97 protein-coding genes (1 of these 97 cut by a window edge) are annotated in these 115,343 nt (G+C 44.5%); 60 read left to right on the forward strand and 37 right to left on the reverse strand.

The features are described 5' to 3' along the window. The 8 genes from POW22_RS12205 to POW22_RS12240 all read left to right on the forward strand — a co-directional run. Positions 1 to 5,578, forward strand: a 5,578-nt coding sequence (locus POW22_RS12205; protein WP_272832986.1) for a DUF7507 domain-containing protein, incomplete at its 5' end; no start/stop codon positions are given. 51 nt (positions 5,579 to 5,629) lie between these two features. After that, the gene (locus POW22_RS12210; protein WP_272832987.1) at positions 5,630 to 6,574 is read left to right on the forward strand and encodes a PorP/SprF family type IX secretion system membrane protein; all 945 of its coding nucleotides are present in this window, start codon (positions 5,630 to 5,632) and stop codon (positions 6,572 to 6,574) included. Between the two features lie 10 nt (positions 6,575 to 6,584). Further along, positions 6,585 to 8,525, forward strand: a complete 1,941-nt coding sequence (locus POW22_RS12215; protein WP_272832988.1) for an OmpA family protein — start codon at positions 6,585 to 6,587, stop codon at positions 8,523 to 8,525. Positions 8,526 to 8,621: 96 nt separating this feature from the next. Continuing rightward, positions 8,622 to 9,137, forward strand: coding sequence for an isopentenyl-diphosphate Delta-isomerase (idi, locus tag POW22_RS12220; RefSeq protein ID WP_272832989.1), 516 nt, complete (start codon positions 8,622 to 8,624; stop codon positions 9,135 to 9,137). Beyond that, positions 9,137 to 9,544, forward strand: a complete 408-nt coding sequence (locus POW22_RS12225) for a 6-pyruvoyl trahydropterin synthase family protein (protein WP_272832990.1) — start codon at positions 9,137 to 9,139, stop codon at positions 9,542 to 9,544. Before idi ends, POW22_RS12225 begins: the two co-directional genes overlap by 1 nt. 2 nt (positions 9,545 to 9,546) lie before the next feature. After that, the gene (locus POW22_RS12230; RefSeq protein WP_272832991.1) at positions 9,547 to 9,999 is read left to right on the forward strand and encodes a peroxiredoxin; all 453 of its coding nucleotides are present in this window, start codon (positions 9,547 to 9,549) and stop codon (positions 9,997 to 9,999) included. 11 nt (positions 10,000 to 10,010) lie between these two features. Next, positions 10,011 to 10,991: a type I phosphomannose isomerase catalytic subunit gene (locus tag POW22_RS12235; RefSeq protein ID WP_272832992.1), complete on the forward strand. Its 981-nt coding sequence runs from the start codon at positions 10,011 to 10,013 to the stop codon at positions 10,989 to 10,991. A gap of 42 nt (positions 10,992 to 11,033) precedes the next feature. Next, entirely contained in the window at positions 11,034 to 11,303 is a 270-nt protein-coding gene (locus tag POW22_RS12240) for a hypothetical protein (RefSeq protein WP_272832993.1), read from the forward strand. On the opposite strand, the gene POW22_RS12245 is transcribed toward POW22_RS12240, so the two are convergent. The 6 genes from POW22_RS12245 to POW22_RS12270 all read right to left on the reverse strand — a co-directional run bounded on the left by POW22_RS12245 (position 11,304) and on the right by POW22_RS12270 (position 15,942). Next, entirely contained in the window at positions 11,304 to 12,023 is a 720-nt protein-coding gene (locus POW22_RS12245; RefSeq protein ID WP_272832994.1) for a DUF4369 domain-containing protein, read from the reverse strand. A gap of 47 nt (positions 12,024 to 12,070) precedes the next feature. Beyond that, positions 12,071 to 13,405, reverse strand: coding sequence for a DUF819 family protein (locus POW22_RS12250; protein ID WP_272832995.1), 1,335 nt, complete (start codon positions 13,403 to 13,405; stop codon positions 12,071 to 12,073). 67 nt (positions 13,406 to 13,472) lie between these two features. Then, positions 13,473 to 13,646 (reverse strand): type II toxin-antitoxin system antitoxin, encoded by a 174-nt coding sequence (locus tag POW22_RS12255; protein ID WP_272832996.1) that lies wholly within the window; start codon positions 13,644 to 13,646, stop codon positions 13,473 to 13,475. 2 nt (positions 13,647 to 13,648) lie between these two features. After that, complete coding sequence (locus tag POW22_RS12260) at positions 13,649 to 14,581, reverse strand: alpha/beta hydrolase (RefSeq protein WP_272832997.1); 933 nt, start codon at positions 14,579 to 14,581, stop codon at positions 13,649 to 13,651. Continuing rightward, a complete protein-coding gene (locus POW22_RS12265; RefSeq protein WP_272832998.1) occupies positions 14,568 to 15,080 on the reverse strand; it encodes a hypothetical protein in 513 nt (170 codons plus the stop codon). Before POW22_RS12265 ends, POW22_RS12260 begins: the two co-directional genes overlap by 14 nt. A gap of 1 nt (position 15,081) precedes the next feature. After that, a complete protein-coding gene (locus tag POW22_RS12270) occupies positions 15,082 to 15,942 on the reverse strand; it encodes an SPFH domain-containing protein (RefSeq protein ID WP_272832999.1) in 861 nt (286 codons plus the stop codon). A 120-nt stretch (positions 15,943 to 16,062) separates the two neighbouring features. Between POW22_RS12270 and POW22_RS12275 the strand changes: the two genes are divergently transcribed. Continuing rightward, complete coding sequence (locus POW22_RS12275; protein WP_272833000.1) at positions 16,063 to 16,839, forward strand: S1/P1 nuclease; 777 nt, start codon at positions 16,063 to 16,065, stop codon at positions 16,837 to 16,839. 37 nt (positions 16,840 to 16,876) lie between these two features. Beyond that, positions 16,877 to 17,266, forward strand: a complete 390-nt coding sequence (locus POW22_RS12280) for a hypothetical protein (RefSeq protein WP_272833001.1) — start codon at positions 16,877 to 16,879, stop codon at positions 17,264 to 17,266. On the opposite strand, the gene POW22_RS12285 is transcribed toward POW22_RS12280, so the two are convergent. The 4 genes from POW22_RS12285 to htpG form a co-directional block, all read right to left on the reverse strand. Beyond that, positions 17,250 to 17,861 carry an alpha-ketoglutarate-dependent dioxygenase AlkB family protein gene (locus POW22_RS12285; RefSeq protein ID WP_272833002.1) on the reverse strand — a complete coding sequence of 204 codons (612 nt, stop codon included), beginning with the start codon at positions 17,859 to 17,861 and terminating at the stop codon, positions 17,250 to 17,252. The two genes, POW22_RS12280 and POW22_RS12285, sit on opposite strands and share 17 nt — an antisense overlap. Next, on the reverse strand, positions 17,854 to 18,210 hold the full coding sequence (locus tag POW22_RS12290; RefSeq protein ID WP_272833003.1) for a DoxX family protein: 357 nt from the start codon (positions 18,208 to 18,210) through the stop codon (positions 17,854 to 17,856). Before POW22_RS12290 ends, POW22_RS12285 begins: the two co-directional genes overlap by 8 nt. After that, the gene (locus POW22_RS12295) at positions 18,210 to 19,991 is read right to left on the reverse strand and encodes a DUF885 domain-containing protein (RefSeq protein WP_272833004.1); all 1,782 of its coding nucleotides are present in this window, start codon (positions 19,989 to 19,991) and stop codon (positions 18,210 to 18,212) included. Before POW22_RS12295 ends, POW22_RS12290 begins: the two co-directional genes overlap by 1 nt. 81 nt (positions 19,992 to 20,072) lie before the next feature. Beyond that, positions 20,073 to 21,959, reverse strand: coding sequence for a molecular chaperone HtpG (htpG, locus tag POW22_RS12300; protein ID WP_272833005.1), 1,887 nt, complete (start codon positions 21,957 to 21,959; stop codon positions 20,073 to 20,075). 166 nt (positions 21,960 to 22,125) lie between these two features. Between htpG and POW22_RS12305 the strand changes: the two genes are divergently transcribed. Both POW22_RS12305 and POW22_RS12310 read left to right on the forward strand, forming a co-directional pair. Then, positions 22,126 to 22,779, forward strand: coding sequence for a TetR family transcriptional regulator C-terminal domain-containing protein (locus POW22_RS12305; RefSeq protein WP_272833006.1), 654 nt, complete (start codon positions 22,126 to 22,128; stop codon positions 22,777 to 22,779). 38 nt (positions 22,780 to 22,817) lie between these two features. After that, positions 22,818 to 24,125, forward strand: a complete 1,308-nt coding sequence (locus tag POW22_RS12310; RefSeq protein ID WP_272833007.1) for an ABC1 kinase family protein — start codon at positions 22,818 to 22,820, stop codon at positions 24,123 to 24,125. A gap of 52 nt (positions 24,126 to 24,177) precedes the next feature. On the opposite strand, the gene POW22_RS12315 is transcribed toward POW22_RS12310, so the two are convergent. After that, complete coding sequence (locus tag POW22_RS12315; RefSeq protein WP_272833008.1) at positions 24,178 to 26,634, reverse strand: S9 family peptidase; 2,457 nt, start codon at positions 26,632 to 26,634, stop codon at positions 24,178 to 24,180. Between the two features lie 139 nt (positions 26,635 to 26,773). Between POW22_RS12315 and POW22_RS12320 the strand changes: the two genes are divergently transcribed. Beyond that, positions 26,774 to 27,784: a 3-oxoacyl-ACP synthase III family protein gene (locus tag POW22_RS12320; protein WP_272833009.1), complete on the forward strand. Its 1,011-nt coding sequence runs from the start codon at positions 26,774 to 26,776 to the stop codon at positions 27,782 to 27,784. 50 nt (positions 27,785 to 27,834) lie between these two features. Here POW22_RS12320 and POW22_RS12325 read toward each other — a convergent pair whose 3' ends face one another. Further along, positions 27,835 to 29,328 carry a Kelch repeat-containing protein gene (locus tag POW22_RS12325; RefSeq protein ID WP_272833010.1) on the reverse strand — a complete coding sequence of 498 codons (1,494 nt, stop codon included), beginning with the start codon at positions 29,326 to 29,328 and terminating at the stop codon, positions 27,835 to 27,837. 245 nt (positions 29,329 to 29,573) lie between these two features. Then, positions 29,574 to 32,015, reverse strand: a complete 2,442-nt coding sequence (locus POW22_RS12330; protein ID WP_272833011.1) for a TonB-dependent receptor — start codon at positions 32,013 to 32,015, stop codon at positions 29,574 to 29,576. A gap of 348 nt (positions 32,016 to 32,363) precedes the next feature. On the opposite strand from POW22_RS12330, the gene POW22_RS12335 reads away from it, so the two are divergent. Then, positions 32,364 to 32,735, forward strand: coding sequence for a CoA-binding protein (locus POW22_RS12335; RefSeq protein ID WP_272833012.1), 372 nt, complete (start codon positions 32,364 to 32,366; stop codon positions 32,733 to 32,735). Here POW22_RS12335 and POW22_RS12340 read toward each other — a convergent pair. Beyond that, positions 32,667 to 34,169 carry a sodium:solute symporter gene (locus tag POW22_RS12340; protein WP_272833013.1) on the reverse strand — a complete coding sequence of 501 codons (1,503 nt, stop codon included), beginning with the start codon at positions 34,167 to 34,169 and terminating at the stop codon, positions 32,667 to 32,669. The two genes, POW22_RS12335 and POW22_RS12340, sit on opposite strands and share 69 nt — an antisense overlap. Before the next feature lie 77 nt (positions 34,170 to 34,246). Here POW22_RS12340 and POW22_RS12345 point away from each other — a divergent pair, with 77 nt between their 5' ends. From POW22_RS12345 to POW22_RS12415, 15 genes are all read left to right on the forward strand, one after another. Beyond that, positions 34,247 to 36,763 (forward strand): T9SS type A sorting domain-containing protein, encoded by a 2,517-nt coding sequence (locus POW22_RS12345; protein WP_272833014.1) that lies wholly within the window; start codon positions 34,247 to 34,249, stop codon positions 36,761 to 36,763. Positions 36,764 to 36,840: 77 nt separating this feature from the next. Next, positions 36,841 to 37,467: a recombination mediator RecR gene (gene recR / locus POW22_RS12350; protein ID WP_272833015.1), complete on the forward strand. Its 627-nt coding sequence runs from the start codon at positions 36,841 to 36,843 to the stop codon at positions 37,465 to 37,467. Beyond that, the gene (locus tag POW22_RS12355; RefSeq protein WP_272833016.1) at positions 37,464 to 38,594 is read left to right on the forward strand and encodes a glycosyltransferase family 2 protein; all 1,131 of its coding nucleotides are present in this window, start codon (positions 37,464 to 37,466) and stop codon (positions 38,592 to 38,594) included. The genes recR and POW22_RS12355 overlap by 4 nt, the downstream gene beginning before the upstream one ends. Positions 38,595 to 38,678: 84 nt before the next feature. Beyond that, entirely contained in the window at positions 38,679 to 39,998 is a 1,320-nt protein-coding gene (locus POW22_RS12360) for a dihydrolipoamide acetyltransferase family protein (RefSeq protein WP_272833017.1), read from the forward strand. Positions 39,999 to 40,082: 84 nt separating this feature from the next. Next, positions 40,083 to 40,859: a 3'-5' exonuclease gene (locus POW22_RS12365; RefSeq protein ID WP_272833019.1), complete on the forward strand. Its 777-nt coding sequence runs from the start codon at positions 40,083 to 40,085 to the stop codon at positions 40,857 to 40,859. A 3-nt stretch (positions 40,860 to 40,862) separates the two neighbouring features. Beyond that, a complete protein-coding gene (locus POW22_RS12370) occupies positions 40,863 to 41,474 on the forward strand; it encodes a fumarylacetoacetate hydrolase family protein (protein ID WP_272833020.1) in 612 nt (203 codons plus the stop codon). Further along, a complete protein-coding gene (locus POW22_RS12375; protein ID WP_272833021.1) occupies positions 41,475 to 41,816 on the forward strand; it encodes an Hpt domain-containing protein in 342 nt (113 codons plus the stop codon). Then, entirely contained in the window at positions 41,817 to 43,079 is a 1,263-nt protein-coding gene (locus POW22_RS12380; protein WP_272833022.1) for a competence/damage-inducible protein A, read from the forward strand. Positions 43,080 to 43,202: 123 nt separating this feature from the next. Next, on the forward strand, positions 43,203 to 43,442 hold the full coding sequence (rpmB, locus tag POW22_RS12385) for a 50S ribosomal protein L28 (protein ID WP_272833024.1): 240 nt from the start codon (positions 43,203 to 43,205) through the stop codon (positions 43,440 to 43,442). Positions 43,443 to 43,461: 19 nt separating this feature from the next. Then, positions 43,462 to 43,644: a 50S ribosomal protein L33 gene (gene rpmG / locus POW22_RS12390; RefSeq protein ID WP_087523039.1), complete on the forward strand. Its 183-nt coding sequence runs from the start codon at positions 43,462 to 43,464 to the stop codon at positions 43,642 to 43,644. A gap of 33 nt (positions 43,645 to 43,677) precedes the next feature. After that, positions 43,678 to 43,827, forward strand: coding sequence for a DUF4295 domain-containing protein (locus tag POW22_RS12395; RefSeq protein ID WP_272833025.1), 150 nt, complete (start codon positions 43,678 to 43,680; stop codon positions 43,825 to 43,827). 105 nt (positions 43,828 to 43,932) lie between these two features. Next, entirely contained in the window at positions 43,933 to 44,892 is a 960-nt protein-coding gene (gene ftsY / locus POW22_RS12400; protein ID WP_272833026.1) for a signal recognition particle-docking protein FtsY, read from the forward strand. A 2-nt stretch (positions 44,893 to 44,894) separates the two neighbouring features. Next, positions 44,895 to 46,196 (forward strand): 30S ribosomal protein S12 methylthiotransferase RimO, encoded by a 1,302-nt coding sequence (gene rimO / locus POW22_RS12405; RefSeq protein WP_272833027.1) that lies wholly within the window; start codon positions 44,895 to 44,897, stop codon positions 46,194 to 46,196. Further along, the gene (locus POW22_RS12410; protein WP_272833028.1) at positions 46,180 to 47,406 is read left to right on the forward strand and encodes a hypothetical protein; all 1,227 of its coding nucleotides are present in this window, start codon (positions 46,180 to 46,182) and stop codon (positions 47,404 to 47,406) included. Before rimO ends, POW22_RS12410 begins: the two co-directional genes overlap by 17 nt. Then, positions 47,403 to 48,611: a glycosyltransferase family 4 protein gene (locus POW22_RS12415; protein WP_272833029.1), complete on the forward strand. Its 1,209-nt coding sequence runs from the start codon at positions 47,403 to 47,405 to the stop codon at positions 48,609 to 48,611. The genes POW22_RS12410 and POW22_RS12415 overlap by 4 nt, the downstream gene beginning before the upstream one ends. On the opposite strand, the gene POW22_RS12420 is transcribed toward POW22_RS12415, so the two are convergent. After that, positions 48,612 to 49,562, reverse strand: a complete 951-nt coding sequence (locus POW22_RS12420) for a tetratricopeptide repeat protein (protein WP_272833030.1) — start codon at positions 49,560 to 49,562, stop codon at positions 48,612 to 48,614. Between the two features lie 135 nt (positions 49,563 to 49,697). Here POW22_RS12420 and POW22_RS12425 point away from each other — a divergent pair, with 135 nt between their 5' ends. Continuing rightward, positions 49,698 to 51,359 (forward strand): serine hydrolase, encoded by a 1,662-nt coding sequence (locus tag POW22_RS12425; RefSeq protein WP_272833031.1) that lies wholly within the window; start codon positions 49,698 to 49,700, stop codon positions 51,357 to 51,359. Between the two features lie 64 nt (positions 51,360 to 51,423). On the opposite strand, the gene POW22_RS12430 is transcribed toward POW22_RS12425, so the two are convergent. Further along, on the reverse strand, positions 51,424 to 53,892 hold the full coding sequence (locus tag POW22_RS12430; RefSeq protein WP_272833032.1) for a M14 metallopeptidase family protein: 2,469 nt from the start codon (positions 53,890 to 53,892) through the stop codon (positions 51,424 to 51,426). Between the two features lie 138 nt (positions 53,893 to 54,030). On the opposite strand from POW22_RS12430, the gene bshC reads away from it, so the two are divergent. The 6 genes from bshC (at position 54,031) to POW22_RS12460 (ending at position 60,374) form a co-directional block, all read left to right on the forward strand. Continuing rightward, positions 54,031 to 55,632 carry a bacillithiol biosynthesis cysteine-adding enzyme BshC gene (bshC, locus tag POW22_RS12435; protein WP_272833033.1) on the forward strand — a complete coding sequence of 534 codons (1,602 nt, stop codon included), beginning with the start codon at positions 54,031 to 54,033 and terminating at the stop codon, positions 55,630 to 55,632. Positions 55,633 to 55,702: 70 nt separating this feature from the next. Then, on the forward strand, positions 55,703 to 57,232 hold the full coding sequence (gene guaA / locus POW22_RS12440) for a glutamine-hydrolyzing GMP synthase (protein ID WP_272833034.1): 1,530 nt from the start codon (positions 55,703 to 55,705) through the stop codon (positions 57,230 to 57,232). Continuing rightward, entirely contained in the window at positions 57,232 to 59,169 is a 1,938-nt protein-coding gene (locus tag POW22_RS12445) for a LysM peptidoglycan-binding domain-containing protein (protein WP_272833035.1), read from the forward strand. The genes guaA and POW22_RS12445 overlap by 1 nt, the downstream gene beginning before the upstream one ends. Next, positions 59,166 to 59,573 (forward strand): OsmC family protein, encoded by a 408-nt coding sequence (locus POW22_RS12450; RefSeq protein ID WP_272833036.1) that lies wholly within the window; start codon positions 59,166 to 59,168, stop codon positions 59,571 to 59,573. Before POW22_RS12445 ends, POW22_RS12450 begins: the two co-directional genes overlap by 4 nt. 40 nt (positions 59,574 to 59,613) lie before the next feature. After that, positions 59,614 to 60,159, forward strand: a complete 546-nt coding sequence (locus POW22_RS12455) for a DUF922 domain-containing protein (protein ID WP_272833038.1) — start codon at positions 59,614 to 59,616, stop codon at positions 60,157 to 60,159. Beyond that, positions 60,147 to 60,374, forward strand: a complete 228-nt coding sequence (locus POW22_RS12460; protein ID WP_272833039.1) for a DUF3820 family protein — start codon at positions 60,147 to 60,149, stop codon at positions 60,372 to 60,374. The genes POW22_RS12455 and POW22_RS12460 overlap by 13 nt, the downstream gene beginning before the upstream one ends. Before the next feature lie 3 nt (positions 60,375 to 60,377). On the opposite strand, the gene POW22_RS12465 is transcribed toward POW22_RS12460, so the two are convergent. Together POW22_RS12465 and POW22_RS12470 are read right to left on the reverse strand one after the other, a co-directional pair. Further along, complete coding sequence (locus tag POW22_RS12465; RefSeq protein WP_272833040.1) at positions 60,378 to 61,694, reverse strand: serine hydrolase domain-containing protein; 1,317 nt, start codon at positions 61,692 to 61,694, stop codon at positions 60,378 to 60,380. Positions 61,695 to 61,775: 81 nt separating this feature from the next. Further along, the gene (locus POW22_RS12470; RefSeq protein ID WP_272833042.1) at positions 61,776 to 62,138 is read right to left on the reverse strand and encodes a MotA/TolQ/ExbB proton channel family protein; all 363 of its coding nucleotides are present in this window, start codon (positions 62,136 to 62,138) and stop codon (positions 61,776 to 61,778) included. A 207-nt stretch (positions 62,139 to 62,345) separates the two neighbouring features. Between POW22_RS12470 and POW22_RS12475 the strand changes: the two genes are divergently transcribed. The 18 genes from POW22_RS12475 (at position 62,346) to POW22_RS12560 (ending at position 83,719) form a co-directional block, all read left to right on the forward strand. Then, positions 62,346 to 63,419, forward strand: coding sequence for a sensor histidine kinase (locus POW22_RS12475; RefSeq protein WP_272833043.1), 1,074 nt, complete (start codon positions 62,346 to 62,348; stop codon positions 63,417 to 63,419). Further along, a complete protein-coding gene (locus tag POW22_RS12480; protein ID WP_272833044.1) occupies positions 63,406 to 64,119 on the forward strand; it encodes a LytR/AlgR family response regulator transcription factor in 714 nt (237 codons plus the stop codon). The genes POW22_RS12475 and POW22_RS12480 overlap by 14 nt, the downstream gene beginning before the upstream one ends. A 110-nt stretch (positions 64,120 to 64,229) precedes the next feature. Continuing rightward, entirely contained in the window at positions 64,230 to 65,864 is a 1,635-nt protein-coding gene (locus tag POW22_RS12485; RefSeq protein WP_272833045.1) for a CTP synthase, read from the forward strand. A 78-nt stretch (positions 65,865 to 65,942) separates the two neighbouring features. Further along, positions 65,943 to 67,817 (forward strand): membrane protein insertase YidC, encoded by a 1,875-nt coding sequence (gene yidC / locus POW22_RS12490; RefSeq protein WP_272833046.1) that lies wholly within the window; start codon positions 65,943 to 65,945, stop codon positions 67,815 to 67,817. Between the two features lie 45 nt (positions 67,818 to 67,862). Next, positions 67,863 to 68,552 carry a toxin-antitoxin system YwqK family antitoxin gene (locus tag POW22_RS12495; RefSeq protein WP_272833047.1) on the forward strand — a complete coding sequence of 230 codons (690 nt, stop codon included), beginning with the start codon at positions 67,863 to 67,865 and terminating at the stop codon, positions 68,550 to 68,552. Positions 68,553 to 68,597: 45 nt separating this feature from the next. Continuing rightward, a complete protein-coding gene (mnmA, locus tag POW22_RS12500; RefSeq protein WP_272833048.1) occupies positions 68,598 to 69,773 on the forward strand; it encodes a tRNA 2-thiouridine(34) synthase MnmA in 1,176 nt (391 codons plus the stop codon). A gap of 62 nt (positions 69,774 to 69,835) precedes the next feature. Then, positions 69,836 to 70,780 (forward strand): NAD(P)H-dependent flavin oxidoreductase, encoded by a 945-nt coding sequence (locus tag POW22_RS12505; protein WP_272833049.1) that lies wholly within the window; start codon positions 69,836 to 69,838, stop codon positions 70,778 to 70,780. After that, positions 70,780 to 71,511, forward strand: coding sequence for a hypothetical protein (locus tag POW22_RS12510; protein ID WP_272833050.1), 732 nt, complete (start codon positions 70,780 to 70,782; stop codon positions 71,509 to 71,511). The genes POW22_RS12505 and POW22_RS12510 overlap by 1 nt, the downstream gene beginning before the upstream one ends. A gap of 15 nt (positions 71,512 to 71,526) precedes the next feature. After that, entirely contained in the window at positions 71,527 to 73,038 is a 1,512-nt protein-coding gene (locus tag POW22_RS12515; RefSeq protein WP_272833051.1) for a hypothetical protein, read from the forward strand. Between the two features lie 187 nt (positions 73,039 to 73,225). Further along, complete coding sequence (locus POW22_RS12520; protein WP_272833052.1) at positions 73,226 to 73,438, forward strand: YgaP family membrane protein; 213 nt, start codon at positions 73,226 to 73,228, stop codon at positions 73,436 to 73,438. Positions 73,439 to 73,539: 101 nt separating this feature from the next. Further along, positions 73,540 to 76,107: a phosphoenolpyruvate carboxylase gene (locus POW22_RS12525; RefSeq protein ID WP_272833053.1), complete on the forward strand. Its 2,568-nt coding sequence runs from the start codon at positions 73,540 to 73,542 to the stop codon at positions 76,105 to 76,107. A gap of 143 nt (positions 76,108 to 76,250) precedes the next feature. After that, positions 76,251 to 77,681 (forward strand): M20 family peptidase, encoded by a 1,431-nt coding sequence (locus POW22_RS12530; protein ID WP_272833054.1) that lies wholly within the window; start codon positions 76,251 to 76,253, stop codon positions 77,679 to 77,681. 21 nt (positions 77,682 to 77,702) lie between these two features. Continuing rightward, the gene (locus POW22_RS12535; RefSeq protein ID WP_272833055.1) at positions 77,703 to 78,350 is read left to right on the forward strand and encodes a mycothiol transferase; all 648 of its coding nucleotides are present in this window, start codon (positions 77,703 to 77,705) and stop codon (positions 78,348 to 78,350) included. A gap of 46 nt (positions 78,351 to 78,396) precedes the next feature. Further along, the gene (locus POW22_RS12540) at positions 78,397 to 79,296 is read left to right on the forward strand and encodes a dienelactone hydrolase family protein (RefSeq protein ID WP_272833056.1); all 900 of its coding nucleotides are present in this window, start codon (positions 78,397 to 78,399) and stop codon (positions 79,294 to 79,296) included. 105 nt (positions 79,297 to 79,401) lie between these two features. Next, complete coding sequence (locus tag POW22_RS12545) at positions 79,402 to 80,673, forward strand: NAD(P)/FAD-dependent oxidoreductase (RefSeq protein ID WP_272833057.1); 1,272 nt, start codon at positions 79,402 to 79,404, stop codon at positions 80,671 to 80,673. A gap of 36 nt (positions 80,674 to 80,709) precedes the next feature. Further along, positions 80,710 to 82,068 carry a DUF1800 domain-containing protein gene (locus tag POW22_RS12550; RefSeq protein WP_272833058.1) on the forward strand — a complete coding sequence of 453 codons (1,359 nt, stop codon included), beginning with the start codon at positions 80,710 to 80,712 and terminating at the stop codon, positions 82,066 to 82,068. An 11-nt stretch (positions 82,069 to 82,079) separates the two neighbouring features. Next, a complete protein-coding gene (locus POW22_RS12555; protein ID WP_272833059.1) occupies positions 82,080 to 83,267 on the forward strand; it encodes a DUF1501 domain-containing protein in 1,188 nt (395 codons plus the stop codon). Positions 83,268 to 83,311: 44 nt separating this feature from the next. Continuing rightward, positions 83,312 to 83,719: a hypothetical protein gene (locus POW22_RS12560; RefSeq protein ID WP_272833060.1), complete on the forward strand. Its 408-nt coding sequence runs from the start codon at positions 83,312 to 83,314 to the stop codon at positions 83,717 to 83,719. 1 nt (position 83,720) lies between these two features. Here POW22_RS12560 and lysA read toward each other — a convergent pair whose 3' ends face one another. Then, positions 83,721 to 84,917, reverse strand: coding sequence for a diaminopimelate decarboxylase (gene lysA / locus POW22_RS12565; protein WP_272833061.1), 1,197 nt, complete (start codon positions 84,915 to 84,917; stop codon positions 83,721 to 83,723). Between the two features lie 175 nt (positions 84,918 to 85,092). Between lysA and sucC the strand changes: the two genes are divergently transcribed. The 4 genes from sucC to POW22_RS12585 all read left to right on the forward strand — a co-directional run bounded on the left by sucC (position 85,093) and on the right by POW22_RS12585 (position 87,831). Further along, a complete protein-coding gene (gene sucC, locus POW22_RS12570; protein ID WP_272833062.1) occupies positions 85,093 to 86,283 on the forward strand; it encodes an ADP-forming succinate--CoA ligase subunit beta in 1,191 nt (396 codons plus the stop codon). Between the two features lie 178 nt (positions 86,284 to 86,461). After that, positions 86,462 to 86,797: a hypothetical protein gene (locus POW22_RS12575; protein WP_272833064.1), complete on the forward strand. Its 336-nt coding sequence runs from the start codon at positions 86,462 to 86,464 to the stop codon at positions 86,795 to 86,797. Between the two features lie 91 nt (positions 86,798 to 86,888). Next, entirely contained in the window at positions 86,889 to 87,290 is a 402-nt protein-coding gene (locus POW22_RS12580) for a TerB family tellurite resistance protein (protein ID WP_272833066.1), read from the forward strand. A 106-nt stretch (positions 87,291 to 87,396) separates the two neighbouring features. Continuing rightward, positions 87,397 to 87,831 carry an Hsp20/alpha crystallin family protein gene (locus POW22_RS12585; RefSeq protein ID WP_272833068.1) on the forward strand — a complete coding sequence of 145 codons (435 nt, stop codon included), beginning with the start codon at positions 87,397 to 87,399 and terminating at the stop codon, positions 87,829 to 87,831. A gap of 89 nt (positions 87,832 to 87,920) precedes the next feature. Here POW22_RS12585 and rluF read toward each other — a convergent pair whose 3' ends face one another. The 15 genes from rluF to POW22_RS12660 all read right to left on the reverse strand — a co-directional run bounded on the left by rluF (position 87,921) and on the right by POW22_RS12660 (position 111,579). Continuing rightward, positions 87,921 to 88,682 (reverse strand): 23S rRNA pseudouridine(2604) synthase RluF, encoded by a 762-nt coding sequence (rluF, locus tag POW22_RS12590; RefSeq protein ID WP_272833069.1) that lies wholly within the window; start codon positions 88,680 to 88,682, stop codon positions 87,921 to 87,923. Positions 88,683 to 88,684: 2 nt separating this feature from the next. After that, positions 88,685 to 90,682, reverse strand: coding sequence for an excinuclease ABC subunit UvrB (gene uvrB / locus POW22_RS12595; RefSeq protein ID WP_272833070.1), 1,998 nt, complete (start codon positions 90,680 to 90,682; stop codon positions 88,685 to 88,687). A 123-nt stretch (positions 90,683 to 90,805) separates the two neighbouring features. Beyond that, a complete protein-coding gene (locus tag POW22_RS12600; protein WP_272833072.1) occupies positions 90,806 to 94,663 on the reverse strand; it encodes a T9SS type B sorting domain-containing protein in 3,858 nt (1,285 codons plus the stop codon). 4 nt (positions 94,664 to 94,667) lie between these two features. Beyond that, positions 94,668 to 95,108, reverse strand: coding sequence for a hypothetical protein (locus tag POW22_RS12605; RefSeq protein WP_272833073.1), 441 nt, complete (start codon positions 95,106 to 95,108; stop codon positions 94,668 to 94,670). Between the two features lie 120 nt (positions 95,109 to 95,228). After that, positions 95,229 to 98,651 (reverse strand): T9SS type B sorting domain-containing protein, encoded by a 3,423-nt coding sequence (locus POW22_RS12610; protein ID WP_272833074.1) that lies wholly within the window; start codon positions 98,649 to 98,651, stop codon positions 95,229 to 95,231. 187 nt (positions 98,652 to 98,838) lie between these two features. After that, positions 98,839 to 101,244 (reverse strand): T9SS type B sorting domain-containing protein, encoded by a 2,406-nt coding sequence (locus POW22_RS12615; protein WP_272833075.1) that lies wholly within the window; start codon positions 101,242 to 101,244, stop codon positions 98,839 to 98,841. A 35-nt stretch (positions 101,245 to 101,279) separates the two neighbouring features. Next, a complete protein-coding gene (locus POW22_RS12620; RefSeq protein ID WP_272833076.1) occupies positions 101,280 to 103,982 on the reverse strand; it encodes a T9SS type B sorting domain-containing protein in 2,703 nt (900 codons plus the stop codon). A gap of 69 nt (positions 103,983 to 104,051) precedes the next feature. After that, positions 104,052 to 104,888: an ABC transporter permease gene (locus POW22_RS12625; protein ID WP_272833077.1), complete on the reverse strand. Its 837-nt coding sequence runs from the start codon at positions 104,886 to 104,888 to the stop codon at positions 104,052 to 104,054. Further along, entirely contained in the window at positions 104,881 to 105,789 is a 909-nt protein-coding gene (locus POW22_RS12630) for an ABC transporter ATP-binding protein (RefSeq protein ID WP_272833078.1), read from the reverse strand. Before POW22_RS12630 ends, POW22_RS12625 begins: the two co-directional genes overlap by 8 nt. An 87-nt stretch (positions 105,790 to 105,876) precedes the next feature. Further along, complete coding sequence (locus POW22_RS12635; protein WP_272833080.1) at positions 105,877 to 106,935, reverse strand: nucleoid-associated protein; 1,059 nt, start codon at positions 106,933 to 106,935, stop codon at positions 105,877 to 105,879. Between the two features lie 15 nt (positions 106,936 to 106,950). Beyond that, on the reverse strand, positions 106,951 to 107,457 hold the full coding sequence (locus POW22_RS12640) for an IS1096 element passenger TnpR family protein (protein WP_272833081.1): 507 nt from the start codon (positions 107,455 to 107,457) through the stop codon (positions 106,951 to 106,953). A 12-nt stretch (positions 107,458 to 107,469) separates the two neighbouring features. Further along, positions 107,470 to 108,495 (reverse strand): COX15/CtaA family protein, encoded by a 1,026-nt coding sequence (locus POW22_RS12645; protein WP_272833082.1) that lies wholly within the window; start codon positions 108,493 to 108,495, stop codon positions 107,470 to 107,472. A gap of 1 nt (position 108,496) precedes the next feature. Beyond that, positions 108,497 to 109,921 carry a CCA tRNA nucleotidyltransferase gene (locus tag POW22_RS12650; RefSeq protein WP_272833083.1) on the reverse strand — a complete coding sequence of 475 codons (1,425 nt, stop codon included), beginning with the start codon at positions 109,919 to 109,921 and terminating at the stop codon, positions 108,497 to 108,499. Next, the gene (locus POW22_RS12655; protein WP_272833084.1) at positions 109,922 to 110,482 is read right to left on the reverse strand and encodes an L-threonylcarbamoyladenylate synthase; all 561 of its coding nucleotides are present in this window, start codon (positions 110,480 to 110,482) and stop codon (positions 109,922 to 109,924) included. 2 nt (positions 110,483 to 110,484) lie between these two features. Next, complete coding sequence (locus POW22_RS12660; RefSeq protein WP_272833085.1) at positions 110,485 to 111,579, reverse strand: glycosyltransferase family 4 protein; 1,095 nt, start codon at positions 111,577 to 111,579, stop codon at positions 110,485 to 110,487. A 53-nt stretch (positions 111,580 to 111,632) separates the two neighbouring features. On the opposite strand from POW22_RS12660, the gene POW22_RS12665 reads away from it, so the two are divergent. Further along, a complete protein-coding gene (locus POW22_RS12665; protein WP_272833086.1) occupies positions 111,633 to 112,412 on the forward strand; it encodes a lipopolysaccharide kinase InaA family protein in 780 nt (259 codons plus the stop codon). Here the strand turns inward: POW22_RS12665 and POW22_RS12670 are convergent. Beyond that, a complete protein-coding gene (locus POW22_RS12670) occupies positions 112,389 to 113,150 on the reverse strand; it encodes a glycosyltransferase family 2 protein (RefSeq protein WP_272833087.1) in 762 nt (253 codons plus the stop codon). The genes POW22_RS12665 and POW22_RS12670 overlap by 24 nt on opposite strands. Positions 113,151 to 113,223: 73 nt before the next feature. Between POW22_RS12670 and POW22_RS12675 the strand changes: the two genes are divergently transcribed. Next, positions 113,224 to 114,051, forward strand: a complete 828-nt coding sequence (locus tag POW22_RS12675) for a glycosyltransferase family 2 protein (protein ID WP_272833088.1) — start codon at positions 113,224 to 113,226, stop codon at positions 114,049 to 114,051. On the opposite strand, the gene POW22_RS12680 is transcribed toward POW22_RS12675, so the two are convergent. Continuing rightward, positions 114,024 to 115,103 carry a glycosyltransferase family 9 protein gene (locus tag POW22_RS12680; protein WP_272833090.1) on the reverse strand — a complete coding sequence of 360 codons (1,080 nt, stop codon included), beginning with the start codon at positions 115,101 to 115,103 and terminating at the stop codon, positions 114,024 to 114,026. The genes POW22_RS12675 and POW22_RS12680 overlap by 28 nt on opposite strands. Before the next feature lie 10 nt (positions 115,104 to 115,113). Then, positions 115,114 to 115,343 carry the 3' end of a 2,3,4,5-tetrahydropyridine-2,6-dicarboxylate N-succinyltransferase gene (locus POW22_RS12685; RefSeq protein WP_272833091.1) on the reverse strand. The gene runs 586 nt beyond the window's last position, so only the last 230 of its 816 coding nucleotides appear in the window; its start codon lies beyond the right edge, outside the window; the stop codon is at positions 115,114 to 115,116.

The following is a 115,343-nucleotide window of genomic DNA, read 5'->3' on the forward strand; positions in this document are numbered from 1 at the left end:
AGGAACGGATACTGACGGTAACCCAATCCCAGATCCAGAAACAGTAGAAACTGAGAACGGAGACGGAACGACCAATGGCGATCCAACGGATGACCCAACGGTAACAACGATCCAACAAGACTCATCAATGAGTGTGATCAAGAATCAAACTTCTGCCGCTGGTGGAGAAGGTGATGTGATCACTTACGATATCGTGGTAACCAATACAGGTAACACGACTCTTACTAACATTGAGATCACAGATGATAACGCAGTGATCACTGGTGGTAACCCAATCGCGGTACTACTTCCAGGAGAGTCTGCTACAGTAACAGCTGAGCACGTGATCACTCAGGACGACATCGACCTAGGATACGTAGAGAACATCGCTACGGCTCTTGGAGATTCACCTGACGGACCAGACACCGTTGGAGACACTGCGGATACTGGAACGGATACTGACGGTAACCCAATCCCAGATCCAGAAACAGTAGAAACTGAGAATGGAGACGGAACGACCAACGGTGATCCAACGGATGACCCAACGGTAACAACGATTGAGCAGAACTCATCAATGAGTGTGATCAAAAACCAAACTTCTGCCGCTGGTGGAGAAGGTGATGTGATCACTTACGATATCGTGGTAACCAACACCGGTAACACGACACTTACAAACATTGAGATCACAGATGATAATGCAGTGATCACTGGTGGTAACCCAATTGCGGTACTACTTCCAGGGGAATCTGCTACAGTAACAGCTGAGCACGTAATTACTCAGGATGACATCGACCTAGGATATGTAGAGAACATTGCTACAGCTCTTGGAGATTCACCTGACGGACCAGACACAGTTGGAGACACTGCGGATACGGGAACGGATACTGACGGTAACCCAATCCCAGATCCAGAAACAGTAGAGACTGAGAATGGAGACGGAACGACCAACGGTGATCCAACGGATGACCCAACGGTAACGACGATTGAGCAGAACTCATCAATGAGTGTGATCAAAAACCAAACTTCTGCCGCTGGCGGAGAGGGTGATGTGATCACTTACGATATCGTGGTAACCAACACGGGTAACACGACCTTGACTAACATTGAGATCACAGACGATAACGCGGTGATCACTGGTGGTAACCCAATTGCGGTACTACTTCCAGGGGAGTCAGCTACAGTAACTGCTGAGCACGTGATTACTCAGGATGACATCGACCTAGGATATGTAGAGAATATCGCTACGGCTCTTGGAGATTCTCCTGATGGACCAGACACGGTTGGAGACACTGCGGATACAGGAACGGATACTGACGGTAACCCAATCCCAGATCCAGAAACAGTAGAAACTGAGAACGGAGACGGAACGACCAACGGTGATCCAACGGATGACCCAACGGTAACGACGATTGAGCAGAACTCATCAATGAGCGTGATCAAGAACCAAACTTCTGCCGCTGGCGGAGAGGGTGATGTGATCACTTACGATATCGTGGTAACCAACACCGGTAACACGACACTTACAAACATTGAGATCACAGACGATAACGCAGTGATCACTGGTGGTAACCCAATTGCGGTACTACTTCCAGGGGAGTCTGCTACAGTAACGGCTGAGCACGTGATCACTCAGGATGACATCGACCTAGGATATGTAGAGAACATCGCTACGGCTCTTGGAGATTCTCCTGACGGACCAGACACCGTTGGAGACACTGCGGATACTGGAACGGATACTGACGGTAACCCAATCCCAGATCCAGAAACAGTAGAGACTGAGAATGGAGACGGAACGACCAACGGTGATCCAACGGATGACCCAACGGTAACCATATTACCTCAGGATGGTAGCATTGCCATTGTTAAGTCTGGAGTATTCGTTGACGCAAACGCTAACGGATGTGCTGATGAAGGTGAAACGATCACTTATACATTCACAGTGACCAATACAGGTAATGTGACCTTGAATTCAGTAGTAGTCAATGACCCATTATTAGGTGGTGTTGTTGCTGGACCACTTTCTGGAGATACTGATGGTGACGGACTCCTAGATGTTGGTGAGGTATGGGTATATGAAGCGACTTATACAGTTACTCAAGACGATATCGATGCGGGTAACGTAACCAACCAAGCTACTGTTGAGGCCTTAGATCCTCAAGACAATGTAGTGAATGATGAGTCTGGAACCGCAATTGACACGGATGATAGCACAGTAACTGAATTGTGTCAAAACCCTGCTATTGCGATTGTGAAGACTGGAATCTTTGTAGACGGAGACGGTGATGATTGTGCCGACGCTGGAGAGACCATCGAATACACATTCACAGTAACTAATGAAGGAAACGTAAGTCTATCTGGAATCACAGTGACTGACGCGCTAGTAGCACCGATCACATTTGTTGATGGTGACACTGACGCTGACGGTGAGCTTGATGTAGACGAGACTTGGACATACACAGGAACCTACACGATCACTGCTGGAGACATCGACGCAGGAGAGGTAGTGAACACAGCAACTGCTGAGGGAACTGCTCCTGACGGAACGGTAGTATCTGATGAATCAGGTGCAACGGTTAGCGATGACGATCCAACGGTAACTGAATTGTGTCAGAATCCTGCAATTGCTATTGTGAAGACTGGAATCTTTGTAGACGGAGACGGTGATGACTGTGCCGACGCTGGAGAGACCATCGAGTATACTTTCACAGTAACGAACGAAGGAAACGTAAGTCTATCTGGAATCACAGTAACTGACATCTTAGTAGCACCAATCACATTTGTTGACGGTGATACGGACGCTGACGGTGAGCTTGATGTAGACGAGACTTGGACATACACAGGAACCTACACGATCACTGCTGGAGACATCGATGCAGGAGAAGTAGTGAACACAGCAACTGCTGAGGGAACTGCTCCTGACGGAACGGTAGTATCTGATGAATCAGGTGCGACGGTTAGCGATGACGATCCAACGGTAACTGAATTGTGTCAGAACCCTGCTATTGCTATTGTGAAGACTGGAATCTTTGTAGACGGAGACGGTGATGACTGTGCCGACGCTGGAGAGACCATCGAATACACATTCACAGTAACTAATGAAGGAAACGTAAGTCTATCTGGAATCACAGTAACTGACATCCTAGTAGCACCAATCACATTTGTAGATGGTGACACGGACGCTGACGGTGAGCTTGATGTAGACGAGACTTGGACATACACAGGAACCTACACGATCACTGCTGGAGACATCGATGCAGGAGAGGTAGTGAACACAGCAACTGCTGAGGGAACTGCTCCTGACGGAACGGTGGTATCTGATGAATCAGGTGCGACGGTTAGCGATGATGATCCAACAGTAACTGAATTGTGTCAGAACCCTGCAATTGCGATTGTGAAGACTGGAATCTTTGTAGACGGAGACGGTGATGACTGTGCCGACGCTGGAGAGACCATCGAGTATACTTTCACAGTAACGAACGAAGGAAACGTAAGTCTATCTGGAATCACAGTAACTGACATCCTAGTAGCACCAATCACATTTGTAGATGGTGACACGGACGCTGACGGTGAGCTTGATGTAGACGAGACTTGGACATACACAGGAACCTACACGATCACTGCTGGAGACATCGACGCAGGAGAAGTAGTGAACACAGCAACTGCTGAGGGAACTGCTCCTGACGGAACGGTAGTAACTGATGAATCAGGTGCAACGGTTAGCGATGACGATCCAACGGTAACTGAATTGTGTCAGAACCCTGCAATTGCGATTGTGAAGACTGGAATCTTTGTAGACGGAGACGGTGATGACTGTGCCGACGCTGGAGAGACCATCGAGTATACTTTCACAGTAACTAACGAAGGAAACGTAAGTCTATCTGGAATCACAGTAACTGACATCCTAGTAGCGCCAATCACATTTGTTGACGGTGACACGGACGGTGACGGTGAGCTTGATGTAGACGAGACTTGGACATACACAGGAACCTACACGATCACTGCTGGAGACATCGATGCAGGAGAGGTAGTGAACACAGCAACTGCTGAGGGAACTGCTCCTGACGGAACGGTAGTATCTGATGAATCAGGTGCGACGGTTAGCGACGACGATCCAACAGTAACTGAGCTATGTCAGGCTCCGAGCATCGCCATCATTAAAGAAGGCGTGTTCAACGATCTTGATGGAGATGGTTGTGCAGATGTGAAAGAGACCATTACTTATACTTTCACTGTAGTGAACACCGGTAATGTGACCTTGACCAACATTAACGTTATCGATCCTGATGTTGCGGTAATCGGAGGTCCATTAGCTTCATTGGCTGCTGGAGATTCTGATAGTACAACCTTTACAGCGACTTACTTGATCACTCAGGCTGATATCGATGCTGGATTCAAAGAGAATCAAGCAGAGGTAACTGGTGTGACTCCAACAGGAGGAACAGTAACTGACCTTTCTGATGACAACAGCATCTTGGAAGACGATATTACTGTAACTGACCTATGTCAGGCACCAAGCATCGCCTTGATCAAGATCGGAACTGTAAATGACGAGAACGGAGACGGATGTACAGATGCAGGTGAGACCATTACTTACCAGTTCTTTGTAACCAACACCGGAAACGTGACCTTGACTGATGTAACCGTGATTGATCCAATGGTAGCTGTAGTTGGTGGCCCAATTACCTTAGAGGTAGGCGCTACAGATACAGAGACCTTCACTGCGGTATACACAGTGACTCTAGATGACGTAAACAACGGATTCGTGATGAATCAGGCTGAGGCCTTTGGAACAGCTCCTGACGGTACTGAGGTATCTGACCTTTCAGATAACGACAGCATCCTTGAGGACGATCCAACAGAAACCAATATCTGTCAAGACGGTTCGATCTCTGTTGAGAAGATCGGAGTATTCAATGACGATAACGGCGATGGACAACCTCAAGCTGGAGAAACCATTACCTATACCTTCATCGTGACCAACACTGGAAACGTAACGGTATTCGATATCACTATTGACGACCCACTAGTACCAGTGACTGGTGGACCGATCACCCTAGAACCAGGAGAAGTAGATGATTCTACTTTCACTGCGACTTATGCGATCACAGAAGACGATATTGAAGCTGGAGAGGTGATCAACCAAGCAATTGCTTCTGGTATGGATCAAAACGGTAATGAGGTTAGCGATGAATCTGACGATCCATTCGATACAACAAACCGCGATAACAACGGTGACGGTGATCCTGATGATCCAACTGTAGTTGTGTTGCCAGACGTATTGGGTGCTCAGTTTGAGATCTTCAACGGGGTAACTCCTGATGGAGACGGATTGAACGACTTCTTTAGAATTAACGGAATCGAGGACTTCCCGAACAACAATATGCAGATATTCAACCGTTGGGGTGTGTTAGTATTCGAAACTGATAACTACGGAGGTGCTGACGGTCAGACCAACGTCTTTAGAGGAATCTCTGAAGGACGTGTAACGGTTCGCGAAGGTCAGAAGTTACCAACCGGTACTTACTACTATGTCTTGAGACGCTTTGTAGAAGGCGAGACCTTGACTAACGCCGGTTACCTATACGTCAACAATAAATAAGAGAAAACTCCCGGGGAGTAAAATCCCCGGGTATCTATAAAACAATCGGAAATGATCAAAAAATTATCATTCAGTTTAGTTGCAATCTTCTTAGTTTGCATTTCGTTTGAAAGTTTTGCCCAGCAAGATCCCCAGTACACGCAGTATATGTACAATACGCAGGTGGTGAATCCAGCTTATGTTGGTTCACGAGGATCTTTAGATTTTGCCGCCCTCTACAGAACGCAGTGGGTTGGTCTGGACGGAGCTCCTGAAACGGGTACTTTCACCTTTAATTCCCCAATAGGTGTTGCTGAGACTATGGGTCTGGGGATGAGTATTGTGGTTGATCGATTGGGTCCAGCTCGAGAGTCTAATGTGACTGTTGACTATTCCTATACGATCAATACCTCTGATGAGTACAAACTTGCCTTTGGACTTAAAGCGGGTATCGATCTTCTCGATGTAGACTTTACACTGCTTAATATTTTTGACGAAGGCGATGTCTTTGAAAACAATATTGACAACCGTTTGCAGCCACAGATTGGTGCCGGGGTATACTATTACTCTGATAAGTTCTACGCAGGATTGTCTGTACCGAACTTTTTAAATACCAAACACTTTGATGAAAGCGAGATCGGGCCGACTTCTGCGCAGACCATTGCAGCAGAGCGTTTGCACTATTTCTTCATTACTGGATATGTGTTTGATGTTAGCGAGAGCTTAAAATTCAAGCCAGCAGTTTTAACCAAGTTGGTTAGCGGTTCTCCTTTACAGGTAGATCTTTCTGCGAACTTTTTGATCAACGACAAATTTACTCTTGGTGCTGCTTACCGTTGGAGTGCAGCCTTGAGTGGTATGGTTGGTTTCCAAGCGACAGACGGATTATTCCTAGGATTCGCTTACGATGGAGAAACAACCGATCTTAGTGGATTTAACGATGGTTCTTATGAATTCTTCGTACGATTTGAAATATTTAATAAACCGGAACGTGTGTTAACACCGCGTTTCTTCTAAACTGGCTTTAATGAATTCAACCTCACCTATCAGAACCTTACTGCTTGCCTTAGGATTCCTGCTCAGTTTTAATTTTGGTCATGCACAGTCAACGGATCTTAAACGCGCGAACAAAGACTACGATAAGTATGCTTATATCGACGCTCAGAAGGTCTATTTACAGGTAGTGAAGGACGGATACGTATCCGCAGAGATCTACCAAAAATTAGGTAATACCTATTTCTTTAATAGTGATTACAAAGAGGCCGCCAAATGGTACGGCCGTTTAGTTTCGGATTATCCAGAAGAAGCGGAACCGATCTATTTCTATCGTTACGGCCTTGCTCTAAAGAGCTTGGGGCGCTACGATGAGTCTGATGCCATGATGGCAACCTTTGTAGAAAAAGGAGGAGACACTAAGATCGCAACCAACTTCCAGAGCAATCCAGAATATTTAAAGGATATCGCCTTTGGTGCTATCGATTATGAATTGTCTAAAGTGAGTGCAAATACTGTAAATTCTGATTTTGGTCCGGCTTATTTCGGAGAAGACAAAGTGGTCTTTGCCTCAGCTTCAGATACCATCTTGGATGGAAAGTTGGCAGTTCACGAGTGGAACAATCAGCCGTATTTGGATCTTTTCATGGCCGATGTCAATGAAGAAGGCGATCTGATGAACTTGGAACGTTTGCAAGGAGAAGTGAACAGTAAGTATCACGAATCCAATCCAGCCTTCACGCAAGATCTGCGTCATATGTACTTTACGCGTAACAACTTTATTGATGGAAAGCGTGGAAAGGACAAAGACAAAACCATTCGTCTAAAGATTTACAAAGCCACTTTAAGTGGACAGAGTTATTGGACCAATATCCAAGAGCTGCCATTTAACAGCGACGATTATTCTGTGGCTCACCCAACTTTGAGTTTGGACGGGAAGCGTTTGTATTTTGCTTCTGATATGCCAGGAACTCTTGGTCTGAGTGATATTTGGTATGTGACCATCAATGAGGATGGAACCTACGGAGAGCCTGTAAACGTTGCTGAGATCAATACAGAAGCACGTGAGAGTTTCCCATTCATCAGTGAGTCCAATCATATGTATTTCTCTTCAGACGGTAGAGCCGGATTGGGAGGATTGGACATTTATATGACTCCTTTAGATGACAATGGTTTGCCAACCACAATCACTAACCTTGGGGAGCCTGCTAACAGTGAAAAGGACGACTTTGGCTTTATCGTAAGAGAAAGCAAAAAAATAGGATACCTCTCTTCTAATAGAGATGGAGATGCTGGTTTTACCAATGATGAGATCTACCGTGTAAGACAGTGTGAAGTGACTCTGGAAGGGGTGATCACAGATGCAGGTACTGGTGAGCTTTTACCAGGAGCACGTGTACAATTGGTAGATGCAGACAACAATCCAGTTGGCGATCCTATCATTGTAGGTGACGATGCAGCTTACAGCTTCTTGGTAGCCTGTAATTCGCAATACATTGTACGTGCAGACAAGTTAGACTATGAGCCTGCAGAACGCACAGTAGATACTCCGGATATGACTGCTACAGTAGATGCTTCCTTAGCCTTGATTGGAATGCCTTGTGCTTCTAATGACTTGGGTTGTAAGTTAGATCTGCAGCCGATCTATTTTGATCTGGACCGCTTTAACATCCGTCCGGATGCAGCGGTGGAATTGGCTAAGATTCTCGTGGCCATGCAACAATATCCTGAACTTGTGATTCATATTGAATCACATACGGACAGTAGAGCAACTGACCGTTATAATGAAATTCTATCCGAGCGTCGTGCACAGTCGACCATGGCTTGGTTGGTGGAGCGCGGTATAGATCCGTCCCGATTATCTGCCAAAGGTTATGGCGAGACGCAGTTGGTCAATGAATGCGCCAACGGGGTAGATTGTAGTGAAGAGCAACATCAGTTGAACAGAAGATCGATGTTTATCATTCAAGATTAACACTACAACTTTGTAACCTCTCCAAAAAGGCACCTCTTCGGTGCCTTTTTGTTTTTATGGCCCAGCATTTTCGTATTTTTGTACAAAAGCACTTGCATGAAAGAAGAAATGGTGGTTTTGGTAAATGAAAAGGACGAGCAGATCGGCCTGATGCCAAAAATGGAAGCCCATGAAAAGGCGGTACTGCACCGCGCCTTTTCGGTATTTGTATTTAACGATGCCGGAGAGCTAATGCTGCAGCAGCGGGCCTTGTCTAAATACCATTCTCCTGGTTTATGGACCAATACCTGTTGTTCACATCAGCGGGAAGGAGAATCGAACTTAGAGGCAGGAGCGCGCAGACTACAGGAGGAAATGGGTTTTGAAACTCCTTTAAAAGAGATGACCTGGTTCATTTACAAGGCACCTTTTGATAACGGACTTACCGAACATGAGTTAGATCACATTATGGTGGGTAAGTACAACGGAACACCGGAGATCAATCCAGAAGAGGTGGAAGCTTGGAAGTGGATGCCACTTGAGGCCGTAAAACAAGACATTGAAGAACAACCAGAGCTTTATACGGCTTGGTTTAAGATCATTTTTGAGAAGTATTATCAGTTCATTAGTTAATGAGTTTGACCGTTTACAGAAAAGCACATTTCAATGCAGCTCACAGGCTGCACAATCCCGCTTGGGATGATCAAAAGAATGCGGCGGTATTCGGTAAATGCAGCAACCCACACTATCACGGTCATAATTATGAATTGGTAGTTGGGATTACCGGTGATGTAGACCCGCAGACTGGTTTTGTGATCAGTATTGAAGATTTAAAGGCTGTGATTAAATCAGAAGTAGAAGACGCCTTTGATCACAAGAATCTCAATTTGGAGGTTGCAGACTTTGCCGAGCTCAATCCCACGGCAGAAAACATAGCGATTTGTATCTATAATCGCTTAAGACCACATATAAAATCAGACCTTGACCTAGAGGTAACCCTCTACGAGACCCCGAGAAACTACGTTACTTACTCCGGATAATTATGGCTTTAAATATCGGTGATTCACTACCTGCATTTGAACTCAATGATCAAAACGGCGATACCTTTAACAGTACCCAAGAATTAAAAGGACAAGCCGCAGTTATTTATTTTTATCCTAAAAACTTTACGCCCGGCTGTAATGCTGAGGCCTGCAGTTTTAGGGACCATTTTGAAGATTTTACCAACGCTGGTGTGCGCGTGATTGGGATCAGTGCAGATTCGGAATCTTCGCATGCAAAATTCGCGAAACGGTTTAACTTACCCTTTACGCTATTGGCCGATAGCAAAGGAAAGGTTCGTCGAATGTTCGACGTAAAAGGGAGCTTACTTGGTATCTTGCCTGGCAGAGAAACCTTCGTGTTCAATGCTGACGGTCAATTGATCAAGCGTTTTAAGGCTTTAGCAGCCGATCCGCACATCCGCATGGCACTCAGGGAGTTGAATAAATTATAAAAAATGAAGCAATGGATGCACTGCCCCTTTACGCATTAAAATTCGATCCTATCCTTAAAGACAAGGTGTGGGGAGGAACGAAACTGAAAACACATTTCGGAAAACAAACGGACCTGCCTAATGTAGGAGAAAGTTGGGAACTCTCTGGAGTCCCTGGAAACATTTCTGTAGTGAACAATGGCCCTTTGGTAGGGCGCGATCTCAACAGCCTACTTAAAGAGTATCCGCATGAGATCCTCGGAAAACGCTTGTATGACATGCACGGACCTGTTTTTCCTTTACTCTTTAAATTCATTGACGCTGCTTTAGACTTATCGGTTCAGGTTCATCCTGCAGATGAGTATGCTCAGAAGCATCACGATTCCTTCGGAAAATCAGAGATGTGGTACATTATGCAAGCCGATGATGATGCAGATCTTATCGTAGATTTCAAAGAAGAAGTGAGCAAAGAGAACTACGAGCAAGCCGTAGCCAATAAGGAATTAGGTGACCTATTGAATTTTCACAAAGTAAAAGCTGGCGACAGTTACTTTATAGAGCCAGGAACCATTCATGCCATTTGTGGTGGGGTAATGGTTGCTGAGATCCAACAGACCTCAGACATTACCTATCGCGTTTACGATTGGGACCGCCCAGGGACTGATGGGAAAATGCGCGAGCTTCACACGCAGGAGGCTCTTGATGTTTTGAACTTTGAAGCTCCAAACGATCAGTATTTGAATTACGACAAACAGGCCAACAGCAGCAATTCTGTTTGTAAGTCACCTTATTTTGATACGCGTTATTTACCTTTGAATGAAGATAAAAAGCACGATCTAAGTGACACCGATTCTTTTGTAGTTTATATGTGTGTGAGCGGTCAAGCGACCATTGAACTTGACGGTGTTTGCACCGCTTTGATCAAAGGACAAACGGCCATGGTGCCCGCAGCAGCTACAGAAATAGTTATTAAAACCGACGGTGTAGAACTTTTGGAGGTTCGTGTGCCATAATGCGATCTAAAAGACTACTTTTACCCCATAAAATAAACTACTATGGCTAGTGTAAGAGATTTAAAAAAGGATTTAAATTTTGTTCTAGGGGATATTATTGAGGCCGTTTACGGCTGGGAATTGGAAAACCCTAAAGCAGATAACAAAAAATCAGAAGCCATTATTGACGAGGCGATCACAACCTTTGATGAATTGACTGCAAAGATCAATCAGAAGGATGTGGAGAACAAAAAGGCGCATTTCAATGCCATCTCTAAGGAATTAGAGGATCGAGGTAATGCCCTTTTGGTTAAACTCGCTAAGCTGAAATAATTATTGATCGCCGGCAGCTTCTTGCTGCTGGTTGATCAAAGCGAATAGCTCTTTGCCGTAGGTGCCTGTTTTTACACTGTCTTGCAAGGCATTGTAAACAGTATCTAGGTAAGTATTCTTAGCTACTCGTACTTCATTCAAAACTACATAGGGAGATACGGCGTAGGCCGTGTTGTTTTTTGCAAAGTTGATCGTTGCCAAATATTTGGAACGAACCAACTGTACTTGCTGCGCTTCAATAGCTGCAGTCAGCGAATCGTTTTGATCTTTACCCGATTCAATCAAGGCTTTGATCAATTCTAAGTTACGGTCGGTAAAGCGGGCCATGCTTTGTTTGTACTCTTGCCACTTTTCATGGTTAGCAGATCCTTTGATAACGGAGGCACCTTGCAAGTTGTTCAGCCTTGTGAAAAGCTCCACGGTTCCCGGTTCCATAAAAATAGGGATGCGCGTATCAATAAGTTCGCTCGCATCTACTAAAACATGCACGTAAAGTACTTCTGGGCTGTCTAGGTTGGTCCCGAGAGTCAATGGTGACTGCCCGTCAACCAAAACAGAATCTATACGGATCAGGCTACTGTCCTGCAGTCTTTCCAGATATACAGTACCCTTGTTGAGGTCTTTGATATTGGCAACCAAAATACTGTTGGTTTCTGGGGTATCTGAACAACTCAGTAATCCAAGTCCAATCAAAAAAGCAGCGAGAATTCTAAAGCGCATAGTCTTAAATTATTTGCGGCAAATATCTGTAATTTTTAGCGTCCGTCCTAAGAGGCTGCGGCCAATTGCATTAAAAATGTACAAGCTACTGCACCTAAGGTTCCTATGGCGTATCCAAAGACCGCTAAGAGTACACCTACTGTAGTAAGTGAGCTATGAAATGCCGAAGCTACAATAGGGGCAGAAGCGGCTCCACCAACATTGGCTTGGCTTCCTACTGCCAAAAAGAAATATGGAGCACGGATCAGCTTGGCCATCCCAATAAGGATGCCGGCATGCACTGCCATCCACACAAAACCAACCACAATAAGTCCGGGGTTGTTAAAGATTAAACGCAGGTCCATTTTCATACCAATGGTCGCCACTAGAATATATATAAAGACGCTACCCATTTTACTGGCACCTGCACCTTCAAGGTTTCGCGCTTTGGTATAGCTTAAAATTACCCCGATTAAAGTAGCAATGGTCACCATCCAAAAGAAGGAGCTGCCCAAAAAGGTAAAGACATTCTTGGTGAGTCCTGTGAGGCCTTCTACCCAGCCTGAGAGCAGGCCTGCCATAATATCGCCCAACCAGTGGGAACAACCCACTGCTCCAAAGGCAATGGCGCCCAAGATCATTAATTCGCTTAAAGAAGGGTTGTGGCTCACCTTTTCCTGAAAGGCCGTCATTTTTTCTTTTAAGGATTCAATTGCAGAGTTGTCTGCTTTTAGCCAGCGGTCAATTTTAGCTGATTTTCCAATACCTAACAAAATAATCGCCATCCAGACATTGGCTACCAAAATGTCTACAAAAACCATTTGGCCATAGAGTTTTTGATTGTATCCGTAGATCTCCAACATGGCACTTTGATTAGCGCCACCGCCAATCCAACTTCCTGCAAGGGTTGAGAGTCCGCGCCAAACAGCATCTGCGCCTTCTCCGCCCACAGTTTCAGGAGAAATGCTGCCTACAATAAGTACTGCCAAAGGTCCGCCTAAAATGATCCCAACAGTTCCTGCTAAGAACATCCAAAGCGCTTTGGGACCTAGATTAAATACCCCTTTGAGGTCCAAACTGAGGGTCATTAAAACCAGTGCCGCTGGTAAAAGATAGCGGCTGGCCATATGATAGAGTGAGGAAGAACTTTCTGTTGCTGTACCGTCTGCAGCTACACTGGTCCATTCTGGAGCAATGATGCCTGTTGTGGTTAAAATGGCGGGTACAAAGTAGGCCATGAACAAGGCCGGAATGTATTTGTAGAATTTGGCCCAGGGCCCTTCTTTTTTGCTCGAGGTATAAAACACAAAGCCCAAGCAGAGCATGAGCAGTCCAAAAACAATTTTATCGTTGGTAAATAGCGGCGTAGTATCCTTTACCGCTTCAGAAAGAGCTAAGATCATTTAGTTGTTGTTTGCTGCAAAATACGATTTCCACACGTAAAGCGGAAGTACATTTTTTATAAGGCAATCAATCTTCAGACTCGTCTTTCTTCTTCGGCAGTCTCTTAGCCTCTTTGAGGACCTTATGGAGCATCCATTCGATCTGGCCATTGGTCGATCGGAACTCATCGGCTGCCCATTTTTCTACAGCCTTCATAAGGTCTTCATTGATTCGTAAAGCAAATGCCTTTTTCTTGGCCATGACTATTTTTTTACAAAGTCCACAATAATGGCGGTCAATTCAGTACTCAAGGGTTTATCAGGATCATTGTAGGATTGCATATTCTCCAGCATTTCTCCTTCAATAGTTTTTAAGATGTGATTCATGTTGGTAATCACTTCATAGCGCGCGTCAGGCTTGGCTTTTGCCAAAATTTCTGCCTCACTCACCGCCACCTGAATGTCCTTGTCTCCATTGATTATTAACACAGGGCAGTTCAGTTTGGCAATTTCTACTGCCGGGTCGTATTTCATCCAAGACAACATAAAGGGCTGTAATTCCTTTCTAAATATAGAAGCGATGGCAGGATTGAAATTTTCCGCAACGCCAGTAGTCTTCATATCCTCAAAAGCTTGTTTAGCGCTCTCACCCCAAGCGGGAGCTTGATTTTCCAATTGATGAATGATTACTTCATCTATGGTCTGCCCAGCACCTGCTAAAGAAATATAACCGTCTGCACCTTGTTGTGCGGCCAACATGGCTACAAGTGAGCCTTGACTGTGTCCGGCGATATAGATTCGGCTGTACGCCTTGCTGTCTTGGAAGTAGGTCAGGACGGTTTTGGCATCGGCTACAAAATCATCAAAGGACAATTCAGCCTCATTGAGTTTGCCCTCGCGCAGCATGGGGAAGATGCGTTTGTCGTATCGATAACTAGCGATACCAGCGTCGCTCAAACTTTCGGCAAACATTTGCAGCGAGTTATTCTTTAAATTCGATTGATTCCCATCGCGATCCGTAGGTCCAGAGCCTTGGATCATAATAATAAGAGGGACTTGAACATTGTCATTTGGATGTACAAGCGTTCCTTCAATCAAGGGATTGATGTTGAGCTCCTCACTGATGAATTCTCCTTGCTGGGCCAAGGCCTGAGCCGTGAGAATAATGGAAAGTATGATGATCTTAATAAGCTTCATTTTGATCCTTTTTAGTGTAATAATTAATGACCGCTTCGGCCTCCTCTTTTTTACGGGTTCCGACAAGAACACGTCTACCGTTTTTAAGCTCGATCTGAATTCCTAGGTTGCCAGAGACGTTATAGGCTCTACCTGTTGACTTGCTAAAACTCACGCGATAGCCCCAACCGCCATACTCGCCAATAGGGCTGTATTCACGCACGTATAAATTCTCAATCTCGTCCCAAGACTTGTGATTCATTTTGCCCGGGAGCGGCTCAAATCCATAAGAGATGCCCTGCTCATCGATTCGCGTTTCTAATCGCAATAAGACCAACAAGTAAACGATCATACCTAGGGTGATGGCAATACTGATGCTAACAGTCATCAATGCGGAAGAGTCTACATTCTCCCAATCTGTCAGGCTTAAGACAGGCCACAAACTGATCAGCGCAACACTGATCAGCAATACTCGCAGCCAAGTCTGGTCAAATTTTTGATTTTCTACAAATACGCGCATATTAAGTATTTAAAGTTCCGGTGTTCACAACAGGAGCAGCGTCTTTATCACCGCAAAGGATCACCATTAGGTTGCTCACCATGGCAGCTTTGCGCTCTTCATCAAGCTCTACAACTTGTTTTTTGCTGAGCTCTTCTAAGGCCATTTCTACCATGCTCACCGCACCTTCCACGATCTTGTGACGAGCAGCAACAATTGCCGTAGCCTGCTGGCGCTTTAACATCGCAGAGGCGATCTCATTGGCATAAGCCAAATAGCCGATACGAGACTCCAAAACCTCGATCCCTGCAATTGCCAAACGATCGGTAAGCTCATTCTCCAAAGCTTGATTGACCTCTTGAGTGCTTGATCTCAAGGTGATCTCTTCTTCCAAACCTTCATCGGCAAAGTTGTCATAAGGGTACATGCTGGCCAATTCACGCACAGCAGCATCGGTTTGTACGCGAACAAAGTGCTCGTAATTATCTACGTCAAAAGCGGCTTTATGGGTGTCTTGTACGCGCCATACCAAAATGGTACTGATGTTTACAGGGTTCCCCAGTTTGTCATTTACCTTAAGGCGCTCACTGTCAAAGTTTCTGGCGCGTAAAGAGATCTTTTTCTTGGTGTAGAATGGGTTTACCCAAAACAGTCCATTCTTTTTAATGGTCCCAACGTATTTCCCAAAAAGCAAAAGCACACGAGAACCGTTAGGATTGATCATAACAAATCCGGGTAGCATAAAGAATCCTACAATGAGCAGTACAGCCATCCACGGGCTGCGCAATGCTACAATGCCAGCAATACCTCCAGCAATAGCCGCCAAGGTGATGAACAGCATGATGTAGCCGTTCATGGGCACAATTATTTTTTCGTTTGTCATAGTGTTAGATTTAAAATGATATCAATATGATATAATAAAAGTATCACATTTTTCGATTTCGTTACAGTTTTTTCAAAATATTTTTATTTGGCAATGGCTATCTTTGCAAAAAATGTGATCATGCGACTACGTATTTCCCTATTGGTACTCTCTTTTTTTCTAACGACTTCCATCGCTTTTGCCGATTGGGGCAAGACCGGCCACCGGGCGACCGGTGAGATAGCAACGAGCTATTTGACCCCTGAAGCACTGGCTGCTGTAAATGAGATCTTGGATTTCAAATCCCTGGCTTTGGTTTCAACCTATGCCGATGAGATCAAAAGCGACACCCTCTACAGAAAATACGGCGCATGGCACTACGTGAATTATCCGTTTGGAAGTGACTACGACGATCATCCTAAAAGTGAATACGGAGATTTGATGGTAGGTATTGATACCGCCATTTCCATGTTGAAAGATCCAAACGTGAGTAAAGAAGAGAAAGCCTTTCATTTAAAGATGCTGGTACATTTTGTCGGTGATCTTCACCAGCCACTGCATGTGGGTATTGCAGATGACCGCGGAGGTAATCGCTTTCAAGTACAATGGTTTGATGAAGGAACCAACCTGCACCGAATTTGGGATACTACTTTATTGGATTACTACAAGATGTCTTATATGGAGCTCGCGGCAACGGCGCCTTATTTAAGTCCAGAAGAGATCGATGAAGTTGCTCAAGGAACCCATTATGATTGGATGCGTGAATCCCGAGCTTTGTGTGAAGATATTTACGCCAACACTAAGGTTGGTGCCAATCTCAAATACCGCTACGCCTATATTTACATGGACAAATTGCGAATGCAGTTGCACAAGGGCGGTATCCGTTTGGCCATGATTTTAAATGAGGTTTTCGCGTAAACTTTTCTAAGACTTTCTGTGTAATTTGCTTCTACCCATGAAGCAACCTACCAACCTCACCACGTTTTTTCGCATTGTGGCCGGAATTTTAATCGGCGGTCACGGGATATACAGAATTCTTCTGCTGGAAAAATATACAGCCTTTGTAAGCGGTCAATTTGACCAGTTAATTCCTGCTGGAGCCTTGTCGGAAGCCTTGATCATGATGTTTCCGTTCTTCGAGTTTTTTGTCGGAGCTTTGATTGTTAGCAATCTTGTAATACGGGAAGCTTTGAATCTGGGAATTTATATCACACTCGTCATTATGGCCTTTCTACTCATAGGATCGCCGACCTTTCATATTTTCTATCATGTGGGAACCTTGGCCATACTGATCTGGTTAAAGTCGGCCTATCGCGCTCTACAATGGACTAAATCAGAACTCTAAAGGTGAGATTTATTCTGGGGCCGACTTCTTTTTTTGTTTTTGGAATCTGATGTTGCCAAAGGTGCTGCGTAGCTCCTTGCATCAGCAATAGACTGCCTGAATCCAAAGTCAAACTATAGGTATTCTTCTTATTCGCCTTTTCTCGAAACCTAAAATTTCTGCTCGCTCCAAAACTCAAACTGGCTATAACCGGATTCTCCCCGAGTTCCTTTTCATCATCGGCATGCCAACCGTTAGAATCATTCCCATCTCTATATAGATTGAGTAAAACGGTAGTGAAATCTACGCTACTGACCGTTTTAAGTCTATCCTTTAGCTTGAGGAGCAAGGGCGTAAAAGGTTTTGGATGCATGGTAATATTAGAGTAGGAGTAAGGCTGATCATTTTCTGCATACAGCGCGGTAAGTCTGGGTTGTTGATACACTTTTCCAAAGACTTTAATGTCGTCCTGTTGCCAAGGAGTCTGCTCCAGCAATTCTTTAAAGATGGATTCTGCCTCATCCGCAGCTATAAAGTTTGGATAATAGATCGCCTCCGCACCCGATAGCGGTAGCTTTATGGGCTCCGAATTTATTTCACTGAAAAGATCAGACATATTGCCAAGCCCAATACATCAAACCAAACTGCAAGGGTATTCTTAAGATTAAAACCCATACCGGTAACTTCATCCGCGCCTCTTTTTCTTGCAGCATGTAAATATGAACTGGAAGAAAAAGGATCAATAGCGCAATAATTCCCCAAGCAGCCACCTTGGTGGTGCCATCACTGCTAATGAGCATGAGACCAAAGACCATTTCCAGCATTCCGCTTACAATAATCAACGTGTCATGTGCCGGCAAATAAGGCGGCATTATTTTCTTATAGATCTGAGGCCACTTAAAATGAGCAGCACCGCCCGCCAAAAAGATCACGGCCAGTAAATATTGATGCCAGGGAAAGTTCATTAGGGTTTAAGGGAATTTATCCAAGCGTTAATTTTTTCTTCTAAAAGGGCCAAGGGTAAACAACCACTCTCCAAGACTTCATTGTGGAAAGACTTAATGTCAAAGTTGTCACCTAAAGCCTGTTCTGCGGTAGCGCGTAGTTCCAAGATCTTCAATTGCCCAATTTTATATGATAGGGCTTGCGCAGGCATGGCCATATAGCGCTCAATCTCTGAGGTAATGCTGGCTTCACTTTCTGCTTCATTATCCAAAGAGTATTGAATGGCCTTTTCTCGGCTCCAGCCTTTGGTGTGAATACCTGTATCTACAACCAAGCGGATGGCACGGTGCATCTCAGCGCTAAGCATTCCGAAGTACTGATAGGGATCGTCATAAAGTCCCAATTCTTTACCCAAAGATTCGGTGTAAAGCGCCCAACCTTCTCCATAAGCAGAGTACCAGAGGGTTTTGCGGAACTGCGGTAAGTTCTCATTTTCTTGAGTCAAGGAGACTTGAAAGTGATGCCCAGGAATGGCTTCGTGTAAGAACAGATCTTCATCAGAATAGATATTGTAACTGCTCACATCAGGGATTGGAACGTAGAAGATTCCGGGACGCGTGCCGTCCAAGGATCCTGGGTTGTACTGAGCACTGGCAGAGGCTTCGCGGAATTTTTCAGTTCTGCGTACCTCAAAGGCCGTTTTAGGTTGCATATCGAAGAGCTTGTCGATCTGCGGTTTCATTTTTTCGTGTATGGCGTTGAAATTGTCTATTACTTGCTGCGGATCGGTAAACGGCATCAGATCCTCATTGGTGCGCACGTGATCAAAAAATTCTTTCAAACTGCCTTCAAAACCAACTTGCGCTTTTACCTTTTCCATCTCCGCGCGGATGCGCGCCACTTCTGCCAGCCCCAATTGATGGATCTCATCCGCAGTCATGTCGGTAGTGGTGTAAAGTTTGATCAATCTGTTGTACTGCTCTGTTCCACCTGGAATGTCTGCGTAGCCTGAGGTTTCGCGACTTGCAGCTAAGTAATCCTTTTCAATATAATCGTACAACTCTGCTAATTTGGGAGAGAGCTTCTCATTGATCATCGTGGTATAGGCCGTGGTTAAACTGTCTTTTGCCGCCTGATCCATATCTTCTGGAAACATACGGATCGGACTGTAGAACAAACTCTGCGCCGCAGATTCGCTCACCAAACTCTTGATCTGTGGTAGTACTTTTTGTGTTAGTGCTCTTGGTAAAACAATACCTTCAGATACTCCTTTTTTCATATTGACTATCGCCGTATCTAAAATAGGAATCATGGCCTCCAAGCGCGTTAACCAATTAATGTAGTCTTTCTTGTTCGTAAAGGGTTGCGCGCTTTGTCCGCTTCCCAATTGGGCGAACATCAAAATAGGAGAGTTAAACTGATCAACGGGCAGCAGTTCTGCAGGAAATGCTTTTCCTTCCAAGTTGCGTTCACATTCCCAGATCAAGATTTTTTTGCTCAAGAGTTCACTTTCATTCAAGGAAGCATCATCTATGGCGCTAACAGCCTCTTTGAATTTGGTGTAATAGGCAATTTCTTTCTCCTTGAACTCCTGAGTGTAGAAGTTAGGCAGTTGATCGTTAAACCTGGCGTCGCCTTCAAAAGTGGCATTCCAAGGATAGAGGGCATAGCTCTCTGCTTTATAATCTTCTAAGATTTGTGCCAAGGCGTCAGATCCGTCTGCTGCAGGCTCTTCTTGTGCTGCTTCTTTGCAGGATAAAAGCGTGAAAAGGATAAGTGAAAAAGAAATTAGAATTCGCATCACAGTTTGGTTTAGTCTTAATGAGTTTTAAAGATACAAAAAAGCCGCCCGTTAAGGCGGCTTATCTCGTTTTGAAGATCATTATTTGATCATGTCATAACTACGTTTTATAAACTCGGTAAGCGCTTCTCCTTTGAGTAAGTTCTGGGAGAGTTTGGCCAAGTCTAAAGCCTGATTGATCAAGCGTTCTTTCTTTTTCTGGGTTTTAGTTTCCAAAATCTGACCGATCAATTCGTGATTGGTATTGACCACCAAATTGTACATCTCTGGCATATTGCCCATCCCAAACATGCCACCACCAGTCTGCTGCATTTCTTTCATGCGGCGCATAAATTCTGGTTGGGTGATCACAAAAGGATTGGCATCAGAGTCCATCGCCTCTAACTGTACGCTAAACTTATCTTGAGGGATCACCTCCGTTAGCAAGCCTGAAAGCGTTTCTTTTTGCTCGTCAGAAAGTTTAGAAATGGTCGTGTCCTCTTTTTTGATGAGGTTGTCAATATGATCTCCGTCTACACGTACAAAAGAGGTGTTCTCAAACTTGGACTCCAATTTTTGAATCAAGTGAGCTACAATTGGAGAATCCAATAACAGTACCTCATAACCTTTGGCTTTGGCCGTCTCAATATAAGCGTGTTGCGCTTCTTGATCTGAGGCGTAAAGCACTACCAGTTTGTCGTCTTTGTCCGTTTGATTGGCTTTGATCTTCTCTTTGAGTTCTTCAAAGGTGAAGTAGTTGCCATCTACCGTTGGGTACAATGCAAATTCCTGGGCTTTGTCATAAAACTTATCCTCAGAGAGCATTCCGTATTCAATGACGATTTTGATGTCGTTCCACTTTTGCTCAAAAGCCTCACGATCGTTTTTAAAGAGTGACTTGAGTTTGTCTGCTACTTTACGCGTGATATAACTGGAAATCTTCTTTACAGCGCCATCGGCTTGCAAATAGCTACGAGAAACATTCAATGGAATGTCTGGAGAATCAATAACTCCGCGCAACATGGTCAAGAATTCAGGTACAATTCCCTCTACATTGTCCGTCACAAACACTTGGTTTTGGTACAACTGAATGCGATCCTTTTGCATGTTGAGATCGTTGCTCAATTTTGGGAAATACAAGATTCCCGTCAAATTGAACGGATAGTCTACGTTTAGGTGGATGTGAAAGAGCGGTTGCTCAAACTGCATGGGGTACATCTCGCGGTAGAAATCTGCATAGTCCTTTTCTTCCAGATCTGCCGGAGCCTTTGTCCAAGCCGGGTTTGGATTGTTGACAATACGATCAACTTCTACGGTCTCTGGTTTGGCATCTTCAGCAGCGTCTTCTGGTAAAGGTAGTGTCTCTGTTTTGGTTCCGAATTTGATCGGGATCGGCATGAACTTATTGTATTTGGTCAACAGTTCCATGATGCGTCCTTCTTCTAAGAATTCGGTGGAATCCTCAGCTATGTGCAGAATGATCTCGGTTCCACGCTCGGTTTTGTCATGGGCTTCTAGGGTGTACTGTGGAGAACCATCACAAGTCCAGTGTGCTGCAGGCTCATCTTTGAAAGACTTGGTGATGATCTCTACTTTGTCAGCAACCATAAAGGCTGAGTAGAATCCCAATCCGAAGTGACCGATAATTCCAGCCTCTTCACCTTCTTGGTCTTTGTACTTTTCAATGAACTCTTCAGCTCCTGAAAAGGCGATCTGATTGATATATTTTTCAACCTCTTCTGCGCTCATCCCAATTCCTTGATCAATAATGCGCAGTTGGTTGGCGTCCTTATCGGCAATGATCTCTATCTGAGGATTGCCGTATTCTACCTTGGCTTCTCCAATAGAAGTCAAGTGTTTGAGTTTCAAAGTTGCATCTGTAGCATTAGAGATCAATTCGCGTAAAAAGATCTCGTGATCGCTGTAGAGGAACTTTTTGATCAATGGAAAAATATTTTCTACTGATACATTGATATTTCCGGTGCTCATAGTGTAGCGTTTTTCATTTTTTGACGACATACCAATAAGCAAATAAAATACCAAGCCGCCCCAGGCTGACAGCTTGTCACAAGCTGCCAAGATTTATCCTTAAATTTTGTTTAAAGTATTTTATTAAAGATTAAACATTTATTAAATTTGTACAAATTATCCACCCATGACTGCAAAGAAAAAAACCCTTACGGCCCACGAGATTACCACCAAGTATATGGAGTATGTGATGGAACACGAGCACGAGCCCGTTTCTGTCTATAAATTTTGCAAGCACGAGGATATCCCAGAAGACCAATTCTACACCGTAGCTGGTTCTTTTGAATCCTTGCGCAAGTCAATCTGGAAGCAATTCTTTGACAATGCTCACGAGGTTATGCTCAAGGCAGACGGCTACGAAGCCCTCAGTGCAAAAGACAAGATGCTCACCATGTACTACACCCTTTTTGAGGTATTGACTGCTAACCGCAGTTATGTGCTTTACAGCCTCAAAGGGAAGAAGGATAAAATGAAATCATTAAAAGAGCTCAGCGAAATGCGCAAAGCCATCAAAGAATTCTCTGGAGCATTGATCCAAGAGACCAACGATGAGAAGCAGTTGCGCATTTTAAAACATCCGGTGTCTATTTTTTCTGAAGGAGCTTGGGTACAGACGCTGTTCTTAATGAAATACTGGATGGATGACAATTCTCCAGGATTCGAGAAGACCGATGTGGCCATTGAAAAGTCGGTACGTGTGATCTTTGACGTATTTGAGACCACACCGCTGGAAAGCATCATCGACTTCGGCAAATTCCTTTGGAAGGAAAAAATGGCCTAAGCGCTTATGAACTGAGCACAAACAAAATCCTACAATAAATGAAGACCATAGATAAGATCCCTACCAATAAATTACAGCGTGCCTCAAAGCTGGTAACTACAGGGGTCAAGGTTGGAGGCAACTATCTGAAGTATTACGGCGAAAAGCTTGTAAACCCAGAGCTGACCAAGGAGAAGCTCAATGAAGACAACGCTGCAGATATTTACGACGGATTGAAACAACTCAAAGGAAGCGCCTTAAAAGTTGCGCAGATGTTGAGTATGGAAAAGAGTATTTTACCACGTGCCTATGTGGAAAAATTCTCTTTGGCCCAATTTTCAGTGCCGCCTTTATCGGCTCCTTTGGTGCGCAAGACCTTCAAGCGCTATTTTGGGGAATACCCGGAGACGCTTTACGATAAATTCAATCCAGAATCTGTCGCTGCAGCCTCTATTGGGCAAGTGCACAAGGCAGAGAAGGACGGTAAAGAGCTGGCGGTTAAGATCCAGTATCCAGGAGTTGCAGACAGTATCAGTTCCGATCTGGCTTTGGTAAAACCCGTCGCAATCAAAATGTTCAATCTCAAAGGCAAGGATTCTGCTAAGTACTTTAAAGAAGTAGAGGAGAAGCTCTTGGAAGAGACGGACTATGTCCTTGAGGTAAAGCAGAGTTTGGATATTTCTGAAGCCTGCGGACATATTGACAATCTGCGTTTCCCGAATTACTATCCAGAACTTTCTAACGAGCGCATCATTACCATGGACTTTATGAACGGCAAGCACCTCAGTGAGTTTGCTGCGCAAAATACAGACCAGGAACTGGCGGATAAACTCGGGCAAACCCTTTGGGACTTTTATATGTTCCAAATGCACCAGCTCAAAGCTGTACACGCCGATCCACATCCCGGGAACTTCTTGGTCAATGAGGCCGGAGAATTGATCGCCATTGATTTTGGTTGTATTAAAAAGGTTCCAGAAGAATTCTACACGCCTTACTTCCAATTGGCAGAACCTGGCGCAATCGCCAATGAGGAATTCTTCGCCCAAAAACTAGAAGAATTAGAGATCATTAAAGACACTGATACCCCAGATGAGCGTGTGTTCTTTACGGAGCTCTTTAAAGAAATGCTGAGTTTGTTCACCCAGCCGTTCCACCAAGAGGTCTTTGATTTCTCAGACGAGGAGTTCTTTGGTAAGATCGCAGAACTGGGCGAAAAGTACTCTAAGGATACGGACTTGCGCAAAATGAATGGGAACCGCGGTTCCAAGCACTTCTTGTACATCAATAGAACCTTCTTTGGGCTCTATAATTTACTGAACGATCTAGGTTCAACAGTCCGCATAAACAACTTCAAGGCTTTTGCGTAAGCTATATGAAACTACGCAAAAGCCTTGAATGGCTTGTTTTTATTAACCTTACTTAATTCTTAAAACTCTCGGAGCTCGTGTTGAGTTCCTGAGACTTTCTATTTTTCACATAGGTCTCTAACCAAGTGTCTTGCTCCCAAAGCAGGTGCATGATACTTTCCTTCGCGCGATAGCCATGAGATTCTTTAGGAAGCATCACCAAACGTGCTGTTGCTCCCAGTCCTTTCAAGGCGTTAAAGTAGCGCTCGCTCTGCAGTGGATAGGTTCCCGAGTTGTTGTCGGCCTCTCCGTGTACTAATAGGAGTGGTGTTTTCATTTTATCGGCATGCATGAACGGAGACATAGTGTAATAGGTCTCTGGAGAATCCCAGTAGCTGCGTTGTTCGCTTTGGAAGCCAAATGGCGTTAAGGTTCTGTTATACGCTCCAGAACGCGCAATTCCAGCGGCAAATAGATCAGAATGGCTCAACAAATTCGCCACCATAAAGGCACCGTAACTGTGTCCGCCTACACCCACACGAGTTCTGTCAATATAACCCATGGCGTCAACGGCATCGATAGCTGCTTTGGCATTGGCTACTAATTGCGGTCTAAAAGTGTCGTTAGGCTCTTGATCACCTTCACCCACAATTGGGAAGGCCGCGTCATCCAAAACCACATAACCACGAGTCACCCAATAAATAGGAGAACCGTAGTACGGATAAATGAACTCATTGGGGTTGGTGGTGCTTTGAGAAGCGCTGCTTTTGTCCTTGTATTCTCTTGGATAAGCCCAAAGGATCATTGGCATTTTCTCCTTTTTGTCCTTGTCATAACCAATAGGTAAGTAAAGAGTTCCTTCCAGATCTAAGCCGTCATCACGTTTATAGGTGATCACTTCTTTGTGAACGCCTTGTAAGCTTTTAAACGGATTCTCAAAGGAAGTCAAAGGTCTTAGTGAATTCTTCTTTTTAATGTTTCTGATGTAGTAATTAGGATATTCCGTTTGTCCTTCAATACGCACCAAGATCTCTCCTTTTTTCATATCGATGGCAGAGTACAGATTCTCCAATCTGTCGGTGTATTCAGACTGATACAGTCGCTTGGTCTTTTGTGAGGCAAGATCCATTTGATCCACAAAGGGGAATTGTCCTTCTGCAGTGTATCCGGCACCCATCAAATAGAGACTGCCTTTGTCAATGACCAAGGTATTCCAGCCCATTTCGTTCTTGCTCATCACAAACTGACCGGGATCACTGTATTGATCCTGATAGTTTCTGTCTGTGATCACTTTAGGGTCCATATTGGGTTTAGACGGATTGAACAAATACGTCTTGGTGTTTCGGGTATTCCACCAGTAGTCATAAAGTACGGCCGTTTGGTCATCTCCCCAGCTAATGCCGCTAAAGCGGTTGATTGTCTTGGTCACCATTTCTTTGCTTCCCGTAAAAGGAGCAGCCAACTGATATACATAGTCGCGATAAGGAACCTCGATGGCAGGGTCTCCCTCGTCTTGGGCTTCTGCCCAATAGAGCGTATTTGGTTTGTCGGCACGCCAGTTTAGGTTGCGCTTGCCTTTGCGTGTCGCCATGAATCCTTTGGGTTGTACTTCGTTTAGCGGTACGTCATTTACGGTAGCCACAAAGTTTCCATCGGTAGTGTAAACGGTCTCGTCATAAGGGAAACGGCTGTAAGGCACTATGTATGAGAATGGCTTTTTAATCTTGGTGATCTTGATGTATTTTCCATCCGGAGATAAACTCATTCCGCGATACATCGCCGCAGGCAAAAAGTTGCTTACTTGTCCATTTAAGTTCACCTTTTTTATTTCAGAGATGGCCAATTGCTCAAAATTGTGTTCATCATTGGGGTTCTTAAGCAGATCCTGATAGGTTCTGTTCTGCGCCTTGGCCCCATCGCTTACAGAAATAGTCGGTCCCGTGGGAACGGCCTCAGCCACATCAATAAGTGGTTTTCTGTTTTTAGGGAGCATTTTCACTAAAAGGGCATCTCCTTCTTTGAACCACCGAATGGCTCCACCCATATTGGCATTGACGCCAGCGTCGGTCAATTTGGTCACCTTAGCAGCGGCAATATCTAAGACCCACACTTCAACACCTTGATCTGTAGTATTCAAACAAGCGATTTTGCTTTCATCTGGAGACCAACTAAAACCACTCAAGCGCGGATTATTAGGTAAACCGCTAACCTGAGTAGCGTCGGCATCTTCTGTGCGCTTAACTTTTAGGTTATTGTAGAAAGTGGTGCGACTGCCTATGTTAGTCTTTGGATTGATCCTAAGACCACCCAAACGCATTTCTGGTGCAGAGAGCTCTGCAATGCTTTTAAAGGCATCTCTGTAGATCAGTACGGCAAATTCTCCTTTGGAATCAATTTGTACCGCAGGCGCTAAGGGCGCGTCAACGAGATCTAAAATTTCTTGTGGTGGTTGTTGGTATTCTAGGTTTTCTTGTGCTTGAGCCCAGCTAAAGCTCAGCAATAAGAACAGTAGAAAGAGTTTATTTTGCATGGTTGTGAATTTTCCCAAAAAGGTACTTCAAAATTTATCTAAAGCGATGTTAAAACTTCTTATGCATGCATAGTAGTTAAGTGCTTGATATTGGGGTCTCAACGCGAATAGCCGTATCTTTGCCCACTAATTTTCATTTATGTATACATCACGAATCTCCGGCTTGGGTTTCTACGTTCCTGAGCATGTGGTAACCAATGACGACCTTTCTAAAGTAATGGACACCAATGATGCCTGGATCCAAGAACGCACCGGTATCAAAGAACGCCGACACATTCTTCCTGGTGATGGAAACACTACCAGTATTATGGGAACTAAAGCAGCTCGTATTGCTATTGAACGTGCTGGAATAGACCCCAATGATATAGAACTGATCATCTTTGCCACTTTGAGTCCGGATATGTATTTCCCGGGAGGCGGAGTTCAAGTACAGGATCAATTGGGAATTGGAACGGTGCCGGCATTAGATGTTCGCAATCAATGTAGCGGCTTTGTCTATGCGCTTTCTACGGCAGATCAGTACATCAAAACCGGGATGTATAAAAATGTGCTCGTGATTGGTAGTGAGAACCACAGCGGTGGTTTGGACATGACCACACGTGGACGTGGCGTCTCTGTGATCTTTGGCGATGGCGCCGGAGCTGCTGTTGTATCTAGAAATGAAACGGGAACAGGAGGAATCCTTTCCACACACCTACATTCAGAAGGAAAGCACAAGGATGAATTGGCATTGCAAGGCCCGAGCACGGGTTACTGGGTGCCGCAGATCCTAGAAGAGAATCCGCAGGAAGACATTCCGTACTTCCCGTATATGAATGGCCAATTTGTTTTTAAAAATGCTGTTGTTCGTTTTTCTGAGGTGATCCAAGAAGGCTTGAAGGCGAATGGACTCGGCGTTGATGATATCGCTATGCTGATCCCGCATCAGGCTAATTTGCGTATCTCTCAATTCATTCAAAAGAAATTTGGGCTTGCAGACGAACAGGTCTTTAACAATATTCAAAAATACGGAAACACTACTGCTGCTTCCATTCCAATTGCACTCACCGAAGCCTGGGAAGCCGGTAAGATAAAATCTGGAGATCTTGTGGTCTTGGCTGCCTTTGGTAGTGGATTTACATGGGGTAGTGCCATAATTCGATGGGCATAAAAAAAGCGCAACCTCCTAAGGAAATTGCGCTTCTTAACATAAGTTAGGTCTTATTCAATAGGGGCCGAATAAATCTGAACGTCATTCTCATCCGTTATAGGATTGCCGTAAACAACGTATAGTTTTCCGTTAAAAATGGTGATGGCGTGAATGGTGCTTCGCTCATCGCTATCCTCAAGGTTGTCTGCTAAGACGGTAAAACTACCATCTAAGGTGTCATACACACCAAAGTTGATGTTTCTATCGTCATCAAAGGTTCCGGGTTCACCGGCCTCAACGCGCGTCTCATAAGCGACATAGATCAAATTCTCTACGCGGGCTGCATAGGTATTGAATGCAGGTTCTGGCAGATCAAAAGTTGAAGTTCCTCCTGTATCAACATCGTAAATGAAGCTTTCTGTAAAGGCTATTTCGCCAGAGAAGTCATCACGACCTCCAAAGACGTACAGTTTGTTATTGATCAATTCTGTACCTGCGTGGAAACGAGCCGCAGGCAAGGTTCCCAACACTTCTAAGGCATCGGTCAAGTAATTGTAACGCGTCACATTGGAATTTGCAGTCGCCGTGAAATCAGTCCCAACAATAAAAGCGTTGTCGTCTTGTACGGCAAGGCCAAATCGGGTTAAAACCAAACCGTGATTGAAAGAACTTACCGGATCCGCACCTAAGGCAATATCATAAGTATTCGCGAACTGCCCCCCAAAAGCGATAAGTTGATCGTCTATGATATTGAGGCGCTTGGTCACGAAATCCGATTGAAAAAAAAGATTCTCGGTTTGGGTACCGTCGGTGAAATTGTACTTCAAAATACGCTCTGGGTTTGAGGTACCGTCACTCTGCGTATCGTCACGATGCACTAAAAACAGGCTGTTCTCGCTGTAAGAGCCTATGAGTCCACCGTTTCCATCACCCATATATCCTGGAGCCAGTAAAGTCACGTCAAAAGTGAAGTTTAGACCAGCGGCCGGAGGAGCTGCATAATCTGCTTCGGTTTTCTGAGTCAAGGTGAGCAGCAAGTCTCCATCGCCTTTTGGCAAAGGTCTAATGACCGCACTCAGGCTGCCATCGTCTGCAATGCTGAATGAAATTCTACCGTCAAGGGCAGTAAGCTCAGAGCTGCTTTCCGGTTCAAACGTAATGGAGGTTTCAATGGGAGATCGGTAATAATCCCTCAAGGTTTCATCTGCCGTAGTCGCATCGGTGCGAACGTCGTTGGCAGGTCGCCATTCCAAGTTTGTACCGGAGAAAATAAACTCATCGTCCTCGATGTTAAAGTTTCCGGTCAGTTCTAGATTTCCACTAGCGGTCTCTAAAAACGCAGTTGCAATTTTCCAAGTGATGGTGTCGCCGCCGTTCAAGACATCTAGCGAGGCTTGTCGGGCTACTTCCAGATCATCATCTGTAGAACCACCATCGTCATCTGTGCCTCCGGTGGTGTCGTCGGTAGGATCGTCTTGATTGTCATCATCAGAAGAACAACCGACAAAAAGAACACCCGCAAATAGTAAAACGAGTATTCGGATTGAATAAGATTTAAAAATCATAATTATAAGGTTTTGATTCAAGCCAAAGGAACGGCAAGCGAGGCTTGAACTCAATAACCAGTACAGGGTAAAAAAAACGCCCTCCAAAGAGGGCGTTTCTATTTTTGCTTCACGGGTTCTAATACTTAAATGGCTAATTCAAATAAATTATAAACCTTGCTAGTGAGTATTATAATAGACTCATAAACGGTGCCAATGTTTCATTTGATTTATGAGTTTAACGTTTTTATAACAGAATCAGGCAGTTAGAAGATCCCTCCGCTGCCTTCTTTCTCGTCATTATCACGTCTTTTACGTGACTTTGCACGGTATTTTCCACCTCCAAAGCGGTAGTTAAGACCTACAAAGACCGTATTGCTTTCCCAGTTGAATTGCCCTTGTTGCAAGAATGGATTGTCTCCCACAAACTTAAAGCGCATGCTGTTAAAGATGTCGTTATAGTTTAAGCTGAAGGTACCTTGTCCGTCCCAAAGTGAAACTCGAGCTCCGAGGTTTACCATGACCATAGGATCTACCTCAAACTGAATGTTCTTGTTCTTTCCACGATACATTCCAAAGGCCGTAAAGGTCACGGTTTTGGTCACCTTAAAGTTGTTGATCATTCTAAAGTTATAGGCCGTGTTGGTCACCTCTACGGTGTTGGTCTCAATATTGGCTGCTGTTGGGTTTTCAATACTGCTGTCAATTTGCTCAGTGATCCCTTTTTGTTGTTGGGAGAACAGATCAAAACTCGCGTTGAAGTTCCACCATTTTGTTGGGCGGTAATTACTAGAAACCTCAAATCCATAGGCCGTGGTATTACTAAAGTTGTCAAAGGTTAAGATCACTTTGTTAACGTCCGTGCGGTCAATGAAAACTGCTCGGTTGATCTCGTCCTCAATGATTCTATAAAACACACCCGCGGTAATAGAACCTTTTCCAATATTACGCGTATAGTTCGTCTCAAAAGAGTTGGTGAACTGAGGCTCCAAGGTGGTATTACCAAAAGAGGAGATCAGCGGGGTGCTCCATTCACGGATCGGGTTTACTTGCCCTACACCCGGACGGTCCACACGACGGCTGTAGCTTACCTGGAACTGATTCTTCTCAGAAGGAGAATAGGTCACAAAAGCAGAAGGATACAGCTGCACATAATCATTGGTGAAAGCTCTTACGCTGTTGGTGTCTGCGCGAACCTCAACAGTTTCTGCGCGTGCACCGAGCTGCCAGCTCCATTTTTCGTAGTTCTTTCCAAGACTTACGTAAGCGGAATAAATATCTCGAGAGTATTCAAAGACCGTGCTCGGCGTATCGATCAGATCGCCGTTGGCGTTCAAGGTCTGTCCCGTAGAACTGTAATCGATGTCTGTATTGAACAGCCGGGCTTGCAGTCCAGCCTCCAATTTCATGCTTTCGCTCAAAGGATTGGTGTAGTCCAAGTTTACCGTCAAACGGCTTCGCTCGGTATCTACAAAGTCCATATAATCTTCTGTTGGGCTGTTGCCGCGGAAGCGGAAATTCGCATCCTCATCACTTTCAAAATCGTTGAAGTCGGCTTCCAATTCAATATTGTGACCTTCTTTAGCAAAATCCAATTTATAGTTGAAGTTATACTGCTGACTCATATTGTCAATGGCGTTGTCAAAGAGTTGACTCTGATCCAAACTCGGGTCGTCCAAGAAAAAGATATTTGTAGTTCCATCCACACCACCGTCAAATAAGTTCTGATTGGTGAAGAAGGATAGGGTATTCTTTTCATTCAAATACACATCCACACCTACTTTAAAGAGGTTGGATTTGTTGTTGTCTAGAAAGTTGAACTGCTGATCGGAATTGTCATTCGGTCTAAAAATATTACCGAAGTTCTCATTCTTGGCGTAATTCCCTCCGTAACTTCCGTAAAGGTTGAACTTTCCGTTTCTGTAGTTGAGGTTGACTCCGGTGTTGAATTTAGCCTGACGCTGATAGGTCAAACCTACATTGATGTCACCATTGAAACCGACCAAAGCGTTCTTCTTCAATACGATATTGATGATACCACTCATTCCTTCTGGATTGTACTTCGCAGATGGATTGGTGATCAGCTCAATTTTCTCAATAGAGGTTGATGGGATCTGTCGCAATAACTGCGCTGCAGGTACATTGGTCAATTTGCCGTCTACCATTACTTGTACGTTTTGGTTTCCGCGTAAGGCAATAGCACCGGTTTGTTGGTCCACACTTACAGAAGGCAAGTTGTTCATAATGTCTGAAGCCGTCGGGCCTGCCGTAGTGAGGTCTCTACCCACAGTGATCACCTTCCTATCGAGCTTCTGCTCGATGGTGGTGCGCTCTGCGGTAACGACAACTTCATCTAGGGATTCCACATCTTCTTCCAAGTCCACTCGGCCCAGATCAACCTTGCGGTTGGCTCTGGAGATCTCCACTTGTTTGATGTAATTCTTGTAGCCTATATATTGGATATCGACCTTGACGTTCCCTACGGGAATGTCTTTGATCTCAAATTGTCCATTATCATCGGTGATGCCCCCAGTGATCACTTGATTGTTCATGTCCATTATGGCCACGGTCACGTAAGGGATAGGTTCTTGAAGGTTCTTATCGTAAACTACTCCGCTAATAGTTCCAATCTTTTCTGTGTCTGGATTAGGTTCGGAATAGGCAAAAAGGGGTAGGCATAGCAATAGCCATACTGCTAACTGTTTCATTTTTCGATTGTTTGATTGATGATGAATAATACAACCTTTTCCAGCAGGCCTTCGCCAGAAAAAGTTATGTCAATAAGACTGCTGAGATTAATTCTTGTTACAAGAAAAATTCATTTTAACATTTCTTATATAGAAGGGTCATAAAAGAACAAACCCGGTCTTGAGAAAGACCGGGTCTGAGACCTTACTGCAATAATTAACACTAACCATCAACGTAAAAAATTGTAGCAGTAAGAAAGAAATATTTCTACTCTATAGACGGAGTAGAACCGCAGGTGTTACAGATAAATTCAATTTTAACGTTGTTTTATGTTAAATTTGAAAGAGGCCTTAAGGCTTTAAAAAATTATGGAAACAAAGAAGAATAAAACCTTGGTGCTCGGAGCCAGTTTAAAATCCAATCGTTATTCCTATTATGCCATTGAGCGTTTGGTAGCTCACAAGCAGCCGGTTGTGGCTATTGGGCTTAGAGCAGGAACAGTCGCGGGTATTCCAATTGAAACCACCTTGTTGTCCTTTGAAGGCATTGATACGGTAACCCTCTATTTGAATCCGCAGCGACAACAACAGTACTACGATTATATCATCGGCTTAAAACCCAGAAGAGTGATCTTTAACCCGGGTACAGCAAATCTCGAGTTTGAAAATAAATTACGCGCTCACGGCATTCTGGCCGACCGTGCCTGTACGCTCGTCCTTCTCAGTACGAATCAGTATTAAGCCCAATAAGGTCAAGGCTCCGTTTAGGATCAGAATAAAGAATCCCCACTCAAAATTCAAATAGGTCGCAGATGCCCAGCTAATGGCATAGCCCAAAAAGGGAGTGAGTACAGCAATAATTGGGACCAAATGATCTTTTACCTTCCAATTGGAGAACAAACCAAAGGCGTACAGTCCCAATAATGGCCCGTAGGTATAGCCGGCATAGGTGAGTAGTTTGGTGATCACACTTTGATCTGCAATGAGGTATTTAAAGCCGATTATAACCAGCAATAACACGAAGGACATGGCCACGTGAACGCGTTTGCGAATCTTTTTAGCTTCGGATTCTGATTTGTTCTCTTCAATGTTTAGTATGTCAATACTAAAACTAGTGGTCAGCGAGGTGAGCGCACTGTCTGCGCTGGAATAAGCCGCCGCGATAAGCCCTAACATAAAGAGCCCCGCGATACCAATACCCAAGCCAGATTCAACAGCCACGGTTGGGAAGAGTTGATCCCTTACGGCATCAATACCGTTGTTTTGCGCATAAATGGTAAGCAGTAATCCCAGCACTAAGAAGATAAAGTTCACCACGGTAAGTACCACGGTAAACCAGAACATATTCTTTTGGGCATCGCCGATATTTTTACAGGTGAGGTTTTTTTGCATCATGTCTTGATCCAATCCAGTCATCACAATGGCAATAAAAGCGCCGCTTATGAATTGCTTGATAAAATGCTGACCCGATTTCCAATCATCAAAAAAGAACATTTTAGAAAGCTCACTTTCTGCAATGGTGTTGGTGAGTCCGCCTAAAGACAAGCCCATATCCGCAGAGATGATGTAGATGGCAACTCCCACCGCAACTAACATGAATAAGGTTTGCAAGGTATCTGTCCAGACAATGGTTTTAATACCACTTTTAAAGGTGTACAGCCAGATCAGCAGTATGGTGATGGCCACGGTAACCGCAAAAGGAACTCCGGTTCCGCCCATGAAAGGCATCTTGTCAAAAACTAAGTATTGGAGTACGTTCGCCACTAAGTAAAGTCTAAAGCTCGCGCCAACTATTCGCGAAAGCAGAAAAAAAGAGGCTCCCGTTTTATAGGATTTTTCCCCAAATCTCACTTTTAAATAGCCGTAAATTGAGGTCAAATTTAAGCGGTAATACAGAGGCATTAAGATCATACCAATGACAGCATAACCCACAGTGTAACCCAACACCACTTGAAAATAACTGAACTGTGAAGCAGCGACTTGTCCGGGTACGGAAATGAACGTAACCCCGCTTAAACTGGCGCCTATCATGCCAAAGGCTACCACGTACCAAGGCGATTTATTACTGGCTTTAAAGAAGTCTGCATTGCTGCCGCCCTTGTTGGTTAAAAAGGAGATGAGAATCAAAATTCCAAAGTAACCGGCAATTAATAGAAGGATGTGGGTAGGGTTCATGAGCGCTAACTTGTTTAAAATGTATAACAAATCCAAATTTCGATTCGTATATTTGAAAGTCTTCAAAAAAATCAACCATGAAAAAACTACTACTACTTGCTGCATTCGCAATCGTCGGGTGGGGCACATCTACAGTACAGGCTCAGGAGTATCTCGACATGATCGAGGCTGGAACCTTTACCATTGCAGAAATCCAAAACAGTGCGAAAGCCCATTTTGATGAAGTGGGAACCGGACGCGGAACTGGTTATAAGCAGTTCAAGCGTTGGGAGTATCAAGCATTGCGTTTGCAAAATGACGAGGGTTACCTAACGCAAGAGACCGAGTACATCGAAGAACTTCAACGCTTTGAGGCGTATTTAAATGACAATCCATCTGCGCGTTCTGCTAGTGGCGGAACAGGAAACTGGGTGGAAGAAGGGCCTACCACTTGGGACGATTACCAAGGGTGGAACCCAGGAATTGGTCGTGTGACTGGTTTTGCTGTCGATCCAACAGATAACGATCACATTGTGATCGGTTCACCAACCGGTGGAGTTTGGAAGACCCTTAACGGTGGAGCGAATTGGATTCCATTGACTGATTATTTTGTGAATTTGGATGTGTATTCAGTGACTATGGATCCACAAGATTCTCAAACGTATTTTATTGGATCTTACTCAGGATTGATCTACAAGTCTACCGACGGCGGAGCTACTTGGGCTCAGCAAGGTGTTGCTGGTGGAGGCTCTATCGTGAACAAGATCTTGATTCACCCTACAGATTCTAACATTATGTTTGCTTCAGTGCAAAACCAAGGTATTTATCGTTCCTTGGACGGTGGAGCAACTTGGGCAGACGTGATTCCAGCGGCTAGCCGTGGATATGACGTAGAATTCAAACCTGGTGACCCTTCTGTGGTTTACGCTTCAGGTAACCGTTTCTACAAGTCTACAGACGGTGGAGCTTCTTTTAGCACTATCAGTGGTGGATTTACCTTTAACCCAACAATGATCGGGGTAACTCCTGCAGATCCTTCAAGAGTATACGTTGTTCAATCTAATGGAAACCGTTTTGGTGGATTCTTCAGATCTGATGATGACGGAGCAACCTTCTCCAACCTTCCACACGGATCAACCAACTACTTCGGATACAGTGTATTCGGATCAGATACAGCAGGTCAGGCGCCACGTGATATGGACATCACCGTGAGCCCAACAGATGCTGATGAGGTATTGATCGCTGGAATTTTGGTTTGGCGTTCCTTCAATGGAGGTGCTGATTTTGAATGTACTTCAGGATGGGCTTTATTTGAGTCAAGCTCCTTTAACGTAGGATACTGCCACGCTGATGTGGATATCCTTGAATACGTAGGAGATAAAGTGTTTGCTGGTACAGACGGCGGTTTGTTTATCGCTGAAGATCCACAAGCAACCATGTCTCAGACTTTCTGGACGGACCTTTCATTTGGTTTGGGTATTCGTCAATTCTATAAAATTGGAATCTCTCAGAGTGATCCTGTGATCATCACTGGTGGTTCTCAAGACAACGGTTCTTCTGTTTACACAACCGCCGGAGAATGGCGCGATTGGCTAGGAGCCGATGGAATGGAAGGATTTGTTGATAAAGACAACAACAATTTCCTTTACGGAACAACACAAGGAGGTCAATTGTACCGCTCTACTACTGGTGGTGTGACTTACTTCAACCTAAACGAGCCTTCACCAGGAGGTGGAAACTGGGTTTCTCCATTTGAGCAGGATCCTAATGTAACCAATACGATTTACGTAGGATACAATCGTGTGAACAAGTCTACCAACTCTGGTGGATCTTGGACTGCGATCTCTCAGACCTTCCCAGGGAATTTGGACAATTTAAAGATCACTCCTGGTAATAGTGATATTATGTGGGCCTCAAGAGTGACAGTTCTTTACAAAACTGAAGATGGTGGCGCGACTCCTTGGAGCACCGTAACGGGGACTATAGGTAGTATCAATGATATTGCTATTCACCCAACAGATCCAAACCGAATAGCGGTAGCGACCACTTACGGAAGCGCGAAGGTTTATGTTACTACTGATGGAGGTGTGACTTGGCAGAACTACAAGAAGAACCTTCCGAACTTTGCTGCGCTTTCTGTAGTATGGGATGATACTTCTGTAAACGGACTTTACGTAGGAATGAACTACGGATTGTTCTACATTGATGACACTTTCTCTGACTGGCAAGTATATGACACCAATATGCCTCACGTACGTGTGAGCGAATTGGAGATCAACAATGTGAATGATCGTATCTACGCGGCTACTTACGGACGTGGAGTATGGTCGTCTCCAGTGTATGATAACCCACTGAACGTGGCAGACAACACTTTTGAGAACTTGGTGACGCTATATCCAAACCCTGCGCGTGATGAGGTGACTATCAACTGGCCAACAAGCAGCGAAGTTGATATTGAGGTATTTGATATTAACGGACGTCTGTTAATCAACCAAAAGGACATCAACGTACAAGGTGCTTACAATTTGAATATTGCTCGTTTGAACAGCGGAGTTCACTTTGTGAGAATTTCTAGCGAGGGACGAATGATCGTGAAAAAGTTGATTGTCAACTAAGACCGAATCATTTAAATCATAAATAAATTGCTCCGAGAGGCCGTTGGGTTTCTCGGAGCTTTTTTATCTTTAGGGCTGTGGATTTCTCTTCAAAATTATTGGCAGAAGCTGTAGACGAAGTATCGCTCTTACCAGGTATTGGTAAGCGCACGGCGCTGCGTTTAGTATTGCATTTGCTCAAGCAGCCGCAGGGGCAAACCCTCCGACTGGCAGAGAGCCTAACAGCGCTCCGCAGTCAGATCCAATTTTGTGAGAATTGCCATAATATCTCAGACAGTCCGCGCTGCGATATTTGTTCCAATCCCAATCGCGATGACAGTTTGGTTTGTGTGGTGGAGGATATTCGAGACGTGATGGCCATAGAGCACACGGCGCAGTTCCGCGGGAAATATCACGTGCTTGGCGGAAAGATCTCTCCAATGGAAGGGATCGGGCCTGGAGACCTTCAGATTGAATCCTTGGTACAAAAAGTGGCCGACGGTATTGTCAAAGAAGTGATCTTCGCCATGAGCTCCACCATGGAAGGAGATACCACCAATTTCTTTATCTACAAACAGCTCGCACCTTACGGAGTTACAACGACGACCATCGCCCGAGGCATCTCGGTAGGTGATGAATTGGAATACGCGGATCAAGTCACTTTGGGGCGCAGCATACTGCAGCGTATTCCGTTTGAATCTTCGTTAAAAAATAGCGGCTCGTGACCCTGTCGGTTGTCATCTTAAACTACAATGTCCAGTACTTTTTGGAGCATTGTCTATACAGTGTTGTAAAAGCAACTTCGGGTATGGACGCTGAGATCATTGTGGTAGATAATGCCTCTGTTGATGGATCTGTAGCCATGGTGCGTGAAAAGTTCCCACAGGTTAAGCTTATCGCCAGTCCCAATAACGACGGCTTCAGTGCTGGAAATAATTTGGGTATTGCTGAGACGAAAGGACAATACGTTTGCTTGTTGAATCCCGATACCATTCTGGGAGAGCAAACGCTAAGAAAAGCATTAGAAAAGGCTCAGTCCATAGAAAACCTAGGTGCTCTTGGGATCAAGATGATAGACGGTACGGGCTCATTTCTTCCCGAATCCAAGCGCAAGCTTCCCTTGATCTCTGCCGCGCTTAAAAAGGTGATCGGTTTGGGTGGAGGACGCGGTTATTATCAAAATGACATTGATGAAGATGGGGAGGGCTCAGTTGGAGTCCTGGTCGGAGCGTTTATGCTATTTCTCAAAGAACGATATTATGAAGTTGGCGGATTGGACGAGACCTATTTTATGTACGGTGAGGATATTGATCTGTCCTATAGTTTTACCAAGGCAGGCTACGTCAACTACTATTATGGTGGTACTTCCATGATCCATTATAAAGGAGAAAGTACAGCTAAGGATAAAGCCTATTGGGACCGATTCTACGGGGCTATGGAGATCTTTTACAAAAAGCATTTTCCTTCAAGCGCATTGGTTGAAGGTCTTTTAAAGGCTGGGTTGTGGATCTTGAAGCATATAGCGGCTTGGAGTCATCGAACTAAAAAACCGAAGGTACTTCCCGTAAAACAACGCTACTTACTTTCGGAGCAGTTTGCTTTGCGAGAAAAACTCGAGGGCTTGCCTGAATTTGAAAATTTGAGCAGCTTGTCTAAGTCCAGAGCTTTTGATGGGGCTATAATGCAGTCTTTGTTGGTTATGGATACATCGTATATGGATTACCAACAGATTATCAGACTGATGCAGGAATTAAAAAATTCTGGGAATCGTTTTAGAATACATCCTAAACGCACTAATTTTATCATCGGAAGTGATTATAGCGACCAAAAAGGGGAGGTTGTGCAATGGTAAAATATTGCAAACTATTTAGTGACAGCCCGCTTTTTTGATTAATTTTGCAACGCAATACACCTTTCAACTCTATTTTTTGAGAATATGGCAAAGTTTGAATTAAAGCTCCCGAAAATGGGAGAGAGTGTAGCAGAAGCTACATTGACCGCTTGGCTTAAAGAGGTCGGAGATACCATTGAGGCCGATGAGCCTGTGTTGGAGATCGCCACCGATAAGGTCGATTCTGAGGTTCCCAGTGAAGTGGACGGAGTTTTAGTGGAAAAACTTTTCGAGGTAGATGCCGTGATTCAAGTTGGGCAGACCATCGCTATTATTGAAGTTGATGGAGATGACGCTCCTGCGAGCACTCCGGAACCTGCTCAAGAAACTGCTGCCCCTGCAGAGGCTGCTGCAGTAGAAGAGACCGTAACCACTGCTCAAGCCGTTGTGGCTCCTGCTCAGATCAGCAATGATGGAGATCGATTCTACTCGCCATTGGTGAAGAATATTGCACAAACAGAAGGTATTTCTCAATCAGAATTGGATGCTATTCCAGGTTCTGGATTGGAAGGTCGCGTGACCAAGAACGATATCATGGCTTACCTAAAAAGCCGTGGAACTGCTGCTGCGACTCCAGCGGCAAAACCTGCAGCTCCGGCTGCTGCTCCTGCAGAGAAGAAGCCAGCCGCTAAAGCTGCGCCTGTTTCTGTAAATGGAGAAGATGAGGTTATTGAAATGACCCGTATGGGCAAACTCATCGCGCATCACATGCGTGCCAGTGTGGAAACTTCTGCACACGTACAATCATTTGTTGAGGTAGATGTGACCAACATCTGGAACTGGAGAAACAAGGTTAAGAAGTCTTTTGAGGCTCGTGAAGGAGAGAAGATCACCTTTACGCCGATCTTTATGGAGGCAGTTGCCAAGGCCTTGCGCGACTTCCCGATGATGAACATTCAGGTAGATGGAGATCGCATCATCAAAAAGAAAAACGTAAACCTGGGTATGGCTGCGGCCCTGCCTGATGGCAATTTGATCGTTCCTGTGATCAAAAACGCAGATCAACTCAATTTGGTGGGTATGACCAAAGCAGTTAACGACCTTGCAGGACGTGCGCGTAACAACGCCTTAAAGCCAGACGAGATCCAAGACGGGACGTACACAGTAACCAACGTAGGTACCTTTGGAAGTGTTATGGGAACTCCAATCATCAACCAACCACAAGTGGGAATCTTGGCTTTGGGTGCTATTCGTAAAGTACCTGCAGTTATTGAGACACCAGAGGGTGACTTTATTGGCATTCGTCATAAAATGTTCTTGTCGCACTCCTATGATCACCGCGTGGTCAACGGGGCGTTGGGTGGAATGTTTGTCAAGCGCGTAGCCGAGTACCTAGAAGCTTGGGATACTAATCGCGAGATTTAATCCATTTCTTCAAGGCCGATTCTGTTTGGTTTTAGTGGGTGTTTCCCTCAAATTATAAGTAACTTTGTGGGATAATATTTCCCAATGCAGCTAAACCTTAATAAACCCATTTGTTTCTTTGATTTGGAGACCACGGGAACCAACGTGGCTCAAGACCGAATCGTAGAGATCTCCATTTTAAAAGTATTTCCTAACGGCAATAAAGAAAGCCACACCTGGAAGGTTAATCCGGGCGTGCCTATTCCTAAACAAGCTGCAGATATCCACGGCATCACAGATGAGATGGTTGCCAATGAGCCTAGTTTTAAAGAACTGGCGCCTAAGGTCATGGCCTTGCTTAAAGACAGTGATCTTGGTGGGTTTAACTCCAACCGTTTTGATATTCCTTTATTAGCGGAGGAATTGTTGCGCGCTGAGATAGATCTGGACTTGAAAAAAGCCCAGTCCGTAGATGTCCAAACCATCTTCCACAAAATGGAAAAGCGCACCTTAGGGGCGGCTTACCAGTTTTACTGTGGTAAAAATCTAGAAGATGCCCACTCCGCAGAGGCGGACACCAATGCTACTTATGAGGTCTTATTGGCGCAATTGGATCGTTATGAAGGATTGGAGAACGATGTGAAGCACCTGGCGGAATTCTCTTCCCATAAGAACTTTGCAGACTTTGCTGGTTTTGTGGGTTATGACAAAGAAGGTCGAGAGATCTTCACCTTTGGAAAATACAAGGGCACTTTAGTAGAAGATGTCTTGGACAAGGAACCGGGCTATTTTGGCTGGTTGCTCAATGCAGACTTTCCGCTTTACACCAAAAAAGTGCTTACCCGCATCAAACTCAATCGATTCAACAATAAATTGCTTTAGGTCATGAAGATCATCTGTATCGGTAGAAACTACACCAAACACATCGAGGAGCTCGCTAATGAACGTCCGGAGCATCCGGTAGTGTTCATGAAGCCAGACACCTCCATCTTGCTCAAGAAGAATCCTTTTATCATTCCTGAATTTACCGAGGAAGTGCATCACGAGGTGGAAGTATTGATCAAAATCAACCGCATCGGGAAGCACATTGACAAAAAATTTGCCCATAAATATTTTGATGAGATCGGATTGGGGATCGACTTTACAGCGCGCGACATTCAGACGCAAGTGAAAGAGAAGGGATTGCCTTGGGAAAAGGCCAAAGCCTTTGACGGATCGGCCGTTATTGGTAAGTGGTTTGATAAAAACCAATTTGGTGATCTAAACAATCTGAATTTTAGTTTATTGCGCAATGATGAGCTGGTTCAAGACGGAAATACCTCTTTGATGCTTTGGAAGATCGATGAGATCATCGAATATGTATCTAAATATTTTACTTTGAAGATCGGAGATATTATATTTACCGGCACTCCTGCTGGCGTCGGTCCAGTAGCCCCAAATGATCGTTTGGCTGGATTTTTGGAAGACCAACCAGCATTCGAGATAAAAGTAAAATAAATGAACAAGCACTATTCCCCCGAAAGTCTTGATGCCCTTGCTGGCGGAGATGACGAATTTAAAGCCGTTGTGGCTCAAACCTTCTTAGAGGAGATACCTACTGATCTTCGAGCTTTAGAAGAAGCTATTGCTGTGAATAATAAAGAACTGGCCTATCAGTTCGCCCACAAAATGAAGCCGAATTTAGAAATGTTCGGTATTGAAGTGGTTGAAGACATTCGCGCCATTGAGGCTTGGACCAAAGCGTCTCAGCCTGTATCGGCAGTAGAAGAAATCTTAGACAAGGTAAGCGGTATTCTCAATACCGTATTTGACGAACTAAAAGCCGATTTCAATATTTAGATGCAAGCAGAGATCATCACCATAGGCGATGAGATCCTTATTGGACAGATTGTAGATACTAATTCTGCCTACATCGCTACGGAACTCAATAAGATTGGAGTTCAGGTGTATCAGATCACTTCCGTCCAAGATGAACGTGAGCACATATTAGACGCCTTAGCCAAAGCTAAAGAGCGTTCTCAAGTAGTTATTGTGACCGGTGGATTGGGTCCTACCAAAGACGATATTACCAAACAGACCTTCTGTGAATTCTTTGATGATCACCTGATTGAGAATGCGGAGGTAGTTAAACAGATCCACGAGCTTTTTGCGACCTATGTGAAGCGCAAGCCATTGCCGGCGAACCTAACCCAGGCCATGGTGCCATCTAAAGCGGTTATACTTCCCAACCAACACGGAACCGCTCCCGGCATGTGGATGCAGCAAGATGAGGCTGTTTTTATTTCCTTGCCTGGCGTTCCTTATGAAATGAAAGGCTTGATGCAGGATTCCGTTTTGCCCAAACTACAGCAGACCTTTGATAGACCATTTATTTACCACAAGACTTTATTGACCTATGGTGAGGGTGAAAGCACCATTGCCGATAGGATAGAGGCCTGGGAAGACGCTTTGCCTGCCAACATTAAACTGGCCTATTTGCCTTCTTTAGGGCGCGTACGTCTGCGTTTATCTGCCAAAGGAAGCGATCAGCAAGAAGTTATTGCAGCCGTTGAGGCGCAGATCAAAACTTTGATGCCTATGGTAGAGCACATCTTTGTTGGGTTCGAGGAAGACGGGGCAATAGAAGAGTCTGTAGCTAAACTGCTCATTGAGGGCGGTAAAACTTTAAGTATAGCGGAAAGCTGCACTGGTGGACGCATTGCGCAAACCTTTATTTCACGTTCTGGAGCTTCGGCTTATTTTAAAGGTGGAATTACGCCTTATGAAACACAAATGAAGGTAAAGCTCTTAGGTGTATCGCAAGAGATCATTGATGATCACAGCGTAGTTAGTGCTGAGGTAGCAGCAGCTATGGCTACACAAGTGCGGGAGTTATTTGGCAGCGATTACGCCATAAGCACTACAGGAAATGCCGGTCCTTCTTTGGGAGACAGCGCAGCTCCTGTGGGAACCGTATTCATCGGAATTGCTGGTCCTGAGGGCGTTGTGACAGAAGAACATCGTTTTGGAAAGAACCGCGAAAAGGTGATTCAAAGAGCCACTAATAAGGCCTTGGAGCTGCTCAGAAAGCAACTCGTCAAAGCTACTGTTACGGAGCAGTAAACCTCGTTCGAAGAAAAAAAAGAGAAACTTTCTTAAAAAACACTGAATTCTCTTTTGCTCAGGAGATTTAATTTTTCTAAATTTGCACCCTGTTTAAAAATAACATTTTAAAGGAAAGCACCGATGTCAAGAGTTTGTGAGCTTACTGGAAAGAAAGCAATGGTAGGGAATAACGTTTCTCACGCCTTGAACAGAACAAAACGCAAGTTTGATGTAAACTTGATCAAAAAGCGTTTTTACATCCCAGAAGAGGATAAGTGGATTACACTTAAGATCTCTACTTCTGCTTTGAAAGATATTAATAAGCGAGGAATCTCTGCTGTGCTTAAAGAAGCCCGCGAAAAAGGATTTCTTGAAAAATAACACCTAAAGGTCTCTAACCATGGCAAAGAAAGGAAACAGAGTACAGGTTATTTTGGAGTGCACAGAGCACAAGGAGTCAGGTATGCCTGGAACTTCTCGTTACATCACTACCAAGAATAAAAAGAACACGCCAGATCGTATTGAGTTGAAAAAATTCAACCCGATCTTAAAGCGCATGACTGTTCACAAAGAAATTAAGTAAGCACGGAGCCGCTGGCACCTTAAAACAATAATTATGGCAAAGAAATCAGTAGCATCCTTACAGACCGGATCAAAGCGATTGACCAAAGCGGTAAAAATGGTAAAGTCTCCTAAGACTGGAGCTTACACCTTTGTTGAGTCTATCATGGCTCCAGACGCCGTAAACGACTGGTTAAAGAAGTAATCAGCGCTTTTAGCGTAACGATATTCAGGGCTGTCTTTTTCAAAAAGACGGCCCTTTGTTTTTTGTATCTTTGCTAGCGCTTAAAGTCAATAATCAGAAGCATTCATGAGCTTTTTCAAGAAAATATTTACCAAAGAAAAAAAGGAAAATCTGGATAAAGGACTGGAAAAGTCCAAAGCCAGCTTTTTTGACAAACTCTCAAAGGCTGTCGCTGGGAAATCTAAAGTTGATGATGATGTCCTGGACGAGCTGGAAGAGGTTTTGGTTCGATCTGATGTAGGTGTCAACACTACATTGAAAATTATAGACCGCATTGAGGCCCGCGTGGCCAAAGATAAATACTTGGGTACTGATGAGCTGAACCAGATCCTTAGAGAAGAGATTGCTGGTTTACTTTCAGAGACTCATGACGACCAAAAAAACGATCCGTTCGGCTTGGACTCTGAAGAGAAGCCCTACGTGATCATGGTAGTTGGCGTAAACGGTGTGGGTAAAACAACCACCATCGGGAAGCTAGCCAGTCAATATAAAGCTGCTGGAAAATCGGTGGTTTTAGGAGCTGCGGATACTTTTAGAGCAGCGGCTATTGATCAATTACAGATCTGGGCAGACCGCGTGGATGTGCCAATCGTAAAACAAAATATGGGAAGCGACCCTGCTTCTGTGGCTTATGATTCTGTGGAGAACGGAAAAGCCAATGGAGCCGATGTGGTGATCATCGATACCGCGGGTAGATTGCACAACAAAGTCAACTTGATGAACGAGCTGACCAAGATCAAGCGCGTGATGCAAAAGGTAGTTCCTGGTGCTCCACATGAGGTGCTTTTGGTCCTTGACGGATCTACCGGACAGAATGCCTTTGAACAGGCAAAGCAATTCTCCGCAGCTACAGAGGTAACGGCTCTGGCCATTACAAAACTTGACGGAACTGCCAAAGGTGGTGTTGTCATAGGGATCAGTGATCAGTTGCAAGTACCTGTAAAATATATCGGGGTTGGAGAAGGGATTGAAGACCTTCAGATCTTTGACCGTTTGGAATTTGTGGATTCATTCTTCAAGCAATAAGCATGCGCACCAAAAGCAGAAAGAAAAACAAGATCAATGTAGTCACCCTTGGATGTTCCAAGAATGTCTATGATTCAGAAGTGTTGATGGGACAACTTCGTGCCAACAACAAAGAGGTGGTCCATGAAGAAGAGGGAAATATCGTAGTGATCAATACCTGTGGTTTCATTGCCAACGCGAAGGAAGAAAGTGTGAATACCATCTTGGATTTTGTGCAGCAAAAAGAAGATGGAATCGTAGACAAAGTTTTTGTGACCGGTTGTCTCTCTGAGCGTTACAAGCCAGATCTACAGCAAGAAATTCCTGATGTTGACCAATATTTTGGAACCACAGAGCTTCCAGGCTTGCTCAAAGCTTTAGGAGCCGATTACAAGCACGAACTCATTGGGGAACGGCTAACGACCACACCAAAGAACTATGCCTATTTAAAGATCGCCGAAGGCTGTGACCGCCCGTGTTCGTTTTGCGCTATTCCGCTCATGCGCGGGAAGCACCGTTCCACACCGATTGAAGAATTGGTGGTAGAGGCAGAGAAACTCGCTGCTGATGGTGTAAAAGAACTTATTTTGATTGCGCAGGATCTTACCTACTACGGACTGGACCTGTATAAAAAGCGTCGCTTGGCGGATTTGCTAAAGGCTTTGGTAGAGGTTGACGGAATTGAATGGATCCGATTGCACTATGCCTTCCCAACAGGTTTTCCAGAAGATGTCCTTGATGTTATTAAGCAGGAGCCTAAGGTGTGTAATTATATCGACATTCCACTACAACATATTTCTACGGACATTTTAAAGTCGATGCGTCGCGGGACGACCTTTGAAAAGACCAACACGCTGCTCAAGCTCTTTAGAGAGAAAGTACCGGGAATGGCTATCCGTACCACATTGATCGTTGGTTATCCAGGTGAAACCGAGGAACACTTCCAAGAGTTGAAGCAGTGGGTGGCCGATATGCGCTTTGAGCGTATGGGCTGTTTTACCTATTCTCATGAAGAGAATACGCATGCCTACAATTTAGTTGACGATGTGCCTGAGGATGTTAAGCAAGACCGCGCGAATCAGATCATGGAGCTGCAGTCGCAGATCTCGTGGGAACTCAACCAAGAGAAGATCGGGCAGGAGTTCAAGGTGCTTATTGATAGAAAGGAAGGTAATAACTACATAGGCCGCACGGAATTTGATTCTCCAGATGTGGATAATGAAGTATTACTCGATGCTACTCAGCAATACCTAAAGACCGGAGACTTTGTTCAGGTCAAGATCACAGAAGCCACAGACTTTGATTTGTATGGGGAAGTGGTTTAAAGGAATCCTGAGCAAGATTTTTGCCGCGGTCCTTTTGGTCTCAGCGCTTTCTTCTTGTATCGATGAAGCCCAAAATACCCCTGTTCCTTTTGAAATTGAAAATCCCAGCGAAGGCTATGCCGGCATGTCTCGTCTTTTTGTAGCAGATGATGTGCTGTACATGAGTTGGGTGGAGCAAACAGACAGTTTGGCCGTACTTAAATACGCTTCTTATGACGGAAACATTTGGTCTACGCCAGAAGTCATAGCAGAAGGTACTGATTGGTTTGTCAATTGGGCGGACTTCCCACAAATCGCCATTAATCAAGGAAACATCTTTGCACATTACTTGCAGAAATCAGCTCCAGATACCTACGCCTACGATATAAAGTACAAGATCTTTAACGCCAATAGTCAATCCTGGTCACCTCCGCAGAAGCTACACACAGATTCCACACAGAGCGAGCACGGATTTGTAGATGTGATTCCTTATAAAGATGGTTTTATGGCGAGTTGGTTGGACGGTCGCACCACCGTGAATCGTCCTGACTCCTTAAGACAGATGACGGTTCGAGCAGGAATAATTAACGCTGACGGAACCTTAGGCCAACAATGGGAGCTGGATGAGCGGGTTTGCGATTGCTGCGCAACCTCTATTACAGAAACTCGTAAAGGACCGATGGTTGTTTACAGGGATCGATCAGATAATGAAGTTCGAGATATGTACGCAGTTCGCTTAGAAGATTCGGTTTGGTCAGCGCCTCGCGTCGTATTTAATGATAATTGGCAAATTGCAGGCTGTCCTGTAAATGGCCCGGCAATCAGTAGTAATGGTATGACCGCAGTGGGCTGGTTTACCATGGTAGATGATAAACCGCAGGTAAAATTGGGAACTATGGGAACAGGTTCTTGGTTTGATGAATTTTTGGTTTTAGAAGATTCAAGAGCCATTGGTCGTGTTGATGTTGCGGTAGACGACCAAGCAAATGCTTTTGCTTTGTATATGACTGATGCTGGGAGTACAGCCAATCTTAACCTAACTCATGTTGCCAGTACCGGAGCGCGAATGACTCATATTTTATCCAAGATGAGTCCTGAGCGAGCGAGTGGGTTCCCACAGTTGGTATTATTTAAAGACCAAGTAGTTATTTCCTATACAGAAACGGACAGCATAGGTTCGCAGATCAATTTGGTTAGCTATCCCTTCAAAGCCTATTCATTTGAAGAATGAAAAAGGTATTGATCATTGGCCACGGAATTCCTGAACCGCAAAGCACTGGGGCAGGGGTTTATATGGCTCAGTTGATCGATCTCTTTTTGCAAGGCAACCATGAGCTCCATTTTTGTTCAGCGGCAGAGACTCCTATTGATGGCTTACTGATTGAAAAGATCATTCCCTACACCCAAATTCAATTGAATTCGGACAGCTTTGATGCGTTCATCAAAGCATTGGATCCGCAGATCGTGATCTTTGATCGGTTTATGACCGAGGAGCAATACAGTTGGCGCGTGCGAGAGGCTTGCCCTGATGCTCTGCGGATTTTAGATACAGAGGATCTCCATTTTTTACGCGAGCATCGCAGAACAAGCAATGATTTTAAACCACCAACCGTGCTTTCTGATCTGGCCAAAAGAGAGTTAGCCGCTATTTTTAGATCAGACTTAAGTTTGATTCTATCCAAGCCAGAGTTTGACCTCTTGAGCAGTGCGTATCAGGTCCCGGAGTCTACACTGCTGCATTTACCTTTTCTCGAGAAAAATATTCCTCAGCTAACGGAATTAACGGCACACAAGGATCGTGAGGATTTTTGTTTTGTGGGAACAGCCAAACACAAGCCAAACGTTGCTGCGATCAAACATTTGGCTAAACTATGGCCTGCTATTTCAAAAAGGGTTCCCGGGGTTAAAATGCACATTTACGGGTCTTATTTTACCGAAGAACTCAAGCAATTGCATAAACCAAATGCTGGCTTTTTAGTGCACGGTTTTGTAAAGGACGTACAAACAACGCTACAGCAACATCGCGTGCTGCTAGCGCCTCTGGAGTTTGGCGCAGGACTCAAGCGCAAGCTTTTTGACGCTTGGTTGGCAGGTTGTGCAGTGGTGACCACTCCAGTTGGAATAGAAGGGATTGGGGGTGCTAATGAGCTAGCTTTTATAGTTGCTGATGACTTAGAAACTGACTTTGTTAATCTAGCGGTTTCAAATTGCGCTCAGAAATCCCAATGGGATCAAAATCGCAAAGAGGGATTGGCTTTGATTTGCGAGTATTTCAGTTGGGAACAGCGAGCATCCGCAGTTTTAAAGACGATTGAATCCTATGCTCTTAAAAAAGAAGAGTTCAACGCGCAAAACCCAGTTGGGCAAATGCTTTGGCATCACAGTCTGCAAAGCAGTAAGTACCTTTCCAAATGGATCGAGGCGAAGAATCGCTAACTACTGCATCCGCGACAGATCAACCTCCGCAACGATATATCCAAAGCTGGCCCAATCGTCTCCGTCCAAAATATCCTCTAAAATCATCATGGCCTGCTCCTGTTCGTCATTGAGATAACTCCATCGTGCTAAACCGTATTTCAGGGCAGAATTGCTGGAATTGATCTCTGCTTCGGGATTGTATAGCTCATCCAGAGCTTTGACTCCTTTATAAAACAAACAAGCATTTAAATAAGAAGCATTTTCAATGACTTCTATCTCTTTATTGATCGGGTCCAAGTAAGCCGCGATCTCATCATCACGCCCGAGCGCTTTTAAAGACAGAACGATCCAATGGGTGGCAGATACCAAGCCGTCATTATTTTGGGAAAGCTCCAAGCATTTCTGGTAGGCCATCAAAGAGCTTTCGTAATTCCCCTTTAAATAATGGGCTAGCCCCAAGTGATAAAAGATGTTTCCGTGTTTGGTGGTGAGTCTTATTCCTTCAGCGTTAGGCATACCGTCATCCTCTAAGGAATTGGTTTCATCCAAAATGACATTCGTTGCCCGCTCAAGATCCGCAATGGCCTTGTCCAGCTCGCGAACGGAAATATAACGATGTCCTCGGTGGCGTAGCAATCGGGAATTGTTTGGAAACTGTTTGAGTCCTTCAGAATAGAGGTCAATCGCTCCTTGGTAATCGCCTGTATAGGCTGTGAATCGTCCGTACCAGATCAGCTTTTCCAGATCGGTTGAATCGGCTAAATAGGCCTGCTGCTTTTCAATGAATTGCGCTTGTAGTTTTTCTGAAACTGCTGGAGCGTACAGCGTATCTCCCGTAAATGAAATGGCTTGATAAAAGGCTCCTTTAGGTTCTGTTTCTATCGGATTGTCTGCGTTTTTGGGTTGATCATTGCAGGCCCAAACCAATAGGACAGTGCCAAAGGCAAATAGTAGTTGATGAATTTTCATAGCTCTAAGATACTAAGCTCTTCTCAGACAAGTTAGCTATGTCGTTAATTTTAAATACCTTAAAAAAAATTCTCGCCTCAGCTGTAACTCAGTATCCCCCTCTGGCGTCAGATATACATCAAACAATCACTAAACATGAAAAATCCTAAACGTATTTTCCAGATGGCATTGCTGTGCTTTGTTATCGTGGCTAGTGGAAGCCTAAGTCTTCACGCCCAAGATTTGCAATCGAATGTAGATAACATGCTCGCGGCACAGTATCCTGCCGACGCTCCTGGAATCTCTGCGCTGATCGCTAAAGATGGAAAGGTAATCTACAAGAACGCTTTTGGCTTGGCCAATATGGAACTTTCCGTACCGATGAATCCAGAAAATGTTTTTGAGCTCGGTTCTATCACCAAACAGTTTACCGCTGTTGCCATTTTGATGCTGCAAGAGGCAGGAAAACTCAATGTTGAAGATCCTATCACGAAGTTCTTTCCTGATTATCCAACAGACGGAAACGACATCAAGATTCATCATTTGCTCAACCATACCTCTGGGATCAAGAGTTATACCGGCATGCAGTCTTTCCAGTACAATGCGCGCAAGGACATGACTCCAACGGAGATCATTGACTTCTTTAAAAATGAGCCCATGGACTTCAAGACGGGAGAACAGTGGCTTTACAATAATTCCGGTTATATCATTTTGGGAGCCATCATTGAGCAGGTTAGCGGTATGAGTTATGAAGCTTTCATTCAAGAGAACATCTTTGATCCTTTAGGTATGAAGCACTCCTATTATGGCAGTAAAACAAAGTTGATTCCAAACAGAGCTTGGGGATATCAGCCCACAGATAGCGGATGGCGCAATGCAGATTACTTGAGTATGAGTCTTCCTTATGCGGCGGGTTCTTTGATGAGTAATGTGGAGGATATGCTGATCTGGCAAGAGGCTTTGAATGATGGGAAGTTATTGCCTAATGAAAAACTGGCGGCAGCTTTTGTCAACACCACCTTGAATAATGGAGACCCCACCTATTACGGATACGGTTGGCAGGTCAACGAGGTCAATGAGAGTCCAAGTGTGGAACACGGAGGTGGGATTTTTGGGTACAACACTTACGGGCTTTATTTACCAGAAGAAGACGTCTACGTTATTGCGCTGTGCAACTCCAACGGAAACTCACCTACCGATGTAGCTATTAAGATGGCTGCTATGGCCATTGGTAAGCCTTATCCCGACAATTCACAAGGAGTCTCTCTTTCACAGCAAGAACTTCAAAAATGGGTGGGTGCCTATCTTTTTGATGGCGATGTAGTTCGATTTGTGACTTTGGAGAATGGACAATTGTTCAGTCAGCGTGAGGGCAGTTCAAAGCTTCCACTGATTCCTGCATCTGCTTACGAATTTTATTTTGAGGGAAGTACTACCAAGTATACCTTTTCCATGGGAGATCAAGGCAAGCAGGTCTTATTTGAAGACCGAATCAACAAGGAAGTAGGATTGGAAACGGTAAAGGAGGTTCCTACTGCTCCTGAGGAGATCGATATGCCTGCGGCTGTCTTAGCGAATTATGAAGGAACCTATGAGCTGCAACCCGGATTTGAGATCCGTGTGTTTTTAGAAGCCGAAAAGCTCATGGTACAAGCTACGGGGCAAAGTGCAGCACGGATCTATCCAAGTGCTCCGCATGAATTCTTTTTAAAAGTAGTGCCTGGCGCTTTGACTTTCAATGTGGATGCAGACGGTAAGGCTACCGGGCTTGTTTTAAAGCAAGGCGGTCAAGTCTTGCCCGCTAAAAAAATAGATTAGATAAATATCACGCATAAAAAAAGCCGAACAGCAATGTTCGGCTTTTTTGTTTTTTAGTTTTTGGCTACAGTCTAAATACGTTGCTGTTGACCATAAAGATCCCGTTTACTAAAAGGAGCTTTCCGTTTTCCCAGAAGGATCGGAACATGGGGTTGTCTACCATATAAACCACGCTTCCGCGGCCCATTCTAACTTCTCCAAATACCAAAGAGTTTTTAAGAGAAGCCTTAGCTGCCTCTCCTGAAAATCCAGCCACGCTTACCGCATCGCCTTCAATATAACCCACATTGTATCCGTTGTCTAGGTGCTGAAAAGAACTGCTACCCAATTTTAGGCTGTAGTAAGTATCTCCATATCCAAAGGCCATTGGGTGGGAATCGTCCATTTTGATCTTGAAAATAGCTCCTGTGATGAAGTTTTTCAAACTCTCGCGTTCGCGTTGATCGTAAGGCGTTAAATTGCTCGAATCGTCATCGGAATCACTGGTGTTGTTTTTGAGTCCGAATCCGTCCTTACCACTAAAGGCATTCACTGCTCGACCCAAAGCAATAACTTTTCCTCCGCCTCGGATCCAACTTTTAAGATCGTCCAAGGTATTTCCGTTGGTAACACTGCCGTACCAGCCTTCTGGCATGATCAACACATCATAATTTTGAAGTACGGAAGGTCTAAAGCTTTCTGTGTTGATGGAGGTGATCGGGTAGTGGAGCTGCTGCTCAAAGAAATGCCAAAGCGCTCCATAGCTCAAAGAGGAAGTTCCATCGCCCTGTAACATGGCAATGCGCTGCGGATTGATCAGTTTAATGTCTGGCGATCCAAAATCCGGAGTCCTATCTGCAAAAGAAGAGTTGGAACTGTATAAATAGCGATCGTACTTCTGGGCGACCTCAATTAAATTTTGCGGGAAATCTGGATTAGTTCTGTTGTCACTTTTAGTGATCACTAAACTTCCGCGGTCAAAGCTATTGCCGTTTAGCTGCATGGGCTTTTCTGTAAAGCGTACACGAACTCCAGCTTGTAATAAGGCTGATAGGAAACGCGCATCTTCCATACTGTTCCATTTGGCAATATATCCAGCCGCAGCAGTATTAACGGTTTCAAAGTTGGATCCTGGAGCGCTTCCGCTTCCGTTTACTTTTACCGTGCTCGCTACGCCATCTAGGCCGTAGGCATGCACAAGGTTCCAGGCAGTAATATCATAGGTCAATGGTTCTTCCAAAGCTGCATCTGGCTCAAAAAGTACTTTGACCATTTTACCCTTAGGTTGATCTGTGTGAATGATCAAAGCGCCTTGGTTGCTCACGCTTCCTTTGCCTTGTGTGCTGTAACGATAACCTGTAGCCGAACCGCTGGTCCCAAAGCTGTACTTGATTTCATGACGGTCTAATAAAGCCGTTAGTGTTTTAATGTTGTCTGGGTTTCCAGTCAGGACAAAACTCTTGTACTTCAAATTAGAAGTGTTGAAGAACTTTTGAAACTCATCGTTGAGCTTGGCTGCGTTTTTAGCGCCCATTTCTACAGTAGAAAGCCCTGTGGTGGTGTGGTGCATGACGCGATCCACCAACGTGAGTTCGTACCCTTCATCGGTATCAATACCTAAACCGGCACGTCCGTGACCAGCTTGCTCATAAGTCATTCCAATAGCTCCCATAAAGGTTGGGTAGGTATCTCCATAACTCGGATACAACAGGTCAAAACGCTCGCGGGTAAAAAACAACCAGCCTTCACTGTCAAAATACTTGGCGTGGTTTCTACCGATGGCCTCTTGGAAGTCGTACTGCCAATCACTGATGATCTCGTGATAAGGTGCTGCGGCCGGAGCAAAGTAATATGGCTCGTTGATGCCTTGTTCGTGGAAATCCACATGAATATGCGGCATCCATTGGTTGTATATTTTTAGACGTTCTTGAGATTCTATCTGTGAAGCCCATGCCCAATCGCGGTTCAAATCAAAAAGGTAGTGGTTCGGGCGTCCTCCGGGCCAAGGCTCATTGTGCTCAGTAGCAATTTGAGCGCTGTTATACGGTGTCGCCTTTACTTGGTTGTACCAGTTTGCGTATCGATCACGGCCATCAGGGTTGACGCAGGGATCTATGATAACGATGGTGTTTTGCAGCCAATCTTGCTTTTCGGTAATAAGCTTGTAAAGCGTCAGCATTGAAGCTTCGGTACTGGAGGCTTCGTTTCCATGTACGTTATAACTCAGCCAAACAATCGCAACCTCTGGATCTGCACTTCCACTTGCCAAACCAATACTTTTTAAATTGTCAGTACGGATCTGATCGATCTTAGCTAAATTCTCGGGAGTAGAGATCACAGCGTAGGTGAGCGGTCTGCGCTCGTAAGTTTTTCCGTAGGTGTCGTATTGTACCATAGGACTTTGGTCTGCCACATGGTTGAAATAGGCTACAACATCTGCATGTCTGCTGAATTGTGTTCCAATGGGATAACCTAAAAACTCTTCTGGGGATTGTACTTGCGCCTGTCCAATAAGGCCTACAAACAGTAAAAATAATAGGGTGATGCGTTGCATTGATTGGTTGTTAAAATAAGCATTAAAGCTACGAAAATTGGGGCAAAGCAAATGGGCTCCTAGGGGAACATTAACGAATCTTTTAGAATCGATAGAAGTGAAGTTCGTATTTTTACCTTCCAATTGGAGCCAACCCATATGTCCGCAGCTTACGTACCCTATTCCCAGACTGGTTATTTCTCAAAGACCATATGTGATTATTTGGGGCAAGAACAGGCCGTAAGACCGTTCTACCACAGATTCCCGTCACTTGAGGCTTTGTCAGATCAGATTCAAGAAAAGCAAGGGACAGCGGTATGCGAGGCAAAGTGGCGTGAAACTCTTTCTCAAAGTTTGATGGCCGCTTACGGGGGCGTTTCCATGAGTGAGGCCACCGCCAACAATATTGAGTCGCTCAAAGCGCCAAATACCTTTACTATTACTACAGGGCATCAGTTGAATCTATTCACTGGGCCCTTGTATTTTTTATACAAGATCGTATCGGTGATCAACTTTTGTAAGCAGGCTAAGCAGACTTATCCCGATCACAATTTTGTGCCTGTTTATTGGATGGCTACCGAGGATCACGATTTTGACGAGATCAACTACTTCAATTTTAAAGGGAGTAAAGTGGCCTGGAACCGCCAAGACGGAGGAGCTGTTGGGGAACTTTCTACGGAAGGTCTTCAGGAAGTTAGTCAGGTTATTGGAGCCGCGATGGGCAAGAGTATTCAGGCGAGTTATTTGCGGGAACTCTTTGAGAATGCCTATTTAAAGCATGACGATCTGGCCTCGGCAACACGATATTTAGCCAACGCTTTATTTACAGATCAAGGTTTGGTTATCGTCGATGGTAATGACCCAGCGTTAAAAGCTGCGTTTGCGCCTTATGCGAAGCAAGAGCTCTTAGCCCAAAAGGGACATGAAGTTATTAGTGCTACCACTGCGGATCTAGTTGCTGCTGGATATAAAGAGCAGGTGCATCCGCGTGAGATCAACTTGTTCTATTTGGATCAGGGATTGCGTGAGCGCATTGTTCAGGCAGGTGATCAATTTGTGATCAATGATACCGACTTGACTTTTTCGAAGGCCGAGATATTGGAGAAGTTAGAAGCCCATCCGGAACAGTTTTCTCCCAATGCCTTATTGCGTCCACTGTATCAAGAAGTCATCTTACCCAACCTTTGTTATATTGGAGGTGGAGGAGAATTGGCCTATTGGCTACAGTTAAAGGATTACTTTGACGCCGTTGAGGTTACTTTTCCCATGCTGATGTTGAGAAACTCGGCCTTACTCATCACAGAAAAACAAATGGGCAAATGGGAGCGTTTGGACCTAAGCGTTGCCGATCTCTTTAAAAAACAAGAAGCATTAGCAGCGCATTTGGTAAAACAACACAGTGGTTTGCCCTTGGATTTTGAGCCGCAGAAGAAGCATTTGAAAAAGCAGTTTGAGGCGCTGTATGAGCTTGCCAAACAAACCGATCCTTCCTTCGAGGGCGCCGTTGCTGCTCAGGAGAAAAAACAGATCAACGGACTCAAGAATCTCGAAAAGCGTCTTAGAAAAGCCGAGAAAAGAAATCATAAGGATCGCATTCAGCGTGCGCAAGAATTGAGGGACGCGGTATTTCCAGCCAACAATCTGCAAGAGCGCAAAGCCAACTTCTCTGAATTCTATTTGGAGGCTGGAGATGAGCTTATTCCACTGCTTTTGGAGCAACTGGATCCCTTTAAATCGGAATTTTCTGTAATTCGTCTGTAAGTGTTGATGAGTGGTTAATTTTTTTGACAGACTTTTTTAGCGAGTCGTCAAATTTCAACTACTTTTGCACATGCAAAACAACGTACTTATCCTCGATTTTGGTTCGCAGTATACGCAACTCATCGCACGCAGAGTTCGCGAACTCAATATTTACTGTGAAATCCACCCGTATCACAAAGTTCCAGAGAATTTGGATCCTTTTAAGGCTGTTATCCTTTCCGGGAGTCCTTTTTCGGTTCGCGCAGAAGATGCACCGCATCCAGACCTCACGAAGATTAAAGGACACAAGCCTTTACTAGGAGTATGCTATGGAGCGCAATACTTGGCCCATTTTCACGGTGGGAATGTAGCGCCCTCTAATACCCGAGAATACGGGAGAGCGCGTTTGGCAGAGATCACCGACAATGAAGCTTTGTTTGCGCATATTGAAACAGGATCACAAGTTTGGATGAGTCACAGTGATACCATCGCAGCTTTGCCAGAAGGAGGAGTTCGCTTGGCTTCTACACACGATGTAGCCAATGCAGCGTATAAAATTCAAGGAGAGCCTACATACGCTATCCAGTTCCACCCTGAGGTGTATCACAGTACAGATGGGAAGCAACTCTTGGAAAACTTCTTGATCCATATTGCAGGGATCACACCAGATTGGACGCCAGCACATTTTGTTGAGACTACCGTTGCGGAGCTCAAAGAGAAATTGGGTGAGGATAAAGTTGTTTTAGGATTATCTGGAGGTGTGGATTCCAGTGTAGCAGCCGTTTTATTACACAAGGCCATTGGGAAAAACCTCTATTGCATTTTTGTGAACAACGGACTTTTGCGTAAAAACGAATTTGAAAGCGTCTTGGAACAATACCAAGGTATGGGGCTCAATGTAAAAGGAGTTGACGCCTCGGCACGCTTTTTGGATGCCTTGAAAGGAGTAACCGATCCGGAGGCCAAGCGCAAGGCTATTGGACGTGTGTTCATCGAAGTTTTTGACGATGAGGCCAACCAAGTAGAAGGCGTGAACTGGCTGGGACAAGGAACCATTTATCCAGACGTGATTGAAAGCGTCTCTGTAAACGGTCCTTCTGTTACTATTAAGTCGCACCACAATGTGGGTGGCTTGCCGGATTTTATGAAATTAAAAGTGGTAGAGCCGCTCCGCATGTTGTTTAAAGATGAAGTACGTCGGGTTGGATCGCAGTTGGAGATCTCTCCAGACATCTTAGGGCGTCATCCGTTCCCCGGGCCTGGTTTGGGGATCCGTATCTTGGGTGACATCACTTCAGAAAAAGTGCGTATCTTACAAGAAGTAGATCACATTTTTATCGACGGTTTGAAAAAATGGGGGCTCTACGACAAAGTATGGCAAGCAGGAGCAATCTTGTTGCCTATACAATCTGTTGGAGTTATGGGGGATGAACGTACCTATGAACAGGTAGTTGCATTGCGCGCTGTGGAATCTACAGACGGAATGACTGCCGATTGGGTGGATTTACCGCATGACTTCCTGCAGGAAACTTCCAACAGCATAATAAATCGAGTGAAAGGCGTTAATAGAGTAGTGTATGACATCAGTTCTAAACCGCCAGCAACTATTGAATGGGAATAATGAAAGGAATTAAAATTGGATTTTTGCTGTTCTTTGTAGCCCTCACTACTGCAGCTGCAGCACAGACCAGTTACAAAAGTCACAACGTAAAACAAGGAGAAACGGTTTTCAGTATTGCCAAGCAGTACGGGGTGACCGAGGAAGCCATCTATCGTTTGAATCCAGATGCACGCCAAGGCATTCAGGAAAACAACATTTTGATCATCCCTACCGCAGATGATCAGACCAATTACAGCGAACAAGTTGTCGATTTTAAAAGGCATCGCGTAAAGCGCAAAGAGACGCTTTTTAGCATCGCACAAAAATACGGGGTCACTGTAGACGATATCAAAAAATACAACAAACGCCTGTATTCGGAACAACTTCGAAAAGGCGATAAGATCATGATTCCAGTTTTGGAACGTACCGTTGTGGTCACTACTGATGCCAATACGGGCAACACTGGGAATACAGGAAACTTACCCGATAATACTACCGTTAAGGATACTACCAAAGTCCATACGGTCTTACCAAAGGAAACCAAATATGGTATTGCTCGTAAATACGGGATCAGTATTGCAGAGTTAGAAGCTTTAAATCCGCAGATCGGTGACACCTTACAAATGGGAGCCGTACTAAAAGTGCCACAAAATGAAGTGGTTGCGGATGCTACCGTAGATGATTCTCTCTATGATTTTTACGAGGTACAACCCAAAGAAGGATTTTATCGTCTAAAAGTAAAGTTCGGATTGACAGAGGATGAGATCGTTGCCTTGAATCCTTACGCTAAAGATGGCCTTAAGGCTGGAATGATCCTCAAACTGCCTAAAATGGGCGACGCAGGTACTGAAGCCAGTGCCAATGTGGTCAATCTGGAATATCAGATATCCAATTACGATACTAAGAAATTGGTGGTCATGTTGCCGTTCAATTTGACCAAAGTCTCTAGAGATTCTGTTGAGGCTAATGAGGATCTACTCATCAATAGCCGTACACTAAACATTGCATTAGATTTCTACAGCGGAGTGATGATGGCTGCTGATTTTGCCAAGGACAAAGGCCTTTCTGTGGATCTGCAAATTCTAGATACTGAAGGCAAATCGTCTAAAGTCAATCAATTAATTGCTCAAGGTAATTTTGATGAGGTGGATGCCGTAATTGGCCCACTCTTTCAAAAAAATGCCACCAGCGCTAGTAATGCGCTGCGCAGAGCCGATATTCCTGTACTTTCGCCTTTGAGCAATCAACAAGCTAATGGTGGTCGTAACTTTTTCAATACGGTGCCTTCTAATGATTTCTTGGAAGCGCGTATGATGGAGTACTTGCAAGCCAACAGTGCGGGGAAGAATTTGATCATCATTGCCGATGCCAAAAAGGCGCGTGAAAAGAATATGCTGCGCAATGCGTTTCCAAACGCAAAAGTGTTAGACCCGCGTGAGGAGCAATTCCTTTACGTAGTGGATATCCAGAATCAGCTGGATCCTATTGCAGATAATTGGGTGGTCTTAGCTTCCGATAATCCTGTGCTTGTGAGTAATGTAATTGGTCTGCTCAACGGATTGCCACCAGACAAGGCTGTGCGTTTGTTTACTTTGGATAAATCCGACGCCTATGAGTTTGAAGACATTCAAAACTCCAACTTGGCGCGTTTGAAGTTTACTTATCCTTCTGTTTATCGCAGTTTTGATTACGACAATCCGGAGGCTTTTGTAACCAGTTATAAAAACAAGTACGGCGTTTATCCCAACCGTTTTGCGATCCGCGGATTCGATGTCACTTACGACTGTTTGTTGCGTTTGGGCATGGCAGAATCCCTTTATGACGCCATTGACTTAGATGGAGAAACACAATATGTAGGGAATAAATTCTTCTACGTTCGCAGCGGTAGCGGTTATGCTAATAACGCTGGTTATATCATGATGTACGGAGAAGACCTAAAACTTATCGAAGTAGAATGAGTACAGCTAAAGTGACTTATTTGGGTGGTTTGAGAACCCAAAATCAGCATATAAAATCAGGAGGTGAATATTTTACTGATGCTCCTGTAGACAATCACGGTAAAGGAGAAGCATTTTCACCCACAGATACTGTAGCTACTGGCTTAGCCAACTGTATGCTAACCGTTATGGGGATTAAGGCCAATCAAATGGAGGTCAATATGGAAGGCAGTTATGCTGAGGTGACTAAGGTAATGGCCAGTGACCCTCGTAGAATCTCCGAGATTCATGTAGAATTGCATTTACCTGCTGACTTGGACGATAAGGCTAAAACCATCTTGCAACGCACGGGAGAGACTTGCCCGGTGCATTACAGCCTACACCCAGACATCCATAAAGTGGTGAATTTTCATTGGGATCTTTAAATGGAACTCAATAATGAGAGCTGCTAAGCGTTATTGAAGTATGCTTAGATTTTTGTCAATCAGCCTTTGTTTACTGCTTTTTGTTGCTGCGGATACTGCAGAAGAGCGCATTGCTTGGAGTGAATCCTATAAACTTTCTTGGAGCGATTTTAAAGGAACTCCCAAAGTGGGCAACACTTTTGTGGCCAGCACCAGTTCTGGTTTATCATTTTCTTATGGATTCAAGACCATTAATGGGGAACCGACTAATGAATTCAATTTTGAGGTTGAGGCTTATTTCTATCCGCAGAACTCCTGGTACGATCCAGGGCGTGTAAGCCCGAGAGTATTGCAGCACGAACAAACTCATTTTGACATCACTGAATTACACGCACGCCTGTTGCGCAAGCGCATTGCGGAGTTCAGTTTTTCCTCAAATATTAAAGACGAGCTAGACCGGCTCTATGATCAAGTAGAACGCGAGCGCCGTGAAATGCAATCCCGCTACGATCTAGAAACAGACCATTCGGTGATCCGAGATCAGGAAGCTGCATGGGTGGCTCGTGTACAAGAACTGCTAAAACAATCTGTAGCTTGGAAAGAGTAGATCCGCAAAAAGAGCACCTCATAGCATTAGCCAACTACAAGATGCCCTTTGGAAAATACAAGGATCGGTATTTGATTGATCTGCCGGAGGCCTATTTGGTTTGGTTTCGTCAAAAAGGATTTCCTGCAGGAAAATTGGGGCGCTACTTAGAAGAAGTTCACGAACTTAAGATCAACGGCTTGGAGCCGCTGCTGCGCAAACTTCAAAATCTGTAAACACTATTCGTTTAGATTGAATCGGAACTCGCGACGCCCTTCTTTGAGCAGCATGGTCTTGTTCTCCACATCAAACATAAATTCTAAACCAGCGTCTTTGGCCAAATAATGATGCTCTTCAATGAGTGCAAGGCTTATTGGCGTGCGGCCTTCTGCCTGGGCTTTGAGTTGATCGGCTTCCCAAAAGATCGTAATGGGTAAAGGAAAATCAGCACTTGAATAGGCTCCTGCATAGAGCTGTTCTGTCTCACCGCCTCGCTTGGACTCGAATGTGGGGAGCTCGTATTCCATCCCAAAGAAGATCTTTGCTGCCCCGATCATCACCTGGGTTAAATTGGTGTACATATAATTGCTGACCGCACTGATCGTTATTTGCTGATCCGGGAAATGGGCTACCAAGCTTTGAAATCCGTCAATACTGCCGCTGTGGCCGTAAGTCTGAATCCCTTCAAAAGGAAAGCCCATGATCCCCAAACCAACATCCTCTCTGGTTTGCATCATCATTTTCAAGGTGTTTTCGCTAACCAGAGCACCACTAAAAAGTTGTGCGTAAAAGCGGCTTACATCTTCTGCGGTAGAAATAATTCCTCCTGCTCCCATAGGTGCATTTAAGTGCGTCTGTGGACTGATAAGTTGCCAAGCCTCATCCTCAAAATAGTAGGGGAGTGCTTCATTATTATCAGCTTTGATACTTCCACCAAAACGTGTTTGTGTTAAGCCGAGTGAAGTGATAATTTGCTTTTCTAGGACAGATCCGTAACTCATCCCATAGATATCCTCCAAAATATAAGACAGCAAGATGTAGTTAGAATTGGAATAGGCAACTTGTGCTCCAGCATCAAATTGTGGTTTTCCGGCGGCAATCCTTTTGAGCATTTGCTCACGGGATTGGGCTGTGTAGATCCAAGTTCTCAATTCAGGGTCTTCCGTGATGTTGAAAATACCGCTACTGTGTTGCAAAAGGTCCTTAATGCGAATATCAGCCGCATTTGGAATCTTCGAGTAAAAGTTAGCGAGCGGATCCTCAAGGCTGAGTTTCCCAGCTTCCACCAATTGCATAATTAAGGTCGCTGTAAAACTTTTGGAAATTGAACCTATGCGGTATTTGGTTTTTGTGTTCGCTTTTTGATTGGTTTGGGCATTGGCAAAACCAAAGGCATTTTGGTAGACTTCTTGGCCAGAAACCATAATAGAAACTTGTCCCATTCCTTTATTGTTGGACTCCAAAAGTTGGAAGTATTGATCCAGTTTTGCTCGATCAAAACTTTGCGCAAGGGCAGTACCGGCTATAAGTAAGCCGCAGAGAAAGATTCTGAACATATTTTTTGTTTTAAAGAAGGGAGACGCTTTATTTAAGTTGTGTGGCCCCCTTGTGTTAGGTAAAGAATGTGATGGTGCTTGTTACGCAGCAGCTTCTGATTCGCGTTCGCGCAATTGGATAAGAATGATCCCCGTACGAGCAAAAAGGAAGACGATAGCCCCTAAAAAGGTCGGGAGGAAGGTGCGCTTAAGGCCTCCGGCAACGATATTCATAGTAACTCCATCAATGAATTCAATGGTGTCTAAGGCCTCAATGAGTCCTAAAACTTGACCTAAAATTCCCCAAACCAAGGCAAAGAGCCCTAAAGACTGTAAAAGGTTTTTAGATTTTTGACGGTTGTTTTGACTGATATTACCGCGAATACCTAATATGATCACTGCAATTAGCAATACCGCTAGCGGCACCATAAAGAAATAACCGCCTTCTGAAATGATTTTGAACATGATTGTTGTTTTTAATTGAACTCCTCCAAAACTAAATGCAGATAGCTCACCATTTTGCCAATTGCGATTACCGCCTTGTTTTGTTCCTCTTTTAACTGGTGAAACGCCCTGTTTGGTTTAGGACCTTAAAGCCGTTATTTAGGAGCTCAATTTGGTAAATCATCGCTAAAAATATGGAATTAAAAACTTTTTACAGAACTTGCCCTCATGGGCAAGATCGCCAATCGTTTCGCAAAGCGGATACTGCTACAAACCCTTTTCTGGTTTGGGGTTTGGTTCTATTTTATGTACTTCTTTAGTTACAGCAGTAACAATAAGGACTATGCCTTTTGGTTTAGTCTTTGCCTTATGCCGGTGACCATGATTACCACTTATTTGGTCACTAGTTATTTGATGCCAAAGTACTTAGTGCTTAAAAAGTATGGCCTATTTGCCTTGTATCTCGGCTATACGTTGATCATATCCAGCTATGCCATCATGCTCAGTATTTTTGGTTGCTTTATCATTTTGTCTGAGGTAGATATGGATAATGTCCCTCCTTTGAGTCGTAACTTCTGGTTTGTCTTGGCCTTAGTCTATTTGGTGGTTGGGGCGGTCAGTGCGGTGCGAATCATGCAGCTCGGCTACAGAAGTCTGAACAAAGCCCAAGCCTTGGAAAAAGACATGTTACAAAGAGAGTTGTATGTTAAAGATCAGGAATTGAGCTATTTAAAAAAGCAGATCCAACCGCATTTTCTTTTTAATGCTCTAAATACAATTTACAGCCTTTCTGTACGACGGATGGAGAATACTCCAGAGGTGATCCTGAAGTTGTCCAATCTGTTGGATTATTTACTCTATCAGGCCAGTAAACCCATGACGAGTTTGGAAAGTGAGGTAGCCCATTTGAAGGATTATATCGCCTTGGAAAAGGTGAGATTCCGTGATACCTTAGCGGTGGATGTTGATTTTGACGCACCTGAAACTCCAATTTCCCTGCCGCCGATGTTGCTGTTGCCCTTTGTAGAGAATGCCTTCAAACACGGCGTGATCAAAGATGATAAATTGCACATTAGGGTGTTTTGTGTAATGCAGCAGGAGCAGCTTAGATTTCAAGTGACCAATACCGCTGAGTTGCCAGCGCCAAATTCCCAGGGAGGTATTGGTTTGAGTAATTTGCGCAAGCGTTTGGAGCTTTTGTATCCGGGGCGATACCGTTTGCACACCGGCTATAACGAAGGTATTTTTACCGCGGAACTTCAGATTGATGACCCGCAAAATATAAACGATGAAGAAGTATAAGGTTTTAATAGTGGATGACGAACCTGAGGCCCGAGAGCTTTTGGAGCACTATCTGGAACATTTACCGGATTGTGAACTGGTGGGCTGTTGTAAAAACGGTGTTGAAGCTTTGCAAATGGTCAATAAACACCCTGTTGATCTCCTATTTTTAGACATTCAAATGCCCGGTATTTCTGGAGTGGAATTAGCCAAGAGCATACCTGCTGGCGTAAAGGTTATCTTTACCACAGCGCATCGTGAATACGCCGTGGAGGGTTTTGAATTGATGGCGGTAGATTATTTGTTGAAGCCGATTTCTTTAGATCGATTTTTAAAAGCGGCCTATCGTTTTATTGGCAACCAACCTCAAGAGGCTAGACCGAAAGAATCGATCTCAAAAGATCCCAAGAGGGAATTTATTTTTGTTAGAGCGGATCGAAAAATGATCAAGGTAGCTCTTGACCAAGTGAAATATGTAGAGAGTATTCAAGACTATTTAAAGATTCACACCTCAGAACAGGCCTTGGTCACTCGTGAGACCATGGCGCAATTACAACAACAGCTCCCCGAACAGGATTTCTTGCGTTGCCATCGTTCGTTTTTAGTCAACCTCAGACATATTGATTCTTATACCCACGAACAGATCACCATCGGGCGTAAATCCATTCCCATCAGCAGAAGTTATAAGGAGCAAACCTTAGAAAAGCTTCAATCCGTTTAGGTCTTTTGACAGGCTTAAATCCGCAGTGGGAGAAAGCAGAAAAAACTCCTTGGGATTGGGAATAAAATCTTACCTTTACACCCCGTAGAGTTGTTATACCCACCACAGACATGGACACCACCAAATATATCTTCGTTACGGGCGGAGTTTCTTCCTCATTAGGCAAAGGAATCATTGCAGCATCTTTGGCTAAATTACTACAAGCCAGAGGATTTCGAGTTACCATCCAAAAATTGGATCCCTACATCAATGTAGATCCCGGCACACTGAATCCGTATGAGCACGGAGAGTGTTATGTGACCGATGACGGTGCAGAAACTGATCTGGATCTTGGCCACTACGAGCGCTTCTTGAATGTGCCAACCTCACAGGATAATAATGTGACCACCGGTCGTATTTATCAAAGCGTAATCCAAAAGGAACGCAAAGGAGAATTCCTTGGGAAGACCGTTCAGGTTATTCCACACATCACCAATGAGATTAAAGAGCGTGTTCAGATGTTGGGTAAATCTGGCAACTACGATATTGTGATCACAGAGATTGGCGGTACCGTGGGAGATATTGAATCGCTACCGTACATTGAATCCGTGCGTCAATTGAAGTGGGACTTAGGGAAAGAGAACACCTTGGTAGTTCACTTAACTTTGATCCCTTACCTCTCTGCAGCTGGAGAATTGAAGACCAAGCCTACACAACACTCGGTAAAGACCTTGATGGAAAGTGGTATTCAGGCGGACATTTTAGTATGTCGTACCGAACACGAACTTTCTGATGACCTCAAGCGCAAACTTGCTTTGTTCTGTAATGTGGAGACTGAAGCGGTCATTCAATCCATTGATGCATCAACTATTTATGACGTGCCTAACCTGATGTTGGAAGAAGGTTTGGATCGCGTCGCTTTGAAAAAATTAAACTTAGATGCTCCCGGCGCTCCAAATCTGGAACGTTGGAATGAATTCTTAAGCAGACACAAAAATCCAAAGGACACGGTACATATTGGTCTTATTGGAAAGTACGTCGAATTGCAAGATTCTTATAAATCGATTTTGGAATCCTTTATTCACGCAGGCGCTGCGAATGAATTGAAAGTTAAAGTACATTCCATTCATTCAGAACACATCACCACAGAGAATGTTGCTGGGAAGATTGAAAAGCTAGACGGTATCCTTGTAGCTCCCGGGTTTGGAGAACGCGGAATTGAAGGGAAGATAGAAGCCGTTCGTTTGGCTCGTGAGAATGGTATTCCGTTCTTAGGCATTTGTTTGGGAATGCAGATGGCTGTTATCGAATACGCTAGAAACGTATTACAGCTAGAAGGTGCCAATTCTACAGAAATGAATCCTGACACCGCCCATCCGGTCATTGACCTGATGGAAGCTCAAAAAAGCATAACAGACATGGGAGGTACCATGCGTTTAGGTGCTTGGAAATGTGAATTGACTCCGGACAGTATTGCGCATGGGGTTTACGGCGATTCTTTGATTGAAGAACGTCACAGACACCGTTATGAATATAACGATAACTACCGTCAAGCCTTAGAAGACGCAGGTCTTAAAGCAACTGGGCTGAATCCGGATACGGGATTGGTAGAAATTGTGGAATTGCCCGCGCATCCTTGGTATGTTGGGGTGCAATACCACCCGGAATATAAGAGTACAGTAGCAAACCCGCATCCTTTGTTTGTTGCCTTTGTAGCTGCCGCTTACCGATACGCATCAGCAAAAAAAGATGTCAGTATGGCATAAATGCCGCTTACGGCTAAGTAATTGCTATACCACAGACGACCAAAAACTAATTAAACATCCCAAATTGGGAGACACCATATGGAAGAAAAGAAGTTTGACTTAAACTCGTTGATCGGTTTTATCCTGATAGGGATCATCATTGTTTATATGCTCTATCAAAATGCGCCAACTGAAGAAGAATTGCAGGAGCGCGCTAAACAAGAGCAAATTGACCAAGAGGAGGAAGATGCTGGTCAGCCAACCTTAGACCTTTCAAATACTCAAGAAGCTATTGTTGCTAATCCCGCGGATTCTGCGGCCACTGCTGCTGCTCAAAATGCGCTTGGAGCCTTTGCTTATTCTGCCGGATTACCTTCGGCTACGGAGAATATTACTGTTTTTGAGAACGATGTCTTGGAGCTTAAGGTCAGCAATCAAGGAGGTTATATTACAGAAGCCCGTCTTAAAGAGTTTGTCACTTATAAAGATGTTCCGGTTTATTTGATCAAAGACGGGAATGCTTCATTGGATCTGGTATTCAACCATCAGAATAGAACCTTGCATTCCAAAGAATTGTTCTTTGAGCCAACCGTAAGTCAGGAAGGAGACAACAAGGTGCTTTCCATGAAGCTTAAAATTTCACCTACGCAATATTTAGAGTATCGCTATACGCTCAAGCCGGGAGACTATATGATGGATTTCTCTGTGCGTACGCAAGGGCTATCCAACGTTATGGATACTTCTAACGATGCGGTGTTGCATTGGGAATTGGCGGGTTACCGCCGGGCTAAGAGTGTCGCTTATGAGAACCGTTATACAGAACTCATTTGGGAGTATGAAGGCGGAAAGGATGATTACCTCGGCCAACAACAACGCACTACGGACGAGTCTATAGATGTGACCTATGTAGCTTTTAAGCAGCACTTTTTCACATCAATCTTATTAACTGACAAACCTTGGAAGACAGCCAGCTTTGTCAGCGAGAACTTGGTAGAAGATGAAGACATCGACACGCTTTACACTAAGAAGTTTAAGGCCGAATTGCCTTTAGCATATTCTGGGGGAGAACTTTCTTACGATATGGATTGGTACTACGGACCCACCGATTACAAAATATTAAACGCCTATGACCGCAACCTAGATGAGGTAGTACCTCTTGGTTGGGGGATCTTTGGTTGGATCAACCGCTATTTATTCATTCCGCTATTTGGATTCCTATCGTCATTCTTGCCTTACGGTATCGCGATCATTGTCATGACCATTTTAGTGCGATTGGCATTGAGCCCGGTTACCTACAAATCCTACCTGTCTCAGGCAAAGATGAAGGTGCTGCGTCCGGAGATCACAGAGATCAACGAAAAGCACAAGGACAACGCCATGAAGCGTCAGCAAGAGACTATGGCCTTATACCGAAAAGCAGGGGCTAGCCCAATGGCGGGTTGTATTCCAGCCTTGCTGCAATTGCCGGTATTCTATGCCTTGTTCCAGTTCTTCCCGTCAGCCTTTGCGCTGCGTCAAAAGAGCTTTTTATGGGCAGAGGATCTTTCCAGTTATGATACTATCTACGAACTGCCGTTCTCCATCCCACTTTACGGAGATCACATCAGTTTGTTCCCGATCCTAGCGTCTATTGCGATCTTTTTCTATATGACCATGACCACAGGACAGACCATGCAACAACAGCAGCCTGGGATGCCTAACATGAAATTCATCATGTACATTTCGCCGCTATTCATGTTGGTATTCTTCAACAACTACGCGAGTGGTCTTTCGCTCTATTACTTTATCTCCAACCTGATTACTATTGGAATTATGTTGGTGATCAAGAATTACATCATTGATGAGGATAAGATCCACGCTAAGATCCAAGAGAACAAGAAAAAGCCGAAGAAGCAAAACCGTTTTCAACGCAAGATGTCTGAGATGATGGAGCAGGCTGAAGCGCAACAGCAACAGCGCGGCAAGAAGAAATAGCATAACAATTCGTTCATTATTGCGTTTGCTTTAAAAAGTAATTCTATGCGATTCATAGCGATCTATTTTGTCATAGCAGTACTAACGTCTAGTACCCTTTGGGCTCAGGATGCAGTCAATCAATTTGATGAAGCGGGCAAGCGTCACGGGACTTGGAAAAAGTACTTTCCCAACAGCAAACAGTTGCGGTATCAAGGTACCTTTGAGCATGGAAAAGAGGTGGGAACCTTTAAGTTCTATTGCCAAGACTGTGGATCCCAGCCCGCATTGGTCAAGGAATTTGAAGCGGGATCAGACTTGGCTCAGCTGACTTATTACGATAAAGGCGGAAAACTCATCAGCCAGGGCCAAATGCGCGGCAAGATGAAGACCGGCACTTGGACCTATTTCCACAAAGACGGCAAAACGATTATGACGGAAGAGAATTACGTCAACGATCAACTAGAAGGTCCAATGACGACCTACTATGCCAATGGGAATAAGACAGAGACCTTGATTTACAAAAAAGGGAAGAGAGAAGGCGAGAGTCGTTATTACTCACCGGCTGGGGTAGAGATCAAATTCTTTACTTATGCTAACGATATGCTGAACGGTCCGGTGAAATACTACGATGCGAAAGGTAATTTAATCATCAGCGGAAACTATAAGAATGACGCCAAACACGGGCTTTGGCAGTATTTTGAAGGCGGGAAGCTGGTCAAAGAAGAACGATTCCCCAAACCCAACGGGCAGTAGTTATCTGTCGATTTTTCGTATTTTTGCACCCCAGAATTTTTAAAGATGAAACGCGTTGTCGTAGGACTTAGTGGTGGAGTGGATTCCAGTGTAGCAGCCTACTTGCTCAAAGAGCAGGGGTATGAGGTCATTGGTATCTTTATGAAGAATTGGCACGATGATTCTGTGACCATTTCTAATGAATGCCCGTGGTTGGAAGATTCCAACGACGCCATGCTGGTTGCCGATAAGCTGGGAATTCCATTCCAAACAGTAGATCTGAGCGAGCAGTACAAAGAACGTATTGTAGACTATATGTTCCGTGAGTACGAGATGGGGCGCACCCCTAATCCGGATGTGCTTTGCAATAGAGAGATCAAGTTTGACGTATTTTTAAAGATCGCGATGGATCTCGGTGCAGATTACGTGGCTACGGGTCACTATTGTAGAAAAGGCACACAAGTCATTGATGGACAAGAGGTGTATTCTTTACTGTCTGGGGCAGATCCGAATAAGGATCAATCTTATTTCTTGTGTCAACTGTCTCAAGACCAATTGGCCAAAACGCTATTTCCCGTTGGAGAACTTCAAAAAGCAGAGGTGCGTAAAATTGCTGCTGAGCAAGATTTGATCACTGCAGAGAAGCGTGACTCCCAAGGATTGTGTTTTATTGGCAAAGTGCGTTTGCCGGACTTTTTACAACAACAATTGGCTCCAAAAGAAGGGCAAATTGTAGAAGTTCCTGCCGATCATCCCGTTTATGAATCAGCCTTACAAACCGAAGATACCTTAGAAGCTTTAGTGGCTAAACACGCTTATGAGCTCAGTGATGGGAAAGTGGTAGGCAATCATCAAGGAGCACATTACTTTACCAAAGGACAACGTAAAGGTTTGGCTGTAGGTGGAACCAAAGAGCCGCTTTTTGTCATTGATACCGATGTGACCAACAACATCATTTACACCGGCCAAGGTAAAGATCATCCAGGACTGTTCCGTAAAGGCTTGTTTGTGCAACAACCGGAAGTGCATTGGGTGCGTGAGGACTTGCGTTTGGAGGTAGATAAAAGCCTCGAAGTGATGGCGCGTATTCGCTACCGTCAACCGCTTCAAAAAGCCACTTTGCATCAAACCGAGCATGGCCTTTATGTCATCTTTGAAGAGGCGCAATCTGCGATTACCGAAGGTCAGTTCGTGGCTTGGTACCATCAAGAAGAACTGCTGGGAAGCGGCGTTATTTCCTAACTTTTTACGACCGAATTCGGTTTAAATATTCGTACTTTTCTGTGGTCTAAAACAAACTGCAGATGAGTAACGCAATCACTTCATTATTCGGAATTAAATACCCACTGATCCAAGGCGGAATGATCTGGAACAGCGGCTGGCGTTTGGCCAGTGCGGTAAGCAATGCTGGAGGTTTAGGTCTGCTAGGAGCGGGAAGTATGTATCCACAGGTGCTGCGCGAACACATTCAGAAGTGCAAAAAGGCCACAGATAAACCTTTTGGAGTAAACGTGCCCATGTTGTATCCAGATATTGAAGAGATCGTTGAGATCATCATTGAAGAAAAGGTTCCCATCGTCTTTACCTCAGCAGGAAATCCTAAGACCTATACCGCTCGTTTAAAGGAAGCTGGAATTACCGTGGTTCATGTGGTGAGTAGTGTGAAGTTTGCGCTTAAGGCTCAAGACGCTGGGGTAGATGCTGTGGTTGCCGAGGGCTTTGAAGCTGGAGGACATAACGGCCGTGAAGAAACCACCACCTTGACGTTGATTCCCATGGTCAAAGCACATTTAAAGGTGCCGCTCATTGCAGCAGGTGGGATTGCTACTGGTAAAGCCATGTTGGCCGCTATGGTTCTTGGGGCAGATGGTGTGCAACTCGGCAGTCGTTTTGTAGCCTCCGAAGAATCTTCAGCGCATCAACTGTTTAAAGAAGCCGTGGTAGCTGCCAAAGAAGGTGATACGGAGCTTACCCTTAAAGAGCTCGCACCGGTACGCCTGCTTAAAAATAAATTCTATCAAGACGTAAAAGACTTATACAAAACGGGACCAACCGTGGAAGAACTCAAGGAACTCTTAGGTCGGGCTCGCGCCAAGCGGGGCATGTTTGAAGGAGATATGGTAGAAGGGGAATTGGAGATCGGGCAGATCTCTGGATTAATTAATGAGATCAAACCCGCCGGGCAGATCGTTGCGGAAATGATCACAGAATACGAGCAGGCCAAGTTGCAAATCAATCAATTGTTCTAATGCGTGCGGTACACATACTTAACGGAGATGCTTTGTTGGAACGGTTTCCAGAAAGCATTTCGGGAGATCTTTTAGTTTGTAGAGAATGCCTTATTGACGGGCCTTTGCAGGGAAGGAACCCAGAGACCTTCTTTGCCAACCGGATGGCCTATTTAGATGTTTCTTATGAAGATCCCGGAGGTGAGTTTTATTTAGAAGCTGTGCTGCCTCAGTTTGAATTGATGATGAATATTCCCGAACAGTCCAAGGTGTATTTTTGGTTTGAAGCGGATCTGTTCTGTCAATTCAACTTTTGGTTTTGTGCTTCGCTTATGGATACGAGCTCAGATTGTGAGTACTATTTAGTGTTGCCACCAGAGCCGCACCAATACGGTTTTTCAGGCTTGAAGAATTCGGAACTTGAAGTACTGCAGGAAATTGCGATTCCCATCTCAGCCTTGCTCATGGCTTCCATTCAAGAATTGTGGAAGGCGGCACGCAAAGCAGACCAAAAAAAGGTCAATACACTTGCCACGATGTTATCTATTGCCGTTCCTGGGTTGAAAGACTTACCGTCTTTTTTGGAGCAGTTTTATAAGCAGCATTATTTAGAAGTTTTGGAAGATCTAATTGCAGATCCAGCATTGAACGACTTTCCGTCCGTCTTCCGTGCCTTTATGAAGCAAGAGCCGCAGTATGGATTTGGAGATCTGCTTTTAAAAAGATATTATGATCAACTAACTCATCAATAATAAATTTTGTCTCGAATGGATTTCAAACGAATTTTAAACTTAAAGGTTCTTCTTCTGTTTCTTATCATTGTGTTGTCCAAGCCGGCAAGAGGGCAGGAGTTTCAAAACCTTAAGGCTACAACTACCCGGCCCTATTACGATAAAGTGAAAGCCGATAGTATCACGGCCTTGAAATTCCATTCCAGTCAAAAAGCGGTCCTAATTCGTGCGCAAAAGAGTTATATCTCCTTCAACCTTTTCAATGCATCCATGAATCTGGTAGACGATCAAAAGGTCAAAAAGAGCCAGAAGGAGGTCTATTTGGGAGAGTATATTTTAGGCGATCGTGTTATTGCCTTGACCCACTCCTTTGCCGGTCGTGGTTTCAGTACGCTATACGCCTACACCTATGATGTCAACACCAAAAAACTCGATAAGAAAGAATTAATCGCCACCCCCATTGACAAGCGATTGGGGCTGTTTTCTACCAAGAAGAATTCAGAATTTATCATTGATGATGCTAAAGCCACTTTCAGCATAGTAACTACTTTTAAGCGTAAGGATTTGATCCAATACAGCTTCATAACCTTTGATGCCAATTCCTTGGAGAAGCTTTACTCACAGGATTTGCAAAGGCAAGACCTTCGGAATTATGTCATTTTGGATGTTCTGCTGAACAAGCAAGGGCAATTAGAGGTTTTTGGTCAGTTTACCGCGGAATCCTTACAGGCAAAAAAATCGGATAATGCCTTCTACGTTGCCACTTTAGATGTTATTGATGAAAACGGAATTGTCTCCAAGGAATTCGAGATTGATGAGCCGCTTCCCAACGGAATTCAACCTATCGCTACGGATACCTCCATTTATATGAACACATTCATAGAGGCTGAGACTGGAGGTGTTAATCAAATAGAGACCTCTGTATTTGATAGAAATAGTTTTACACGTTCTGATCAATTGGTCTATACCTTTGATCAAAGCGTTTATGAAGCTTTTTTTGGAACAGAACGAGGTAATCGGAAAAAGAAGAAGAGTAAGGGTTTAGGCGAGTTTAGTATTAATTACATTATTCCGTCAGGAGATAATGGCTATTTTGTCTTAGCCGAGCTGAAAGAAATAATTGTGACTATGACGGGTGGAGCAGTCTCTGCTGGAGGCTCAACGACCCGAACTGTTTATTCTGACCTCTTGGTGTTTTATATTGATAATAGTGGAGTTGTAGTATGGGCTGATCATGTTCAAAAAGATACGGCATCTTATAAAAGAGCTTACAATGCTTATATCAAAGATAGGCAGCTAAATATTCTGCTCAATGGAGGAAGGAATTACGATACTACAAAGAATGGAGATCCTAACTTGAAGCAAGGCTTCTTAGAGGGCTCGGCCCTATACCGCGTGGTCTACACCTTAGATGGGACTCAGAAAGTGCAAAAGATCCAGGATAACAAAGACGACTATTACCTACCCAGATATGGTGCCTATGTCAATGGTAAGTTTATCATGATCAGCGATTCGCGCTCCAAGCGTCGCTTTATGTTTTTGGAATAGGACCGTGTTTATTTAGGTAGATTCTTCCCGAATGTGACCTAGGTCACTTTTCAAAACGGTCAAAATCAATACTTTTCACAGATGAATAAGAAGTGGGTCAAACTCTTAATGGTATGCGCTATTTGTCTGGGCATCATTTATCTGTTGGCCGTGCTGATCGAAATTTTCAACAACTAAATCTTCCGTCATGAAAAAAAACATGGGAAACTTGGATCGTCTATTGCGCTTTGTCCTTGCCGTTGCTGCAGTAGCCTTGTATTATTTTGAAGTAGTAAGTGGAACTTTAGGAATTGCTGTCATGGTCTTAGCGGCGGCATTTCTTTTGACGAGTTTTGTAGGCTTTTGCCCGCTGTATTTGCCCTTCGGATTAAATACCTGTAAGGTAAAACAGGCCGAATAACCCTGACGAAAACGTTCGCGTAGATTCTAAAAACCTTACCGGGTCATTCATAGGGTTGCTGTGCCTAAAATTCGTTAATTTTAGGTAATAAATGCAGGCCAATGCAACAGACCAAGATGGAGCGTTTTGACACCTATGTCAGATCTCGCTATAACGTTTACAACAGTATATTCACCACCCTTCCGTTTGATCTAATCACCAATACAGGAGTGCTCTTACCACTTTTCGCTAAGATCTGTGAACAAGGATATGCGCTTAAAAAGAATCCCACGGAGATCGTGGCAACATTTTTTGCGCGCTATGCGGAAGATCTCAACGACAAGCAACGCTTGGATCTGCTCTTTAGATTCATTCAATACATTGAGCGGCAAGTGGTGCTTTTTGACGCTATTGAGGATGCTGCCTTTCCTGTGATCTATAATCTTGATGGCCGCGGAACCTTGAGAGGCGTTAAAGAAGAGGCCCAGCAGACCTATGCTACAGAAGCTTTAAAGGAGTATATGAAAGGCTTTCAAGTACGCACTGTACTCACTGCACACCCTACGCAGTTCTATCCCGGGCAAGTTTTAGGTATCATTACTGATCTGGCCAAGGCTATTGAGAACAATGCCTTAGATGACATTCAGAAGCTGTTGGGGCAGTTAGGAAAGACCCCTTTCTTTAAAAAAGAGAAACCGACCCCTTATGAAGAGGCCGTGCGGCTTATCTGGTATTTAGAAAATGTCTTCTATCCTTCTGTAGCCAATATTTACAAATACATCAATACGCATATTTTTGAAGGCGAGACCTTAAACAATCCTATAGTTTCTGTAGGTTTTTGGCCGGGAGGTGATAGAGATGGAAATCCATTTGTGACCACGCAGACCACCTTGGATGTGGCTCAACGATTGCGAAGTTCGCTCTTTAAAAACTACTACAGGGATATGCGTGCCCTAAGGCGCAGACTCACCTTTAAAGGAATTGATTCACGTACTGCGGATCTACAACAGGCTTTATACGATCACATCTTTCTGCCTCATGATCAAGTCACCTTGACTCCAGCTTATTTGTTGGATGAACTCAATGCCATTCGTGAAATTCTCATCAAAGAGCACCAAAGTCTCTTTTTAGATCAGTTGGATGCCTTTATTGGGAAGGTTCGTTTGTTTGGGTGTCATTTTGCAAGCTTGGATATCCGTCAAGATTCTAGAGTGCACTCTCGCGTGGTGGAAGCCATTGCATCTCAAACCACAGGAGTATTGCCAGATAATTATGCCACTTTAAGTGATGCTGATAAAATTGAAGCTTTGGTGCAGATCCAAGCCCAAGTGGATCCGGAGCAACTCCAAGATGAAATGGCGCAGAAAACACTCGGTGCCATTTACGCCATGAAGACCATTCAAAAGGCCAATGGAGAGGTAGGTTGTAGCCGTTATATAATTTCTAACAACGGGTCTGTGCTCAACGTTATGGAAGCCTTTGCCATGTTGTTCATGTGTGACTGGCCAACGCCAACGGTAGATGTGGTTCCGCTTTTTGAAACTATTGATGATCTGGCTATGGCCGATGAAGTCATGGCTACCTTATACCAGCACCCCGACTATTTGGCGCATCTAAAACGTCGCGGAATGAAGCAGACTGTAATGCTCGGCTTTAGTGATGGTACTAAAGACGGTGGCTATCTCATGGCCAATTGGTCCATATATCGCGCCAAGGAAAATATCACGCGAGTATCTCGTGAGCACGGAATCAGTGTTTCCTTTTTTGACGGTCGCGGAGGACCTCCTGCTCGTGGCGGTGGTAAAACGCATCAATTCTATGCTTCTCTCGGTCCAAATATTGAACACAATGTGGTGGAATTGACGATTCAAGGACAGACAATTAGTTCAAACTTTGGAACGCCAGAAAGCTGTCAATACAACTTGGAGCAGCTGTTGAGTTCTGGAATCAGTGGAGAGGTGTTTGCTGCGGAGAAGAATTTGATCTCCGATGCAGATAGAGCAACCATGGAACAATTGGGTCAGCGTAGTTACGAGGCTTATCAAGCCTTTAAAAATCACCCCTGCTTTTTGCCTTATCTAGAGCGGATGAGTACGCTAAAGTATTACGCCAAGACAAACATTGGGAGTCGACCTTCTAAACGCGGAGGTAAATCCGAACTGGTCTTTAGTGATCTGCGTGCAATTCCTTTTGTTGGGAGTTGGAGTCAGCTCAAACAGAACGTGCCCGGATTCTACGGGCTGGGAACGGCTCTTGAGGCTATGCAGGAGGCAGGACAGTGGGAAGCCGCGGTAAGTCTTTACAAGAATTCTGTCTTCTTTAAGACCTTAGTAGAGAATGCCATGATGAGCATGTCTAAGTCCTTCTTCCCCTTAACGGCTTATATGCAAGATGACCCTGAATTTGGGGAGTTTTGGGAGATGATCTATGAGGAGTTTAAGCGCACTCGAGATTTATTACTCAAGTTAACAGGAATGAAGCAGCTCATGGAAGATGCGCCTGTGATGCGAGCTTCCATAGGGATGCGAGAACAAATTGTATTGCCATTATTGACCATTCAGCAATTTGCTTTGCGGGAGATTCAGGAACTCCGATCTTCTGGAGCTGATGAAAAGGAACTGGCCGTCTTTGAAAAAATGGTGACCCGTTCACTATTTGGAAATATCAACGCGGCAAGGAATTCGGCATAAGGGTATCTTTTGTATTTGAGCCTCTCACTGAACAATGCTTAAAAAGTGATCTCATTTCTTTTGGGGTGATGTTTGCTTGGATGAATCTGCCTTTATTTTAGTACCTTAGGAATCCTACAGTTCACTAACAACCATTCAATTAGATGAAAAAATTATTCCGTGTTCTCGGATTAGCCCTTTTGGTGCTGATCGCGATAGTACTTGTAAAAACCTTTACGCTGAGTTCCAAACAAGTTCCAGCCGGCAGTATCGAGTCGGTTGCTGTATCCGACGATATCTATCAAAACCTAGCAGAAGCCGTCACGTATAGAACGATTTCTTTTAATGAAGATACTCCGCCAGATTCCACGGCCTTTTATGGTTTTCACAGATTTTTAGAACGCGCCTTTCCGCTTATTCACCAACAGCTGGAATTAGAAAAGATCAATGATTACAGTCTTTTATACACTTGGAAGGGAAGTGATGCTTCGCTTAAACCTATGATCTTAATGTCTCATATGGATGTGGTTCCGGTAGATGAGCCCACACTGACAGACTGGGAAGCTGGACCCTTTGAGGGCGCCATTACGCAGACCGATATCATCGGGCGCGGGACTATGGATGATAAAGGTACTTTAATGGCGGTTATGGAGGCTGTAGAAAAAATGTTGGAAGAAGGTTTTGGTCCGAAGCGAACCATTTATTTGGCCTTTGGTCATGATGAAGAAGTAGGTGGCCCTAGAGGAGCCAAGCAGATCGCTGCCCACCTCCAAAGTAAAGGAGTGCAAGCCGCTATTACTATAGATGAAGGTGGTTTTTTAGCAGACGGTTTGGTTCCTGGAATAGATCGTCCTGTAGCCATGATCAATTTGTCTGAGAAAGGCTTTGCCTCTTTTAGGCTGATCGTGGAGACCAGCGGTGGACATAGTTCGGCGCCGCCAGAAGAGAATACTATTGGTATTCTCGCCCAAGCTATCGTAGATTTAGAAGACAATCAGCGTCCCTATAAGTTGGTAAATCCAGTGGATTATCAGTTAGAATATATGGGGCCCGAATTACCCTTTATGCAGCGCATGGCCTTTGCCAATCCTTGGCTCTTTAAAAAGCCCATCTTGAAGGCTTTGAATTCTCATACTACCACGGCACCGACCATTATTGAAGGTGGCGTAAAAAACAATGTGATTCCAACAGTGGCAGAAGCTACTATCAACTTTAGAATACTGCCCGGAGAGACCATTGAATCCGTAAAAGAACACATTATTGCTACAGTCTCTGATAAGGTTAGGGTAGAGGCTGTGGGCTTTTTGACCAATCCGTCTCCGGTTTCTAGTGTGGAATCTGAGAACTTTAAGATTCTGGAGCAAACCATCCGTGATATCTATCCCAACAGTATTGTGGTACCTGGTTTGGTTGGCGGAGGAACGGATGCGCGATATTTCTATGACATTTCTGATGATGTCTATCGTTTTTATCCCATAAGACTTGACCCAACAAGTTTGACCCGATTTCACGGGATCGATGAGAAGATCAGCAAAGAAAATTACCTAGAGATCGTGACCTTTTCGTATCACATGATCAAAAGATTCAATCAATAACTAAACATAAACACCTTAGACATGGCAAATACAAATAATGCAGTAGATCGCCGTAAATTCATCAAACAAGCCTCATTAGCAACCTTGGCTTCTGGAGCGCTTTTGTCCTGGAATACGCCGCCGCTCAATGCAACGGCAAGCACTATAAATGATCGGAATATTGTAGGACCAAAAGACGGCTACAGCCCGCAGGTAGGTACGCTGGTCTCTATGATGAATTGGATGCGACACGTGATCTTAATGCCTGTGCAAGGAATGAGTACTTCAGACCTGGACTATTTGGTAGATGATAAAGCCAATTCTATTGGAGCCATGCTCTATCATTTGGCAGCTACGGAGCGTTTTTATCAAATTCACACCTTTGAGAACCGTGCTTGGGGCGACTGGGATGCCGCCGATACTGAAGAGTTTGGCGTAGCTATGGGGCTCGGTGATGCAGCGCGAGCAAGTATCAAAGGCAATCCTTTGGAGTTCTATATGGAGAAATTAGATCGAGTGCGTGAAAATTCTTTGACCGAATTGGCCAAACGCGATGACGATTGGTTGATGACCGTTGATCAAGAATGGCCTTGGGGACCAACAAATAATTATTGTAAATGGTTCCACGTGGTGGAGCACGAATCCAATCACAACGGACAATTTAAATTTATCAGAAGTCGTATTTCATAAGCGAACCGCTTGTGAATGAATTAGTTAATGCATAAACCATCAGCAAATGGACCCGAACAAACCCCTCAAAAAAGAAGACATCCCTCAAGAAGTATTTGATCTTTATGATGATTACGCTCACGACAAGATAGATCGACGCGGTTTTGTACAACGCTTGGGCTTGTATGCGGCAGGATCGGTGACCGTTGGCTCGCTCTTGAGTTTTATGGAGCCCAACTATCGCAACACCCAAATGGTTGCGGCAGACGACCCTGACTTGGATTCCAATTATGTAGAGTACGAATCACCTAAAGGAGGTGGAACCATTAGAGGATTACTGTCTATTCCCAAAGATGCCGATGAAAAGCTGCCGGGAATTGTGGTGGTGCATGAGAACCGCGGATTGAACCCCTACATTGAAGATGTTGGGCGTCGTGCCGCCAAAGCTAACTTTATCAGTATTGCTCCGGATGCTTTATGGCCGCTAGGGGGTTATCCCGGAAATGATGATGACGGACGCACAATGCAACGCAAAAGGGATCGGGCAGAAATGTTGGAAGATTTTATCGCTGCTTTTGAATATTTGAAGCAGCACCCTAAATGCAGTGGAAAGATCGGCGTGGTCGGTTTTTGTTTCGGTGGATATATTTCCAACATGATGGCTGTCCGTGTGCCAGACTTGGCAGCAGCAGTTCCGTATTACGGCAGACAACCCAGTGATGAAGATGCGGCTAAGGTAAAGGCTCCTCTTTTGTTGCAGTATGCGGAGTTGGACACTCGCGTAAATGCTGGATGGCCTGCTTACGAGACTGTTCTCAAAGCTAACAATATTGAATACACTGCTCATATGTATCCTGGGGTGAATCACGGGTTTCACAACAATACAACGCCCAGATACGACGAGCCCGCAGCGCAACTTTCTTGGGAACGCACCCTGGCCTTTTTCAACAAGCATTTAAGAGCTTAGAAGGCCCTGTTTTTGAAGCGTTAAATTCAACTAAAAACCCACTGTTTTTACTTAGAAAACGGCCGATTCTTCGTATCTTTATTTGTCCAAACAAAGGACTACTTTATGGACGATACCCAAACCGTCGTCATAGTGGGTGGAGGCTTCGCCGGCCTGGAACTCATCAAGCGTTTAAGCAACGACAAACGCTATAAACTCATTCTAGTCGATGCCAATAATTACAACTTTTTCCCGCCGCTGATCTATCAGGTTTCCGCAGGATTTATGGAGCCCTCTGCGATCAGTTATCCGTTCCGGAAGATTCTGCGCAAACACAAGAACGCGCGCTTCCGTCTGGGGGCATTGCAATCCATTCATCCACAGGAAAATAAGATCAAACTCAACAATGGAGAATTGCATTACGACAAGCTAGTTTTAGCCACAGGCGCAGAGACCAATTATTTTGGTAACGAGAATATTGCCAAATTCAGCCTGCCGATGAAAACCATCAGTGATGCTTTGTCTTTGCGCAATGTGATCTTTACACGTTTGGATCGAGCTACGCGTATGAAAGACCCCGTGCATCGCAAGCGTCACTTGACCTTTGTTATAGCAGGTGCAGGTCCAACAGGGGTGGAACTCTCTGGTATATTTGCGGAGATGCGAGAGCATATTTTGCAAAAAGATTATCCGGAGTTGGCTAAGGAAGACCTGGGAGAGATCTATTTACTGGATGGAAACGATACTGTTTTGGCGCCCATGTCCTCAGAATCGCAACGCTATACCCACAAGAAATTGGAAGAACTCGGTGTGCAAATTCGATTGAACACGCGCGTTGATGATTTTAAAGACAATGTGGTTTACCTCTCCGACGGAACTACCATCGAGTCTATTAATCTCATTTGGGCCGCTGGGGTCTCTGCCAAAACTTTTGAAGGAATACCTGCAGAAGCACTCGGCCCTGGAAGACGTATGAAAACCAACGGATTCAATCAGGTGGAAGGCTTTGAAAATATCTTTGCGTTGGGTGATGGCGCTTTTATAGCAGATGATCCTGAGTATCCGCATGGGCATCCGCAATTGGCTCAGCCTGCATTACAGCAAGCCAAAAACCTCGCATCAAACCTAAAACGTCCAAAAGAACAATGGAAACGCTTCAGCTATAAGGATTTGGGTGCAATGGCCATTATAGGTAGAAATAAAGCGGTCATGGACACGCCTGGGCAAAAAACGACCTTTAAAGGTTTCTTTGCCTGGCTGATCTGGATCTTCATTCACATTATGGGCTTGGTGAACTTTAAGAATCGCGTGCGTACCTTCTATAATTGGATAGGTTACTATATCTACAAGGATCAGTACTTCCGAATGATCATAAAGCCTCGGGAGCGCGAACAATAAGCAAAAAAGCACACAAGGCACTAAACCATTGTTCGTTTGCAAAGTCCAAAGGATGTTCACCAAAACATCTTTATGGACCCCAAACTCAATCACCTTTTGTTGCGTGCAGGCTTTGGAACCCAGCCCAAAGCTATATCTCGCTTGGGATGGAAATCACCAGCGGACGCCCTGCCATCACTTTTTAGAACGGATGATTTTTCCATTACTCTTCCCAAGGGTACTGGATCGGATAGGTCCAAGGTGGATAAATCCAAGATCCGCGAGCAGACCGTTGCTATGAATTTGGAGTGGCTTATCGGGATGGCGGAGTCCAAATCACCTCTGCAAGAGAAGATGTGCTTTTTTTGGCACGATCATTTTGGCGTGAAAGCAAAACTCCCTGTTTTAGCGGCAATCCACAACAATACATTGCGCAAATACGCCTTGGGCAAGTTTGGTGATCTGCTTCATGCTGTGGCCAAAGATCCTGCTATGTTGCTGTTCTTGAACAATCAGCAGAACAAAAAATCAGCACCCAATGAAAACTTCGCCAGAGAACTCTTTGAATTATTCACCTTAGGAGAAGGGCACTACACAGAATCAGACATTAAAGAAGCCGCCCGAGCCTTTACGGGTTGGAAGACCGATCGTCAAGGCGCTTTTCGTTTTGTGCGATTTCAGCATGATTATGGCGCTAAGACTGTCTTTGGGAAACGTAAAAATTTTACAGGTGAGCAAGTGGTCGATCTGGTCTTGCAACAGCCACAAACAGCGAAGTTCATCGTAGATAAGATTGTGGATTTTATGGTCGGCCCTCAATTAGATCAAGCCAAGCGCAGTGATTTATACAGCTCATTTCGTCGTAGCGATCTGCATATCGGGAAGCTATTGCAGGAAATATTTACTTCGGATTGGTTCTACGCGCAGGAGCATCGCGCGGCTCGAATAAAATCCCCCATAGAATTATTAGTAAGCGTTTGCCAGGCCTTTGATTTAAAAAAGGATTCCGGCATTGGCTTGTTGATGGCTCAGCGCTCTTTAGGGCAAGTTTTGTTTGCTCCACCATCTGTAGCTGGATGGCCCAGTGAAAGGCAGTGGATAGATAGTTCCTCCTTGCTTTACCGCCAGAATTTAGGTTTTGCGGTATTGCTGAATCGGGCGTTAAAGGGCATTGAAAAAGCCAATTTTGATGCTAAGGTTAAGGGTATGGACCTTCCTAAAGGCAGCAAACTCTTTAGTGCGTCTACGCGCTACTGGCAGGGACTTTCTACCGCAGCATGCAGTGAAATTTTGTTTGCTAAACCGCCAAGTCAACAGGTCTTAGCGCAAATTGATCGGGCCGCAGGGGCGGAGTCGACACCCGAACTCATGCGCTTAGCCTTGCTTATGGCCTTGCCCGAATACCAACTCTGTTAATACACGAAGCTATGGAAAGAAGAACTTTTTTAAAACGCAGCGCCTTAGCGAGTACCGCTTTGATGATCCCAGGCTTTTTACAGGCGCAGTTCAAACCCTTAAGTCAATTGGGTAAACGCTTGATCATTATTCAGCTTTCGGGTGGTAATGATGGGCTCAATACTGTGGTGCCTTTTAGGAATGACATCTATTACCGCAGCAGACCAGTTCTCGGTTTGAAACGCGATCAACTCAATGCAGTCACAGATGCGGTAGGATTTCATCCCGCTTTTAAGAATATGGCCAAACTCTATGAATCTGGTGATTTACTCACCATTAATGGCGTTGGGTATCCCAATCCGAACCGGTCGCATTTTAGGAGTATGGATATTTGGCATTCCGCTTCAGATAGCGATAAGCATTTACAATCGGGTTGGTTAGGGCGTTATTTGGATCACCAATGTGCAGGTTCGTGCGGTAATCCTTTGGCTATTGAAATTGATGGTAGTTTGAGTTTGGCGCTCAAAGGGGAGGAGCAAAAGGCTTTAGCGATTCGCAATGTGAAGCAATTCAACAAGATGTCCAAGAGCAGATTGAATCAGTTTTTGCTGCAACAACACGAAGCCGAACATCACCACGACAACCACGCCTATTTGTACAAGACCCTGCGAGAGACGGTAAACGCTGCAGATTATTTGGAATCTCGATTAAATCGTATGCCCACTCACAGTCAGTTTCCAAAAACGCAATTGGGGAGACAATTACGCACCATGACTCAAATGATGAGTGCAGGTTTGGACAGCAGTGTTTATTACACTTCTATGAGTGGATTTGATACCCATGTGAATCAAAAGCAACTGCAGCAAAGACTCTTGTCGCAGGTAGACGAGGCCGTGGGCGTTTTGGTTGATACCTTAAAAAAAGAGAATCTTTGGAAGGATACTGCGGTGATGATTTTTTCTGAATTTGGCCGTAGAGTTGTGGAGAATGGGTCTCAAGGCACCGATCACGGTTCTGGCAATCAAGTATTCCTACTCAGTGGTGGACTTAAAAAACAAGGCTTTTACAATGATTTGCCGGACCTAAGCCGTCTCAATGACGGAGATCTGGCCATGCAAATTGATTTTAGACAGATCTACACCACCCTTTTAAAGGATTGGTTTAATACAGATCCATCCGGAATTGTCCCCGGGAGGTTTGAACCCTTGAATATTTTCTAATAAAGCGCAATTGCTTAACTTCATCGCTCATAAAAAATCGAACTATGAAAAAATTGGCATTGCTAGTCTTCTTGACATTTTCACTTAGTCTAACGGCTCAGAATGAAAAACTGATCGGAAAATGGACCGGAGATAGTAAAGGAGAAGTAGGTAGCATTGTCTTTGACGATGAAGGTTTCATCACTTTCATTATTGAAGGGAACCCGATGGGTGGAAAAGCCTTTGACATGGATGGAGTTACCGCTAATATGACCTACGAGGTAGACTACAGCGTTAAACCTTACCCTGTAGAGATCAATGTGAATGTCCCAGAAGTGGGCACCTTAGGGACTATGTATGGCTTTATTGAATTTCTTTCAGACGATTCCATAAAAATGGCAGTGGGGCAATTGGGTGAAAAGATCACCGAAATTACCCCACAAAATTCCATTGTCCTTAATCGGGACGAGTGATTTAAACAACCTGATTTCTGATCAGATCCTCAAAGGTTTCGCGTTTGCGGATCAGTTTCCAGTCACCATCAATGAATAAGGCTTCAGCAGGGCGGTAACGGCTGTTGTAATTGCTCGCCATAGTAAAGCAGTAGGCTCCCGCATTACTGAAACTCAACACATCGCCTTCAGAGATCTCAGCGATGCGTCTATTGTTAGCAAAGGTGTCTGTTTCACAAATATACCCAACTACCGAGTAAAAACGCTCTTTACCTTCAGCATTGGAGATGTTTCTGATCTGATGTTGTGCGCCGTAAAGCATTGGACGGATCAAATGGTTAAAACCACTATCTACTTGAGCAAAAACGGTAGAGGTAGTTTGCTTAATGGCATTCACGCGGACTAAGAATTGACCAGCTTGACTCACCAAGAATTTTCCAGGTTCAAAAGCCAAGGTCAGCGGACGGCCGTATTCGGCCTCAAACTCGTTAAAGCGTTGGCTGAGTTTTTCTCCAAATTCTTCCACATTGGTTTCAATATCGCCTGCTTTGTAAGGAACTTTGAATCCACTTCCGAAGTCAATAAAGTCCAAAGTCTTAAAATGTTTCGCCGTCTCAAAGAGGATCTCAGAAGCATAAAGGAAAACTTCCACATCTAAAATATCACTTCCGGTATGCATGTGGATTCCGTTGATGTGCATTCCCGTATTCTCTACAATTCTCAAAATGTGAGGCAATTGGTGAATGCTGATCCCAAACTTGCTGTCAATATGCCCTACAGAGATGTTGGTGTTTCCACCTGCCATAACGTGCGGATTGATGCGGATACATACAGGAATATCGGGATGTGCGGTTCCAAACTGCTCTAAAATAGCGAGGTTATCAATATTGATCTGCACCCCTTTGGCAGCAACTTGTTCGATCTCTTCAAAAGAAACACCGTTGGGCGTATAAATGATGTCTTTCGGATCTACACCGGCCTCCAGTCCGATAAGCACTTCTTGAATGGATACGGTGTCCAATCCGGCGCCAAGGCCATTGATGAGTTTTAAAATGGACAAATTGTTCGAGGCCTTGACCGCATAATGGATCTTGAGCTTCTTTACCTGTTTAAAAGCTGCAGTGAGGCGTTTGTATTGAGACGCGATCATTTGGGCGTCATACACATACAAAGGGCTGTCAAAGCGATCTACAGCTGTTAAAAGGTCTTGATTTGTCATTGTTTTAAAATTTTAGCCTACTAAATTAAGCAAGCCGATTAAATCTTCTGCAAGTCAGAGTCGATAAAAAAGTGTTAAGCTTTCGATAAGACACTTATTTTCTAGTGGAAATTTGTTGGCTTAGACCGTTCGCATTTGCTACCTTTGCAAAACAGAAAAAAACACGACCGAGCATATGAATCTACACGAATATCAAGGCAAGGAAATATTAAACAGTTTTGGGGTACAGATCCAAAGAGGATACGTAGCCGAAACTCCAGAGCAGGCTGTTGATGCTGCAAAGAAATTAACGGAAGAGACCGGAACCGGTTGGCATGTGATCAAAGCACAAGTGCACGCTGGAGGTCGCGGAAAAGGTGGCGGAGTAAAATTGGCCAAGAACTTGGACGAAGTTCGCGAGATTTCCGATCAGATCTTAGGTATGCAACTCATCACTCCGCAGACTTCTGCAGAAGGAAAAACTGTTCACCAAGTATTGATTGCTGAAGATGTTTACTACCCTGGAGATTCAGAGCCAAAAGAATACTATATGAGTGTACTTTTGGATCGTGCCGCAGGTAAAAATATGATCATGTACTCTCCACAAGGAGGTATGGATATTGAAGCGGTTGCAGAAGAAACTCCGGAATTGATCTTTACAGAGACTGTGGAGCCAGACACCGGATTACTTCCTTTCCAAGCGCGTCGTATTGCCTTTAACTTGGGCTTGAGCGGTAAAGCATTTAAAGAGATGACTAAATTCGTTTTTGCTTTGTACAAAGCTTACGAGAACTCAGATTCTTCTCTATTTGAGATCAACCCAGTATTGAAGACCAGTGATGATCGCGTGATCGCGGTGGACTCTAAGGTAACTATTGATGACAATGCGCTCTTCCGTCACAAAGATTACGCAGCTATGCGTGACGTTCGTGAAGAGAATCCAATTGAGGTTGAGGCCAAAGCTGTTGGTTTGAACTATGTAGATCTTGACGGAAACGTTGGATGTATGGTAAACGGAGCCGGCTTGGCAATGGCGACTATGGATTTGATCAAGATGGCCGGTGGAGAGCCAGCCAACTTCCTTGACGTAGGAGGAACTGCAGACGCTGAGCGTGTGGAAACAGCTTTTAAGATCATTCTTCGTGATGAGAATGTAAAAGCGATTCTTGTGAACATTTTTGGAGGTATTGTACGTTGTGACCGTGTGGCGCAAGGTATTGTAGATGCCTACAAGAACATCGGGGACATTCCTGTACCAATCATTGTTCGTTTGCAAGGAACCAATGCTGAATTAGCGAAGGAAATCATTGATAATAGTGGTTTGGATGTGCATTCTGCAGTAGAATTTAAAGAAGCATCAGATAAAGTTCAGGCGGTACTCGCATAAACTTTGAAACATACTTAAAGCTCCCGTAAACGCTGGTTTTCGGGAGTTTTTTTATGCCCTATTTTGAATGTTAACTAGTTCAAATAATCGTTAAACTGTCGTTAAATCAAGCCTTTAGAAGTAACTATTTAATTTTTGAGCAGTCTATTAGGTGTACATCAATTTAAATCGAACAGTAATGCGAAAATTAAGTTTATTAGTAGTTGCCCTAGCGTTTTTTGTAGGGACTACTGCAAATGCGGCCACCGAGCCAACAAACGAGAACCCAGTAACGATCACTCAAGAGATCGGGAAGTTTTTAGCCAACCCAGACTTTGATTTTGGAGGGGAGGAGATCGCCAAGGTTTCTTTCATGATCAACAAAGACAATGAGGTGGTTGTACTGTCTGTAGATTCAGACAATGACACTGTGGTGACTTACATCAAGTCAAGATTGAACTATCAAAAACTTGAGACAAGCGCTCAGAAAGGAATGGAATATACAGTGCCCGTGCGATTGAAGACGGTAGTGTAGAGGAGGCACTGTAAAAAAGAAGAATCCCGCAGTCTGGCTGCGGGATTTTTTTTGGTCCTTGCTTTTCCCTATTTTTACCCCACTACAACAGATGGATAAAAAAGAGGAAAAATTAGGACTACTCAGTGATTTGATTGCTTTAGCGCAGGCGGATCACCATATTTCTGAAGAGGAATATCAATTTATCATGACCTTGGCCAAGCGCTTTGAAATTGATAAGGAGACGGTTCACGACCTCTTTCACAATCCTGTGGAATCCAAGCCAATCGTTACGGAACTCGGGCGCATCACGCACTTTCACAAATTGGTGTTGATGATGAATATTGACCTCAAAACCAAAGACGCTGAGGTTGCCGCATTGCGGAACTTTGGACTCAAGATGGGGATTCGTATGGAGATCATTGATCAGGTGATGCTCCGCATGGATAAATACGAGAACAAGCTCATTCCTGCTGACGAGTTGGTGCGTATTTTCCAAGCCTACTACAACTAAACTGTCAATTCGGCATTAAAATTTATACCAATCACGTCAAAATGGCGTGAAAATAGCAATGGAATCGAAATTGCTATACACTAGACGTAAATAAATTTTTCATGTTATGAGTTTAGTTAAAAGAAATACACGATTTGGATTCCCTTTACTATTAGACGATCTGTTTTTAAATGATCGCTTGGATGTATGGGGAGGACAAAGAGCCGCCCTGCCGGCAGCCAACATTAAAGAAACCGAAGATGATTTTCAAGTGTCCTTGGCGGCCCCAGGCTTTAAAAAAGAAGATTTTAATATCAACCTAGAAGATGATGTGCTAACCATATCATCAACAGTTGAGAATACATCAGAAGTCAAAGATGAGAAGGAGCGCTATACGCGCAAGGAGTTTAGTCGTTCAAGCTTTAGCCGCGCCTTCAGTCTTCCAGAAGATGTAAAACAAGACGAGATCTCAGCAGCCTATACCGATGGTATTTTGACCATTGTTGTTCCTAAGAACAAAGAGGCTCAGCTGTCTCAAAAGCGCACAATTGCAATTTCATAGTTATCCTAAGACTCTATTAGGAAATTTGGTTAGTTAGTTGTAGTAAGTCAGATCTTTGCAATTGGGGTCTGACTTCTTTTTTTTGGTGACTAACGTCTGCGGCGTCTGCGTGGAGTTTGAGCGGCGGCCACCTTAGAAGAGGTGCTCACCATGGCCTCGATCTCTTGGAGTTCTTTAGCAGTGAGGTCTCTCCACTTACCTTCAGGAATACCATCTAGCGTAATATTCATGATGCGGACCCGTTGCAAACGGGTTACTTCATAGCCTAAGTATTCACACATTCTGCGGATCTGTCTATTGAGGCCTTGCACTAAGATGATTTTAAAGACAAATCGACTCAGACGTTCCACCTTGCACTTTTTAGTAACGGTTCCCAAAATTGGGATCCCTCCAGCCATGCGTCTCACAAACTCCTCAGTTATTGGGCGGTCTACAGTAACGATGTATTCCTTTTCGTGTTGATTCCCGGCGCGAAGTATTTTGTTGACGATATCACCGTTGTTGGTTAGAAAAATCAGGCCTTCACTGGGTTTGTCCAAGCGACCCACGTGAAAAATGCGCTCCTTGTGGTTGATATAACTGATGATATTTCCCGGAATGCTTTCATCCGTTGTACAGGTAATACCTACGGGTTTATTAAAGGCGATAAAGACATCGTCCTCTTTTTTATTGGCCGATTTTCCATCTACACGAATCTCATCATCGGGCAGAACACGATCTCCCAAAACCGCTTTCCGGCCATTGATGGTCACCCGACCTTGCTCGATCAAAGCGTCAGCTTGACGGCGCGAGCAAAATCCTTGTTCGCTTAAGGCTTTATTAATGCGGATGCTGTCTGCTGCGTGCTCCATTATTAGAGGGTTTCCATTTCTTTCTGATACTGCTTGATCTGATCACGCAATTTAGCAGCGAGCATAAAATCCAACTCTTTTGCGGCCTTTTCCATGGCCTTGCGCGTATCGCGAATGCGCTTTTCTATCTGAGGTTTGGTCAAGTACTCTTCCGGGCGTTCTTGCAACAATTCTTCCGCGGTATCAAAGGTAAAACGTTCGGTCTTTTCTTTAGTCAAAGCATTGTCCAAAGACTTTTTGATCGCCGTTGGTGTAATGCCGTGTTTCTCGTTATAGGCGATCTGCTTTGCTCGTCGGTAATTGGTACCGTCTATGGTTTCTTGCATACTCCGAGTAATCGTGTCTGCATACATAATGGCCTTTCCGTTAATGTTTCGTGCTGCGCGCCCTACGGTTTGCGTCAAAGAGCGATTCGATCTTAAGAAACCTTCCTTATCCGCATCTAAAATAGCTACCAAGGACACCTCCGGTAAGTCCAATCCTTCACGTAAAAGGTTCACTCCAATGAGCACATCAAAAAGACCCATGCGCAGATCCTGCATGATCTCTACGCGTTCCAAGGTGTCTACATCACTGTGAATATAACGACAACGGATCTGAATACGCGTGAGGTATTTAGTGAGTTCTTCTGCCATGCGTTTGGTCAAAGTAGTTACCAAAACGCGTTCGTCTTTTTCTACGCGCAGTTGAATCTCTTCAATAAGATCGTCAATTTGGTGTAAACTCGGACGGATCTCGATCACCGGATCCAATAGGCCTGTAGGGCGGATGATCTGTTCGGTATAAATTCCTTCTGATTTACCCAATTCATAATCCGCAGGCGTTGCACTCACATAGATCACCTGATTCTGAAGCGCTTCGAATTCTTCAAACTTTAATGGACGGTTGTCCATGGCTGCGGGCAGTCTAAATCCGTATTCCACCAGATTCTCTTTACGAGAACGGTCACCTCCATACATGGCACTTACCTGCGGAATAGACACGTGACTCTCATCCACCACCATTAAATAATCGTCTGGGAAGTAGTCCAACAAACAGAAGGGACGGGTTCCGGGTTCGCGGCCGTCCAAATAGCGCGAATAATTCTCAATACCGGAGCAATAGCCCAGTTCGCGTATCATTTCTAGGTCAAAGTTGGTGCGTTCTTCCAGGCGTTTTGCTTCTAATGGCTTACCGATCTCTCTAAAGTAATCCACCTGCTTCACCAGATCATCTTGGATGTTGTGGATGGCATTTTGCAGCACATCTGGAGAGGTCACAAACATATTGGCCGGGTAGATCGTCAAGCGGTCGTAGCGCTCAATAAGGTTGTTGTTGCTTGGGTCAAAGGCTTCGATCTCTTCAATCTCATCTCCGAAGAAATGAATTCTAAAAGCGATATCCGCATAGCTGGGATAGACATCCAAAGTATCTCCTTTAATCCTGAAATTCCCATGGTTGAACTCAGCCTCTGTTCTTGAGTACAAGCTTTGAACCAATTTGTGCAAAAGAGCCGTGCGGGAGATCATTTCTCCTTGCTCCAGTTTGATCACGTTCTTTTGAAACTCGATCGGGTTTCCAATACCGTAAAGACAACTCACGGATGCCACCACAATCACATCGCGTCTACCCGAAAGCAGGGAAGAGGTGGCGCTCAAACGCAGCTTCTCAATTTCTTCGTTGATGGAGAGGTCCTTTTCAATATAGGTTCCACTAGTCGGAATATAGGCTTCAGGTTGGTAGTAGTCGTAATAGGATACAAAATACTCCACCGCATTGTTGGGGAAGAATTGCTTGAATTCGGTGTACAACTGAGCTGCCAAAGTCTTGTTGTGAGCCAGTACCAGCGTGGGTCGCTGTACTTCTTCAATGACATTGGCTACGGTAAAAGTTTTTCCACTACCGGTGACCCCCAAAAGTGTTTGGTACTTTTCTCCGGTTTCAATCCCCTCAGCCAAGGCTTTGATGGCTTCAGGTTGATCTCCAGTCGGCTTAAAATCAGAAACAATAGTGAATTTCATAGGCTTTTTCTCTCCGCGAATCGGACCTTAAAATTACCACTTTTTCAGGGCATAAAAAACAAAAACGGCCCGTATTGATACGAGCCGTTTTTATTTATTAAGATGACACTTTGGTCAAGGTCATTAGTAATTCAGATACACCCAACCGCTATAGAGTTGTTGGGTTTCTGCGGATTGTGAGCTGTCTGGCGCATCGTTGAGTTGAAGGGTGTAGAAATATGTTCCCACAGGTAATAACTCCCCATTCTGAGCTGCTGCTCGACCGTCCCATTGATCTGTGCTTGCATTGGCACTATAGACCATGATGCCTCGGCGATCAAAGATTTTAAGTTCAAAATTTGGATGATTTTCCAAACCAAGTATGGCAAAGGTATCGTTAAAACCATCCCCATTTGGCGAAATACCTTGTGGGATCTCTACAGCACAACTAATAATGCTAAAACCTGCCAAACCAACGGCGTAGCAGCCATTGGCAGAGGTTCCGCGTATGTAGATCGTTCCAACGTCACCATTAATGGTATAATTTGAAGGATCGCTAATGGGGTTATTGCCGTTTTCTGCATCTTCTGAAGTGGTATGATAGGTGTATTCCAACGGAACTTCCGTAGTGCCAATAGCCTCGATTAAAGAGGTTAGGTCAAAACTCGCTGTTCCGTCCGAACCTGTCGCGCAAAGCTCAATAAAGTCCAATACAGCCAAAGCGGGAACCACATCAACCTGTAACTCCACGGTGGTGGTGTTGAAACAGCCTGTGGCAGTATTGGTGACACGGATATACACAATCTCAGGATTGCTTGTATTGGTGTAATTCAATGGCAATGGATTGTCTCCGCTAGCAGCGTCAGCTTCACTATTATGGAAGGTCGCAAACAGATCGGGGTCAGCATCGCCACCACTTACTACAGCAATCAAGGGTTCAAGATCAAATGTAGCTGTAGGACCATCATTACTGCATTCTAAAAGTGGTTCCGGTGCAATCAATGTAGGAACAGCCAAAACTGCCAAAGTCAATTCCGTAGTACTAAAACAACCGGTGGAGGGGTCTGTGACACGAGCGTAAACCGTTTGTGGATTACTCGTGTTGGTGTACGGACTCACTAATGCAGCTGTTCCGGCCTCAGCATCGGCTTCGGTTTCATGATAGCTAACTTCCAAACTGGCATCACCGCCTGTAATCTCTGAGTCTTTGGAGTTAAGGTCAAAGGCTTCGATCTCATCACCGGGATTGTTCTGGTCACACAGTTCTAATGGAGACGGTTCGACGATCACTGGGCCATCCAAAACTATAAGGGTCAAGGATTCAATACTGAAACACCCTGTGGTATCATCCTCAACACGTGCAAAGACGTTCTGCGGATTCGCAACATTCGAATACGGACTGCTTAAAGCCAAGGAGGTATCTCCAGAAGCGGCATCTGCCTCCGTTAAATAATAATTTACTGTAACTCCAGCAGCTCCTCCGGTGATCTCAGCATCACGGGAAGTCAGATCAAAGGGCTCAATGCCATCAAAAGGCAGCATATCACAGAGTTCATAGGCCTCTGGTGCAGTGGTCGCCGGGCCTTCATTTACGGTTATTGCAAAGCTTCCAATAGTAAAACAACCTGTGGTAGGATTCACGATTCTCACCCAGATAAGCTGCGGATTCACCACATTTGAATAAGCCGTAGGGTCTGCAATGGCTCCTGTGCCTGCATCGGCATCAGCCTCTGTTTCGTGGAAAGTAATATCCACACCAGTTTCTGTTGTGATCTCTGAGATCCAGAAAGTCAAATCAAAAACCGTAATCTCATCGGCAACTTCATCGTCACACAACTCATAGGTAGTGATAGGGTCATTGATCTCAGGAGAATCCAATACCGTAATGGTAAAGCTAACGATATCAAAACAGCCGCCTGAATTCTCAATGCGCGCCCAAACTACCTGAGGATTCTCAGTATTGGTATAAGGCATGATCAGCTCTGTACCTGCTACACCTGCTAAAGCATCAGCTTCTGAGACATAATAAGTCACAAAAGTATCGGGCTGCCCCGCGATGATCTCTGCATCTGCTAAGGTTAGATCAAATTCGGCAAAACCATCATTATCGTCATCACAAACCGTAAGATCCGTAGGTGTATTTGCCACTGGAGTATTAAAGAAGGTCACAATCACCGTATCGGCAACAGTACATTCTCCATCTGTGGCCTCACAGCGGTAACTTCCCGTAGTAGTGGCGTCGTAAGTTGGATCCGTAGCCCCAACGATAGGTGCGTCATCTAGGAACCATTGGTAAGTCACACCAGCAGTGCCTGTATCGGCATCTAAAGTAATCGGGTCGGTATCACAAGTTCCTATATCCTCACCAAGGTTGAAACTGAAAGTAGCGTTGGTAGTGACGGTAACGGTATCTTCTACAGTTACTGTCTCTCCATTACAGTTTAGGTAATCCACACGAGCAGTATAGGTTTGTGTGCCTGTCGGGCAGACCGTAATATTTGCGGTATCACCAACCACAGCGCCAGATTCATCCAACCAGGTAATGCTGGTCACACTCGGGCCGTCTGGAATAAAGCGCCAGGCTTCAAATTCCGTGGTCCACGGCGAATCGGAAGTATTTCTCCCGGGCGGAACAAAGGCCTCTGTGCCTTCATTGTTCTGTATCCCTAAAACGGCGTTACCGTCATTCCAAGTCTCGCAGGTTGGTTTGTTTAGGATGTATACGTCAATAATATTGGTGGTTTCATACAATACTGCCATTTGTGTAGCTAGTAGATCACCACAACTGGCCGAGAACATGGGCACTTCAAAATAAGACACGACCAAAACGCGATTTGGCGCCGTTCCCAAGACCTCATAACCGATCTCCTCAAAATCACTGGTTGCAGGATTGATGTCATGTCCAGGGGTAAAGATGTTCGCTTCTCCTAAGGTTGGATTGTCATTATTGGGCAGATCTTCATCAAATGACCAACCGTTGGAAGTGTCTGAACCATCCACTTCAAAACGAATAACCCCGTTGGACCCTACTTGGAATTGGGTCTCTGCTCCTCCGAAGAAACAAAAATCAAAAGGCAGGTCCTCTACATCCGACCAAGCGTCATCAATGTCTGGATTTAAACTGTTGGCTAATCCGTTAAAGGAAAAAGGTGGGTCAAAAGGAATTGGCACTACGTTATAAGTGGTTGTTTCTCCAATAGAAAGGAAGTCAGCGCTTAGGTCTGCACAAATCTCCCCAGAAGAACAGTCTAGGGTAACGTCAGGCCCCGCGTCTACAAATGGATTCCCAACGGAAACATCAAATTCGATGTCCGCTGTTAATTCTATTCGAGTTTGATCCACACATCCCGCTGCGTCCGTAGCAGTAAAGCTGATCGGATATAAGCCCGGAGAGGTATAAGCGTGCATTGCGCTTAGGCCGCTCATTACAGTTCCGTCACCGAAGTCCCACTCATAGGTGGCTCCCGCGTCTGAATCTGCAAAGACAGCAGAAGCGTTTACCGTGATGACTTCATCCACGTCGGCTTCAATGATGCCACCAACTGCTGCAGGTGTAGAACCGTCAAAGGTGGTTGAAATCTCTTGGCAACAGCTTATCTGCGCTTCCCAACCAATGGAGGTGAAGAATTCATTCGATACGAATTCAAAGGTCAAACATCCAGAAGGATTCGTCGGTGATGGACGTACAATTCCAGGACTGTTGGTACCCGAAAAATCACCAATTACGGGAGCAGAGGTGTCAGCACCATCATAAATGGTCAATACGTCGTTAGGAGTTTCTGTAGTAAAGCTGGTGAAATCTACTTGGAGTATACCGCCAGAACCATCGTCACAAAGCGTGAGTACTAAGGTTTCATTATTTGAATAAGGGGCAGCAGGTCCTCCGGAATCGTAAAAGTTACCGGTGCACACATTAAAACTGCCGTTTTGCATATTGATCTCTTGTGCTATGACATTACAAGTCAATAGCCCGAGAAAAAAGAGGAGTAGTTTAGTTTTCATAGGACTATTGATTTTTGCGCTCTTGTGGAGCGATTATGATGAGGTAATCCGTGCCGTCAATGCGGTAGATCAGTTTTTTGGCTGAGTAAAAGTCGAATTGGTATTTGAAAGGATTGAACTGGTCTGGGTCGAATCCACTTTCTCTACTGAGCCCAGGATTATAAATGGAGTACATGGGTACCTCTGAAAGTAATTTGAGATTGCGATCAAGATCTAATTTTTCAGCCTCACTTTTTACATAGGAAATTCGCTGTTCAAAGAGTTCTTTCATATACGCATAGCGACGGGTATCTGGTTTGATGAAATCGGCACCAGAACCGGTATATACCTGAGCGATGAAAAGGTCAAATTTTGCAGGGTTCGGTTTAGAAACCTGTGCTTGCATTGCCGGGAGGTTAAAGGCAAGCAAAAGCAGCCCTAGGCAGGCTTGTTTAGTTAGCGACATGGCGGTTAGTTTTTAGGGGAAAGTTAAGGAAATTATCCCCGTGAAAATCTGCCGTTTATCGATAAAAAAAGCCTTCAAATCTAAATTTGAAGGCTTTCTATTATTATGGTTACTTAACTTCTAGTAATTCAAGTACACCCATCCGGAGTATAATTGTTCAACATCAGAGAATGGATCTCCAGGCATGTCGTTCAATTGTAGGGTGTAGAAATAAGTTCCTACAGGTAATAACTCACCATTTTTCTCAATGGCACGTCCGTCCCATTCTTGAGTACTTGAGTTTCCAGAGTATACTAACAATCCGCGACGATCAAAGATCTTCAACTCGTAGTTCGGGTGAAGTTCCAATCCGCCGATATCAAAGGTGTCGTTGAATCCATCGTTATTTGGAGAAATACCTTGAGGGATTTCAATTTCACAAGCCACAACACTGATCTCTACAGAGGTTGTTTGGAAACATCCGGCAGCGTTAGCAACGCGGATGTAAATAGTCTCTGGAGTAGTTGTATTGGTGTAACTCTCAGGACCAGAGATTGGGTTGCTACCGTCTTCAGCATCGGCTGAATTGGTGTGATAGGTCACCGTTAATCCTGATAGGTCTACGCCCAATTGTGCATTGAATGCAGTAAGGTCAAATTGATTGGTCAAACCAGAAGCACCGTCGGCAGGACAGCTTTCTACTGCAGCCGGAGCAGTCAATGGATCAATAACCAAAGCAACGAGTTCTAGCGTTGTATTACTCACACATCCGGTTACGTCATCTACCACACGCACATAGATAGTTTGTGGGTTAGAAGTGTTGCTGTATGGAGAAGCCAATGGGTTGTCACCAGTTTCTGAATCAGCAAGGGTCTCGTGATAAGTTACAGTCAATCCAGAAGCACCACCAGTGATCTCGTTATCACGGCTGGTTAGATCGAACTCAGCAACTCCACCTGGAGTTCCACACAATTCGTAAGCCGCCGGGTCACTAATAGTTGGACTGTCTGGGTACATGATCTCGTACGGTCCAGCATCAGAGGCTTGACAAGCCCCTAGATCAACAAGAATGTCTGTGTAAACACCTTCATCCAAGCCAGAGATCACAATAGTTCCGGCACCGTCTGCGGTTAAGGCATCTGGTCCAACTGGCGTTCCGTTAAAGTTATAAGAAACATCATAAGTTGTGCCTGCAGAAAGTCCTGAGATCACAATGCTTCCATCTGCAGAACATGTAGTAGGATCGTTTACAGTCACTGTAAATGTCGGATCGTCTGGATAGTTGATCTCAAATGGTCCGGCAAGAGTTGTAGTACATTCTACGATCTCTACAGTAACGTCGGTGTAGATACCTTGATCCAAACCTGTGATCAAAATGTTTCCAGAGCTATCCGTAGTGAAGGACAAAGGTCCAACTACCACTCCGTCTACTGTGTAGGTGACATTGTAGGTAGTATCGGCAACCAAGCCTTCTATCAGTAGTGCACCGTTTGGTCCACAAACATCAGAATCTTGAGCAGTTACTGTGAAGCTAGGAGCATCTGGCTCAACTAATTCGATTGGAGTCGGTTGCGTGAAAGAACAGTCGTTGAAGGTAAGTACACCATCAGCATAAATACCGGCAAGCAATCCATTGATCACTATTGTACCAGAAGCATCAGAAGTCACTGTGATTGGTCCTACTGGTACTCCGTTAAAGGTATAGGTGAGTTCAAAGGTGGTGTTCGGGAACACATTGCCAATGATCACTTGTCCTGTTGGTCCACAAGTTGTTGGATCTACGCCTGTAATGGTAGCACCTCCTAATGAAGGTCTGTTCAATTCAAACGGTCCAGCTGCAGTATAGGTACAATCATTCAATACGATGGTAATGTCTGTGTAAACACCTTCATCCAAGTCTGTGATGATGAACTGCCCAGTGGCATCAGTAGTCACAGTGATTGGTCCCACAAGCACACCGTCTAATAGGTATGTTACCTCATAAGTGGTATCTGCTGCTAATCCATCAACGGTCAATGATCCGTCAGAATCACAATTCACAGGATCTGCTGTGGTCACTACTGGAGTGAAATCTGGATATTCAAAAGTATAAGGACCTGGATCTGTAAAGCTACAGGTTCCTTGTTCTAGTGTAATGTCAGTGATGGTAACTTCTCCTAAACCAGTAATGAAGATACTTCCTGTAGCATCAGAAAGTACAGTGGCTGGTCCGATTACCGTTCCATCTTGAGTGTATGTTAGATCGTAAGAGGTCGCTGGGGTTAAGCCAGAAAGCTCAAGGCTACCGTCCATATCACAAGCTACAGGTTGATTCACAATAGCCGTGAAGGTTGGCGCTCCTGGATCTTCCACTACGATAGGACCGGCATTCTCAAAGAAACATCCAGCGTCGTTAGTGAAAACAAAGTCTGTGTAAACTCCAGCATCCAAACCACCAATGGTCAAAGTTCCAGTCATATCAGCTGGAAGCGTGATTGGTCCTACAGGGACACCATCGTCTACATAAGAAATGTTGTAATCCGTGTCTCCGAGTAAGCCAGTAACTAAAATGCTACCATCATCGGCACCACAAGCTGATGGACTTTGCGGAGCTAAAGAAATAAAGGTCGGGTCAACACCACCACCAGTAAAGTCTCTAAATACGTAGAAATAAGTAAAGTTTACAGATTCTCCTGGAGCAAGATCTCCAAAGAAGTAAGCGATAGAGATCGCCTCATCTGCAGTGTTAGTAGCTCCTTCTGTTTGCTCAAAACCAATTCCGTTCCAAATGTCAGACGGATCACGGTTACTGAAACCACCGTAAGTCACACGAGCACGCTCATCCTGAACGTAGTAACACACACTGGAACCGTTGGCATCCGTTCCTCCAAGAGGTCCTTGAGAAGCACAAACGAAACCTAGAATGTCAATACCACCAGAAGGTTGTGCGATCAATTCTTGATCCGTCGTAAAGGTTCCGTTAATGGTTTGGTTGTTGTCTGGATCCACATTGTTCATCCAGTAAAGGTTCGTCTTTGGTACAGCATCTAAGTTAGTCAAACGCTGCTCCATTCTGATGAAAAGACCGTCACGCGATACCGAGAAGTTACGAATGATCTCAATTCCATCGATGAAACCATTCCAAGAAATCTGAGCAAAATCACCAAAACAAGGGTCGGTGAGGATCCCTGCTCCACTGATTGCTCCAGGAACTTGGTTTGGACTCGCTAAATTGTTATTCCATACAGCCCCATCGTACTCGATTCCCCAACCTTCCTCCGGAGAACCTGGTGTAAAGAAATCTCCGTCATAATCAACCCAGCCGTCCATAGTTGGGTTAGCGATAAAACCAAACAGGTCATTACCGGTCTCGCGGCTATCGTGGTATGGGGGTCCGGGGTTTTGGTCATTCGGGACCCCGAATGTACCGTTTTGGTTGATCCCGATTTCAATGAAATTACCTTTGGCGAAAGCATCGTCCAAAGACAACTGTGCATCGAGCTGCGCCTGACTCTGTTGAAGCCCTAAAAATAGGAAGGCCAGTGCAAATATTGATTGAAAAAATCTAGGAGTAAAATTTCTCATAGAAGGTGGCTGTTAATTGTATAAATTGATGTCTAAAATATAAATGTAAGAGATTATTTTAAGTCTGTAAAAGAATTGAACAAAACTTAGACGTAATTTTTGTTTTCAACGATGTAGGTAAAAAAAAGCCCTATAAACGGACCTTAAATGTTAAAAAATCGAGGCCTGAATACCCCCTCAAACGCAGTTAATCTCGATTCAAATACAACCATCCGCTCAAGGTATCGAAGTTCTCATCGGCAAGAAATAAAACGTAGTAATAAACCCCAGGAGGAACGACCTCATTTGATTGGGCCAATCCGCGATTTGGAATGCCGTTCCAATGCCCAGTTTCATTACTTCCTACAAAAATAAGATTCCCCAAACGCGAATAGATCTCCAAGCGGTGATCTGGGAAAATATCCAGCAATCCTTGAATTTCAAAAGTGTCATTAATGCCGTCTGTGTTGGGTGAGAAGCCTTGTGGAATTAAAGGCGGACAGTTTTCCACGCGCAATTCAAAACTGCTAATGTCAAAACAGATCTCGTTATCTACCCTCACAAAGATCTCTTGCGGATTTGTAGTGTTTGTAAAACGCTGGGTATTTACAATTGGATTGATCCCGATCAAAGCATCGGAAGCACTGGTGTAATAGCGAATGGTCCCGCCAAATTCTTGCAGTAAAAGCTCAACCTCATTGGTTAGATCGAATTCTGCGCTGTCAAATCCTTGATCACAGGCCAATTGATTGGGCAATTCTGGCAGTTGCGGAATGCTTTGGAAATTTACATTGGATTTAAAGGTATTGTTGGTCTCATCCAACTCTTCAATGATTGAATTCCCATCTCCAAGATCATCGGCAACAGCCAGCAGACTAAAGCTATCCGGGAGCTCTGGATCCAAGATCAAACTGATCTCGATGTCAATAAAACCACCTAAAGGAACTGATGTGGGTGTATCCAAGCCTAAAATAAAGGCTCCATCTGCATAAAGGGCAATCGGAGTACCTGCGGGAAGCGGCGCGGTTCCGTCTGTATTGGAAACTCTGAGCTCAAAACTTAAGACCCTGCCACGGCAAGCAATTATAGGGTCGGGCAAACTCACTGTCGCGTCTGGCAATGGACATATTATCACTTCAATTTCAAAGGAGTCTACCACAAAACAGTCTGCATTGGCAACACGAACATATATGGTTTGCGGATTGCTTGAGGGTAAATAATTTGACGGCTCTACAATAGGGTTGTCACCAGAATTGGCATCGGCTTCGGATTCGTGAAAGCTCAGAATCAATTCTGCGTCAATCCCCGTCATTGCTGTATTGAGGTCAAAACGTTCATCACCAACTGCATCACAGCGTTCCAAGTTTTGTGGAGTTGGAAATTCTGGAAATTTTAAAAGACGAATGGGAAGCTCGGCCTCGTTGTTGAGTTCGTTGAGCTCTGCAACGGTACTGACGCCACTGCCGTTATCATCTGCAACAATACGCAGGTTGAATTCATTGGGGACAACATCCGGAATATTCAGCACAATACTCTGTGATTCTTGCCCGTCAATGGGGAGTTCGGTCACGGTGGCTGCGGAGCCGATCAGCACGGCATCAGCATAAAAAGCAATTGGCGTAGCTGCCGGTAAAACGTCGGTACTGTTTTCATTGTAAATGGTAAAATCTACCTCGAGCTGACGTATGCCACAAGCCGGGTCAACAACGCTATCAATAGTGGCAGTAGCATCTGGCAATTGGCTGTTGAGCACGGTGACAATATTGTTGATCATCACAAAATCCTGCCCAGAGGTAAGTTGTATCACTGCAGAGGTATCGCCCGGCTCTATATTGTCTTCAATACTGTAAAAATCAATGTCCATATTGTAAAGCACGTCCGATCCCGTAAAACTGTTGGTACTGTTAAAAGCATTGTCTGCCGGATTCAACGGAGGATTACTGATCACATCTCCGTTAATAGTCAAAGTTTCTGTGACACTTAATGCGGCATCACCTTCCCAAGCCAAGAATCCGATTTTAGCGCCTTCATCGTCCAAGACATTTAGACTTTCCAGTTCTATACTGATCATATCCGGTACACGCTCCAGACCTTCGTAGACATTGAGTTGATTGAGTGGTAGATCGGGATCCTCAAATACGATCACTATGGACCATCCCGCAAAGTTGGTTCCAGTGGGGCAATAGGTTTCAATGATCTCACTGAGGTCCAATTCCGATAGGGTATAGGTGTCACTACCAATACTCTGAACCAATTCGGTCACGTCGGTGACTGCAGCAAAGAAGGAGCGCGCTTCATCCAATTCTAAAGCGAATGTTCTGTCCGGACGGATCTCATTGCCGTTGAGTTGAACTTCAAAATCCCCATCTCCAGAGCCAGCCCAATACAAAAGCGCATTGATCACCGTTTGATCGGGTTCTAAAAAAAGATCGGCACTAGAACTGGTGAGAATCTCGCAAGGAGCTCCGCCGCCATTCTCTGAAGTATTTAAGGTGTTACCGATAGCCGTGTAGTCAAAACGGCCGTTAAATTGATTGAGCAAACTGACTTCCTGGCCAAAGCCCAGGCAGTACCAAAAGAGCAGGAGTAGCCCTAAGGTGAATTTCAGTTTCATAGCTCGCTGATTTTCTTAAAGATATAAATATTTCTTTAGCGGACGAGACTAAAGTGTGAACGTAGTTCGCGTCCATCTTCAAAGATCACGCGGAACCAGTAGTCGCTGGATGGCATTGGATTGCCGTTGTAAATACCGTCCCAACCCGGCCCGAGCGGATTGAGTCTTGTGAGCATTTTCCCATAGCGATCGTAGATATAGACTTGGGCGCCCGCTTCAAAATCTGGACGCACCCCCAAGACTTGCCAGAAATCATTAACGCCATCGCCATTGGGCGTAAAATAGTTGGGAAAGCCTAAAACAGAGACGATCTGTTCGCTTATTCCGCAACCCAAACGGTCTCTTACATAAACGGTATACACTCCTGGAGGAATATCGGTGAAAATGTTAGAAGTCTGATACAGCCCAGTAGGGTCATTCAAAGCAAATTCGTAATCACCCGGACCGCTGGCATTGATCACAAGGGTGTTTGTTTCTGAAAGGTCAGTGACCTCAATACTGTCAATGGTCGCCGGGCGTGAACCAACAACGGTTATGGTTCGTCTTTTAGAGCATCCCTCTGGGTTAATGATATCCACAAAATACACACCAGCCTCATTCACGGCTATGGTTGGCGTTATCTCTCCGGTTGACCATAAATAACTGTAAGCTTCTATCGGGCTATCATCATCGGTAATTGGTCCAACGTCTAGAGTAATAGTATCAGGAAAACTATTCAAGCAGTAGAGCTGCTCGTCTTCAGTGACAATATCGGGGAGGCCATAGACCTCCAAGAAAATGCGCGCAATTCCAAAGCAATCGTTGTCTTGCTCCAAGCGCGCGTAGATGATCTGCGTAAAGGGATCCGTATTGGTATATGGGCTTGTGATCGGGTTGGTCTCTGCCAGTACATCTTCTAAATTTCCGTAGAAACTCAAGCTGAGGTCCGGGGGTAAGCCATCCAGAATGCTGGCTTCCGCCAAACTTAAATCAAAGACGGTGATCCCATCTTCTGTAGCATCATCGCATTGACTTAAAAAGATGTCGTCAATCTGTTCTCCCGCTACTATTAGTTGCAGTTCTGCAATACTGCTGCATCCGGCTTGGTCAAAGACACGCGCAAAGATGGTCTGTGGATTGCTCAGGTTGGTATAGGCCGTCTCGGGTAAAGGCGATTCGTTATTCTCTGCTTGCAATAAAGTCTGATGGAAACTCACATCTAGTCCTTCTGCGCCACCAGTGAGTTCTGGTATGGCTTCGGTCAAATTGAAGACACTGAATCCGTCATTATTTCCATCGGCGTCACATTGGGTGAGCAAGCTGTCAAAGGCGTCTGGTAAGGGATTGATGACCACATTGGCCTGACCAATGATCGGGCACTCGCCATTCATTGGGTCGATCTCTACCCGATACAGCCCAGAAGTACTGACCTCCAAGTCAAAATCAGATTCGGGAAGAACTACATCGTCTAAGGTCCAAACATAGGTCGCTCCGGGAATCTCTGGGGCAATAAGCGTGAAACTGTCTCCTTCACAAAGATTCAAGGTTGTCGCTGATTCTCCGTTTTGAATGATGTCTACAGTATTTAAGAAGAGCGATTGAATGAAGGGTGGCAATCCGAAGTTACCCGTGCGCCCTCCAAGAGATACTGCGGCGCGTTGATAGTTCGCTCCAGTACCTGGGGTGTTGGGCTCATTGATCACATCCAAAGATGCTTGATTCAAGATCACTCTATAAATACGTCCGTCAATACCCAGCTGCAAAGCTCCTGTAGAATTATCATTGGTGCTTAAGATCGTTCGCGTGGCTGATGGGTCTGGTGCCGTGAGGTCAAACTGATATACTTCGCCAAAATCAAAACCGTCACTGTCATAAACCCCAGCGCAGGTATAGACCAGATTGGAATCTGGAGAAAACTCCAAACCATAAGGTGAATTACCGTTTACATCCAGATCGAGTCCGCCAGAGGCAACACCTGTTGCGGTGTCAAAGTCGTATACAAACAAGGCTCCTGGAGATCCTGCATCACTGGCAGGGTTTTCATTTAAAGTGGCGTGAGCAATGGCTAATTTACTGCCGTCTGGGCTTGATTTCAAATATCCTAAAGCATTGTCTCGGTAGCCAATGAGCGGCACTTCGGGTTCTACGATGGATTCAACCGGAACTGGATTCACACCGCCGCTGCCCACATCATAAGCATAGAAGCGATCCACAAAATGAGTGATCACCCAAATGGATTCGCAGTCGGCATTGCGTACCGCTGTAATTTTCTCTGAATTGGTAGGGAGGAGGTTGATGTTCTTTTCTGAGGTCACCACATCGCCTAAACCCCCATCGAGATCCATATTCACAGTGGAATAGTTCAAACCGCGTAGCGCGCTTGGATCATTTTCTCCAGGGAACAAACCATCCACCGTAAAAATATAATAAAGGTTGGGTTCCTGCGGATTGGGAACAATGATAGCCGATTGCGTGGAGGTGTCTTCTCCCAAGAGGCCAGAACCGTTGGGCATTACCTGATGCTCCCTATTCCAAACTAGGGTGCCGTTGGTGTAAAAAAGCAAATTCCCTGCGCTGTCGCTGATGGTAGCGCAACCTTCTAAGGTTTCCAAAGCGCCATCGGTCAAAGGAGTAGGAGGACTGGTGTTGAAATTCAATCCCGCCCTCGATCCGAAATACCAATTAGCAGCTTCCCCTTGCGCTTGAATATTAAGCGCACAGCCAAACAGCAGTAAGGTGAAGAATAATAGCTTTTTCATTGCAAAGAGGTCATGGCAGCGGCAAAATAGCAGCTGCCAGTTCGCTAGTGCGAACGCCTCAGCAAGATACTATAAATCTCGTTTTTTCAGGATGACCAAAGACCAATAATTGAACAAGAAGGTCCAAACCGATACAATCGCTATTTTGAATAAGGTCACGTTGTAGGTCTTGGTAAATTCTGCTCCCAATTGTGTAGCTGCAGATTGCACTGCGTTGAAACGCGTAAACGGTTCAATGATCAAGTTTTGCATACTCATCAGTGGGAAGAACTGAACTACTTGAGCGGGTAAGTCTGAATTATCCGGGAGCTTAGAGACCATGATTCCATAGATGGCCCATTCTATGATCCACCAGATCAACAGAAATCCAAGGGCAAAAGCTGAACGTTTCACCAAGACGCCTAAGAACAGACAGAAGGAGAAGAATGCCAACAGCTTCAAGAAATAGGCAAAGACATACTCCAAGTCTCTAAAGATGATTCCAAACTCGGTGTAGTCTGAAAAGATCAGTCCTAAGATCAAGGAAACAATGAAAATAAAGGCCGTAGATAAGGCTGCAAAAACGAAAACTGTTATGAATTTAGACAACACAAATTCGCGTTTGCTGAGTCCGTCGATTAGGTTCTGTTTAAGCGTTCTGTGCGTGTATTCATTGGCCATCATGGATACGATCACAATGGCTAAGAACATCTTGAGCAGTGCGGCGATCCAAGTGTTGAAGTGCCAGATGAACGGAAAGTTAAAGATCCCCTGATCTGCCAAACGAAAACTAAAATCTCCGAAGTTGAATTTGATAGACGCCAAAAGCGACATTAAAGAGATCAAGATAAAGTATACGGCGGTGATTACTCGTGCCGATTTATTGTGGATGAGTTTGTGGTACTCGATTCTAAAAAGTCTAAGCATGCTGTTCAATTTTGGCGGTTAGTTCTAAGAATTGTTCTTCCAAGCTTTCTTTACGCTTGTCAAGTTTGGACAATACAATGCCCTCTTTGAACAACATTTCATTGAGTACGCTGGCTTCTAAAGGTTCGTTGAGGTAGGCCACTAAGGCTTCACCTTCTTCTTTTATTTTACCAAAGCTTCCGCTTCCTTCTAAGTAGGCACGCAGTCTAACCATGTCTTCGGCTTGTAAAGTGAAGAAACCGTGACTGGCGTTCATGCCTTCTACTGGTCCGCTGTAAAGTGAAACTCCTTGACGCAAAATAACCACGTGAGAACAGACTTTTTCAACCTCGTCCAATAGGTGAGAGGCCAAAAGAATAGTAGTTCCTCCTTTGGCGATCTTTTTTATGATCTCTCTAATCTGATGGATTCCCTGCGGATCTAAACCGTTTGTCGGCTCATCCAAAATCAAGATCTCCGGGTCGTTGAGCAGGGCAGAGGCAATTGCTAAACGTTGCTTCATCCCTAAAGAGAAGGTTTTAAAGCGACTGTCCTTTCTATCCAGAAGACCGACGAGTTCCAGTTTTTCTTCGATCTTATCTTCAGAAACTCCTTTGATCTTAGCTACTAAAGCCAAGTTTTGTGCCGCACTCATGTACGGATAGAAATTTGGGCGTTCAATGATAGCACCAACGCGCTTGAGCGCATCATGGGTTGAGGTGCTGCCGTCAAACCAGGTGAAGTCACCGGAGGTTCTGTTTACAACATTGAGTACGATTCCAAGAGTCGTTGATTTTCCACTTCCGTTAGGCCCGAGTATACCGTAAACATTGCCCTTTTCAATGGTAAAAGACAGATTGTTTACTGCGGTAAGCGGCCCAAAACGTTTGGTGAGATTGTTGAGCGTTAGGATGGGTTGCATTTATGGTTGTTTAGTAAAACTGATGTCTGTAAGACGAACCAGCCCCATAAATGTTACACGCTAAAAGGAATCCTTTGGGAATTGCCTTTAAGTGTTCTGTTCTCTATTGAAGTATACCAGATAATAATACATCTGACGTTCTTCATCCCAACCTTTTTCTACAAATTTGTCTGCGCTCTCTGGGTTGATGAAATCCATTTTGATCTGAATGTTGGTATCTAATTGGATCACATTCTTGATCTTTTTACGCGCTGCGGATACGGCTGTGTTCGCAATAGAAAAATCGGAGAGGTCTTCCACACTGTACTTTGGTCCACGTTCTGCCTTGTAGTGTTTGAACTCTGGGATGAGGTCTGGATTGTCAATGACCTCGTTGAGGAATTTGGTCTCTTCAAACTGATCGTTCTTGGCAAAGTGATTCACCGCGCGATTCATAAAAAGCACTTCTTCTCGTTTGTCCTCAGCAGGTAAAACGACATCCTTGGCAAAGTCTTGACAAAAACGCAGGTATTTCTTGGTGTAGAAATTATCATCGGCCAGAGTCTCCACTCCTAAAAAGCTTTCCAACCAATAGCGCGCATCATAGCGGTTACTGTCTACACTTAAGATCTTATAGCCGGTTTCCTCTTCTACATTGAAAACAATACAACCCTTGTCTAACTTATTGAGGTTGATCCCCTGCTGCAAGTGCATTTCAAGTTGTTGTCCGCCTTCTTGAAACTGCAAGAAGTCCTGCTTTAATTCAGACTTAAAGATTCCAACACCGTCAACCTTTTGGTTGTCAATTTGCAGGTTCTCTAAGTAGGCCACATAAACTTCTCCGTTCTTGATATGCGGATGCTCGCTTTGATTGTACAGGTGCGTAGTGATCTTGGTACTGACCTCGTGAGCATTATCTGGATTGCTCAATAGCTCTTTGACCAATTTGTACAGTTCGTGGTATTCCAGATCCACCTCATGCGTAAAGCTCAAATAACTTTCTTCTTTCTCACGGAAGGGTTTAAAGAAGAACTCGCGGATCAAAGGGTTGAGTTCGTCAGTGAGTTTACATGGCGCGCCGGAGAGGAACAAGCCTTCTGCGCGTGATTTATTCCCTACACGGTGTAGGCTTAGTGAAGCGATCTGAGCGCTGTATAAATTGATCATAAGTCTAAAAGGAAATTAATTCCAAGAATCGATGTCTAAAGAGTCAAAATCATCGTCTTCAAAATCCATATCATCGTCAAAGTCACCTTCCATGGATTCACTCACAAACTCTTTGTCTGGAGCCTCTTCTGGCAATTCGCCGTGAACGTACATCAGGTTTGGATATTGCTGACCCGGCTGTGGTTCTGCAATTTCGGCCAACTCCACCAAAAAGGTCCACATGGAGAGAAAGTCATACACGTAGATCAATTTGGTTTGATCTTCGTCAAGGACATCCTCTAATAAGGTTTCTGCCATAATACGCGTAGGATCTGGACCTTCTGACATATCAAAAAGGGCAATCTCTTCGCCTTGCTGCCAGTCATCATCGCTGATGTAAAAAGAAGCCATTTCCTGCCCACCAAAACCAAAGGCTTGGGTGATGGCGTTATGGAAGTCTTCCATAGTGGCGTCTTGAAGGATCTCCAGATCTCTAAAGACGTCTTCTTGGGTATCTAAAATGATTCTGAATCTAAAAACCATAAGGCCGTAAAATTAAGATATTTTGACAGTTTTCCTCGGAATAAGGACCTGTAAAATCAGATAGCTTTGCAATCCGAATAAAACCGCTGCAAATACGAGGTGAATAGGCTGTGTTAAGAAAGGGAAATCAAAATAATACATAGCGATTCCCGTCAGTACTTCTATCCCTAAAATGGCCATGATACCATTCATGCCGTATAATCCATAGCCGTTCTTTTGATTACCACGCCACAAGAGCACATTGATCAAAACTACCAAAATGGAAAAGGAACGGTGAATGTAAAAATTGAGCTCTGGATAGGCCAGCCAAGTGTCTTTGGCTTCATATCCCACCATTTTGACTTGATCGTCCACAAATTGGCGCACTTGTGTTCCTAATACGATTTGGATCAGCGTTAATCCAAGCGCTGCCCAAAGCAGGGTTTTGTATTTCCCAGTGACCCCTTGCGGCCTTTGCTTCCCTATAGCTTGCCTTAAGATCAGCAGCAATACCAAAACGATTAGCAGCGCCATGACCATATGAATCGTGATGCGAACTGGCGCTAAAACCGAATAAACCACAGTGGCGCCCAGCCAGCCTTGGAATCCAATCATAAAAACACTCAGCCAAGAGAGCAGGGTAAGCCATTTGTTTTGCTTCCATTTCCAAATAGAAAGGATGGCCATAATGAGAATTGCGAGACCAGATAGGGCTCCCAGCAATCGGTTGATGTATTCGATCCAAGTATGCCATACATTGAAAATGGCGTAGTCGTGCTCGGTGTAGGCTTCCCAATTGGCTGCCGAATATTCGCTTCCCGTGGTAAAGTCTGCCTTAGCAACCTCAAGGGCCTCATCTTTGATGATGACCTGTCCTTTTTTGAATTCCCGGTCAGCTTCCCAGAGCAAGGTCGCTTCATCCGTAGGAGGAATATAATACCCAAAACACTTGGGCCAATCCGGACAACCCATACCGCTTCCGGTCATACGTACAACAGCCCCGGCAATGATTACTAAATAGATCAAAATCAGTGATATCCTTACAAAGCGTACAAACATCCTATTGCGGTTTTAAGTTTAGGGCTTCTCCTTTTTCCAACATAAAAGCCTTGGCAGCCTCGTATTCATTGGGAATAACACCGTCCAAAATGGCTTCTTTAATGGCTTCCTTGATGATTCCAATTTCTTTAGATGGCGGCAACCCAAAGGTCTGCATGATCTCCTCACCACTTACAGGAGGTTGAAAATTGCGCACGTGGTCTTTTTCTTCAACGGTCACGATCTTCTCTCTAACCAATTGAAAATTCTTGTGGTAGCGCTTGAATTTCTTCGGATTCTTGGTGGTGATATCTGCCTCGCAAAGCGTCATCAAGTCGTCCACGTGATCTCCCGCATCAAAGATCAAACGGCGCACAGCGCTGTCGGTTACCTCGGTGGCAAGAACAATAGGGCGGGAGCTCATTCGAACCATCTTTTGAACAAACTTCATCTTATCGTTCAGCGGCATGCGCAAACGCTTGAAGAGTTTGTAGACCATTTTAGAGCCCACAAATTCATGCCCGTGAAAGGTCCAGCCTTGTTTTTTATTGAATTTCTTGGTGGGCGCTTTCCCAATATCGTGCAGCAGTGCCGCCCAGCGCAACCACAGATTCTCTGTGGTCTCTGAGATATTGTCAACCACTTCCAAAGTGTGCCAGAAGTTGTCTTTATGACGTTGTCCTTCTACCTCGTCAATTCCTTCTAAGGCGAGTAATTCCGGCAGTATGTGTTTGAGCAAACCTGTTTTATGCAAAAGCCCAAAACCGATAGAAGGCTTGCGCGTCATCAAGATCTTGTTGAGTTCTTCTACCACCCGCTCTTTGGAGATTATGGTTATACGATCTGCCTGAGCCGTAATCGCCTCCAAGGATTCTTTCTGAATTTTAAAATTCAACTGATTGGCAAAACGGATCGCGCGTAACATGCGCAGAGGATCATCGCTATAAGTCACCTCTGGGTCTAGCGGAGTCCTAATGAGCTTATCCTTTAAATCCTGCATCCCCTCAAAAGGATCCAGCAATTGCCCGAATCGATCTGCATTCAGACCTAAAGCCAAGGCGTTGATGGTAAAATCTCGACGGTTTTGATCGTCTTCCAAACTGCCGTTCTCCACGGCGGGATTCCGAGAATCTTCGGTGTATGATTCCTTGCGGGCTCCAACAAACTCCAGTTGGACATCTCCATGCTGAATCATGGCCGTGCCGTAGGTTTTAAAAATGGAAACCTTTGGCCTATCTGGTAAGGCTTTTGCCACAGCTTTAGCTAAGTCAATTCCACTGCCAATGGCAACCACGTCTATATCTTTATGCGTACCGCGATCTAAAAAGAAATCACGGACATAACCACCGATCACATAAGCTTCCAAATCCAGTTGGTCAGCAACCTGGGAAAGGGTAGTGAAAATAGGTGCGCTCAGCGCTTCTTTAAAGTGGGTTTTGTCTTGCATTTACTGTCGGATCACCTTCACGGCTCCATCGGCACTCAGCTTAATGATACTCGAAGGTTTGGCCGCTTTTCTATCGCGGTGCAAATTTACGACATAGTCTACGCCTTCCAAAATAAGTGGGTTGATTTCTGAGAAGGTTTTGGCCGTAGGTTCACCGCTGATATTGGCTGAGGTAGACACCAAAGGACGCTTGAGTTTTCTGATCAGTGCTTTGCAGAAATTATCATTGACCACACGCACGCCTAAACTGCCGTCTTTGGCAATAACATTTTCAGAAACGCGAATGGCGTTGTCTAGGATCAAAGTTGTGGGTTTGTCTGCGTATTTTAAGATCTGAAAGGCCGTTTCTGGAACTTTCTCAAAGAATTCGTCCAACATTCGCAGGGAATCTACCAGACAGATCATACTTTTTTCTGCTGGGCGCTGCTTGATCTCAAAAACGCGTTCTACACTGTCGTAATTTGTCGCATCACAACCTAAACCCCAAACAGTGTCTGTAGGGTAGGCAATGGTTCCTCCTTTTTTTACGATTTCAAAGGTTTTGTCAACTTCTGCTCTCATAATTAAATCAAAGATTTGTAGACTTCTATGTATTGGGCTGCAGCGGTATTCCATTCGAATTTGGCTGCCTGCGCCTCAAAGGCTTTACTTTTTGTTTCTGGATCTGTATTAAAATCGGCCATGCCTTCTTGAAAGACCTCGGCCATCGCTGTTGGCTCAAGCTCATGCCAATAATAAGCAACGGCACCTCCAACCTCTGGAAGGGACGTTCTGTGTGCTAAGAAAACGGGTTTACCAAATTTCATTGCCTCAATAGGAGGTAATCCGAATCCTTCACGAAGACTGGCAAAAAGGAAGGCTTTGCAATTAGCCAAAAGAAATTGCTTTTCTCGATCATCTACGCGTCCTGCTAGGATCACTCGATCTTCTAATCCGTGCTTTTTTATGGTCTCACGTACCTTGTCACCATAGGTACGGCTGTCGTTCCCTGCAATCACTAAACGCTCATCAGGCAGTTGGGTGAGCATTTCCACCAAAAGGTGAAAGTTCTTACGCTCCCAAAAATCACCCAAGGTGAATAGAAAGTCTCCATGGATGTCTGTTTGCGGCATGTAATTGCTTAAATCCAACAGTTCCCCGCTGGGGTTGCCGTTAAGAATCACATGCTCGGGAACTTTAGGAATGTCAAAGTACTGATGTGTACTCTGCTTGGCAAATTCTGAGATGTAGGTGATCGCGTTGGCCCGAGCCAGTTTTTCTTTAAAACGCAGGTTTCTGGGATGGTTCAGATCATTAGAGATCTCATCTATAAAATTCACGTCGTGAATCGTGAGCACATACGGCAGGTCTCTTTTAGGCTCTACTTTGGTATTCTGATTGACCGAGTGCCAAAGATCGTATTTCTTGCGGATCTGCGCCCAATCATATCGGCGCAAGCCCATATAGTATTTGTAGTCAAAAAAGTCTCCAAACTCCTCCTTTAAGGGTTTCAAGTCCTGAGCATGCACAACAAATTTCAAGTCAGGATCATTACAGGCCTGCAGCCCGCGAAGCAAATGCAGATTGAATTGCCCGAATCCCGTAAAAGGATTCTTTAAGTTGTGCATTTCTAAAAAGATGCGCTTGGGCATAAAACTGCGAGTTTTAAGTTTTGGCAAAGGTATTTGATTTGCTGCAGTTCTAAAGAATTATAAATGTATTTTTGCAGCAGATGGAACAGGCTTTTCATTACGATTTTACCATTGCAGAACCCTTTTTAGATCATCAAAAGGAGGTGCTAACTTGTGTGCTTCAATTTGAGCAGCAAGGGGAACTCTTTGGTGATGGAGAGCGCAATGAGATCAGACTTTTTGATGCTTTGGGCATGCGGGTCAATGTGAAGCGTTTTAAGAACCCGAATATTGTCAATACTTGGGTGTATCGTTACATCAGACCTTCTAAGGCGGAGCGTTCTTTTACCTATGCGGAGAAGCTGATTTCATTGGGTATTGGTACTCCAAAGCCAATTGCTTATGCCGAAAACAAGTATTGGAATGGACTCAAGGACAGTTATTATCTGAGTGAGCATTTGGAGTGTGATCTGACCTATCGCGAGTTGGTTCACGATGCCAACTACCCTGATCACGAAGCCATTTTGCGAGCCTTTACCCGTTTTACCTTTAAGCTGCATGAAAGCGGAGTGCTTTTTAAGGATCATTCTCCGGGTAATACGTTGATCAAAAAAACGGCAGCGGGTTATGAGTTCTTTTTGGTGGATTTGAATCGGATGGAATTCAAAACCCTTTCTAAAGCAGAACGCATTCTGAATTTTGCTCGTTTAACTCCTGTAGAAGATATGGTGCGTGTGATGAGTGATGAATATGCCGATCTAGCGGGCTATGACGCGCAAGATACTTTTGAGCAGATGTGGGGTCATGTGAGTCGTTTTCAGCACAAGTATCACCGCAAACGGCGTCTCAAGAAAAAGCTACTCTTTTGGAGAAAGCGATAAGCGCTTGAGTTCTTTATAGCGTTCCCAAACGCTGCGCGCATTCAGTTTTGCAACGATAAAACCTTTAGCACCGTCCAAAATCCCCAAGCGGATCAAATAATGATTTAAAAACTTGTAAATGGTTTTGAAGAACTGTTTTGCACTTTGGTATTTTTTGCCGCGTTGATACAACTCCAAACCTTTCATCTTCCCATAGGTGATCATTTTGGAGCGATAGGTTTGATAATCGTCAAAGAAATAGTGATCCAACTTGTTTTTAAGGATACCGACGGGTTGCGATAGATCTAGAGTTTCGTGAACCAGTTTCTCTGCTCTGTATTGGCCTTTGGTTCGGTCAAAAAGCCGCAAAGCTTTGTCGGTCTGTAAACCACTGAAGCGTAGTTTTTCCCTTTTGTAATAGAATTGTCTGTAGATCTGATAGCCGTTGGCCAGACTGTCTTGTTTTAAAAGAAGCTGAATTTCCTCAGCGAGTTTTACAGGTACGCGTTCATCAGCATCCACAAAAAACACCCAATCATTCGCCGCCAATTCCATGCAGTAATTGCGCTGGGAGGGGTAATCCACAAACTGTTTCTGTACGCAGTGTACCCGCGGATCATCTTTTAAAAACTCAAAGGTACCGTCATCACTAAAGGAGTCAACAGCAATGATTTCATCAGCAAAACCCAAGGTATCGATCACATCCGGAAGATGTTTTCGCTCGTTCTTTACGATTAATAAGGCACTGAGTTTTCGCATGAAAATTACGTACTTTTGAGGCGCTCAAAGTTAGGATTTGCAAAGCAATTCTAGAACCTCAGGACGCAAAACTATGTCAAAGCCGCAAATATCTGTTGTTTTAAGCACTTATAACCAGCCAGAGTGGTTGCAAAAAGTGCTTTGGGGCTATGCTCACCAGGAGTTTACAGATTTTGAAGTAATCATTGCAGATGACGGATCCACTAATGAGACTAAAGCGCTCATTGAAACCATGCGCGGGGAGCTTCCTTTTCAGATCACTCATGTTTGGCACGAGGATAAGGGCTTTCAAAAGACCATAATTTTAAACACGGCTATAAAGGCTGCCAGTGCAGATTATTTGTTGTTTTCTGATGGAGATTGTATTCCTCGTAGCGATTTTGTCGCTGTTCACGCTACCCATCGGGAATCAGGTTACTTTCTCTCCGGTGGCTATTTCAAGCTCCCCATGGAGATATCTAAAGCGATAACTCAGCAGGATATTCAGCAGCAACGCTGCTTTGATGTTACTTGGTTAAAAGGGCAGGGGCTTAAATCGTCTTTTAAGAACAACAAACTCACCACTAATACGGCTAAACAGAAATTCCTGAATTGGATCACTCCAACCGAGGCTACCTGGAACGGTCATAATTCTTCCGGTTGGTTGTCTGATATTCTAGCCGCCAATGGTTTTGACCAACGGATGCAATACGGAGGTGAGGATCGGGAATTGGGAGAGCGTTTGTTCAATGCAGGAATTAAGGCGAAACAGTTGCGCTACACAGCAATCTGTGTGCATTTGGATCATCCAAGAGGATACGTGAAACCGGAGATGTTGACCAAAAATGCTGCCATCCGTAAAACCACTAAGGATCAAAAGCTCACTAGAACCGCTTATGGTTTAGACGCCGAAAAGGCGTGATGCGCTGTAAAAGCTCGCAGTTTTTCAATCACAAAATTCGCTTCTAATTCTCGATATAATTGAGCGGCTTGTCGCTTGTATTTCTTCGGATGTTTTTTGTAGCGCTCCGAACGAATATCACTCAGGTGAATGGATTGGTTGTATCCACTGCTTTCGTAACTGTTCCAGGCCGATTTCAAGATCCAAGGCGAAAAGATCGAAAAGGTTGGGACATTCAAGGCCTTGCCCATATTCACTGCTCCGCCTTCATTACCAATTACCGCATGGGTGCAGGAAGCAAGTGCCAAGAACTCTCTCAGACTTTTTCCGTAGACTTCTGGACGCATTTGCGCTCGGGTCTCTGTTTTGCAAAGCCCCATAAGTTGCTCCAATTGGGCCTTTTGATTAGGTAGATAATTAAAAAGCAGCGTAGCTTCTGTGTTTAGCACCAAATCATCAAGCACTTGAGCCATATAATCTAAGGGATACGTTTTATCCGGACCACTACCAAAGGCGGCGATCATGAAAAGAAGCGGAGCGTCATCCAAGCCTGCTGCAGACAATTGTTGCTCGGCTAGATTCTTTTCGGTTTCACCAATATAGATCTTCGGTTTTGGGATTACCGGAATGTCTATTCCCAAGGTTTCTAGTAATAATGCCCTGTTTACCAGTGCTAGACCTTCATCTTTATCGGTTTGTTTGAGCGGTCTGACCGTTCTTTTATAAGCCGATTGGGTATACCATTTGTAATAGGAGACACTCTGTTGTGGTTTGAGTGCACGGGTCAATCGTGCGGAACGCAATTTGGCGTATACATCTACAACCAGATCGTAGTTTTCTGCTTTTAGCCCTTGGGTGAAAGAATTCTTATAACTACTGTCCTGATCTTTTTGAGCCTGGTAGCATTTAATGTTATCTACAAAAGGATTCCCTTGAATTACAGCTAGCGTATTGTCATTGATCAGGTAGTCTAATTGCGCTTCAGGGTAGTGCTCGCGCAACAACTCCAAGAGGATTGAAGACGTGAGCACGTCTCCGATCATCTTGTGTTGTATTACGAGTATTTTATTCAAATTACGGTCTTTAGACGGCTACGTCATAGGTGCGTAAAGCGTCATTTAAAGAAGTTTTCTTGTCGGTGCTCTCCTTGCGCTGCCCGATTATTAAGGCGCAGGAGACTTGGTATTCTCCGGCTGGAAAGGTTTTGGTATAACTTCCTGGGATCACTACGGATCGCGCTGGGATCACGCCTTTGTACTCTTTTGGAGTGTCTCCGGTTACATCAATGATCTTGGTCGAGGCCGTGACTACAA

This window comes from Gilvibacter sediminis (genome assembly GCF_028561565.1).
Classification (GTDB): Bacteria; Bacteroidota; Bacteroidia; order Flavobacteriales; family Flavobacteriaceae; genus Gilvibacter; species Gilvibacter sediminis.

Coding starts and splice junctions, on each gene's coding strand:
- POW22_RS12485 (WP_272833045.1), top strand. CDS start 64,230: ATGGACACCACCAAATATATCTTCGTTACGGGCGGAGTTTCTTCCTCA.
- POW22_RS12360 (WP_272833017.1), top strand. CDS start 38,679: ATGGCAAAGTTTGAATTAAAGCTCCCGAAAATGGGAGAGAGTGTAGCA.
- mnmA (WP_272833048.1), top strand. CDS start 68,598: ATGAAACGCGTTGTCGTAGGACTTAGTGGTGGAGTGGATTCCAGTGTA.
- POW22_RS12450 (WP_272833036.1), top strand. CDS start 59,166: ATGAGTACAGCTAAAGTGACTTATTTGGGTGGTTTGAGAACCCAAAAT.
- sucC (WP_272833062.1), top strand. CDS start 85,093: ATGAATCTACACGAATATCAAGGCAAGGAAATATTAAACAGTTTTGGG.
- POW22_RS12310 (WP_272833007.1), top strand. CDS start 22,818: ATGAAGACCATAGATAAGATCCCTACCAATAAATTACAGCGTGCCTCA.
- yidC (WP_272833046.1), top strand. CDS start 65,943: ATGGAAGAAAAGAAGTTTGACTTAAACTCGTTGATCGGTTTTATCCTG.
- POW22_RS12530 (WP_272833054.1), top strand. CDS start 76,251: ATGAAAAAATTATTCCGTGTTCTCGGATTAGCCCTTTTGGTGCTGATC.
- rpmG (WP_087523039.1), top strand. CDS start 43,462: ATGGCAAAGAAAGGAAACAGAGTACAGGTTATTTTGGAGTGCACAGAG.
- POW22_RS12330 (WP_272833011.1), bottom strand. CDS start 32,015: ATGAAACAGTTAGCAGTATGGCTATTGCTATGCCTACCCCTTTTTGCC.
- POW22_RS12465 (WP_272833040.1), bottom strand. CDS start 61,694: ATGTTCAGAATCTTTCTCTGCGGCTTACTTATAGCCGGTACTGCCCTT.
- POW22_RS12615 (WP_272833075.1), bottom strand. CDS start 101,244: ATGAAACTGAAATTCACCTTAGGGCTACTCCTGCTCTTTTGGTACTGC.
- POW22_RS12650 (WP_272833083.1), bottom strand. CDS start 109,921: ATGCAAGACAAAACCCACTTTAAAGAAGCGCTGAGCGCACCTATTTTC.
- POW22_RS12225 (WP_272832990.1), top strand. CDS start 9,137: ATGAGTTTGACCGTTTACAGAAAAGCACATTTCAATGCAGCTCACAGG.
- POW22_RS12505 (WP_272833049.1), top strand. CDS start 69,836: ATGAGTAACGCAATCACTTCATTATTCGGAATTAAATACCCACTGATC.
- POW22_RS12230 (WP_272832991.1), top strand. CDS start 9,547: ATGGCTTTAAATATCGGTGATTCACTACCTGCATTTGAACTCAATGAT.
- POW22_RS12655 (WP_272833084.1), bottom strand. CDS start 110,482: ATGAGAGCAGAAGTTGACAAAACCTTTGAAATCGTAAAAAAAGGAGGA.
- POW22_RS12275 (WP_272833000.1), top strand. CDS start 16,063: ATGCGACTACGTATTTCCCTATTGGTACTCTCTTTTTTTCTAACGACT.
- POW22_RS12520 (WP_272833052.1), top strand. CDS start 73,226: ATGAAAAAAAACATGGGAAACTTGGATCGTCTATTGCGCTTTGTCCTT.
- POW22_RS12250 (WP_272832995.1), bottom strand. CDS start 13,405: ATGATCTTAGCTCTTTCTGAAGCGGTAAAGGATACTACGCCGCTATTT.
- rimO (WP_272833027.1), top strand. CDS start 44,895: ATGCGCACCAAAAGCAGAAAGAAAAACAAGATCAATGTAGTCACCCTT.
- POW22_RS12255 (WP_272832996.1), bottom strand. CDS start 13,646: ATGGCCAAGAAAAAGGCATTTGCTTTACGAATCAATGAAGACCTTATG.
- POW22_RS12285 (WP_272833002.1), bottom strand. CDS start 17,861: ATGTCTGATCTTTTCAGTGAAATAAATTCGGAGCCCATAAAGCTACCG.
- POW22_RS12425 (WP_272833031.1), top strand. CDS start 49,698: ATGAAAAATCCTAAACGTATTTTCCAGATGGCATTGCTGTGCTTTGTT.
- POW22_RS12645 (WP_272833082.1), bottom strand. CDS start 108,495: ATGTTTGTACGCTTTGTAAGGATATCACTGATTTTGATCTATTTAGTA.
- POW22_RS12635 (WP_272833080.1), bottom strand. CDS start 106,935: ATGATCAATTTATACAGCGCTCAGATCGCTTCACTAAGCCTACACCGT.
- POW22_RS12455 (WP_272833038.1), top strand. CDS start 59,614: ATGCTTAGATTTTTGTCAATCAGCCTTTGTTTACTGCTTTTTGTTGCT.
- POW22_RS12380 (WP_272833022.1), top strand. CDS start 41,817: ATGCAAGCAGAGATCATCACCATAGGCGATGAGATCCTTATTGGACAG.
- POW22_RS12370 (WP_272833020.1), top strand. CDS start 40,863: ATGAAGATCATCTGTATCGGTAGAAACTACACCAAACACATCGAGGAG.
- POW22_RS12640 (WP_272833081.1), bottom strand. CDS start 107,457: ATGGTTTTTAGATTCAGAATCATTTTAGATACCCAAGAAGACGTCTTT.
- POW22_RS12345 (WP_272833014.1), top strand. CDS start 34,247: ATGAAAAAACTACTACTACTTGCTGCATTCGCAATCGTCGGGTGGGGC.
- POW22_RS12670 (WP_272833087.1), bottom strand. CDS start 113,150: ATGCGAAAACTCAGTGCCTTATTAATCGTAAAGAACGAGCGAAAACAT.
- POW22_RS12665 (WP_272833086.1), top strand. CDS start 111,633: ATGGAACAGGCTTTTCATTACGATTTTACCATTGCAGAACCCTTTTTA.
- POW22_RS12470 (WP_272833042.1), bottom strand. CDS start 62,138: ATGTTCAAAATCATTTCAGAAGGCGGTTATTTCTTTATGGTGCCGCTA.
- POW22_RS12245 (WP_272832994.1), bottom strand. CDS start 12,023: ATGCGCTTTAGAATTCTCGCTGCTTTTTTGATTGGACTTGGATTACTG.
- POW22_RS12580 (WP_272833066.1), top strand. CDS start 86,889: ATGGATAAAAAAGAGGAAAAATTAGGACTACTCAGTGATTTGATTGCT.
- POW22_RS12510 (WP_272833050.1), top strand. CDS start 70,780: ATGCGTGCGGTACACATACTTAACGGAGATGCTTTGTTGGAACGGTTT.
- POW22_RS12515 (WP_272833051.1), top strand. CDS start 71,527: ATGGATTTCAAACGAATTTTAAACTTAAAGGTTCTTCTTCTGTTTCTT.
- lysA (WP_272833061.1), bottom strand. CDS start 84,917: ATGACAAATCAAGACCTTTTAACAGCTGTAGATCGCTTTGACAGCCCT.
- POW22_RS12420 (WP_272833030.1), bottom strand. CDS start 49,562: ATGAAAATTCATCAACTACTATTTGCCTTTGGCACTGTCCTATTGGTT.
- POW22_RS12555 (WP_272833059.1), top strand. CDS start 82,080: ATGGAAAGAAGAACTTTTTTAAAACGCAGCGCCTTAGCGAGTACCGCT.
- POW22_RS12290 (WP_272833003.1), bottom strand. CDS start 18,210: ATGAACTTTCCCTGGCATCAATATTTACTGGCCGTGATCTTTTTGGCG.
- rpmB (WP_272833024.1), top strand. CDS start 43,203: ATGTCAAGAGTTTGTGAGCTTACTGGAAAGAAAGCAATGGTAGGGAAT.
- POW22_RS12495 (WP_272833047.1), top strand. CDS start 67,863: ATGCGATTCATAGCGATCTATTTTGTCATAGCAGTACTAACGTCTAGT.
- POW22_RS12430 (WP_272833032.1), bottom strand. CDS start 53,892: ATGCAACGCATCACCCTATTATTTTTACTGTTTGTAGGCCTTATTGGA.
- POW22_RS12410 (WP_272833028.1), top strand. CDS start 46,180: ATGGGGAAGTGGTTTAAAGGAATCCTGAGCAAGATTTTTGCCGCGGTC.
- POW22_RS12325 (WP_272833010.1), bottom strand. CDS start 29,328: ATGATTTTTAAATCTTATTCAATCCGAATACTCGTTTTACTATTTGCG.
- POW22_RS12535 (WP_272833055.1), top strand. CDS start 77,703: ATGGCAAATACAAATAATGCAGTAGATCGCCGTAAATTCATCAAACAA.
- htpG (WP_272833005.1), bottom strand. CDS start 21,959: ATGAGCACCGGAAATATCAATGTATCAGTAGAAAATATTTTTCCATTG.
- POW22_RS12610 (WP_272833074.1), bottom strand. CDS start 98,651: ATGAGAAATTTTACTCCTAGATTTTTTCAATCAATATTTGCACTGGCC.
- POW22_RS12395 (WP_272833025.1), top strand. CDS start 43,678: ATGGCAAAGAAATCAGTAGCATCCTTACAGACCGGATCAAAGCGATTG.
- POW22_RS12540 (WP_272833056.1), top strand. CDS start 78,397: ATGGACCCGAACAAACCCCTCAAAAAAGAAGACATCCCTCAAGAAGTA.
- guaA (WP_272833034.1), top strand. CDS start 55,703: ATGCAAAACAACGTACTTATCCTCGATTTTGGTTCGCAGTATACGCAA.
- POW22_RS12295 (WP_272833004.1), bottom strand. CDS start 19,991: ATGCGAATTCTAATTTCTTTTTCACTTATCCTTTTCACGCTTTTATCC.
- POW22_RS12305 (WP_272833006.1), top strand. CDS start 22,126: ATGACTGCAAAGAAAAAAACCCTTACGGCCCACGAGATTACCACCAAG.
- POW22_RS12600 (WP_272833072.1), bottom strand. CDS start 94,663: ATGAAAACTAAACTACTCCTCTTTTTTCTCGGGCTATTGACTTGTAAT.
- POW22_RS12625 (WP_272833077.1), bottom strand. CDS start 104,888: ATGCTTAGACTTTTTAGAATCGAGTACCACAAACTCATCCACAATAAA.
- idi (WP_272832989.1), top strand. CDS start 8,622: ATGAAAGAAGAAATGGTGGTTTTGGTAAATGAAAAGGACGAGCAGATC.
- POW22_RS12585 (WP_272833068.1), top strand. CDS start 87,397: ATGAGTTTAGTTAAAAGAAATACACGATTTGGATTCCCTTTACTATTA.
- POW22_RS12320 (WP_272833009.1), top strand. CDS start 26,774: ATGTATACATCACGAATCTCCGGCTTGGGTTTCTACGTTCCTGAGCAT.
- POW22_RS12215 (WP_272832988.1), top strand. CDS start 6,585: ATGAATTCAACCTCACCTATCAGAACCTTACTGCTTGCCTTAGGATTC.
- POW22_RS12675 (WP_272833088.1), top strand. CDS start 113,224: ATGTCAAAGCCGCAAATATCTGTTGTTTTAAGCACTTATAACCAGCCA.
- POW22_RS12260 (WP_272832997.1), bottom strand. CDS start 14,581: ATGAAGCTTATTAAGATCATCATACTTTCCATTATTCTCACGGCTCAG.
- POW22_RS12415 (WP_272833029.1), top strand. CDS start 47,403: ATGAAAAAGGTATTGATCATTGGCCACGGAATTCCTGAACCGCAAAGC.
- POW22_RS12445 (WP_272833035.1), top strand. CDS start 57,232: ATGAAAGGAATTAAAATTGGATTTTTGCTGTTCTTTGTAGCCCTCACT.
- POW22_RS12605 (WP_272833073.1), bottom strand. CDS start 95,108: ATGTCGCTAACTAAACAAGCCTGCCTAGGGCTGCTTTTGCTTGCCTTT.
- POW22_RS12315 (WP_272833008.1), bottom strand. CDS start 26,634: ATGCAAAATAAACTCTTTCTACTGTTCTTATTGCTGAGCTTTAGCTGG.
- POW22_RS12525 (WP_272833053.1), top strand. CDS start 73,540: ATGCAACAGACCAAGATGGAGCGTTTTGACACCTATGTCAGATCTCGC.
- POW22_RS12240 (WP_272832993.1), top strand. CDS start 11,034: ATGGCTAGTGTAAGAGATTTAAAAAAGGATTTAAATTTTGTTCTAGGG.
- POW22_RS12630 (WP_272833078.1), bottom strand. CDS start 105,789: ATGCAACCCATCCTAACGCTCAACAATCTCACCAAACGTTTTGGGCCG.
- POW22_RS12480 (WP_272833044.1), top strand. CDS start 63,406: ATGAAGAAGTATAAGGTTTTAATAGTGGATGACGAACCTGAGGCCCGA.
- POW22_RS12575 (WP_272833064.1), top strand. CDS start 86,462: ATGCGAAAATTAAGTTTATTAGTAGTTGCCCTAGCGTTTTTTGTAGGG.
- POW22_RS12335 (WP_272833012.1), top strand. CDS start 32,364: ATGGAAACAAAGAAGAATAAAACCTTGGTGCTCGGAGCCAGTTTAAAA.
- rluF (WP_272833069.1), bottom strand. CDS start 88,682: ATGGAGCACGCAGCAGACAGCATCCGCATTAATAAAGCCTTAAGCGAA.
- POW22_RS12620 (WP_272833076.1), bottom strand. CDS start 103,982: ATGAAAAAGCTATTATTCTTCACCTTACTGCTGTTTGGCTGTGCGCTT.
- POW22_RS12270 (WP_272832999.1), bottom strand. CDS start 15,942: ATGACAAACGAAAAAATAATTGTGCCCATGAACGGCTACATCATGCTG.
- uvrB (WP_272833070.1), bottom strand. CDS start 90,682: ATGAAATTCACTATTGTTTCTGATTTTAAGCCGACTGGAGATCAACCT.
- POW22_RS12265 (WP_272832998.1), bottom strand. CDS start 15,080: ATGCGCGTATTTGTAGAAAATCAAAAATTTGACCAGACTTGGCTGCGA.
- POW22_RS12475 (WP_272833043.1), top strand. CDS start 62,346: ATGGGCAAGATCGCCAATCGTTTCGCAAAGCGGATACTGCTACAAACC.
- POW22_RS12210 (WP_272832987.1), top strand. CDS start 5,630: ATGATCAAAAAATTATCATTCAGTTTAGTTGCAATCTTCTTAGTTTGC.
- ftsY (WP_272833026.1), top strand. CDS start 43,933: ATGAGCTTTTTCAAGAAAATATTTACCAAAGAAAAAAAGGAAAATCTG.
- POW22_RS12375 (WP_272833021.1), top strand. CDS start 41,475: ATGAACAAGCACTATTCCCCCGAAAGTCTTGATGCCCTTGCTGGCGGA.
- POW22_RS12545 (WP_272833057.1), top strand. CDS start 79,402: ATGGACGATACCCAAACCGTCGTCATAGTGGGTGGAGGCTTCGCCGGC.
- POW22_RS12235 (WP_272832992.1), top strand. CDS start 10,011: ATGGATGCACTGCCCCTTTACGCATTAAAATTCGATCCTATCCTTAAA.
- POW22_RS12280 (WP_272833001.1), top strand. CDS start 16,877: ATGAAGCAACCTACCAACCTCACCACGTTTTTTCGCATTGTGGCCGGA.
- POW22_RS12560 (WP_272833060.1), top strand. CDS start 83,312: ATGAAAAAATTGGCATTGCTAGTCTTCTTGACATTTTCACTTAGTCTA.
- POW22_RS12340 (WP_272833013.1), bottom strand. CDS start 34,169: ATGAACCCTACCCACATCCTTCTATTAATTGCCGGTTACTTTGGAATT.
- bshC (WP_272833033.1), top strand. CDS start 54,031: ATGTCCGCAGCTTACGTACCCTATTCCCAGACTGGTTATTTCTCAAAG.
- POW22_RS12365 (WP_272833019.1), top strand. CDS start 40,083: ATGCAGCTAAACCTTAATAAACCCATTTGTTTCTTTGATTTGGAGACC.